Origin of the sequence: Streptococcus sp. 'caviae' (assembly GCF_001937065.1) — a bacterium.
Classification (GTDB): Bacteria; Bacillota; Bacilli; order Lactobacillales; family Streptococcaceae; genus Streptococcus.
The window spans coordinates 57,672-150,267 of sequence record NZ_MOWR01000006.1 but is presented as its reverse complement, the minus strand read 5'-3'; the positions used below and the strand labels follow the sequence as shown (position 1 = coordinate 150,267).

General features: G+C 41.8%; 87 protein-coding genes, 3 tRNA genes, 1 other RNA gene and 1 pseudogene (1 of these 92 running past the window's edge). 11 read left to right on the top strand and 81 right to left on the bottom strand.

Annotation, left to right across the window (positions count from 1 at the left end; all coding sequences use genetic code 11):
- Nucleotides 1-215: 215 nt before the first annotated feature.
- The 3 genes from pyk to BMI76_RS07480 all read right to left on the bottom strand — a co-directional run bounded on the left by pyk (nucleotide 216) and on the right by BMI76_RS07480 (nucleotide 5,982).
- On the bottom strand, nucleotides 216-1,718 hold the full coding sequence (gene pyk, locus BMI76_RS07490) for a pyruvate kinase (protein ID WP_075346956.1): 1,503 nt from the start codon (nucleotides 1,716-1,718) through the stop codon (nucleotides 216-218).
- Nucleotides 1,719-1,781: 63 nt separating this feature from the next.
- The gene (gene pfkA, locus BMI76_RS07485; protein ID WP_075346955.1) at nucleotides 1,782-2,795 is read right to left on the bottom strand and encodes a 6-phosphofructokinase; all 1,014 of its coding nucleotides are present in this window, start codon (nucleotides 2,793-2,795) and stop codon (nucleotides 1,782-1,784) included.
- Between the two features lie 82 nt (nucleotides 2,796-2,877).
- On the bottom strand, nucleotides 2,878-5,982 hold the full coding sequence (locus BMI76_RS07480; RefSeq protein ID WP_075346954.1) for a DNA polymerase III subunit alpha: 3,105 nt from the start codon (nucleotides 5,980-5,982) through the stop codon (nucleotides 2,878-2,880).
- 262 nt (nucleotides 5,983-6,244) lie between these two features.
- Here BMI76_RS07480 and BMI76_RS07475 point away from each other — a divergent pair, with 262 nt between their 5' ends.
- From BMI76_RS07475 to BMI76_RS07465, 3 genes are read left to right on the top strand one after another with little or no spacing between them, the layout of a single operon-like run.
- Nucleotides 6,245-6,616 carry a GntR family transcriptional regulator gene (locus tag BMI76_RS07475; protein ID WP_075346953.1) on the top strand — a complete coding sequence of 124 codons (372 nt, stop codon included), beginning with the start codon at nucleotides 6,245-6,247 and terminating at the stop codon, nucleotides 6,614-6,616.
- Complete coding sequence (locus tag BMI76_RS07470) at nucleotides 6,613-7,320, top strand: ABC transporter ATP-binding protein (RefSeq protein WP_075346952.1); 708 nt, start codon at nucleotides 6,613-6,615, stop codon at nucleotides 7,318-7,320. Before BMI76_RS07475 ends, BMI76_RS07470 begins: the two co-directional genes overlap by 4 nt.
- Nucleotides 7,321-7,329: 9 nt before the next feature.
- Nucleotides 7,330-8,124 carry a permease gene (locus BMI76_RS07465; RefSeq protein ID WP_075346951.1) on the top strand — a complete coding sequence of 265 codons (795 nt, stop codon included), beginning with the start codon at nucleotides 7,330-7,332 and terminating at the stop codon, nucleotides 8,122-8,124.
- Between the two features lie 72 nt (nucleotides 8,125-8,196).
- Here the strand turns inward: BMI76_RS07465 and BMI76_RS07460 are convergent, their stop codons facing one another.
- Nucleotides 8,197-8,811: a DUF3862 domain-containing protein gene (locus BMI76_RS07460; protein WP_075346950.1), complete on the bottom strand. Its 615-nt coding sequence runs from the start codon at nucleotides 8,809-8,811 to the stop codon at nucleotides 8,197-8,199.
- Nucleotides 8,812-8,859: 48 nt separating this feature from the next.
- Nucleotides 8,860-9,208, bottom strand: a transfer-messenger RNA (tmRNA) gene (ssrA, locus tag BMI76_RS07455).
- 80 nt (nucleotides 9,209-9,288) lie between these two features.
- On the opposite strand from ssrA, the gene BMI76_RS07450 reads away from it, so the two are divergent.
- Nucleotides 9,289-9,900 carry a TVP38/TMEM64 family protein gene (locus BMI76_RS07450; protein ID WP_075346949.1) on the top strand — a complete coding sequence of 204 codons (612 nt, stop codon included), beginning with the start codon at nucleotides 9,289-9,291 and terminating at the stop codon, nucleotides 9,898-9,900.
- A gap of 70 nt (nucleotides 9,901-9,970) precedes the next feature.
- Here BMI76_RS07450 and BMI76_RS07445 read toward each other — a convergent pair.
- The 10 genes from BMI76_RS07445 to parE all read right to left on the bottom strand — a co-directional run bounded on the left by BMI76_RS07445 (nucleotide 9,971) and on the right by parE (nucleotide 21,884).
- Nucleotides 9,971-10,042 (bottom strand) — tRNA-Arg (locus BMI76_RS07445).
- A gap of 82 nt (nucleotides 10,043-10,124) precedes the next feature.
- Nucleotides 10,125-12,002 carry an ABC transporter ATP-binding protein gene (locus tag BMI76_RS07440; protein WP_075346948.1) on the bottom strand — a complete coding sequence of 626 codons (1,878 nt, stop codon included), beginning with the start codon at nucleotides 12,000-12,002 and terminating at the stop codon, nucleotides 10,125-10,127.
- Nucleotides 11,992-13,740: an ABC transporter ATP-binding protein gene (locus BMI76_RS07435; protein ID WP_075346947.1), complete on the bottom strand. Its 1,749-nt coding sequence runs from the start codon at nucleotides 13,738-13,740 to the stop codon at nucleotides 11,992-11,994. The genes BMI76_RS07440 and BMI76_RS07435 overlap by 11 nt, the downstream gene beginning before the upstream one ends.
- A 196-nt stretch (nucleotides 13,741-13,936) precedes the next feature.
- The gene (rpsA, locus tag BMI76_RS07430; RefSeq protein WP_003088552.1) at nucleotides 13,937-15,136 is read right to left on the bottom strand and encodes a 30S ribosomal protein S1; all 1,200 of its coding nucleotides are present in this window, start codon (nucleotides 15,134-15,136) and stop codon (nucleotides 13,937-13,939) included.
- 132 nt (nucleotides 15,137-15,268) lie between these two features.
- Nucleotides 15,269-15,340 (bottom strand) — tRNA-Gln (locus BMI76_RS07425).
- 141 nt (nucleotides 15,341-15,481) lie between these two features.
- Nucleotides 15,482-15,562: transfer RNA gene (locus BMI76_RS07420), tRNA-Tyr, on the bottom strand.
- Between the two features lie 59 nt (nucleotides 15,563-15,621).
- On the bottom strand, nucleotides 15,622-15,852 hold the full coding sequence (locus tag BMI76_RS07415; RefSeq protein WP_075346946.1) for a DUF2969 domain-containing protein: 231 nt from the start codon (nucleotides 15,850-15,852) through the stop codon (nucleotides 15,622-15,624).
- 65 nt (nucleotides 15,853-15,917) lie between these two features.
- Complete coding sequence (locus BMI76_RS07410; RefSeq protein WP_083623700.1) at nucleotides 15,918-16,979, bottom strand: branched-chain amino acid aminotransferase; 1,062 nt, start codon at nucleotides 16,977-16,979, stop codon at nucleotides 15,918-15,920.
- A 173-nt stretch (nucleotides 16,980-17,152) separates the two neighbouring features.
- Nucleotides 17,153-19,612, bottom strand: a complete 2,460-nt coding sequence (parC, locus tag BMI76_RS07405) for a DNA topoisomerase IV subunit A (RefSeq protein WP_075346944.1) — start codon at nucleotides 19,610-19,612, stop codon at nucleotides 17,153-17,155.
- Between the two features lie 322 nt (nucleotides 19,613-19,934).
- Nucleotides 19,935-21,884: a DNA topoisomerase IV subunit B gene (parE, locus tag BMI76_RS07395; protein WP_075346943.1), complete on the bottom strand. Its 1,950-nt coding sequence runs from the start codon at nucleotides 21,882-21,884 to the stop codon at nucleotides 19,935-19,937.
- A gap of 112 nt (nucleotides 21,885-21,996) precedes the next feature.
- Between parE and plsY the strand changes: the two genes are divergently transcribed.
- Entirely contained in the window at nucleotides 21,997-22,641 is a 645-nt protein-coding gene (gene plsY, locus BMI76_RS07390; protein WP_075346942.1) for a glycerol-3-phosphate 1-O-acyltransferase PlsY, read from the top strand.
- Between the two features lie 53 nt (nucleotides 22,642-22,694).
- Here plsY and nt5e read toward each other — a convergent pair whose 3' ends face one another.
- The 25 genes and pseudogenes from nt5e to BMI76_RS07270 form a co-directional block, all read right to left on the bottom strand.
- Nucleotides 22,695-24,965, bottom strand: coding sequence for a cell surface ecto-5'-nucleotidase Nt5e (gene nt5e, locus BMI76_RS07385; RefSeq protein WP_075346941.1), 2,271 nt, complete (start codon nucleotides 24,963-24,965; stop codon nucleotides 22,695-22,697).
- Between the two features lie 136 nt (nucleotides 24,966-25,101).
- On the bottom strand, nucleotides 25,102-26,370 hold the full coding sequence (locus tag BMI76_RS07380) for a dihydroorotase (protein WP_075346940.1): 1,269 nt from the start codon (nucleotides 26,368-26,370) through the stop codon (nucleotides 25,102-25,104).
- Nucleotides 26,371-26,379: 9 nt separating this feature from the next.
- Nucleotides 26,380-27,033, bottom strand: a complete 654-nt coding sequence (locus BMI76_RS07375) for a uracil-DNA glycosylase (RefSeq protein WP_075346939.1) — start codon at nucleotides 27,031-27,033, stop codon at nucleotides 26,380-26,382.
- A 21-nt stretch (nucleotides 27,034-27,054) separates the two neighbouring features.
- On the bottom strand, nucleotides 27,055-27,708 hold the full coding sequence (locus BMI76_RS07370; protein WP_075346938.1) for an amino acid ABC transporter permease: 654 nt from the start codon (nucleotides 27,706-27,708) through the stop codon (nucleotides 27,055-27,057).
- Nucleotides 27,709-27,931: 223 nt separating this feature from the next.
- Nucleotides 27,932-28,783, bottom strand: a complete 852-nt coding sequence (locus tag BMI76_RS07365) for a transporter substrate-binding domain-containing protein (protein WP_075346961.1) — start codon at nucleotides 28,781-28,783, stop codon at nucleotides 27,932-27,934.
- 112 nt (nucleotides 28,784-28,895) lie between these two features.
- Nucleotides 28,896-30,347, bottom strand: coding sequence for an amidase (locus tag BMI76_RS07360; protein ID WP_075346937.1), 1,452 nt, complete (start codon nucleotides 30,345-30,347; stop codon nucleotides 28,896-28,898).
- Between the two features lie 15 nt (nucleotides 30,348-30,362).
- Nucleotides 30,363-30,863, bottom strand: coding sequence for a YbhB/YbcL family Raf kinase inhibitor-like protein (locus BMI76_RS07355; RefSeq protein ID WP_075346936.1), 501 nt, complete (start codon nucleotides 30,861-30,863; stop codon nucleotides 30,363-30,365).
- A 55-nt stretch (nucleotides 30,864-30,918) separates the two neighbouring features.
- Nucleotides 30,919-31,548 (bottom strand): orotate phosphoribosyltransferase, encoded by a 630-nt coding sequence (gene pyrE / locus BMI76_RS07350; protein ID WP_075346935.1) that lies wholly within the window; start codon nucleotides 31,546-31,548, stop codon nucleotides 30,919-30,921.
- Nucleotides 31,549-31,644: 96 nt separating this feature from the next.
- A complete protein-coding gene (gene pyrF / locus BMI76_RS07345) occupies nucleotides 31,645-32,337 on the bottom strand; it encodes an orotidine-5'-phosphate decarboxylase (RefSeq protein ID WP_075346934.1) in 693 nt (230 codons plus the stop codon).
- A 276-nt stretch (nucleotides 32,338-32,613) separates the two neighbouring features.
- On the bottom strand, nucleotides 32,614-33,555 hold the full coding sequence (locus BMI76_RS07340; protein WP_075346933.1) for a dihydroorotate dehydrogenase: 942 nt from the start codon (nucleotides 33,553-33,555) through the stop codon (nucleotides 32,614-32,616).
- A gap of 9 nt (nucleotides 33,556-33,564) precedes the next feature.
- The gene (locus BMI76_RS07335; protein WP_075346932.1) at nucleotides 33,565-34,341 is read right to left on the bottom strand and encodes a dihydroorotate dehydrogenase electron transfer subunit; all 777 of its coding nucleotides are present in this window, start codon (nucleotides 34,339-34,341) and stop codon (nucleotides 33,565-33,567) included.
- 379 nt (nucleotides 34,342-34,720) lie between these two features.
- Complete coding sequence (locus BMI76_RS07330) at nucleotides 34,721-35,164, bottom strand: protein-export chaperone SecB (protein WP_075346931.1); 444 nt, start codon at nucleotides 35,162-35,164, stop codon at nucleotides 34,721-34,723.
- A complete protein-coding gene (locus tag BMI76_RS07325; RefSeq protein ID WP_075346930.1) occupies nucleotides 35,164-35,451 on the bottom strand; it encodes a hypothetical protein in 288 nt (95 codons plus the stop codon). The genes BMI76_RS07330 and BMI76_RS07325 overlap by 1 nt, the downstream gene beginning before the upstream one ends.
- A 13-nt stretch (nucleotides 35,452-35,464) precedes the next feature.
- On the bottom strand, nucleotides 35,465-36,052 hold the full coding sequence (locus BMI76_RS07320; protein ID WP_075346929.1) for a hypothetical protein: 588 nt from the start codon (nucleotides 36,050-36,052) through the stop codon (nucleotides 35,465-35,467).
- A gap of 200 nt (nucleotides 36,053-36,252) precedes the next feature.
- Nucleotides 36,253-36,414, bottom strand: a pseudogene (locus BMI76_RS10945) (ribitol-5-phosphate dehydrogenase); the annotation flags it as partial.
- Between the two features lie 17 nt (nucleotides 36,415-36,431).
- Nucleotides 36,432-37,244 (bottom strand): phosphorylcholine transferase LicD, encoded by an 813-nt coding sequence (locus BMI76_RS07315; protein WP_075346928.1) that lies wholly within the window; start codon nucleotides 37,242-37,244, stop codon nucleotides 36,432-36,434.
- On the bottom strand, nucleotides 37,222-37,626 hold the full coding sequence (tagD, locus tag BMI76_RS07310) for a glycerol-3-phosphate cytidylyltransferase (protein WP_075346927.1): 405 nt from the start codon (nucleotides 37,624-37,626) through the stop codon (nucleotides 37,222-37,224). The genes BMI76_RS07315 and tagD overlap by 23 nt, the downstream gene beginning before the upstream one ends.
- Nucleotides 37,627-37,628: 2 nt before the next feature.
- Nucleotides 37,629-38,450, bottom strand: a complete 822-nt coding sequence (locus BMI76_RS07305) for a phosphorylcholine transferase LicD (RefSeq protein WP_075346926.1) — start codon at nucleotides 38,448-38,450, stop codon at nucleotides 37,629-37,631.
- A 14-nt stretch (nucleotides 38,451-38,464) separates the two neighbouring features.
- The gene (locus BMI76_RS07300) at nucleotides 38,465-39,460 is read right to left on the bottom strand and encodes a glycosyltransferase family 2 protein (protein WP_075346925.1); all 996 of its coding nucleotides are present in this window, start codon (nucleotides 39,458-39,460) and stop codon (nucleotides 38,465-38,467) included.
- 58 nt (nucleotides 39,461-39,518) lie between these two features.
- Nucleotides 39,519-40,871: an O-antigen polymerase gene (locus BMI76_RS07295; protein ID WP_075346924.1), complete on the bottom strand. Its 1,353-nt coding sequence runs from the start codon at nucleotides 40,869-40,871 to the stop codon at nucleotides 39,519-39,521.
- Between the two features lie 17 nt (nucleotides 40,872-40,888).
- Nucleotides 40,889-41,683 (bottom strand): DUF4422 domain-containing protein, encoded by a 795-nt coding sequence (locus tag BMI76_RS07290; protein ID WP_075346923.1) that lies wholly within the window; start codon nucleotides 41,681-41,683, stop codon nucleotides 40,889-40,891.
- Nucleotides 41,684-41,692: 9 nt separating this feature from the next.
- Complete coding sequence (gene glf / locus BMI76_RS07285) at nucleotides 41,693-42,802, bottom strand: UDP-galactopyranose mutase (protein WP_075346922.1); 1,110 nt, start codon at nucleotides 42,800-42,802, stop codon at nucleotides 41,693-41,695.
- Nucleotides 42,803-42,811: 9 nt separating this feature from the next.
- A complete protein-coding gene (locus tag BMI76_RS07280) occupies nucleotides 42,812-44,224 on the bottom strand; it encodes a flippase (protein ID WP_075346960.1) in 1,413 nt (470 codons plus the stop codon).
- Nucleotides 44,225-44,321: 97 nt separating this feature from the next.
- Nucleotides 44,322-45,008 (bottom strand): sugar transferase, encoded by a 687-nt coding sequence (locus BMI76_RS07275; protein WP_075346921.1) that lies wholly within the window; start codon nucleotides 45,006-45,008, stop codon nucleotides 44,322-44,324.
- A gap of 293 nt (nucleotides 45,009-45,301) precedes the next feature.
- Nucleotides 45,302-46,771, bottom strand: coding sequence for an LCP family protein (locus BMI76_RS07270; protein WP_075346920.1), 1,470 nt, complete (start codon nucleotides 46,769-46,771; stop codon nucleotides 45,302-45,304).
- A 156-nt stretch (nucleotides 46,772-46,927) separates the two neighbouring features.
- Between BMI76_RS07270 and BMI76_RS07265 the strand changes: the two genes are divergently transcribed.
- Entirely contained in the window at nucleotides 46,928-47,833 is a 906-nt protein-coding gene (locus BMI76_RS07265; protein ID WP_075346919.1) for a LysR family transcriptional regulator, read from the top strand.
- Nucleotides 47,834-48,174: 341 nt separating this feature from the next.
- Here BMI76_RS07265 and BMI76_RS07260 read toward each other — a convergent pair whose 3' ends face one another.
- The 10 genes from BMI76_RS07260 to rpiA form a co-directional block, all read right to left on the bottom strand.
- The gene (locus tag BMI76_RS07260; protein WP_257615257.1) at nucleotides 48,175-49,095 is read right to left on the bottom strand and encodes a LytR family transcriptional regulator; all 921 of its coding nucleotides are present in this window, start codon (nucleotides 49,093-49,095) and stop codon (nucleotides 48,175-48,177) included.
- 96 nt (nucleotides 49,096-49,191) lie between these two features.
- Entirely contained in the window at nucleotides 49,192-49,656 is a 465-nt protein-coding gene (locus BMI76_RS07255) for a small multi-drug export protein (RefSeq protein WP_075346918.1), read from the bottom strand.
- Nucleotides 49,657-49,917: 261 nt separating this feature from the next.
- Nucleotides 49,918-50,622 (bottom strand): purine-nucleoside phosphorylase, encoded by a 705-nt coding sequence (gene deoD, locus BMI76_RS07250; RefSeq protein ID WP_075346917.1) that lies wholly within the window; start codon nucleotides 50,620-50,622, stop codon nucleotides 49,918-49,920.
- A 284-nt stretch (nucleotides 50,623-50,906) separates the two neighbouring features.
- Nucleotides 50,907-52,160 carry a chloride channel protein gene (locus BMI76_RS07245; protein ID WP_142355062.1) on the bottom strand — a complete coding sequence of 418 codons (1,254 nt, stop codon included), beginning with the start codon at nucleotides 52,158-52,160 and terminating at the stop codon, nucleotides 50,907-50,909.
- A complete protein-coding gene (locus BMI76_RS07240) occupies nucleotides 52,153-52,857 on the bottom strand; it encodes a GMP synthase (RefSeq protein ID WP_075346915.1) in 705 nt (234 codons plus the stop codon). The genes BMI76_RS07245 and BMI76_RS07240 overlap by 8 nt, the downstream gene beginning before the upstream one ends.
- Before the next feature lie 84 nt (nucleotides 52,858-52,941).
- Nucleotides 52,942-53,121 carry a hypothetical protein gene (locus tag BMI76_RS07235; protein ID WP_075346914.1) on the bottom strand — a complete coding sequence of 60 codons (180 nt, stop codon included), beginning with the start codon at nucleotides 53,119-53,121 and terminating at the stop codon, nucleotides 52,942-52,944.
- A gap of 25 nt (nucleotides 53,122-53,146) precedes the next feature.
- On the bottom strand, nucleotides 53,147-53,956 hold the full coding sequence (locus BMI76_RS07230; RefSeq protein ID WP_075346913.1) for a purine-nucleoside phosphorylase: 810 nt from the start codon (nucleotides 53,954-53,956) through the stop codon (nucleotides 53,147-53,149).
- Between the two features lie 215 nt (nucleotides 53,957-54,171).
- Complete coding sequence (locus BMI76_RS07225) at nucleotides 54,172-54,966, bottom strand: alpha/beta fold hydrolase (RefSeq protein WP_075346912.1); 795 nt, start codon at nucleotides 54,964-54,966, stop codon at nucleotides 54,172-54,174.
- Between the two features lies 1 nt (nucleotide 54,967).
- Nucleotides 54,968-56,179, bottom strand: coding sequence for a phosphopentomutase (locus BMI76_RS07220; protein WP_075346911.1), 1,212 nt, complete (start codon nucleotides 56,177-56,179; stop codon nucleotides 54,968-54,970).
- Nucleotides 56,180-56,225: 46 nt separating this feature from the next.
- The gene (rpiA, locus tag BMI76_RS07215) at nucleotides 56,226-56,897 is read right to left on the bottom strand and encodes a ribose-5-phosphate isomerase RpiA (RefSeq protein ID WP_075346910.1); all 672 of its coding nucleotides are present in this window, start codon (nucleotides 56,895-56,897) and stop codon (nucleotides 56,226-56,228) included.
- Between the two features lie 128 nt (nucleotides 56,898-57,025).
- Between rpiA and mnmE the strand changes: the two genes are divergently transcribed.
- Nucleotides 57,026-58,393, top strand: coding sequence for a tRNA uridine-5-carboxymethylaminomethyl(34) synthesis GTPase MnmE (gene mnmE, locus BMI76_RS07210; protein WP_075346909.1), 1,368 nt, complete (start codon nucleotides 57,026-57,028; stop codon nucleotides 58,391-58,393).
- Here mnmE and BMI76_RS07205 read toward each other — a convergent pair.
- The 9 genes from BMI76_RS07205 to uvrC all read right to left on the bottom strand — a co-directional run bounded on the left by BMI76_RS07205 (nucleotide 58,382) and on the right by uvrC (nucleotide 66,587).
- A complete protein-coding gene (locus BMI76_RS07205; RefSeq protein ID WP_075346908.1) occupies nucleotides 58,382-58,618 on the bottom strand; it encodes a hypothetical protein in 237 nt (78 codons plus the stop codon). The genes mnmE and BMI76_RS07205 overlap by 12 nt on opposite strands.
- Before the next feature lie 217 nt (nucleotides 58,619-58,835).
- Entirely contained in the window at nucleotides 58,836-59,819 is a 984-nt protein-coding gene (guaC, locus tag BMI76_RS07200) for a GMP reductase (protein WP_075346907.1), read from the bottom strand.
- Nucleotides 59,820-60,232: 413 nt separating this feature from the next.
- Nucleotides 60,233-60,817, bottom strand: coding sequence for a uracil-DNA glycosylase family protein (locus BMI76_RS07195; RefSeq protein WP_075346906.1), 585 nt, complete (start codon nucleotides 60,815-60,817; stop codon nucleotides 60,233-60,235).
- A gap of 91 nt (nucleotides 60,818-60,908) precedes the next feature.
- Nucleotides 60,909-62,315: a dipeptidase PepV gene (gene pepV, locus BMI76_RS07190; RefSeq protein ID WP_075346905.1), complete on the bottom strand. Its 1,407-nt coding sequence runs from the start codon at nucleotides 62,313-62,315 to the stop codon at nucleotides 60,909-60,911.
- A 13-nt stretch (nucleotides 62,316-62,328) separates the two neighbouring features.
- Nucleotides 62,329-62,931, bottom strand: coding sequence for a nitroreductase family protein (locus tag BMI76_RS07185; RefSeq protein ID WP_075346904.1), 603 nt, complete (start codon nucleotides 62,929-62,931; stop codon nucleotides 62,329-62,331).
- Between the two features lie 140 nt (nucleotides 62,932-63,071).
- Entirely contained in the window at nucleotides 63,072-63,398 is a 327-nt protein-coding gene (locus BMI76_RS07180) for a bacteriocin immunity protein (RefSeq protein ID WP_075346903.1), read from the bottom strand.
- 148 nt (nucleotides 63,399-63,546) lie between these two features.
- Nucleotides 63,547-63,918, bottom strand: coding sequence for an ACT domain-containing protein (locus BMI76_RS07175; RefSeq protein WP_257615259.1), 372 nt, complete (start codon nucleotides 63,916-63,918; stop codon nucleotides 63,547-63,549).
- A gap of 72 nt (nucleotides 63,919-63,990) precedes the next feature.
- Nucleotides 63,991-64,686, bottom strand: coding sequence for a GNAT family N-acetyltransferase (locus BMI76_RS07170; RefSeq protein WP_075346901.1), 696 nt, complete (start codon nucleotides 64,684-64,686; stop codon nucleotides 63,991-63,993).
- A 122-nt stretch (nucleotides 64,687-64,808) separates the two neighbouring features.
- The gene (gene uvrC / locus BMI76_RS07165) at nucleotides 64,809-66,587 is read right to left on the bottom strand and encodes an excinuclease ABC subunit UvrC (protein ID WP_075346900.1); all 1,779 of its coding nucleotides are present in this window, start codon (nucleotides 66,585-66,587) and stop codon (nucleotides 64,809-64,811) included.
- A gap of 288 nt (nucleotides 66,588-66,875) precedes the next feature.
- Here uvrC and BMI76_RS07160 point away from each other — a divergent pair, with 288 nt between their 5' ends.
- Nucleotides 66,876-68,033 (top strand): low temperature requirement protein A, encoded by a 1,158-nt coding sequence (locus tag BMI76_RS07160; RefSeq protein ID WP_075346899.1) that lies wholly within the window; start codon nucleotides 66,876-66,878, stop codon nucleotides 68,031-68,033.
- Nucleotides 68,034-68,181: 148 nt separating this feature from the next.
- Here the strand turns inward: BMI76_RS07160 and BMI76_RS07155 are convergent, their stop codons facing one another.
- The 16 genes from BMI76_RS07155 to BMI76_RS07080 form a co-directional block, all read right to left on the bottom strand.
- The gene (locus BMI76_RS07155; protein WP_075346898.1) at nucleotides 68,182-68,415 is read right to left on the bottom strand and encodes a hypothetical protein; all 234 of its coding nucleotides are present in this window, start codon (nucleotides 68,413-68,415) and stop codon (nucleotides 68,182-68,184) included.
- A gap of 85 nt (nucleotides 68,416-68,500) precedes the next feature.
- Nucleotides 68,501-69,253, bottom strand: a complete 753-nt coding sequence (locus BMI76_RS07150) for a hypothetical protein (RefSeq protein ID WP_075346897.1) — start codon at nucleotides 69,251-69,253, stop codon at nucleotides 68,501-68,503.
- Nucleotides 69,254-69,333: 80 nt separating this feature from the next.
- Complete coding sequence (locus BMI76_RS07145; RefSeq protein WP_075346896.1) at nucleotides 69,334-70,455, bottom strand: AAA family ATPase; 1,122 nt, start codon at nucleotides 70,453-70,455, stop codon at nucleotides 69,334-69,336.
- On the bottom strand, nucleotides 70,448-71,227 hold the full coding sequence (locus tag BMI76_RS07140; protein ID WP_075346895.1) for a DUF6414 family protein: 780 nt from the start codon (nucleotides 71,225-71,227) through the stop codon (nucleotides 70,448-70,450). The genes BMI76_RS07145 and BMI76_RS07140 overlap by 8 nt, the downstream gene beginning before the upstream one ends.
- Nucleotides 71,228-71,487: 260 nt before the next feature.
- On the bottom strand, nucleotides 71,488-71,778 hold the full coding sequence (locus tag BMI76_RS07135) for a hypothetical protein (protein ID WP_075346894.1): 291 nt from the start codon (nucleotides 71,776-71,778) through the stop codon (nucleotides 71,488-71,490).
- Complete coding sequence (locus tag BMI76_RS07130; RefSeq protein ID WP_075346893.1) at nucleotides 71,759-73,816, bottom strand: hypothetical protein; 2,058 nt, start codon at nucleotides 73,814-73,816, stop codon at nucleotides 71,759-71,761. Before BMI76_RS07130 ends, BMI76_RS07135 begins: the two co-directional genes overlap by 20 nt.
- A gap of 419 nt (nucleotides 73,817-74,235) precedes the next feature.
- Nucleotides 74,236-74,934, bottom strand: a complete 699-nt coding sequence (locus tag BMI76_RS07125) for a Fic family protein (protein ID WP_374057273.1) — start codon at nucleotides 74,932-74,934, stop codon at nucleotides 74,236-74,238.
- A 131-nt stretch (nucleotides 74,935-75,065) separates the two neighbouring features.
- A complete protein-coding gene (locus BMI76_RS07120; protein WP_075346891.1) occupies nucleotides 75,066-75,848 on the bottom strand; it encodes a sulfite exporter TauE/SafE family protein in 783 nt (260 codons plus the stop codon).
- Between the two features lie 27 nt (nucleotides 75,849-75,875).
- Entirely contained in the window at nucleotides 75,876-77,336 is a 1,461-nt protein-coding gene (locus tag BMI76_RS07115) for a glycoside hydrolase family 1 protein (protein WP_075346890.1), read from the bottom strand.
- Between the two features lie 76 nt (nucleotides 77,337-77,412).
- The gene (locus BMI76_RS07110) at nucleotides 77,413-79,203 is read right to left on the bottom strand and encodes a beta-glucoside-specific PTS transporter subunit IIABC (RefSeq protein ID WP_075346889.1); all 1,791 of its coding nucleotides are present in this window, start codon (nucleotides 79,201-79,203) and stop codon (nucleotides 77,413-77,415) included.
- Between the two features lie 140 nt (nucleotides 79,204-79,343).
- Nucleotides 79,344-80,240 carry a MurR/RpiR family transcriptional regulator gene (locus tag BMI76_RS07105; protein ID WP_075346888.1) on the bottom strand — a complete coding sequence of 299 codons (897 nt, stop codon included), beginning with the start codon at nucleotides 80,238-80,240 and terminating at the stop codon, nucleotides 79,344-79,346.
- A 256-nt stretch (nucleotides 80,241-80,496) separates the two neighbouring features.
- The gene (locus BMI76_RS07100) at nucleotides 80,497-80,997 is read right to left on the bottom strand and encodes a YkgJ family cysteine cluster protein (RefSeq protein ID WP_075346887.1); all 501 of its coding nucleotides are present in this window, start codon (nucleotides 80,995-80,997) and stop codon (nucleotides 80,497-80,499) included.
- Between the two features lie 886 nt (nucleotides 80,998-81,883).
- Nucleotides 81,884-82,288, bottom strand: coding sequence for a hypothetical protein (locus tag BMI76_RS07095; protein ID WP_075346886.1), 405 nt, complete (start codon nucleotides 82,286-82,288; stop codon nucleotides 81,884-81,886).
- 57 nt (nucleotides 82,289-82,345) lie between these two features.
- Nucleotides 82,346-82,549 carry a Blp family class II bacteriocin gene (locus BMI76_RS07090; RefSeq protein WP_075346885.1) on the bottom strand — a complete coding sequence of 68 codons (204 nt, stop codon included), beginning with the start codon at nucleotides 82,547-82,549 and terminating at the stop codon, nucleotides 82,346-82,348.
- A gap of 20 nt (nucleotides 82,550-82,569) precedes the next feature.
- On the bottom strand, nucleotides 82,570-82,770 hold the full coding sequence (locus tag BMI76_RS07085; protein WP_075346884.1) for a Blp family class II bacteriocin: 201 nt from the start codon (nucleotides 82,768-82,770) through the stop codon (nucleotides 82,570-82,572).
- A 271-nt stretch (nucleotides 82,771-83,041) separates the two neighbouring features.
- Nucleotides 83,042-83,470, bottom strand: a complete 429-nt coding sequence (locus tag BMI76_RS07080) for a LytTR family DNA-binding domain-containing protein (protein ID WP_075346883.1) — start codon at nucleotides 83,468-83,470, stop codon at nucleotides 83,042-83,044.
- 341 nt (nucleotides 83,471-83,811) lie between these two features.
- Between BMI76_RS07080 and BMI76_RS07075 the strand changes: the two genes are divergently transcribed.
- A complete protein-coding gene (locus BMI76_RS07075; protein WP_075346882.1) occupies nucleotides 83,812-85,359 on the top strand; it encodes a BCCT family transporter in 1,548 nt (515 codons plus the stop codon).
- A gap of 198 nt (nucleotides 85,360-85,557) precedes the next feature.
- Nucleotides 85,558-86,115 (top strand): MptD family putative ECF transporter S component, encoded by a 558-nt coding sequence (locus BMI76_RS07070; RefSeq protein ID WP_075346881.1) that lies wholly within the window; start codon nucleotides 85,558-85,560, stop codon nucleotides 86,113-86,115.
- A 73-nt stretch (nucleotides 86,116-86,188) separates the two neighbouring features.
- On the opposite strand, the gene nmlR is transcribed toward BMI76_RS07070, so the two are convergent.
- Both nmlR and BMI76_RS07060 read right to left on the bottom strand, forming a co-directional pair.
- Nucleotides 86,189-86,581, bottom strand: coding sequence for a stress response transcriptional regulator NmlR (gene nmlR, locus BMI76_RS07065; RefSeq protein WP_075346880.1), 393 nt, complete (start codon nucleotides 86,579-86,581; stop codon nucleotides 86,189-86,191).
- 198 nt (nucleotides 86,582-86,779) lie between these two features.
- Nucleotides 86,780-87,952, bottom strand: a complete 1,173-nt coding sequence (locus BMI76_RS07060) for an Mbeg1-like protein (protein WP_075346879.1) — start codon at nucleotides 87,950-87,952, stop codon at nucleotides 86,780-86,782.
- 117 nt (nucleotides 87,953-88,069) lie between these two features.
- Here BMI76_RS07060 and BMI76_RS07055 point away from each other — a divergent pair, with 117 nt between their 5' ends.
- Nucleotides 88,070-88,732, top strand: coding sequence for a Pr6Pr family membrane protein (locus tag BMI76_RS07055; protein ID WP_075346878.1), 663 nt, complete (start codon nucleotides 88,070-88,072; stop codon nucleotides 88,730-88,732).
- A gap of 54 nt (nucleotides 88,733-88,786) precedes the next feature.
- Here the strand turns inward: BMI76_RS07055 and BMI76_RS07050 are convergent, their stop codons facing one another.
- The 4 genes from BMI76_RS07050 to BMI76_RS07035 all read right to left on the bottom strand — a co-directional run.
- A complete protein-coding gene (locus BMI76_RS07050; protein WP_075346877.1) occupies nucleotides 88,787-89,398 on the bottom strand; it encodes a DUF6287 domain-containing protein in 612 nt (203 codons plus the stop codon).
- A gap of 81 nt (nucleotides 89,399-89,479) precedes the next feature.
- Nucleotides 89,480-89,956, bottom strand: coding sequence for a GNAT family N-acetyltransferase (locus tag BMI76_RS07045; RefSeq protein WP_075346876.1), 477 nt, complete (start codon nucleotides 89,954-89,956; stop codon nucleotides 89,480-89,482).
- A gap of 279 nt (nucleotides 89,957-90,235) precedes the next feature.
- Nucleotides 90,236-92,065, bottom strand: a complete 1,830-nt coding sequence (lepA, locus tag BMI76_RS07040) for a translation elongation factor 4 (RefSeq protein ID WP_075346875.1) — start codon at nucleotides 92,063-92,065, stop codon at nucleotides 90,236-90,238.
- A 195-nt stretch (nucleotides 92,066-92,260) separates the two neighbouring features.
- Nucleotides 92,261-92,596, bottom strand: the end of a protein-coding gene (locus BMI76_RS07035; protein ID WP_075346874.1) for a GbpC/Spa domain-containing protein. Its footprint extends 1,458 nt past the window's final position; only the last 336 of its 1,794 coding nucleotides appear in the window; its start codon lies beyond the right edge, outside the window — the gene reads right to left on this strand; the stop codon is at nucleotides 92,261-92,263.

Genomic DNA, 92,596 nt, shown 5'->3' with positions numbered 1-92,596 from the left:
TGGTTATCGAAACTTTGACAACTTCAAAAAACGGATTTATCTCGCTTTGAACCTAACAAAAGAGAAGACCAATCTGGTCCTCTCTCGTTGTTCCTTATAAGTCACCCACTACAGTTGACAAGGAGCCCTTATTTTCAACCACTGCGTCAAACAGCTGATCCTGCCGAAATTAAAAGAGTTTGAGACTTCTGTCCCAAACTCGCTGTCTGTATTTCTTATTTTACGGTACGGACACGCATTGTGTTTGTTCCGCCTGAACCGACTGGCACACCAGCAACGATAACAATATTGTCACCAGATTCTACCAAACCTGATTTAAGTGCTGCTTTTTCAGCAATTTCAAACATGTCATCAGTAGATGCAGGTTTCTTAGTCAGGATTGGAATAACACCCCAGTTAATCATCAATGATTTTTGAATTTTTTCATCGAATGTCAAAGCTAAGATGTCAGTATCCGGACGGTATTTAGAGATCAAACGGGCTGTATTGCCGGATTCAGTGATGGTAACAACCAATTTAATATCCATTGATTTAGTTGCATCTTTAACAGCTGAAGCAACCACTTCTGTTTTGTTTGTACGAGGCAGATTATCTGAATTCAAACGGCCGTATTCATTAAGGAGCGTTTGAGCGTTTTTGTCAATTGTTGCCATTGTACGTACTGACTCAACCGGATATTTACCGTTAGCAGATTCTCCGGACAGCATGGTTGCATCTGTACCGTCAATAACCGCATTGAAGACATCAGATACTTCTGAACGTGTTGCACGAGGTTTGTCAGTCATGGTTTCAAGCATGTTTGTTGCTGTGATGACTGCTTTACCAGCCGCATTGACCTTAGTGATAATCATTTTTTGATAAACCGGAACCATTTCAAATGGTACTTCGATACCCATATCACCGCGGGCAATCATGATACCATCTGCAGCTTCGATAATTTCATCGATATTATCAATACCTTGTTGGTTTTCAATCTTAGCAAACAATTTAACATGCTCATTGCCAGTTTCTTTACAGATAGCACGCACTTCATTGACATCTTTAGCAGTGCGGACAAAAGAGATAGCAATAAAGTTAAGACCTTGTTCCAAACCGAAGCGAATATCTGCATTATCGCGTTCAGCAAGTGCAGGGAAAGGAATCTTTGTGTTAGGAATGTTAACACCTTTTTGCTTAGCAATGGTGCCGTCATTTTCAACAACTACTTCAAATTCACGGGTAGCAATGTCTTTAGCTGTTACAGTAAGACCAAGTTTACCATCATCAATCAAAATAGTTTGGCCGACAGCAACGTCATCGTAAATATCAAGACCGCCGGCAACATTTAAAGCAATAACGTCTTTTGTTGATTGGATACCTTGCTTAGTCGCTACGCGAAGTTTATCGCCAGTCTTGTAAGAAAATTCTTTGGAACCATCTTCAAACAATTCTGTACGCATTTCAGGTCCCTTAGTATCAAGAAGGAATCCAACCTTTTGGCGTGCCAATTCTTCGGCACGGCGTACAGTTGCCATACGCTCACCTTGCTCAGCATGGTCACCATGTGAGAAGTTGAAACGAAATACATTAGCTCCTTCAGTGATTAATTCAGCGATTTTGGCAGCTGATGCTTCAACATCAAGCTTTTCATCCCAATAACCATCTTCACCAAATCTTTTACCGCCGCGGATTTCAACAGCTGGACCTAATGTTGCAACAATTTTTACGCGTTTATTCATTTTTTATGAAACTCCCTTATTTTATGTCAATCATTGATTATTATTAAAAACTATGGCGCCGTCTTAGTGAGCTAAATCACGATTCAAGGCCGCAAAGTCAAGGCGTGCTTTGTGCGGATTATTCACAACAATTTCGCCTGCTTCTGTCAAGCTAAAGAGGGCGCCGTCTTCGGCACTTCCAAGAATTGGGTGCTCAACCAGTTTTTCATTCTGAAGACCGACAGCCAGACCGCCTTTGCCAGCTTTCAGCAATTCAACTGCATGGGCTCCCATCCATGAAGCAATGACACGGTCACGAGGAGTCGGTGCTCCACCGCGCAGAATGTGACCGAGGTTGGTCACACGAAGGTCACTGTCATCGCCTGCTTCCTTCATCTTAGCAGCAAAGGCATCACCATGCATAACACCTTCAGCAAGAACGATTAAGTGGTGGTTTTTACCCTTAGTGGCATAACCATCTTTAACTTTAGCCACAACTTCGTGAATATCGTAATCTTCTTCAGGGATAATGATTTGGTCAGCACCGGCTGCAATCCCGGACCAAAGCGCGATATCTCCGGCATTGCGTCCCATAACCTCAACAACAAAGGTACGGCCGTGGCTGAAGGACGTGTCACGAATTTTATCGAGAGCTTCCATGGCAGTGCTGACTGCAGTATCAAAACCGATAGTATAATCAGTTCCGACAATGTCGTTATCAATCGTTCCCGGAAGGCCGATAGCAGGGAAACCATGTTCGGTCAAACGCATAGCGCCGTGGTAAGAACCATCACCGCCGATAACAACGACACCTTCAATCCCATGCTTTTTCAGTTGTTCAATACCTTTTAATTGCCCTTCAAGCTTAGCAAATTCAGGATAACGTGCAGATTGGAGGAAAGTTCCTCCGCGAGAAAGGATATTTGACACACCTTTGGCGTCAAGCGGGAAAATATCACCCTCAACCATACCAGCATAGCCACGATTGATTCCGCAAACTTCCATTCCCTCAGAAATTGCTTTACGAACGACTGCACGAACAGCAGCATTCATACCAGGAGCGTCACCGCCACTGGTTAAAACAGCAATACGTTTCATTTTGCTTGATACTCCTTTATTTAAATTAACGTTATTATTATAGCACAAACCTTGGTAAAATGTTCACTTTCTTTCTTACTTTTTAGCGAAAAAGCGTTTTCAGCGCATAATTTGCCAGTTTTTCTTCCAGCTCCGGACTTTTAGCAACAAAATGACGGCTGCTTTGCAGGGTCTCTTTGCTTTCTGCATAGTGCAGCACAACCGGAATATTGCCGGGATAATCCGCCAAGATGGCAGAAACTTCCTTATCATAGGCATGATTTTGCAGTTTTATCCAAAATTTCTCCGTCAAAGCAGGTTCCAGCTGATGCAAAATCATCTGCAGGCGATGATCCCGCTCTTGAATTTTACCGGTGAAATAATAGATAGTTTTTTCAGCTAGAAGCTGTCTGTATTTTTGATAGACTTCGGGAAAAAGGGTAATATCAAGCTTTTTCTTAGTGTCGGTCACACTGAGAAAAGCCATCTGCTCTCCTTTTGACTTGGTCCGAATGACCTTTATTGCATCAATTTGCGCGAGCAGAGTGACCTCACTTCCTTCAACAAGATCGCTTATGCCCACCAAGTTTTTCGATGACTGCTTAGCAATTTCAACCAAGGGATGAGGGCTGATGCCTGCTCCGATAATGTCCTGTTCCATCTGATATTTTTCGGCATTGGTGTAGTCCTCTTCTTCCAGCCAGCTGTAAGAAGAATCCGCAAACAGGCTTCCCAGCTCATTGACAAAAGTAAAGAGATGTTCTAAATTCACCACAATTTTTTTGCGGTTCTTCTCAAACTGATCAAACAGACCAATTTGAACCAAGGGGCTTATGATTTCAGTCTTCTGATATTTTTCCGGCATTCTGGTTAGAAAGTCTTCTACACTTGAAAAAGGACGGTTTTCAATAATCCAATAGGCAAAATCACGCGCCAATCCCTTGATATTTTTCAGACCTAAGTATATCTGACCCCGACTTATTTTATCAGAATAGGGAATCGTATTGATTGACAAGGCTCCTATTTTAAAATCCGCTTCCAAAGCATTATCGAGGTAGTCACTGCTGGAATAATTTAACATAATATCAAAGAAGACTGCCGGATAGTGTGCCTTAAAATAAGCCATCTGGAAAGCCAGAGCTGAGTAGGCATAGGCATGACTTCTGTTAAAGCCGTAGCCTGCAAACTTAGCCATTCTGGCAAACAAGTCCTTGGCCACCTTAGGATTCCGCTCCAGCTGCTCGGCGCCTGACAAAAAGTCTTTCTCCATCTTTTGCATTTCACGTGCATTCTTTTTGGACATGGCCCGGCGCAATAAGTCGGCCTTGCCCAGTGTGAAACCTGCAAATACCTGAGCAATCTGCATGACTTGCTCCTGATACAGCATAATACCGTACGTTGACTCCAAAATAGGTGCAACTGCAGGGTCAATCAGATCTACTTTTTCCTGACCGTACTTACGCCGAATAAAGTTTTCCGTATAATCGCTGGCACCGGGGCGGTTAAGGCTGGTTGTTGCCACAACTTCTTCAAAACGGGAAGGCTTGATGCGTTTTAACAGGTTGATAGCTCCAGCAGCTTCAAATTGAAAGATGCCTTTAGTATTGCCGGCAGCAAAAAGAGCCAGCGTTTCTTTGTCCTCTAAGTCAATGGATCTGATATCGATAGCCTGACCGTATTCCTTGGCTACTTTTTCCTGCATCTTTTGAACAAAGGTTAGATTTCTGAGGCCTAAAAAGTCCATTTTCAGCAGTCCGTTAGCCTCAACAGCAGGCGCATCATACTGGGTGATCATCATTTCTTCCCCCGCCTTCAAGGGAATGTGGTCGGTTAAGTTATCATCACTCATGACGATTCCGGCGGCATGGATAGAGGTCTGACGAGGCTTGCCTTCTATTTTTCGGGCAATTTCAAACGCCCGCTGATACTCTGCCTTGCTGTTAATAATTTGGCGAAAGGCAATATTTTTTTCATAGACACTGGTCAAAGTATCGCGAAAACTGATTTTTTTAGTGATATTGCTGAGCTCATACTCCGTTGCACCAAAACGCTTAAAGACATCTCGAATAGCCTGTCTGGCTCCAAAGGTTGAAAAGGTAACAATTTGGGCAGAATGGTTTGAACCATAGCGGTCACGGACATAGCGAAGAAACTCACTGCGGTAAATATCGGGCAGATCGATATCAATATCCGGCATGCTGTAGCGCTCTTCATTGAGGAAACGCTCGAAAAGCAGATTGTTTTTCACAGGATCAATGCCGGTAATATCCAGAGCAAAAGCTACCAGACTTCCCGCTGCGGAACCGCGTCCCATACCCATATAATAGTTTTGGGAGCGGCCAAAGCGCAGCAAATCCCAGACAATCAAAAAATAATCATCAAAGCCCATCTTATGAATGACATTCAATTCGGCTGCTAAGCGCTCCTGATAGTTACTGCCTACAAGATTTTTAGACCTTAATCCCTGCTGTGCCAGCTCTTTAAGTTCCTCAACAGCCGGCTTATGGCGATTAAAACGCGGCAGTTTCAAGTCAGTATCAAATTGATAAGAAACAGAAGTTACAAGCTTTTCTAAATTCAGAAGACTCTCCGGAAAGCGTTCTGCAAAAACAGCTTCCATCTCTTTCTCAGACAATAAATATTGATTTTTTGCGATCGGCTCCACTTCCTTTAAAGGAAGGTTATCCCTGATAGCATGCAGAATCTGCAGCGTTTCTGTTTCAGCATTTTCATAATAGCGTACAGTATAAAGAGGCAGAAGTCTGTGTGTAAAAATCAGCTGCGGCGTATCCGGCCTGACACCAATATAGAAAGAGGCTGGCACGTCAATGTTCTCAATTCCTTCAAAATATGGAACAACAGCAGCAACACCCTCCATAAATTCTTCTATATCAGAAAACAGATGGTGATCCGTCATTTTTGCTGTCGAAATTTTAAGCAGGTTCTGATAGCCCGCTGTATTTTGAGCAATAAAACACATCCTTACCTGTTCATCAGACAGCACTAAATCCATCTCGAGTCCCAGCACCGGCACCAAATTTTCCTGCTGTGCCATTTTGATAAAATGAAAGGCAGCATAGAGATTGTCCCTGTCCATAATACCAATGTGCGAGTACCCCAGCTCCTTGGCTTTTCTGACATAAGACTTTAAGTCAATCAAACTATCCATAAAACTATAAACGGTTTTGGTATCTAACTGTGCAAACATGGCCTTCTCCTTAAAATCCTCTTGTCTTCTATTATACTATAAATAGCCAGAATTCTCTTCTCCTTCTTTCATGGCGTGCTGGGCTAAAGGAACTTAAGACTTGGATTTTAGTGGCGGTCACAGCCTCCTTAAAGAAGCTGACCGGCTGAAAATCTTGCTTTTTGAGCGTTGCTGCACACCTGCGAATTAACCTCTTGACATTATTTTTTTATAATTGTATTATATATATATAACACAATTACACATTTAGAAGGGAGAAAAGATGGCTTGGAAATTTGATGAAAAATCGCCTATCTATCTTCAGATTGCTAATCATATTAAAATGCAGATTATCAGTCAGGAAATAAAGCCCGGTCAGCAGCTGCCCACCGTCAGAGACTTAGCCGAAGAAGCCGGTGTTAACCCTAATACCATGCAGCGTGCTTTTACATCGCTGGAACAGGAAAATATGGTTTTTTCGGTCAGAACTTCTGGACGTTTTGTCACAGAAGATTTACAGCTGATTGAAGAGGAACGGCATAAACTGGCACAGACAGAGCTTAGAAGCTTTATTGACAAGATGACCAAATTTGGTTTTAGTAAAGATAATCTAGTAACAGTATTGGATCAATATATTAAAGGAGAGTCGCAATGACAGAACAACTGCCCCTGCTGCAACTGCATCACATTACCAAAAAATTCGGGAAGAAAACTGCCCTTGATGATATTTCTTTCAAGCTGCCAAAAGGAAAAATTATTGGCTTGCTGGGACCAAACGGAAGCGGCAAAACAACACTGATTAAACTGGCCAACGGACTTTTGCAGCCAACTGCTGGCGAAATCGTGATTAACGGTCTGAGACCCTGTCCCGAGACAAAATCAACAATCTCTTATCTTCCGGATACGAGCTATCTCGATGATAAAATGCGGGTCAGAGATATTTTGCAGCTGTTTGAGGACTTTTACAGTGACTTTGACAGGCAAAAAGCTGAGCAGCTGCTGGAAGATTTAGCCATCGGTCAGGATGAAAAATTAAAAAATCTCTCTAAGGGAAACAAAGAAAAGGTACAGCTGATTCTTGTTATGAGCCGCAAAGCACAGCTTTATATTCTGGATGAACCCATCGGTGGTGTTGACCCCGCTGCCCGTGAATATATCTTAAGGACAATCGTTAATAATTACTCAGAAGATGCTTCTGTTCTCATCTCAACACATTTGATTGCTGATGTTGAGCAAATTTTGGATGAAGTCATTTTTATCAATCAAGGAAAGATTGTTTTACAGGAAACTGTTGATGATTTACGTGAGCAATACGCGCAGTCCATCGATCAAATCTTTAGAGAACGGTTCAGAGCTTAGGAGGATACCATGTTTGGAAAATTATTGAAATATGAATTTAAATCAGTCGGAGCTTGGTTTTTCGGCTTATATGGATTAGCTATTTTTATTTCCTTAGGCCTGGGACTTTGGTTCCATCATAATATTGGACTTAACAAGGAGACTGTTGTTAATTCAAACACGCAGGATATTCTGCTCTTTGCTTTATCAAGTGCACTGGCAGCTGTCTTTATTGCTATTTTGATTGCCACCCTATTAATTATCATTCGCTGCTTTTATAATAATATTTTCGGCAGAGAAGGCTATTTGACCCTGACTTTGCCGGTGTCAACCCATAAAACGATTTTGGCTAAATTGCTGACTGCTTTTATTTGGAACGTCTGCAGCGCCATGGTTTTCATTATCAGTGTCTCCTTATTAGTCCTTCCGTCTCTTCATCGAGTACGGCCTTCTTATCTGTCAGACCTGATGAATTCCATTAAGGATGGCTTTTTCTCCTTAAAAATCATCTTGGTTGCTCTTCTTTTAATCGTAGTCATTTTTACCAGTATTTTAGAAATTTACTTTTCCATTTCTTTAGGGCAGCTGTTTCAGGATTACCGTGGTTTGCTTGCTTTTACCTTTTATTTTGTTATCAATCTTACCCGCAGTTTTTTAGCCTATCTCGCAGCTGGTGCCGGAGACGGTCTGGAGTTTCTGGTCTTAAGCAATAATTATTCAGACCATTATAATCTGATTTTAAATATTATTGTTACCGCCATCTACGGTATTATTTTCTATTTTGGAACACACTACATCATCAAAAACAAATTGAATATCCAATAAAGACAAACTGCATTTGTAAATTGTCTGGAACAAACCTAAAGGAGACTGGAACAACCAGTCTCCTTTTAGTTATTAGTTTAATCCATTTTGAGATTTGTTTTTCAAGAGATCATTTTCAAAATACAATTGAATAGCTGCTGACTCAGATTTTGTCTCTAAGCCGCTGGTCCAGACGGCCTGGATTTCTGACTTATCCGATGATACGGACTGAGAGAGAACATCAGGCTCGCCCAGCTGTTCGATGATTTGCTTGTAGCTGGCATTGGTCTGCAATTTTTGAAAATCGGACATCGAGATTTTTGCCTTGCGCTTAAAGGAAAAGTTGGTAATGGAACGTGCTACCGTGCTGTTCTGATAAAGATGAACGACGATTGCTGCACCATCTTTTTCCCAAGTATAGCTGTCCAAGGTAACATCCCCTGCCGGCTTTTTCTCATGTTTAACAGGCTCACCCAGCAGCTCTTTTAAGGCTTCCAGATTTGTCCCGCCTGTAAAAGCAGTCCGGTCATCGGAAACCTTGATCTTATTAAAGCTTAAACGAAAGTCTGCGTTCTCTGTTTTCATCAACGATGCCTGATCAGAAGGTTTCGCATTCTTTGGCTGAGACTCCTTAGTCTGACAGCCCAGCAGCAAAAGACAGCATATACCTGCCGCTCCTGCCTGCAGCAGTTTCCCTAAACATTTCATAATAGCCCAACTTTCCCTTTAACTAAAAAAACGCCTAGGCGTTTTCGTTTATGGAGCCGGTGGGAGTCGAACCCACGTCCAAACACCTGCCAACTTATTTGTCTACAACCATAGGCTATGTCTTGATTTAACTAAAGAACGATACATAGCTCAAATCTTTCCTCAGCGAGTCTGTTGTTCTCTTTTTAACCAGCCAGACAATGGTTAAACGTAGCTTGCTAATCATGAGACTTCCGCCGAAACACAAGCAATCTCGTGGAAGTCACGCAGGCTGGTTTTTAGGCAGCTACTGCGTAAGAATTTGTATTTTTTGCAGTTATATTTAACTGGCATTTTTACATCTGCCGATGAGTCGCAAAATAAGCCGCACAATGCCTGTCGAATCCGTAACGACCCCAAAGCATTATTCTGTGAAAATAGTATAGCAAAATACAGAAAAAATAGCAAAAAAATACCCTGATATGTTATCATAATAGTATGAAAATGAAATTAAGCAGACGCTACCTGATGCTCCAAAAGACTATCCAGATTTTAGGAATTTTAGCCTTAATTGCTTCTGTCATTCTAGTCATCTGGTTCTATAAATTAGGCATTTTAAATGACAGCAATGCCTTAAAAGATTTGGTTCACCGTCACAAGGTACTGGGGCCTTTAATTTTTATACTCGTTCAGATTTTCCAAATCGTTTTTCCTGTCATTCCGGGCGGCGTTACTACTGTTGCCGGATTCCTGATTTTCGATGTCTGGCTTGGTTTCATTTTAAACTATATTGGTATTATTATTGGCAGCGTCATGCTTTTTCTTCTGGTCAAGTGGTTCGGCCGAAAGTTTATTCTGCTGTTTATGAAAAGGGAAACCTTCTATAAGTACGAAGCCAAATTAGAAAGCGATACTTACGAAAAACTCTTTATTTTTTGTATGCTGTCTCCAATTTCACCGGCCGACGTTATGGTGATGATTACCGGTTTGACTGATATGACCCTCAAACGATTTACAACGATTATTATGATTGCCAAACCTTTATCCATCATTTCATACAGCTATTTTTGGATTTATGGCAGCAAACTCCTGGAACACCTTTTTAACTAAACAAAAAGTTCTGTATTCCCTTGTAGCTAAGTGCTACTCTAAGGGGTACAGAACTTTTTTTGCTGCCTTATCCACCTTGAGGGAATCGAACCCCCATCTCAAGAACCGGAATCTTACGTGATATCCATTACACTAAAGGTGGACAACACTGATAATTATACCATAGTTTTGTCGATTTGGCTGCATATTTGACAAAATTATTTTAGGGATAACTGCCAATGTTTTTAATCCAGCTCCAAGCCACCTGTATAGAGACGATAATAGGTGCCTCTTTGCTTCATCAATTCGTCATGATTGCCGCGTTCAATAATACGTCCGTGATCCATAACCATAATAACATCGGAATTCACAATGGTTGACAGGCGGTGAGCAATGACAAAGACGGTGCGTCCTTCCATCAATTTATCCATGCCGTCCTGCACCATTCTCTCTGTCCTTGAATCAATTGAGGATGTTGCTTCATCAAGAATCAACACTGGTGCATTGGCCAAGGCTGCGCGGGCAATGGCAATTAACTGACGCTGGCCGTTGGAAAGTCCGGCACCGTCACCAGTTAACATGGTATCATAGCCCTGATCCAAGTGCTGTACAAAAGAATCAACGTTGGCAATGCGTGCTGCTTCAAGGATTTCTTCGCGGCTGGCATTTTCGCGTCCATAAGCAATATTTTCAGCAATGGTGCCTGTAAACAAGTGCGTGTCCTGCAAAACAATACCGAGCGATTTGCGGAGGGCTTTTTTATCAATTAACTGAATATCAATACCGTCGTAAGTAATGGAACCCGACTGAATATCGTAGAAACGGTTGATCAGGTTGGTAATAGTTGTCTTTCCGGCACCGGTTGCTCCAACAAAGGCCACTTTTTGACCCTTGTCGGCATAAAGATTAATGTCGTGAAGAATCTGATTTTTGCCATCATATGAAAAATCAACCTGATTGAAAACAACATTTCCGACTAATTTGACCAGCTCGGCATCTCCATTAGAGCGAGGATGCTTCCAAGCCCAAAGATTAGTCGCTTTTGGCGTCTCAACCATTTGACCGTCAATGATTTCGTAATTAACCAGAGTGACTTTTCCTTCGTTGACTTCTGGCTGTTCATCCAGAAGATCAAAGATACGATCGGCACCTGCCAGAGCCATCAAAACAAAGTTTAATTGCTGGGAAACCTGAGCAATCGGTCCGGTAAATGACCGGTTTAACTGCAGGAAGGCCATGAGACCGCCGATTGTCAAGCCGCCTACACCGCCAATAGTAAAACTTCCGCCGACAATGGCTGTTAAAACAAAAGAGACATTGCCCAAATTACCAAGAATGGGCATCAAAACATTAGCATAGCCGTTAGCTCGGTAGGAAGATAAAAACAGCTGTTCATTGATTTCATTAAAGGCTTCAATGCTTTCTTCTTCATGAACAAAGGCCTTAACCACCTTTTGCCCGGCCATCATCTCTTCAATAAAGCCATTTTCAATTCCTAGATTTTTTTGCTGTTCGCCAAAATAGCGTCCTGATCGAGCTGATACCGTCTTAATAACAGCAACCATGACAGCCAGCATCACCACTACTACCAAGAAAAGCAAGGGACTGACACGAAGCATGGAAACAATCACTCCCAAAATGGTAAAAGCTGAAGATAAAAGCTGAGGAATGGACTGCTCGATAGCCTGACGCAGGGTATCAATATCATTGGTGTACACTGACATAATGTCCCCGTGCTGGTGCGTATCAAAATATTTGACCGGCAGAGTTTGCATACGGGCAAATAATTGGTCGCGCAGCGAACGGAGAGTATCCTGCGATACGGTTGCCATAATCAAAGAAAAACTATAGTTGGCAATAACACCGACAATACAGAAGGCTCCAACACCAGTCAAAAAGTGCAAGAGAGGCATGAAATCATGGCTGCCGCTCTTAACCATCGGTGTGATGTAATCATCAACCAGAGACTGGATAGATGCTGTTAAATTAACAGTCGCCAAAGAAGCAATGATGATCAAAACAAAGGAAATAATCAGCTGAAGCTTATATTCTCTCCACATGAAGGCTAAAAGACGTCCGATAGAGGCCCAGTTATTTTTTTTCCTAAATCCCTTATTTGTCATCTTCTTCACCTCCCTTTCCTTGTGTTTGTGTTTCATACACTTCACGGTAAATAGCGTTTGACATCAGCAAGTCTTCATGGCTTCCAATAGCATCTACCTTACCATCATTTAGGACAACAATGCGATCAGCATCCTGAATAGATGAAATACGCTGGCCAATGATAATCTTCGTCGTATCCTTTAAACTAGCTGCCAAACCTTGCCTGATTAAAGCGTCTGTCTTGGTATCGACCGCCGATGTCGAATCATCCAAAATTAAAATTTTAGGATTCATCAAGAGAGCGCGGGCAATACATAGACGCTGCCGCTGTCCGCCCGATACATTAGCACCGCCACGCTCAATCATGGTATCATAGCCGTCCTTAAAGGTAGAAATAAATTCGTCGGCTTGGGCAATTTTACAGGCAGCAATGATTTCTTCATCGGTAGCCTCTTTGTTCCCCCAGCGCATATTCTCTTTGATCGTTCCTGAGAATAAGACATTGGTTTGCAGCACCATGGACACTTGTTTGCGAAGATGATCCAAATCGTATTCGCGGACATCCACTCCGCCTACTTTAACAGCTCCTGATTCAACATCATATAAACGGGCAATCAGCTGTACCAGACTTGATTTCCCAGAACCCGTACCGCCAAGAATACCAATAACCTCACCCGAGCCAATGGTAAAATTGATGTCGCTTAGGACATGGGTCTTGTCTCCGTCTTCATCCGTATAGGAGAAATTAACATGATCAAAGACAATGGAGCCATCTTTTACTTCCGTCTGACCGTTTTCTGGGGAAATGATTGTCGCATCTGCGGTCAGAACCTGATTAATACGCTCCACAGACGCCGTTGAAATAGACAAGAGCACAAAAATCATGGTAAACATCATGAGGGACATCAAGATGGTCATGGTATAGGTGAACATGGCTGTTAAATCACCTGTTGTCAATTCGTTAGAAACAATCAAGTGAGCGCCTAACCAGGAAATCATCAAGAAGGAAGTATACATTGACAGCATCATAGCAGGGTTATTGAGGGTAACCAAACGAATAGCTTTCATAAACATATTGTAAATCATGCGGGAAGCCTTTTTAAATTTGACGGTCTCTTCTTCCTCTTTAACATAGGATTTGACCACACGCATATTCGTGATATTTTCCTGCACACTGTTATTTAAATGGTCGTATTCTTTGAAGACCTTTTTAAAGATTGGAAATACCGTACGCATGACCAAGGTTAAAACCAGAGCAAGGAAAATCGCCACATAAACAAAGATCATGGCCATTTTAGCATTAATCAAAAAAGTTGCACAAATGGCAAAAATCAAATTCAAGGGCGCACGGACACAGACACGGATAATCATTTGGTATGAATTCTGAATATTGGTAACATCAGTCATCATCCGCGTAACCAAGCCGCCGGCCGAAAACTGATCGATATTTTCAAATGAAAATGTCTGCACCTTGCTAAACAAGGCCTTGCGCAGATTTTTAGCAAAACCGGCAGATGCTTTGGCTCCATATTTGGCAGACTGAATTCCGCAAAATAAAGACAAAAAAGCGCAGAGCAGCATCAAAGAGCCAAACTTAAGAATATTGCCCATATTTGATGCTTTAACGCCGTCATTGAGCAGATAGGCCATGACAAAAGGGATAGAAATTTCAAAAATAACTTCAAAGGCCATAAAGGCGGAAGCTAAAATTGAAGGCTTTTTATAATCCTTAATCTCAGCAATAAGAGATTTAAACATACATCCTCCTCTAATGAAAAGATTTAGTCTATAGCAGGAAGCTAAACAACTTAAATTAAACAGAAAAACAAACCCATTCCCCATCTATTTCAGATAAACCATCAGTCAAACAGGAATGAATCAGTATCTTACCTGATAAAAGCATAAAAGCAACCCCTGATCAAATGACCTAGGGGTTGACGCATTTTTTCGTTTTTTACAACTCAATATCACCAAACAAGTCAGCCATTGAGAATCCGGTTTGTGTTTCTGGAAGCTCATAGTCTTGTTTTTCCTGACGTTTTGGACGGCGAGGACGTGACTGACGTTTTTCTCCGCTGTTTTCATCCTGAGCCGGACGCTCTTCAAGAGCTTTGATGGAGAGCGATACACGTTCATCAGCTGTATTAACATCAAGAACTTTGACCGTTACATCTTGACCGACTGAAAGAACATCTTTTGGATTTTCAACACGTTTGTGTGAAATTTGTGAAATGTGAACCAAACCATCAATACCCGGAAGAACTTCAACAAAAGCACCGAAGTCTGTCAAACGTTTTACCTTGCCTTCGATAACATCGCCGGCAGCAAGTTTTTGTTCAACACCATCCCATGGTCCGGGAGTAGTCGCCTTAAGAGAAAGTGACACACGGCCTGCTTCTTCATCGATGGCAAGAACTTTAACCTGAATTTCTTCACCAACTGTTACAACTGATTTTGGTGATACATTGCGTTCATGTGATAATTCAGTAACGTGTACCAAACCGTCAACTCCGCCAAGGTCAATGAAAGCACCAAAGCTTGTCAAGCGAGCAACAGTACCGGTAACAATATCGCCAACAGCAAGTTTTGAGAAGACTTCTTTACGAGCTTCTTCTGCTGCTGCCTCAACAACATCACGGCGTGAAAGGATGAAGCGATTTTCTGCAGGATCAACCTCTTTGATCTTAGCTTCAAACTCTTGACCGACAAATTTTTCTGTATTGCGTACGAAACGCGTATCAATCATTGATGCTGGAATAAAACCGCGCAATCCTTCAAACTCAACTGAAAGTCCGCCTTTAACAGCACGAGTTCCCTTGACAGTCACAACTTCGCCTTCGCGGCCAACAAGTTTATCCCAAGCTTTGCGAGCTTCTAGGCGTTTTTTAGAGACAAGGAAAGTCACTGTATCTGTATCTTTTCCGACAACCTGACGAAGAACAAGCACTTCAACTTTATCGCCTGCTTTCACTAAATCGTTAATATCAGCATTGCGATCATTAGTCAGTTCACGAAGTGTCAATACAGCTTCAACACCTGTTCCATCAATAACAAGGTTTGCTTGTTCACCATCTACAGTTAAAACTTCTGCAGTAACAACATCACCTGGATTTACTTCACTAACACTGTTGAGCAAATCTTCAAATTCATTCATTCTAAAAAAACCTCCGACAAGAAATAAGATATCTTATCTCTTGATAACAATATATTTTCACAAGGTAACCCGCAAGGACAAACAACAAGGCGCATATCTCTGACGGCCTTAGACTTGGTCTAATACCTCTGACTGGGGTAGCTGGATTCGAACCAGCGCATGAGGGAGTCAAAGTCCCTTGCCTTACCGCTTGGCTATACCCCAAGGATTGATGGTTAAGATAACAATAGTGCAATTGAACACGAGCTAAGCGCTGGGTCAAAAAGATAAGCCGATTAGAAAATCAGGATTTTCTATCGCCTTCCTATTTTGACTGGGCGCTTTACGCTCTTTGTATCTTAACAATGGAAGGGGAGGGATTCGAACCCCCGAACCCGAAGGAGCGGATTTACAGTCCGCCGCGTTTAGCCTCTTCGCTACCCTTCCAGTGACAACTAAAGATTAGTTTATCATAATCTCATGTCAAAATCAAGCCCTTTCTTAGTTTAGTTATTCAAATTATAGGCCTCAATAACAGCTTCTACAGCGGCTTCTAAATTTTTATGAAAATCTACAACGTCACCATTTTTAACAGCTGCATACTTTTCATCAATTTCAGCGATTTGCCCGATAACTTTTTTGCCGATTGTCAGCTGATAGCCTGACAGCTGGGCGCCGTTCACTTCAACCTGAGCATCACTGATTTGGATTTCGATTTTCTTATCTTTTTTACGCATAATTTACCTCTCAAATATTTTACACAAAAAAAGAAAAGCTTGCAAGAGCAAGCAAATTTTTCTTTTTAGTCATTGACCTTGTAAATCCATCCTTCCGGCGCTTCAACATCGCCGAACTGAATACCTGTCAATTCATCATAAAGTTTACGCGTCACAGGTCCTACTTCTGTTTCACTGTAGAAAACATGGAAATCATCGCCGTGCTGAACACCGCCGATTGGTGAGATAACAGCTGCTGTACCGCAGGCACCGGCTTCAACAAATTTATCCAAGTCATCAATTCTGACATCACCTTCAATAGCTTTCATACCGAAGCGTTCCTTAGCCAGATAAAGAAGGGAATATTTAGTGATTGATGGCAGGATAGACGGGCTGAGTGGGGTGATAAATTCATTATCTTTTGTAATACCAAAGAAGTTTGCTGAGCCCACTTCTTCAATTTTAGTATGAGTGGCTGGATCAAGGTAGATAACATCTGAGAATTTGTGATCCTGAGCAACCTTGCCCGGCAAGAGACTGGCTGCGTAGTTCCCGCCAACCTTGGCTGCACCCGTTCCATGAGGAGCTGCACGGTCGTAATCATCCTGAATCAAGAAATTAGTCGGTGCTAAACCGCCCTTGAAATAGTTGCCAACCGGCATTGCAAAAACTGTAAAAATGTATTCATTTGCCGGATGAACACCGATAACATCACCTACACCAATCAGCAATGGACGCAGATAAAGTGTGGCCCCTGTACCATATGGCGGTACATAGTCATCATTAGCGCGAACTACCTGCTTAACAGCGTCAACAAATTTATCAGTTGGTACCTGAGGCATTAAGAGGCGGTCTGCTGTCCGCTGCAAACGCTCAGCATTCATATTAGGACGGAACAATTGTACAGAACCGTCTTTGGTGCGATAGGCTTTGAGTCCTTCGAAGGCTTGCTGGCCATAGTGAAGAGCCGGTGAGCTCTCTGAAATATGAAGAGTGGCATCTTCTGTCAGCTTACCTTCGTCCCACTTGCCATCTTTATAATAAGAGATGTAACGAAATGGAAGTTTGTGATATTCAAATCCAAGGTTTTCCCAGTCTAAATCTACTGTCATATTAAAATCCTCTTTCTTCCTTTTTTCTTTTTCTATTGTACGCTTTTCCTTAAAATTTTCAAGTGTTTTTTCGTAAAATTCTGAAAATTTCTTTTAAAAACAGAAGAGAGGCTGCTTAGCTCTCTTCTTGGATAATTATTAACATTCTGCTTAACCAAGTGTAAAACAGTTAGTTCTTGCTGCTTGATTAAATAATCCCGTCTTAAAACTTATTTTATTCTGGCAGAAAGGACACCTTCATCTGAAATCGTATCTGAAATGAAGCTGCCGTTGCTGGTGCGTTCAGACAGAGACAGCTCAGCCAGATTAACGTCATAGGCCGCCAAAGTCTGGGATTTAACCTCGAGAATTTCTTTTTGTCCGCTGCTAGGATCTGCTGTTGTAAACAGGTCCAGCTCTTCGGCTTCTGCTTCTGAGAACACCGGTCCGGCCGCAAAGACACGATGCGGCTTACTCTTAAGTTCACGCAGCACCTGCAGACCTCTTTTAGCCCGGCTGGTAACCGGAATAAGACTGATGGCCATCCTTTTTAAGCTGCCTCGCTGGGTCAGGATATAAATGCTGTCCGTATTAGCGATAAAGGCACTGGCCAAATAATCGCCATCTTTGAGATTAACGGCCTTGACACCTGCGGCTTTAGGCCCTACAATTGGTACTTCTTCAATGTTGAAGCGCAGAGCGTAGCCCTTGCCGGTAACCAGCATGACATCATCTAGCGTGATTGGAGAGACGGCAGCAATCCGGTCATCTTCACTCTTTAATTTGGCGTACTTGACTGATTTTGTTTTATAGCTGCGCCACGGCGCCAAATCCTTGCGTTCGAAACGCTTGATTTGCCCCAGACGGGTAGCAGCATAGTAAGTCCCTTCTTCGAAATGATCGACTAAGTCAACGTAGAGAATCTCTTCATCCGTCGCAAAATTAGTAACAGTCTGACTGAGATGTTCGCCGATTTCCTTCCAGCGAATATCAGCCAGTTCATGAACAGGCCGATAGATGACATTGCCCAAGTTAGTGAACAAAAGCAAATTTTGAGTTGTCTTAGCATTCCTAATAAAGACGGCTTCGTCATCGTCGCGTTTGCCTAACTCTTCAACTGTTGAAGCATTGAAAGAACGCGGACTGGTGCGCTTGATATAGCCGCCGCGAGTAACACTGATAAAGGTTTCTTCCTCAACGATAAGACTGGCTGTATCAATTTCAATAGCCTGTGCCTTATCCTGCAGTTCTGTCAAACGCGGGCTGGCAAATTTCTTTTTAACCTCACGCAGCTCACGCTTCATGACATTGTACATGGTGCGTTCATCACCGATGATAGCAGATAAGGTGGTGATTTGTTCACGCAGTGCTGCATCTTCTTCTTCCAAGGTAACAATATCGGTATTGGTTAAGCGGTAAAGCTGCAGGGTGACAATGGCTTCGGCCTGCTCCTCGGTAAAATCGTAACTGACTTTGAGGTTTTCCTTGGCATCAGCCTTATTCTCAGATGCACGGATAAGAGCAATAACCTCATCCAAGATAGACAGGACCCTGATAAGTCCCTCAACGATGTGCAGGCGCTTTTCCGCCTTTTCCTTGTCAAATTTAGACCGCGCCACAATAATATTTTTACGGTGAGCGATGTAGCTGGACAGCATTGGAACAATACCGACCTGACGCGGTGTATAGTTGTCAATAGCCACCATGTTAAAGCTGTAATTGATCTGCAAATCCGTATATTTGAAGAGGTAATTCAAAATGGTCTCTTCATCGGCATCTTTTTTGAGCTCAATGGCAATCCGCAGACCGTCACGGTCAGACTCATCGCGCACTTCGGCAATGCCGGGAACCTTATTGTTGATGCGGACATCGTCAATCTTTTTGACCAGAACAGCCTTGTTAACCTCATAAGGGATTTCCGTTACAACAATCTGTTTTTTACCGCCCTTGAGGCTCTCGACCTCCGTCCGCGAGCGGACAGCTACACGTCCTTTGCCGGTTTCGTAAGCTTTGCGGATTTCGTCTTTGCCCTGAATGATAGCTCCTGTCGGAAAATCCGGCCCGGGCAGGAATTCCATGAGCTTATCCAGTTTGGCCTTGGGATGGTCAATCATGTAGACGACAGCATCAATAACCTCAGCTAAATTATGCGGCGGAATATCTGTCGCATAACCCGCTGAAATGCCTGTTGCTCCATTGACGAGGAGATTGGGAAAAGCCGCCGGCAGTACGGTCGGTTCTTTCTCGGTATCGTCAAAGTTCCAGGCCCACGGCACGGTGTTTTTGTCAATATCCTGAAGCAGATAACCTGCAATTTCAGACAGACGGGCCTCGGTATAACGCATGGCAGCGGCCGGATCGCCGTCCATGGAACCGTTGTTGCCGTGCATTTCAATCAGAGTCTCACGGTTTTTCCAGTCCTGGCTCATCCGCACCATAGCATCGTAAATCGAGCTGTCGCCATGCGGGTGAAAGTTACCCATGACATTACCGACAGACTTGGCAGACTTACGAAAGCCCTTATCATGCGTATTGCCATCTTTATTCATGGAATACAGAATACGGCGCTGAACAGGCTTCAGCCCATCACGAATATCAGGCAGCGCCCGTTCCTGAATGATGTATTTGGAGTAGCGGCCAAAGCGCTCTCCCATGATGTCCTCGAGGGACATGTTTTGAATATTAGACATAATCGTTGTCCTTACAAAATTTTTAAGTTTTCTTTTTAATAATTGCTTTGGGTGATGCGGACGCCAGCAAACCTATGGTTTCATGGCTAAAAATGGAGCCCAAAGTCTCCACTTTTATTTTCCCTCCTACGACGCTCGAAAATGAAATCGATGATATTTCCTTTTCAAGCTGGTATAGGTATTGATGATTCGATAAAATTACGACGGTCAATTTAAAAAATCGATCATATTTTTTGAATTGACCTAGTGAGGGGCTTAGCAACAGGCCATAGTCTGTTGCGTTTTGAAAATAGATGCTTTAGCATCATTTTCAAATAGCCAATCAAAACACCGTACTCTCTTCCAAAGTAAACTTGACATTATCCTCGATCCACTTGCGGCGGGGTTCGACCTTGTCGCCCATGAGAACGGAGACGCGGCGTTCGGCACGCGCCAAATCTTCAATGGTGACGCGGATAAGGGTGCGGCTGTCCGGGTTCATGGTGGTTTCCCAGAGCTGGTCGGCATTCATTTCACCCAGACCTTTGTAGCGCTGGAGGACAGCGCCCTTGCCGAATTTCCTGCGCAGGTCTTCCAGCTCTTGGTCAGTCCACGCGTATTCTACTACTTCTTTAGCGCCCCTGCCTTTAGACATCTTGTAGAGCGGCGGCAGAGCAATATAGACATGGCCCGTTTCAACCAAAGGCCGCATATAGCGGTAAAAGAAGGTTAAAAGCAAGGTTTGGATATGGGCACCGTCTGTATCAGCATCGGTCATAATAATGATTTTATCATAATTGGAATCTTCAACCTTGAAATCTGCCCCGACGCCGGCACCAATGGTATAAATCATGGTGTTGATTTCTTCATTCTTGATAATATCTGCCATCTTGGCTTTGGCGGTATTGAGCACTTTCCCGCGCAGAGGCAAAATAGCCTGAAACTTCCGATCCCGTCCTTGTTTGGCTGACCCGCCGGCAGAATCCCCTTCGACCAGATACAGTTCATTTTTCTTGGGATTCTTGGACTGAGCAGGAGTTAATTTCCCTGACAGCAGCCCCTTGTCTTTTTTATTTTTCTTGCCATTGCGGCTTTCATCTCTGGCTTTGCGGGCAGCTTCTCTGGCATCTCTGGCCTTAATGGCCTTACGGACAAGATTGGAAGCCAGCTCGCCATTTTCCATGAGGAAGAAGGTCAGCTTATCAGAAACCAAGCTGTCAACAATGGGACGAGCCAAAGGACTGCCTAATTTGTCCTTGGTCTGTCCTTCAAACTGCAGATGCTCTTCCGGAACCAAAATGGACAGAACCGCAGACAGGCCTTCACGGTAGTCAGAACCTTCTAAGTTTTTATCTTTTTCTTTCAGTAGACCGGTCTTTCTGGCGTAATCATTCATGGCCTTGGTAATGGCAGATTTCAAGCCCGTTTCATGAGTCCCCCCGTCCTTGGTCCGGACGTTATTGACAAAAGAAAGGATGTTATCTGAAAAACCATCATTATACTGCAGAGCAACTTCTACCTGAAAATCGGACTCTTCGCCCTCAAAGTAAATGACCGGTGTCAGTGTTTCCTTGTCTTCATTGAGATACTCAACAAAGTCCTGAACACCATTTTCATAATGAAACTCCGCATGCAGGGCTTCTTCCGGCCGCTCGTCGGTCAATGTCAGCGTCACATTTTTGAGCAGGAAAGCCGATTCATTAAGACGCTCGGCAATCGTATTATAAATAAAATCAGTCGTTGAAAAGATGCCTGCATCCGGCATAAAGGTGACTTTGGTGCCGCTTTTAGATTTTGGCGCTGTTCCAATCTTTTTCAAGGTTGTTGCCGGTTTGCCGCCGTTTTCAAAACGCTGCTTATAGACAGCACCGTCACGTGTAATTTCAACTTCTAACCAGCTAGATAAGGCATTAACAACTGATGAGCCGACACCGTGCAGACCGCCGGATGTCTTGTAGCCGCCCTGACCAAATTTACCGCCCGCATGGAGGACTGTAAAAATGACTTCCACGGTAGGAATTCCCATGGCATGCATTCCTGTCGGCATCCCGCGGCCGCTGTCAGCAACTGACAGCGAACCATCTTTATTAATAGTCACATCAATACGCTCACCAAACCCTGACAAGGCTTCATCGACTGCATTGTCAACAATTTCCCATACCAAGTGGTGCAAGCCCGTACCGTCGGTTGAGCCGATGTACATTCCCGGCCGCTTACGGACAGCATCTAACCCTTCTAATACCTGAATGGCATCATCATTGTAATTAGTGATTGTAATTTCTTTTTTAGCCAAAACTGACCTCCGATTATTTCATCTTTTTTATCTTACAAGTTTTTTGGAAATTTTGCAAAGTTATTTTTGAAAATCAAGAGATTTTCCCTAAATGATTTGATATAATATTTCTATGAAAGTCATTATTTTTTTAATTATTGCCTACTTACTGGGCTCGATTCCTACCGGACTGTGGATTGGCAAGTATTTTTATGGAAAAAATCTAAGAGACTACGGCAGCGGCAATATGGGAACAACCAATACTTTTCGTGTTCTTGGTCCCAAGGCGGGTTCTGTAACCTTTATCATTGATATGCTAAAGGGAACTCTGGCTACGGTGCTGCCAATGATTTTTGGGGTCAGCAGTGTAACCCCGCTGCTCTTTGGCTTTTTTGCCATCTTGGGACACACCTTTCCCATCTTTGCCGGATTTAAGGGCGGCAAGGCCGTGGCAACCAGCGCAGGAATTCTGCTCGGCTTAGCACCGCTGTTTCTTCTTTACCTCTTAATTATTTTTACCGTTGTTCTCTATTTATCCAGCATGATTTCTCTGGCCAGTGTCACAGCAGCAAGCGCGGCTATCATCAGCGCCTTAATTTTCCCAGCCTTTCATTTTCTCATACCGTTTTATGACTGGCTCTTCACCGGAATTATTATTCTGATTGCAGGAATTATCATTGTCCGTCACAAGGATAACATGATCCGAATCAAAGAAAAAAATGAAAATTTAGTCCCCTGGGGCTTAAATCTGACCCATCAAAAAAAGAAGGCTGAGTGACCTTCTTTTTTTATTCTGCCAAATACGCTAGACTGCAGACTACCGTATGCTTCCTATTTACCATAAGTCCTGCGGCTAATGCTGTACAGGCCATATCCCATTAAGGAAATACCTGCTAAAAGAGCAAAGACTGATTCTTGACCGTCAGTCTGCGGCAGACGCTTGCTGAGCCGATAAGAACCATTCTGATAAGAATAGGCAGGATGAGAAACAGCTGCTTTTTGGTTTCTTTCGTACCGGACAGCCAGTTTTACGGGCTTATTAGTGCGTAAAAGAGCGGCCGGAACAGCAGGAGTTTCTTTTTCCGGCAAATTAGAATGAGACTGCGCAGCTGGCTGATTTGGATAACTCTTTGAATTTTGAGGAGAAGTTCCTGCAAGTATTTCATCTAAATCTGTAAAACCATCGCCATCGCTGTCTTTTGCTGAAGAGATAGAAATAACACGAGAATTAGGATTGATGACCGCATACTGTGTCAAATCGGTCTTGGCCAAATAATCTGCAAAAACAGTATCCATAGACGGTCCTTCTTCACGGCTGCCGCCCAGCATGGTATAACCGTCGCCTCCTGCAGCTAGGAAATCGTTGGTTACCAGATAATAAGTGGCAGTCAAATCCAAAGGTTGATAAGTTTTTGATTCTGGGTCTAAGATGTCAATATGAAGGATACGTTGGTCTGGTTCCAGATTAGTATCATAATAGACTTTAGCTCCCGCGACCTGTAAAAAGCCGCCGCTTGGTTCCATCAAAGGCAGACCGTTTTCATCAAGAACCGGCTTCCCTTGATTATCCACTTGTAAAATAGAGCCTAAAGATTTAAGAAACATCTCTTTGATGCTCTGCCCTTTTACAGCAATCTGAGAAACTGTATTGCCAAAAGGCAGAACGGCAATAATATCACCTTTTGTCACCGGCTTATCCTTGGCAATCGTCTCACGCAGACCGCCGCCATTGGTTACGGCTAAATGAGATTTGTGGGAAAAACCTGTCTGTCCATAGTCCAAAAGAGCATCTGCGACAGCATTGCCAAGATTAGTCTCCCAGACACGGACATTTGTCCGTTCACCGTTGAGCTCAACAGGGCTCTTAGGAATGACGACTGTGGCGCTGTCAGCCTGGTAAGCAGCATTAATCTTGTCCACCATGGCCTGCACGGTCGCATCAGACTGAACGGTACTGGTATCCTCAGCACTTAACAGGACGTTGCTCAGCACTTCTTTTGAATTTAATTTAATCAGACCGACATTATTTAAGTAGCTGCCCGTCTGATTGTAGATGACATTGCCATAAACGGCTGTTTTAGCAGTATGGGAGTGCCCGTCCAGAACGATAACCTTTTTTCCAGCCAGCAGAGTATTTTCAGACAGAGCCTGAGCCAGACTGTCTCCGCGCCATTCGGTTTTGGTTGTCGTATCAACTCCCAGATGAGCTAGGATAATATAATTCTGGTAAGACTTTCCTTCTGCTCTGGCCTGAGCCTCTGTTTGAGCAATAACATTGGTGACTTCCGTGATCGGGTCGGTAAAGGTCACGCCGACAACATTGCGAGGGTGAGTCTTTGTGGATGTTTCAGGCGTTGTGACATCGATAACCACATACTCATCTCCGTCAATCTTTTTATTTTTGTCAATAACGGTCGACGCCTCGAAAAGCCGCACACCATTGACATAAATATTGGAGCTGATAATAGGAAAGGTCATCTTCTGACTCAGCGTTTTCAGCTGGTCCAAACCAAAATCGAACTCATGGTTGCCAACCGTCATGGCAGCATAACCGGCAGCATTCATGAGGGCAACCGCGTCTGCTCCCTGACTGTTATTGGTGATGGGCAGTCCTTGAGTCGCATCCCCCGAATCCAGCAGCAAAGTGGTGCCCTGCTGCCGATAATCATTGGCAAGACCTGCTAATTTGGGCATGCCGATAACACCGCTGCCGCTGTCCTCCAGAAAACGTCCATGAATATCATTGGTATGCAAAATCGTTACCGACGCATCATTCTTAGAATCAGAAGCCGGAGCTGCAAGCGTTGTTGGCTCTGAAGAAGCTGTAAGCTCTTCTGCTGGCTGAACCGCTTCTTCTGAAGCGCTTGACGCTGAGGCTTGCGGCTGGCTGGCAGTATCCGGCTCTGCCGCTTCAGACACGGCTGTTGTAACAGCAGTTGACTGGACGCTCTCATCTGCCATCTGTTCTGTCTGGGCACTGACGGCCGGAACCTGTTCGCTGCCGGTGTTGGCCGCCGCAGACGTCTCATCTGCATAAGCATGCATGGACAAAAGAGCTGTTGATAAGAACAAAGTTGGTAGAATTAAAGCTTTTCTTTTCATACAATCCCTCCGGTTAAGTTATAACATAGTGTTTCCTTTTCTAAATGTTTAGAAAGGTCTGAAAATGTATCTATGGCTTGCTTCTCAATTCTGTACAGTCAAAAGGGGGCGGACTTTACAGTCCTGACCCCGTTTTTCAGGCTTGATAAACAATTTGGCCGCCGCAGATTGTATATTTGACTTGTCCTTTTACCTTTTCTCCGATAAAAGGTGAGTTGGCCGCTTTAGACGCGAAGTTTTCGGAAATCAAGCGATCTTCCTTATCAGCAAAGATGACAAGATCTGCGGGACCGCCTTCGGCCAGATAACCGGCATCAAAACCATAGAGCTGTGCCGGATTGATGGTCATTTTAGCTAGGAAATCCATTAAACTGAGATGGCCTGCTTCAACTAAATAAGTCAGACCAAGCGACAGCGATGTTTCCAAGCCTGTCATTCCTGACGGTGCTTTGGTAATATCGGCTGCATTTTTTTCATCCGCATGATGGGGAGCATGATCCGTTGCAATCACAGAGATAACCCCTGACTTGAGTCCTTCAATAACCGCAAGACGGTCTGACTCCAGACGAAGCGGCGGATTCATCTTAGCATTGGCACCTTTTTCCAGCAGCAGGTTTTCTGTTTTGGAGAAATGCTGCGGTGCTGCTTCTGCTGTCACCTGAGCGCCTAGTTTTTGGGCAAATTCAACCACTTTGACAGACTCCGCTTTAGATAAATGCTGAATGTGGATATGCGCCTGTCTGTCATAAGCAATCATGACATCACGCGCAATCATGCTGTATTCAGCCACCCCAGTTGCACCGCAAAAATGGAATTTGTTGCGGGCAATGTTTTCGTTAAAGCCCAAAATACCGTTTAATTCAGGATCTTCTTCGTGCAGACTGATAAAGGCATCATTTTTCTTAGCCAAGTCCAAGGCTTCCTTGACGGTCTTAGAACTTGTCAAAGGAATCCCGTCATCTGAAAAACCGACGGCTCCCGCTTTGCGAAGCGCCTCGAAATCGGTCAGCTGCTGACCGTCAAAATTTTTGGTGATGGTTGCCACAGACTTGATATTAATCTTTTCCTTGGCCGCACTTTCTAACACTTCTGTCAGTGTCTCCACATCAGAAATGGTCGGTGTGGTATTGGCCATCATGACAGCTGTCGTCACTCCGCCGGCAGCTGCTGCCAAAGCTCCCGTATGAATATCTTCCTTGTGCGTCTGACCGGGTTCCCGAAAATGAACATGGATATCAACCAGACCGGGAGCTACAACGAGGCCCTTGGCATCAATAACCTGAGCGCCTGCAGGGTCAATATTTTCTGCAATTTTGACGACTTTTTTACCATCAAGCAGGACATCCGCTAACTGATCAAGACCAGATTTAGGATCAAGAACACGGCCGTTTTTAATTAATAACATAATATCTCCTTACCTAAGCCAGTCAATAGGCTCCAGACCTTGACTGACTAAAAAATCATTTGTCTGCGAAAAAGGTTTGCTGCCAAAAAATCCTCGGTGGGCAGACAGGGGGCTGGGATGCGGCGACTCAATAATATGATGAATGGGATTCGTAATCAGCGACTTCTTCTTACGGGCAAAGCCGCCCCACAGGATAAAGACAACGGGTGTCTCCTTTTGATTAGCAACCTTAATGACAGCATCTGTGAAAGGCTCCCAGATACCGTTGGCATGGGCATTGGCCTGGTGCTCAGGAACCGTCAGGCTGGCATTTAGCAAAAGCACCCCTTGCTTGGCCCAGGAGGTCAAATCATGACTTTGCTTTTGTCCGATATCATCTGCCAGTTCTTTTAAAATATTTTGGAGAGATGGCGGAGCAGGCACCTGATCAGGTACAGAAAACGACAGTCCCTGCGCCTGATTGGGACCATGATAAGGATCCTGACCAATAATGACAGCCTTGACCTTATCCAAAGGCGTGGTCTGAATGGCATTAAAGACCTTGCTTCTCGGCGGATAAATAGTCCCCCGGGCATAAACCTCATCCATGAAATGATTAATCTGAGCAAAGTAGCCTTCCGGCAGCTCCTTCTTAATTAAATCATGCCAAGCTGAATGTTCCATACATTTCTCCTTACTAAGTTATTAGTAAACGCTGAGTTTTGCTTCTAAATGATTTTGAAACCTTTCAAATAAAAAGCAAAGCAGCCAATAAATAAAAGCAATCAAAACATACATAGACATATAGTCATATTCGCGTCCGCCAATAATTTTTGCATTTTGGAAAATATCCGGTACTGTAATCATAGCCGCTAAGGAAGAACTTTTAAGCATATCCATCATCACATTTCCCAAAGGCGGAATAGCAATCCGAAAAGCCTGCGGTAAAATAATGCTTCTTAAAATAGATTTGGCAGGCAGCCCCAAAGCTCTGGCCGCTTCCCACTGTCCCTTATCCACTGCGGATATGGAAGAGCGAAATATCTCGGCAATGTAAGCAGCACTGACTGTGCTAAAACCAATATAAGCACAAAGCAGAGCCGGCAGCTGCACTTCAAAATAAGGCAGGCCAAAATAAAGGACAAACAAAACAACCAGCATGGGGACACCGCGCATTATCGAAATATAGGTCCGTGCAAAGGATCTGAGCCAGGAATTCTCAGACATCCTCAAAAAAGAAATCAAAATCCCCAAAAGACAGCCCGTCAGAAAACTAAGGACGGCAATACCTAAGGTATAGGGAATCCCTGACAAAACAAAGGATAAACTGCTGAAAATCAGCTGAAAATCTATGAACATAAATCTCTTATTAATCTTTCTAAAGCCGTGATGGCTAAAAATCACGCACTTATCAAACTTATTGTAACAAATTTTTAAATGGCATTCCAGTTAAGAAAAGAAGACAAAAATAAGAGGCCGGGCAAAACTCGCCCAGTCCTCATGCTTTAGAATAAACTCTTAAGGCAGAGGTGGGGAGACAAACCAAAATTTAAAATTTGGGGATTCTTCCCACTCTCCTCCCTTAATCAATATCCGAAATATCAATTTCCTTGTAGTTGTTTTGGCGTTTTTTCGTCACATCTTCGCCCTGGAAGAATTTTTTAGATAATTTTGAAAGCGTACCATCCTTGCGCATGTCTTTCATGACCTTATTGATTTTCTTTTGTAAGAGCTTATTTTTCAGAGACAGTGTAAAGCGCGTACTGTAAGGATTGGCATAAAGCCCCTCATTAATTTTGACATCATATTGATCCTTAATGGCTGCAACGGCCATTTTTTGCAGGTAGTAATCATTGATAATGACATCTGTCCGGCCATCAACCAAATCTTTCATGTAGACATCATTAGTCACGTTGTCATAGACGACTAATTCTGCTCCCAGTTTTTTGGCAATCTTCATATAGTTTGTGCTGGCAGCTCCAGCAGCTTTTTTCCCTTTAATGTCTGACCAAGAATGAATATCTGAATCATCCTTAGAGCGAACCACCATTGAAGTAAAGGAATATTTATAAGGGGAAGTCCTCAAAAACTTACTGATATTTTTGTTGCCGTCCTCTAAAGAGAAGTTGACAAGATCCACTTGACCGCTCTTGACAGCCGTCAGCATACCGTCGACACCCATTTCAGTAAACTGAAGTTTTAATCCCAACCGTTTGCCGATTTCTTTCAAAATCTCAACATCATAGCCCGTCAATTTATTCTGGTCATCGTGATAAGACTGCGGATACAGCGTTCCCGAAGTAGCAACCTTAAGAGTACCTCTCTTATCAATCTTATCCCAGCTCTTTTGTCCGGAGTCCGAGGACTGGGAACAAGCAGCTAAAAATACAGCCGCCATTAAGAGGCTTAAAGCCACGAAAAGTTTCTTTTTCATCATGTATTTTCTCCTTGTATAGAACAATATTTTATAAGCTTGAAAAGGCTTACTTTGTGAAAATACACTTTTCTCAGAAAAATTTCAAGCATTTTGTCTGCAATCTTTCATTTTAGACAAAAAGCTGCTGCTCCTCAAAAGACTGCGCCAGAGCTAAAAGTAAATCTTCTCTTCCTTTGGCAGCTGTCAGCTGAACACCTAGTGACAGCCCTTGAGCATCGCGATAAAGCGGGAGAGAAATGGCGGGCTGCCCAGTCAGATTGGCCTGCTGTGTAAAAGGCGTCCAAGCTAAACTGTCAGCAAACATCTTCCAAATGAGCCCCTGCTGCCGGGCTTGATCAAAATCAGCCAGATGCTTTAGATCATTTTCCAAGGCAGCTGATAAGAGAAATTGCCCATGTTTAGGTGCAGGCTCAGCTGTCGTCGGTGTCAGAATCAGATCGTATTTTTCATGAAATAGCGCCATGCGATAACTGTACTGATCCCATTGGCTGATTACCTTAGAATAATCCTTAGCAGGAATTCTTTGACCTGCCTGATAGAGCGCCCAAGACATGACCTCCATATCATCCGGCGTCAGACTGCGTCCCAGAGCAGCAGACAGACTGTCAAGCATAGCAGCTGTTTCGACACTGTTCATCATATAGTAGGACTGCATAGCCTCTATACCATCTAAGGGCTGCGCTGCTTCTTCTACCCTATGGCCTGCATCTTCCAAGTGTTTAGCCGCTTTTTGGACAGCAGAAAGAGCCGAGCCGGAAACTTGGCTGCCGATAGGCGAATCAAGCAGCAGGGCTATTCTCAGTTTTTTCGTTAAAGGCTGCTCCAGAGATGCTTTCGGTAAAGTCGGCAGAACAAAGGGACTCTCCATCTGACAGGTCTGCAGATAATACAGCAGACGCTTGGTATCCCGTACTGTCTTGGTTAAGGCAAACTGAACAGAGGCTCCCTGCCAGCCTCTAAAAGAACCGGGTCCGACTGGAATGCGCCCCCGTGTAGGCTTTAACCCAATAAGCCCATTAAAGGAAGCAGGAATACGAATCGAGCCGCCGCCATCGCTGGCAGCAGCCAGAGGCAAAACACCTGAACTAACCAAAGCAGCGGCACCGCCGCTGGATCCACCCGCATTTCGGCTGACGTCATCGGGTAAGTTAACACTGCCATGCAGACTGGAATCACTAATATTCTTAAAACCAAACTCCGGCGTATTAGTGCGGCCTAAAATAATGAACCCCAGTGCTTCCAAGCCTTTGACATAGTTGTCAGAATGACTGGCACGATAATTCGCCAACAAACGAGAACCCGATGTTGACAGCTCGCCAGCCTGCTCCTGACCTAAATCCTTAAGAAAGAGCGGAACACCTGCAAAGGGCTTCTCTGTAAAATCTCGATTTTGCGCCTCTTGCAAGGCCTGTTCAAAACGCGTATCTACAATGGCATTAATCTTAGGATTGACAGCCTGACTTTTGTCAATAGCTTCTTCTACCAATTCTTTAGGAGAAACATCTCCGTGCAAAACAGCCTGGGCCATTGCGGTTGCATCCAGCCAATCATTAGCTACCATGCTGATCTCCTTGTTCTAAACTCTGCCAACCAAATCAATTTGGGCTTTGGCAATCACATGCCCTTCAGCCGCATGCAGCAGCTCGTTAAGATAGAAACCTTCATTGAGAGGCAGCTCATCATCAAGAGCATAAACAGTGAGGGTATAGACATGATCCTTATCGGGCGGGTAAGGCCCCAGATAGCCATCGTACATATCAGAGTAGTCAGTTGCCAGAAACTTGCTGACAAGACTGTTTTTCCCTTTTAAATGCCTTTGATCCTGTCTTGCAAAATCCTCTGAAACAACCCTGGTATCTGCCGGCACATTGGCAACCGTCCAGTGGATATAGGCAAAACCGCAGACAGGAATCGAATCATAGTCTACAAACGTCCAGGCTAAGGTTTCAGCGGTTTCTGGGACATCTGCAATTTCAAAAGGGAAAGATTTGACAGCATAGCCCTTATTGGTTTCACTGGCTTTTTTGGCATAGGCATCAGGGATAATGTGATTTTCAAACGGAACTGTAATTTTCATAGGCTACCTCCCTATTCATTAGCTTTCTGCTGATTTGTATTAAAAGTGTCAGACCTCAGTCCTGCCAAGTTTCCTGATTTTCTTTGAATTTCTTTAAGAGCTGCAGACCGTCTGCATCAATGTAACCCTGAACCTTAGCTACCTTAATCAGCTCAGAATAATTTGACAGAGTTACCAATTTGATACCGGCTTTTTCAAAATTTTCGGCGGCTTTTGGCAGTTCATAGGTAAAAATAGCGACAACACCGAGCACATCAGCACCTTCTCTTTTCGCTGCCGCAGCTGCATCGAGGACCGATCCGCCTGTTGAAATTAAATCCTCAACAATAACCATCTTTTGTCCCTTAATGACCCGGCCTTCGATCTGATTGCCAGCGCCATGGTCTTTTGGTTTGCTGCGGATATAAGCAAAGGGCAGATTCATCTTGTCCGCAATAATCGCTCCGTGGGGAATACCGGCAGTCGCTGTTCCTGCAATGACCTCTGCCTCAGGAAATTCCTCTTTGATGGTTTCAACAAAACCATTCTCAATCAAGGCACGTGTCTCAGGGTAAGACAAGGTGATGCGGTTATCTGTATAAATCGGCGATTTAATACCAGATGCCCAAGTAAAAGGATCCTCAGGTTTGAGGTAAACTGCCTTGATATCCAATAAATCGCGGGCAATGTCTTTTGCTAATGTCATAAAATTCCTCTTTCTTTTTTTGAAATTCAGCACACACTGCTGTTTAAAAATAGGTTAGTTAAGCTAGTTCTTTCAAGACTTATGAACAGCACTTTATCAGCCAGTCCATTCTGCCTTAATGGCCCGATAAGCTTCAACAGGGTCTTGGGCCTGCGTAACCGGACGGCCAACAACGATATAGTCTGACCCAATCGCACGCGCGTCATTCGGTGTCATAACACGCTTCTGGTCGCCAATAGCGGAGCCGGCTGGACGAATTCCCGGCGTCAGGCAGATGAAATCTTTTGCCGTTGCCGCCTTAATCGTCTGAACTTCATGCGCCGAGCAGACGACACCGTCAAGACCAGCTTCTGCCGTTTTTCGCGCATAATGCGCCACGGATTCTGCTAAGCTCGTCTGAATATTTTGATCGCTGTGCATTTGTTCCTCAGATGTCGATGTTAATTGGGTGACCGCAATCAGTTTCGGACCCTGTCCCAGACCTTCACGCGCAGCTGCCATCATTTCAACACCGCCAGCCGCATGGACATTGGTCATATCGACGCCTAAATTTGCCAGCACAGCCATAGCCGACCGGACAGTATTCGGAATATCGTGCAGTTTTAAATCCAGAAAAACCGAGTGGCCAAGGTCCTTGACATAGCGGACAATCTCAGGACCTGCTGCATAGTAAAGTTCCATACCAATCTTGACATAGAGTTTTTCCTCAGCGGGAAAAAGAGCCAGAAATGATTTCACCTGCTCAAATGATGGAAAATCCAAAGCAATAATGGGGCGTTCTTCGCGCATTTTTTCTCCTTTTACTTAGCATAACATTGCAGTGATTAAACGAAGGCTTCAAACAGTCTTCTCTTTAACCCCTGCAATCAAAAATAACCCTGCCCAAAGGAGCAAGGTTACACGAAAACAGAGGTCGACCCCCTTTATAAGGAGAATGACTCCTTTATTCGCCTGCAACCTTTCTCGCCTCTCTGGACTCAATTAAAGGTTATTTAATTTTGTTTTATTATAGCCTTTTTCAGCCGCAAAGTCAAAAACCGATCAAACTCTCAGATATATCAGAAGCTAATCTGCCCGCAGGCTGTCTCGCACCTCACGGCGAAGGCTTTCCAAATCTGAAATCCCGTACTTATCCATGACTTTGGGCAGATTGTCAATAATCGTTGGACAGGCAAAGGGATCGGTAAAATTAGCTGTTCCCACAGCAACAGCTGAAGCACCGGCTATCATCATTTCCAGCGCAGCCTTGGCCGAATCCACTCCGCCCATGCCAATGATGGGAAGACCAGAGAACTGAGCGACTTGACGAATCAACTTAAGAGCCACAGGAAAGACAGCCGGACCGCTCATACCGCCAGTTCCGTTGGCAATAATCGGTTTTCTGGTTTTCAAATCAAAACGCATGCCCACCAAAGTATTAATCATGGTAAAGCCGGCTGCCCCAGCTTCTTCTGCAGCCTTGGCAACCTGAGTAATATCCGCCACGCTCGGTGTCAATTTGACATAAACCGGCACTTGCGAAACCTCAACCGCAGCCTTGACCGCAGCGTAGGCCAATTCTGGCACCTGCCCAATCAGCAAACCATGATTGCCGTGGTCAACATTGGGGCAGGAAATATTGAGTTCAATAGCAGCTACATTTGGCGCCTGCGAGATTTTCTCAGACACATGGGCATACTCAGCATTTGAAAAACCGGCAACGTTGGCAATAATAGGCAGTTCCGGATAATGTTCAGCCAGCCAAGGCAGTTTTTCAGCCATGACAGCATCCACACCTGGATTTTGCAAACCGATGGCATTGAGCATGCCTGACGGTGTCTCCGCCACACGCGGTGTCGGATTGCCAAAGCGCGGGTGCTGAGTTGTCGCTTTAATCATGACAGAGCCGAGCCGATTCAAATCATAATATTTGGCATACTCCTGACCAAAGCCAAAACAGCCGGAGGCCGGAATAATCGGATTTTTCAGCTCTAATCCCGGTAGCTTAACAGCAAGTCTATTTGTCACGGGCTCCTCCTAATCTAAAATAATCTGACCAGTTTTAAAAACCGGACCATCTTCACACACACGCAGATTTCTCGAATCTTCCTGACCTTTAAGGTGGACAACACAGGCGTAACAAGCCCCCATACCGCAGGCCATGCGTGACTCTGTTGATAAATAAGCATGCGGATGATCTTCAAATTTGCTATCTACATATCTGAGCATACCCGGTGCCCCGCAGGCATAAACCGCGTCAGCAACCGTGTCAAAACCATTAATCACCGTGGAAACATATCCGTGAATACCATAAGAACCATCATCTGTTGTTACGATAACATCGCCATAGCGGCGCAGCTTTTCTTCCAAAATGACAGCGTCTTTATTGGCAAAGCCAATCACCGAAGTCACTGCAACACCCTTGTCATGCAGCTGCTTGGCGGTCTCAACCAGAGGGGGAACCCCAATGCCGCCGCCGATCAGCAGAGCGGTTTGCCCGGCTTCAATAACGGATAGGTCAAAACCATTGCCCTGAGGCCCCAGACAGTCAACCGCATCACTGGTCTTCAGCTGCGCGAAAACAGCCGTCCCCTCACCTTCAATCCGGTAAACAATGGTGACCTCTTTTTTTGGCTGATCAATCTCAGATATGGAAATCGGCCGCCGCAAAAGCTTACTGCTGTCCGGCACCCGCAAATGCAAAAACTGACCGGCTCGCATCTCACTGACCATCTCACCGGTTAGTACCATTTCAAAAATATCAGGAGCAAGTTTTCGCTGAGCGACCACTGTCATGTCTTCCTTTAAAATCATAAGCACCTTTCTAACAAAAAACCTCGCCGGCAAGGCAAGGTTACACAAAAATCAGGCAGACCCTATTTCTGCCTCTTCAACGCATTCTCCCTTGACAGCCTCTCTGGACCACATTAAAGGTTATTCAATTTTTCTCATTATAGCTTGAAATCAGACGGATGTCAAATTGTTCTTTCCAAGAGAGCACTATTGCTTCTTCCATCTAACCTCCTTAATTTCATAAAAAAAGCCCCACGTCAGAACGTATCTGTCCATAAGGAAGTGGGGGGATTGTCATCTTAATTGCATTATATCAATTCTATCAAAATTACACAATGATTTATCTATAATAGCTCTATAATTTAGCCAATTATAAAAAGCGTCCTAGTAAAGATAACCTTTATTCACTAATATATTCAATTTTAATAGAGTCATTTTCTTCCAGGATTTTTCTTACGTTAATGACTGGTAGAATAAAATTAGGAAATTCATTGCCCCTAGTAATTAGGTCTGAAACCATAGGTCGTATATAAGACCAAAGTATTGCTAAAGCATTTTCCTTCAGAAACTCTTCAAATTTAATATCATATTCACTTGGGTCATTTTTAAAGTGAAAAATCCCAACAATATCAACAACCACTTCAAAAGCAGAGTTCTCATTATCCAGACTTCCTTGGACTGTTTTTAAATTTACCACACCTTTATTCTCTTTTTTATCTACCAATATGTTAGCTAATAATTCTGGTGTTAAATCAATAGTTTTAGTTTTCTTATGATTAAATTGATCATTTTTCTTATAAGATAATTCTCTTAAAAAATAATTTTCAAATCTCAAAGATGACATTATGCAGCTCCTATCCCATTTTTATAAAAGTCAGAATTTGTTAAACCTTTATAAAAGTACGATGACTTAGAATTGTCTTCAACTTGTTTATCATTAATTAAACCTGATAAACTATTGTTAACTATATTTACCTTACTATTATCATCAAAGAATATTTCCACTTTTTTAACAGCAGTTGAATATTCAAATAAGTCATCACGTTTAATGTTTTCAATTAACTCTTTGAATAAAGGTAATTCCTTTATTGAATATTCTTCAGTGCCTAAAAATTCTGATAATAAGCTCATATGTCATTACCTCCTAGTTTATTATCGTTATGGTATCTGACTTCCTAATACAAATTTCTTTACCGTTTTTACCATCAATTCTAGGAAGCTGTGGCAAATCCGTATAAGTAGTTGATATAACAGCTTGATACTTTGTATCTTGACGATATGTTTCAACTAGTTGGATAAATAATTCTATAATTAATCCAAAATTTTGTTTTTGCTTCAAAGCCCTATTTTTAGCTCCACTATCAGCAATTGAATCTAATTCTTTATCTAAAACGTCTTTAAATTTCTTGGCAAATTCTTCTATAAGTAATCGAATTTTCTTATCATCTAAATCCAGAATTTGAGAATCGTTTAAAGTCAATAAACATTTTAGTAAAGCAGGAGATGTCTGCTTCTTCTGCAAGATTCTATCCTTGTAAGAAGTAACATAGACTAATGCAATTTTTTCTCCTGTGTCATTATTAAATGGTAGAAAGAAATAAATACCGTTTCCTAAATCATTGAGATATCGTTGTTGACTGATACCTGGTTTATATTTAACATACCTAAAACCTTCTTTTTCTATTTTATTCTTGGCATACTTAGTTGTTCCATACCAACCAACTACCTCCATCTTTTCTCCTAACATTGGAAAATACTAAGATAAATAATAAAACATACACACACTTATTAATGGCATTATTTGTATAAAATACTCTGCATCATTACATATATCTAATAATAGATATACTACATGTATTATACACTTAATTTATTGTTTTGTCATATTATTATTAGACATCTAATTATTCGTTTTTAAATGGCATTTTTCTTTTAAACATCCCATTTAAACACTGTTTTAAAGGAAGTCGTCAAGTCGGTGGCAAACACACGGTGAATGTCATTAACAGACTGGACAGAGTTTTCTAGGTAAATAATGTTCTTTAAGCTGCTTTGAATGTGCCTGTTTGACAGCATGGCGATGGCTTTTTCGAAAATACGGCAGATATTTATTAGTCCTCTACCAAATAAATATCTGCCGTATGGTTAACTTGTTCGCTTTCCGGCGGCAATTCCATATAATTGCCATATTTTTTTTCTAAATAATAATCCCAGTTTGAAGGAGCTTTAACTGTCAGACCTTCAAAGTCAACATTAACAGTTGTTAAGAAAGCTTCCTTAGGCATCATTTCTTGCGCTTTTCTAGCCATAATATTCTCACCAACAAAATCACTGTCAACAATGGCATAGCGCTGACACACTTTATCTGTATGATTAACCAAACGTTTTACGCCCACTGCATTCAACAAACTTTTAACTACTGGCTTAACTAATTTTTTAATCCTAGACTTACCTTCGCCTGTTCTAGACAGTGCAATGACTAAAAGTTTGTTTAATCTCCCCATTTGATTCAAATAAGACTGCACTTTTTGTTTATCACTAGGCAAGCCATCTAAAGGGAAAATATCAATCCATAGGAAGTTTTCTTCCGTATCATCAATAAATTGCCGATTACAGATAGTTTGTTTATTCAGGATTCGACAATATGGTCTTTTTAAATTATTAAGACGGTTGCTGGCTACTGTAAAAGGGAACTCTTTTTCAAAGATATCATGCAGAGCCAAAAATTTTTCGTAGTCTTCTCTTGGCATCAGCAGATCAATATCATCATCCCAAGGAATAAATCCCTGATGACGGACAGCCCCTAATAGAGTACCGCCGCACAAAACGTAGGTTAATTGATGACGATCGCAAAATTCCACAACAGCTTTCATCATATCCAACTCTAACAGCTGAATCTCCCTAAGCGTTAGTTTTTTTGTCATGGAGATCCTCCTTGATTTGGCTGGTAGAAATATCTGGTGTTCTTTCCAAATAAACTACTTCGCACAAATCTTTTAAATCATCAAAATGCCCAGTCCAGTCATTACCAATGACAAATACATCAATGTCAAAATCTACTACATCTGTACGTTTTTGTTCCCAATTTTCTTCAGGAATTACCTTGTCAACATAACGAATCGCTTCTAACATTTTTTTACGTTCCTCATAAGAAAAATAGGTTTTCTTATTTTTCTCACGTGAGTTAAATTCATCTGTTGATAAGGCAACAATCAGACAGTCTCCTAACTTGCTGGCTCTTCGCAATAATTCGATATGACCGTAATACAGCAAATCAAATGTTCCATAAGTAATTACCTTCTTCATAATCACTGCTCTCCTATTTCTGTTTTCACGTTAATATGCTGTGCCAATTGTTCATGTTCTGGCGGCAATTGCATATAGTCACCATACATATGAGTTAAATAGGCATCAATTTGTTCAGGTGCCCTTACCTGCATACCTTCAAATGCAATGGTCGTGCCTGAACCAAAATAATCCTTCGGTACAAATTCTTTAAAGTAGTAAGCCCCCATACAAGTACCAATCACATCGCACTGCTCAACTGTATGTGACTTTAAAGTGGCATCTAAGCGATTTTTTACCTTGGTGGGATTAAAAAGCTTACCAATTTTAGTTGCTTTACCAAAGGTAATCGCTAAACGTTGTTTCCAATCTCTTTTGGTATCACGCAACTGATCAATATAATGCAGACCAAGTGCCAGTCTGTAGCTGTCCATCTTCAGTTTAAAAAATCTTCGCTTCATAGTCTGATTTGGCAAGCCGTCAATAGGTAAAATGTCCATCCAGACCGGAGCAGATTGGTTCGTTCTGGGGTCAGTAATCTGAACTTGGGTATTGACCAAACGAACAGGATAAAAGTATAGCTCAGGATTATCTTTATAATAGGCTATATCGATTGGCTGAACATTTTGTTTCTTAAAAATGCCAATAAACTTTTCATAATCTTCACGCGGCATAGCTACATCAATGTCATCATCCCAGGGAATAAAACCGCCATGGCGTACAGCGCCAATCAGCGTTCCCCCGATAATAAAGTAACTTAACTGATGAGCTTCACAGATGGCTTGAAATACTTTAAAAATTTCAATTTCTGCCAATTGCAAATGTCGTAATGTCGTATCTGTCATGCATTAGTCCCTTACTAAATCCAATTAGGAAATCCTTTAGGGTATAAAATTTTTAATAAGTAATAAGCTTGGTAGTTTGTCATGCGAACTAATTTTAAAAATTTACCCAGTTTGCCTAAGGCCAAAATTCCTTCATACACTTCAGAAGAAGCTGAGTGAATGGTTTGATCGAAGGTTTTCAGACGCTGTTTGGTTTCTGCAGTGACATCTAAGAGAAATAGGGTTTTAACCCCCTGCAGGTAAGCTGATGTTGCTCGATGCAAAAGATAAGGCGCATTCTCATTCGTTTTCTTATTAGCATAAAACTGAGCCAGCCGTTCACTGATTCCCAGCATCATCTCCACATTTTTAATCCTTGATGCGCGGCTGACACTTTGACCATCACGCCCTACCCGATAGCCATATACTGGCAAATCGATATATTGGATAGTTTTGATGTAAGCAAAAGGAATGGTTGCATACAAAATATCGGTATATAGGGTTCTGCCCGGCAATTCAAAAGAAGCTTGCCGCAAGATATCGGTTCGATAGCACAGACTCCACATACTGATTGTTTGGTAGCTCTTAAGATGAGAAAATAAAGTTGGTTCTTTTGGGTAGGCTGTTAAAGTTTTCTTTTGTACTTCATTTACAGTCGGTCCCCAATTAAAGGGTGTCACCAACACATCTGTTTGACTGTGTTCCAATAATTCAATGAGCTGATCTAAACTATCCGTATCAAACCAATCATCACCATCTAATAATTTAAAGTATTTCCCTGTGGCGTGTTCCATACTGTAATTAACAGTTGTCCCGTAACCGCCATTTTCTTTATGAACAGGAAAAACACTATTGGGATAACGTTTTTGATACTCTTTAGCAATCGTTAAAGTATCGTCCTGACCGCCATCATCAACAACAAAAATTTCCAAACGGTCACAGTATTTGGAAGCTACTAATGAATCCAGTGTTTCTTCAATATAATCTTCAACATTATAAGCCGCAATGGATATGGTTAATAATTTTTGCACTCTGTACTCCTAAATTTTTTCATATTTACCAGTAATATACCGATAGAAATTCGTTTATTTAAAACTGTAATTTGTACTTTCCAATTCCTAAGGATCTCGTGAAAATGAGAGAACTTAATAGATAGGCAATAATAAAGATCTCTAAATTTGTAACGTTTAAAACTGCTTCATAAAAACGGTTAGAAAAGAACAGCATGCACAGGTCATTAAACAGATAGGCATAAATAAACAATCTAAAATCAATTACAGAATGAGGAACCGGATGATTGACGATTTTATCATAAAATTTAGAATAGTACCACGGAATGATTGTAAAAACAGGTACCCAGAAAAATAGACCAAAATCATAAATAAATTGATAAAAAGTTGTGTAGACATTTCCAAGACCGTATTTAACACTGTATCTGACAAATGGAATATCCAGAGTATAAATACTGTCGCTTTTGCCAATTTTGGCAAATACATAATTATATAATGTTGAAAAGGTCTGCTGTCCAAAATATTCCTGCGGTATCGGTAAAGCATAGGTTTGAATAAAAACATCTAAATTATAAAGCGGAGCACCTGTGTAAATAAATAAATAGTGAAACAGATTATAACTGCTTGAACGCCCAAAAATGCCTATGGTCACTAAAGACAAAACAACAGTGACAATACCAACAATCAGCAATCGCTGAAGCAATTGTTTTTTGATACCAATGCTTGAATCTTTTTTAAGATACAAAATATAATAAACACAGACAGCAAATGTTACCATGCGTAAAATCGGCGATCTGCTCCCTGCAAGATAAATAGCAATACACATCAAAAGAAGCGTTATAATCTGTTCAATTTTTATTTTTTTACAAGCTATAAAATTATTAATCGCTACAAATAAAGTGACATAACCAAAAGAAAAGGATATTGTTTTAAAAATATTATAATAGCGCGGCGGTATAATTCCTAATTCGCGATAATAGTCCGAGCGAAATTTAGATATATCATCGAATAATGAAATCTTTTGCGACAGGGAGTAATCTGAGTGATCTAACGCATTTGCCAGCTGGGTCAGGTGCTGATACTTGAGAAAGATGACAACTAAGAGCAGGCCGATGAAAAAGACGGAAACCAGTGTCGGCAGATTGATATAGGTCAGCTCGCTCTTTTTTAATGATATCTTAGCAGCTGTTTGTTTTTTTGAAGAATAATAAAAATTAAACAGCGTAAAGATGGCAAAGGCGACCGTTAAAATAAGAACCGTTTCGATATGAAAGGTCAGCCGCATATAAGTGAGCGCGAGAACACACATGACAGCTTGTGCTAAAAATATTAATGAAAAAATCACAGCCGGATTCATGAAGTCTTTATTTGATATTTTGAAATTGACTGCCAGGGATACTGATGCTATCAGTATTATTAAAAAGAGCATCATCAGCTTCTTCTCCTCTCCTAAAAACTCTTCCCGTATTTCTTTCCTAAAAATTTAGCGGCTAAGAAGGCCTTGCCTTTTTGGAAAAGATTGATTTTTTCCATATACATAAAAGGAACTTCTTTGATGGTAAGTTCTTTTTGCTGGGCCAGCCACACATTGAAAAGGCGTTCGCTGACACGGCCGAACAGGCGCGCATCAAAACTTGAATAGCCTGTCAGATCAAGGCGCTCATAAAGCTTGTCAATCAGAGCAAAGAGCCACTCACAGTAAGCATCGGCCAGCTCTTTTTTCATGATAAACATATTGAACATATAACCGCTGCGCTGCTTCATGACGCTGTCAAAAGCTGGGAGATACTCAGGATACAGCCCTGCCATTATCTCTCTGGTCACATCCAAATGTTTAGCATCATGAGTATGAGCATAGTGGGAATAAAGGGTTTCGATATAGTACTTTCGCTTTTTGGGAACGATGACATCGGCTGTATCAAGAAGCTTTTCGGCATCAGCCTGTGACAGAATAACATCATCAATCTTGATATCTTCTTTGTAGGCTTGTTTCTTTTTGGTGAAATAGCGCCTGTAATGGACTAAACCCAGATAGTCGCAGTCCAGATTTTTCCATGCCCAGTAAAGGCCGGTCAGTTCACAGTAATAGGGATTTAAGCGCGAAATATTGTCGCCGGTATTGTCCCCTGTATAACCCAGATCTTCCTTTCCTTCTCTGCCGACATGCAGGGGAAGGTAGAGAGTTTGATCCTTGGGCATCTTAAATTGCTTGTGTGTTGCCACAATTAATTTAATATCTTTCACGCTAATCCTCTACTTTACTTCTTTTCTGACACATTGAAGGGCTGCTGCAATCACCTGATGCATGTCATAGTAGCGATACTGCCCTAAACGGCCGCCGAAGATAACCTTACTTTCCTTATCAGCCATGGCTTTATAAGCATTATAAAGATGGTTGTTGCGATCATTATTGACAGGATAATAGGGCTCGTCACCTTTTTGCCAAGTCTTGGAATACTCTTTGGTAATAATTGTTTTTTCCTGAGTGCCAAATTCAAAATGCTTGTGCTCAATAATCCGTGTATAAGGTGTTTCACTGTCAGTGTAGTTGACCACTGCATTACCCTGATAATTGTCCGTATCCAGTGTCTCTGTCTCAAAACGAAGGCTGCGGTATTCCAGCTCTCCCAGCTGATAATCAAAGAACTGATCAATCATACCGGTAAAGACAATCTTAGGAAAATCTGCCAGATAGCCTTCCTTATCCGCAAAGAAATCCACACCGACTTCCACATCAATATTATCATGAGCCAGCATTTTCTCAACAATCTGCGTGTAACCGCCGATAGGAATGCCTTGATAGGTATCGTTGAAATAATTATTATCATAGGTCAGGCGGACCGGCAGCCGGCGGATGATGAAGGCCGGCAGATCACGGCAGGCCTTGCCCCACTGCTTTTGGGTATAATCCTTTATCAGTTTCTCGTAAATATCCGTTCCAACAAGAGAAATGGCCTGCTCTTCCAGATTTTCCGGTTTCTTACCGCCTAAAACGGCGCGCTGCTCATCAATCTTAGCCTTGGCTTCCTGCGGTGTCACCACGCCCCACAGCTTATTAAAGGTATTCATGTTGAAGGGAAGATTGTAAATCTCTCCCTTGTAATTGGCAATGGGTGAGTTGGTGTAGCGGTTGAATTCTGCAAACTGATTGATGTAATCCCAAATTTCCTTATCGGATGTGTGGAAAATATGGGCACCGTATTCATGAACCTGAATGCCGTTCACTTCCTTGGTATAAATGTTGCCGGCAATGTGGCTGCGCTTTTCAATAACCTTGACTTTTTTGCCCTTAAGGGCTGCCTCATGAGCAAAAACGGCACCGAATAAACCTGCTCCTACTACTAAGTAATCGTAATGTGACATGTGATTCTCCTATTTAAACCGCAGCAATAATGATTGAAGGGTATCTATTGTAAACTTTTCTTTGGTGATAAGCAAAAACATACCGTAAACAGCAAAAAAGACAAGAGCTGTCACAGCAAGGGTTAAGAAGGTTCCCACAGACAAAAAGCCTTTTAAAACCAAAGTAGCACAGACCGCTGCCAAGGTACTTAATATGATTTTCCATAAGCCGATTCGTTTGAGCATGGGCACAATCAAATCACGTAAGAAATACAGCTGAACCAAAACAACTGTCAGCTCTGCAATGCTTCCGGCAAAGGCTGCCCCAGCAGCGCCGAATAAAGGAATGGTAATTATATTAATCAGAACATCGGCTGCCGCTCCGATGATGGTCGAGACGACCACCAGCATTTCTTTTTGCATGGGCACTAAAATCTGTATGCCCATTAAATTGGAAATGCCGATAAAAATAACCGTCGGCATAATCAGCTGCATGGGAAGAACAGCGGGCAGGAAATTGTCTCCCGATAAAAAGAGAATGCTTTCCTTAGCGTCAAGAATAAAGAACAGAGTCAGGGGCACAGCCAGAACGAAAACAAAACTGAGGGCTTTTTCAACCAGCGTTCTGAATTCAGCATGGCGCTCCTGCTCGTGGTAAAAGGACAAACGGGGCAGCAAAACTGTTCCCAGTGAAGTCACAATACTGACCAGAATCTGCTTAATCTTGACAGCGGCAGTATAGTAGCCCACCTGATGGTCTCCTTTAATAAAGCCGAGTAAGGTGGTATCTACATTGAGATAAATAGTCGTTGACACCGTCAAAAGGAAAAAGGTCAGACAGGGTTTGATATGCTGCTTTAAATCTAAGTTTTTAAGGGGTTTGAGGTCAATCAGTCTTCTTAAATTTAAGAAGTTCATCAAGTTGGAGCCTACTCCTGCAAATACTGTTATGGCACCGTAAATGACATAGTCTTCTTTGTTTTTGACCAGAAGCAAGAGTAAAATCAGCGACAGAAATTTGAAAAGAATGGACCGAACTGTAATGTAGGAATATTTTTCCAAGGCCTTATAGAGCCACTCCACTCCCAGAACATTGAAGATCAGGGTTGAAGACATGATCAGGTAAAGTGTTTTTTCCTGGGAAAGTTTTGGAACCATGAACACTGAAACAGCTAAGCCGATCAAGGCCAGCAGCATGACAGCGGAATTGAGCAGAAAAATTTCCTGAACTGTTTTTCTTAACTTGGACTGATCATTTCGAATCTTAGCGCAGGCTCTGATACCGTAAGTAGGAATCCCCATCATCCCGACCATGGTGAAGTAAGTAATGATTGAAGTCGCAAATGACACCGTTCCGACCCCCTGAGCCTGCAGCACTCTGGACGCATACGGAAAAGTTATCAGAGGAAAAATAAAATTTGAAATGGTCAGAATAAAGTTCATTACGAAATTAAATCTGACGGAATTATAACGGTTCACTGTATATCATACTCCAATTTACGGATAGTTTAGTTTATGTATATGAGCCTGAGGCTGCTGCTCAATGGGCTCCTTCGCCTGTAAAAACTTTCTTGATGGTCAAAAAGAAAATTTTTAGATCTAATTTGAAAGAAAAGTTTCTGACGTAATAGAGCTCCAGCTGGCAGCGCTCAGGGTACAAGACTTCGCTTCTTCCGGAAACCTGCCACCAGCCCGTTGCTCCCGGCTTAATAGACAGAAGCTCTGCCTGTTCACTCGGTGTGTATTCTTCTAATTCAGAAGCCAGAATAGGTCTGGGGCCGATAAAACTCATATCTCCCTTGATCAAGTTGATAAACTGCGGCAGTTCATCAATACTGGTTTTCCGGATAAAATGGCCGATTCGGGTCAGTCTTGGATCTTCATGAGGCAGCAATTTATAGCTGTTATCAAGGTACTGCTGATAGAGTTCGGGGTTTGTTTTTAAAACGTCCTCAGCATTGACAACCATAGAGCGGAATTTTATGATTTTAAAAGTCTTTCGCCCCTTGCCCATTCTTTCCTGAGTAAAAAAGATACCGCCCTTGTCTCTGCCAAACAGATAGAAAACAGCAATAATCACCGAAACCGGAAGCAGGAGAAAAACTGCGCCAAGCAGACCGATAATGATGTCTAACAGACGCTTGACGTATAAATAAAACCGATGAACCTCCTCAAGGTCATTTTCAGTCAAATAATCCCCTCCTATCTTTTCTTTTTCATGAATCATGGTTTGGCCGATTCTTTGAAACGGCTCAGACTGTAGACAAAGTTTTTTATGAGACTTTCCTTAGGTGATACGGACGGTAGCGACTTCCTTCGGAATTCCATACCTAAGATTTGAGCCTAAGGTCTCAAATCTTCCGAGTGCCAGAAACTTCGGGTTTCTAGCACTTTTATCACGGCGGAAAGTCTCAGTTAGGGCTTGATCCGCTCGCAGATAGATACCATTCAAATTGGCATTTTTAGAACTTCAAAACATATATGTATAGAAAAAATAGATTTATCTTCAAGTTGCAGTGTTTAGTTTCCATCCATGGTGTCATTGATTGCATCTTTAGCCTTTGTCAGGCTGGATTCATCAATAGACAGCATATAAAGGCTGGCATTTGGCATGGCATAAGACGTCAGTTCTCCAGTTGAGCCTGTGCCGGTAAGCGCCTGTGACTTAACAGTGTATTTTGAACCGGACTCCAGCTGTGAGTTGACTAACGACATCATGGTATTTAAGGACATATTGGTTTGGATAGATTTTCCAAGTCCCTTGATAATGCTGTTATAATTCGATACAGCTTTCATAGAAGACAGTTTGTCAACAATAGCTGCAATGACTTTTTCCTGATTTTTACCGCGGTCATTGTCACCGGCTTCCAGTGAATACCGTTCACGGACAAAAGCCAGAGCTTTTTCAGAATTTAGCTTCAGTTTTCCAACTGGGAAATCATAGTGACCGATGTGGCTGGTAAAGGCTTGATCGTTATAGACTTCAATACCGCCCAGCAAATCGACCAGCGTTATAAAGGAGGTAAAGTTAATCCGTGCGTAATAATCAATGTCAATATCGTAGAGATTTTCTAAGGTATGGATAGATGAGTCAATACCATAGATACCGGCGTGAGTCAGCTTGTCCTTTTGGTTATTGCCGCCATCAGCAATCGGAACATAGGAGTCGCGCGGCGTTGTTGTCAAAAGAATCTTGTTGGTCTTGCGGTTAACCGTCATGATGATATTAACATCTGAACGTGAAACCGATGAGATAGACCCGTAGCTGTCAATACCGCTGATATAGAGGTTAAAGACATCCCGATTGGCTTTCTTTTTGGCTGAAGATACCTTTTGTTTAATGGTATAGCTGTAAATCGTCTTCAGCTTATCCCTATAGTTTTCATCAGTTTGTGACAGCAGTTCATTGTAGGCGCTGTTCAGCACCATGGCCTTGCCGGAATCCTGCTGCAGGCTTTGATAGGCGCTCTGATAAGAATCAGTCGCTTCTGTTGTTAAATTAACACCTTCGTCAGTTTGAATTTTACTGATAAGAGAGGCAATATTGGTCCCGTCATTGCCAGTTGGCGCTAAAACGCTCTTCAAATCAGCAACCTTGGACACGGAGCTGTCTTTAGGCACCACAACACTCATTTTAACTTCTGAATAAGAGGCTGTTTGATTCATCCTGTCAGACATATCAATGGCTGACTTCAGGAAGTACAATGCGCCTGAGGCTGCTAAGCTTCCCAGCAAGAGAAGAATAAAGGTGAACTTGCTGGCACGTTTTTTTAGAATCAGCACCAGCGACAGCAAAACGATGGCAATCAGAACCACTGCTGCTATTACATTTAGACCTCTAAAGGCCAAGAAATCATAGGCAAAAACAAAAAAGAGAGTCACAGCAGACAGGACCGTAAAAAGAACTAAGAGAATACCATTGATAATACTTAGCTTTTTGTGATTTCCTGTATGATGACTCTGATGACTTCTATTTGAGCGACTAACCATGCTTTCCTTCTCCCAAACTTTAATGATTTGATAGGTAATATTAACCTGTTCATTATAACATTTCAAAGGCTCCTTTGCAATGATGAACTGTGGGCAAAAATCCGCCTATCAGCAAGCTGTATTTATTAACGGCCTGATTTGTGTTACAATAAGCATATGCGTATCCAACAATTACATTACATTATAAAAATCGTAGAAACCGGCAGCATGAACGAGGCTGCCAAACAGCTGTTTATCACCCAGCCGTCGCTGTCCAATGCTGTCCGCGACTTAGAGCGTGAAATGGGCATTGAAATCTTTATTCGCAATCCTAAAGGCATCACTCTGACCAAGGACGGTGTCGAATTTCTTTCTTACGCCCGTCAGGTGGTCGAGCAGACTGCTCTGCTTGAAGAGCGCTATAAGAGTCAGGGGCACACGCGCGAGCTCTTCAGCGTTTCTGCCCAGCACTACGCCTTTGTCGTCAATGCCTTTGTCAGTCTGCTCAAGGAAACTGACATGACCCGCTATGAGCTCTTTTTGCGCGAAACCAGAACCTACGAAATCATTGACGATGTCAAAAATTTTCGTTCTGAAATCGGCGTGCTCTTTTTAAACAGCTATAATCATGACGTCTTGACAAAGATGTTTGATGACAATCATTTGACCTACACCAATCTGTTCAAGGCACACCCTCATATCTTTGTCAGCAAATCCAATCCTCTGGCCGACCGAAAAATGGTTTCCATGAGTGACTTGGAAGACTTCCCTTATCTCAGCTACGATCAGGGAATCCATAATTCCTTTTATTTTTCGGAAGAAATCATGTCTCAGATTTCCCACAAAAAATCCATTGTCGTGTCCGACCGGGCAACACTCTTTAATCTTATGATCGGTCTGGATGGCTATACTATCGCCACCGGTATCTTAAACAGCAATCTAAATGGAGACAACATTGTTTCCATCCCTCTTGACGTTGACGATGAGATTGATATCATCTATCTCAAACACGAAAAAGCCAATCTCTCCAAAATGGGCGAAAAATTCATCGACTACCTGCTTGAAGAAGTTAAGTTTAATTAAGAAAAAGAGCCGTTAGGCTCTTTTCAACTTGAAGACAAAGTCTTTTATGAGACTTTCCTTAGGTGATGCGGACGGCAGCGACTTCCTTCGGAATTCCATGCCTAAGATTTGAGCCTAAGGTCTCAAATCTTCCGAGTGGCAGAAACAATGGGGTTTCTGCCACTTTTATCACGGTGGAAAGTCTCGGATTAAGGCTCGCTTCGCTCGCAAACCAAAGCCATTGAATTGATATTTGAAGAGCTTCAAAGCATGTTTGCATTGAAAAATGTATTTGTCTACACTCTGAAAGAGCCTAACGGCTCTTTTTATTTTAGCTGTGTTAGAACAGCTGCAGCGGGCTGTCAATAGAGATGTTTGATTAGAGCATTGACCTTGTCGAAATAAAAGACGTCACTGTCATAAATAACTCCTGAGAAGATAGCCAAGTCAATAATCTTCTCTAAAAACGTTTTGGAAGAAAAGCCGGTCGTTCGGTGAAGCTCCTCTTCATCAAAAGGTTTGATGAGGTGAGCCAGGGGGTTGCGGGCTGATTTTTCAAAGTCCCGCAACAGTAAAACGGAAGCTTTGATTTCTTCAGGCAGATCGGTCAGCTCAATAAAGTCAACCAAGCTTTTAGACGTCACCTTGCTGTCTCTGCCTTTAGCAACAAAACGCTGAACAAAGGGATTTGAAGAGCGGTGCATCTTGTCGAATTTCCAAACGTCATACTGGTCATTTTTGGCATCATAGATATAAGCATCAATATCTGGCACCTGACTGGTCAGCAAACGCATGAAGAGCCGGTATAAAATCGGACTGACACTCCTGACAAAGTCAATAATATTATCATTGCGCAGCTTTGCTTCCAGATCCATGATATAATTTGCCAGCAATTCTTCTTCGTAGGCATTATCCAGCAAGGAAATCTGATAGGTACTTTCCAGCTCTTTCAGACGCGCGTGATTTTCAAAAAGAAAATCGACATTGAGTTCCCGCCTCTCTTTCAGCAGCTCCAAAAGAAAAATAACATCATCGGAAAACTCCCGTCCGGCCTTTACAATCTGATAAGCGTGGTGATAGGCATAAACATTCAAAAGAATGTCTAGGGTTTCTGTTGCTTCTGACGAGATCTGACCCTCTCTTTCAGTTTCAACATAAGCTTCTGGAAAGTCATGAGCACTCCCTTTGCTGCTTGCTTTTGTCGCACGGCCACGCCTCAAGCGTGAAGAATCTTCCAGATACTCAGGCTTTACAGGGAAAGCAATTCTTTCATTAGCAGCCATCTGTTCCACTCCTTTTCTGACGCTGTTATAATCCTGCATAAAACATTTTTATCAGTATAAAAAGTCTGACCTTTCATCAGGTCAGGCTAGTATACATTAGATTAATCCCTTGATAAAGACTGAACCAAATCCCATGATAAATCCAGCTAGGATTCCCCCGGACACAACTGTAATAATGCTGTTTTTAAACTTAAGGTCTAAAATTGAGGCAGCAAGCGTTCCCGTCCAAACACCAGTTCCTGGGAGAGGAATCCCTACGAAAAAGAAGAGGGCAAAATAAAGCCCTTTAGAACCAGCACTCTCAACTAACTTCTGACCACCGCTATGCCCTTTTTTAAGGCACCAGTTAAAAAAGCTTCCAATGACTGGCTTATCAACTCCCAGCTCAAGGACTCGGCGAGCAAAGAAAAAAATGATAGGAACCGGAAGTATATTGCCAATTACCCCAATCATAATGGCCTGCCAAACTGGCAGGTTATAAGCTACACCAAAAGGAACGGCACCGCGCAATTCAACAATGGGAACCATTGAAATCAAAAATGTCAGAAGATATTTTTTCATATCTAAGTATTGAAGCCTTTCGTCTTATTTATAAATGAGAGGAACAGCCGATTGACCTGATAGTTTCTCAACGCCCTATTTCTATGCAATGCACCAGCTTACTGATTATGTCTAGGAAAGAGTGCGATGAGATAAAGCAAGATTTCAGCACCTCAGACAACCAAATATGACGTTAATGATACCATAAACTGAAACATAATCATAGTAATTGAGGTGATTGAACCAAAAATCAATGATTTTTTGGCTCAATTATCAGTCATTTTAAGCAATCAATGTTTCTAAGCCTACCTTCATCATATCGGTGAAGGTTGTTTCACGTTCTTGGGCAGTCGTGTCTTCGTCTGCCACCAGACTGTCTGAAATGGTCATGATACCCAGCGCCTGAACACCGTGCTTGGCTGCAAGATAATAGAGCGCTGCTGCTTCCATCTCAACAGCCTTCACACCCATTTGCCCCAATTTGATATTATTCTCCGCAAAATCAGAGTAAAAGGCATCGATTGACAGAACACTGCCGACATGGGTTGTCAACTTCATGTCCCTAGCAATATGATAGGCTTTGTCCAGAAGTCCGAAATCTGCAATCTGCGGAAAATCATACTGGGGCCATTCATTTTTTATCATGCTGGATGTGGTCCCGGCTGCCTGAGCCAAAACCAATTCACGGACATGAACATCTTTGTTGAGCGAGCCGGCAGTTCCGACACGAATCAGTTTTTTTACGCCATAAGATGTAATCAGCTCGTTGGCATAGATAGAGATGGATGGCATGCCCATTCCTGTCCCCATGACTGAGACACGCTCTCCCTTGTAAGTGCCGGTATAGCCCAGCATACCGCGGACATTGTTAAAACACTGGGCATCCTCTAAAAAGTTTTCAGCAATAAATTTAGCACGCAGGGGATCGCCTGGCAGTAAGATTTTATCAGCAATTTGCCCTTCCTGGGCACCAATGTGGATTGACATAATCAAAATATAAAGGGTCTTAAAAGGACACAGACACGATAGGAAATCGCTCGAAAATTTTAATTTTCGCCGGTGATTTATCTGTCTGTTCCAGTCCTTGGCTTGTATTTAGTCTAAATAAATACAAGCCAGCTGCCCTTTCCTTTCTTTTGTATTTGTAGTGGAGGCAAGAGACCTGCGCTTTCCGCTCAGGTCGCAATCAAATGAACCTGTTCTCTTTTTTTAATAGGTATTAGGTGACAAAAAGTCCTTAGCCCGTATTCACTTGCGATCAACACCGACTGTCACTTTTGCTTTTTTGGGTGATTAAATAAATAAGTATTGACGACATAGGCAGCTGCAACTGCCAATAAAAACGGTAAGTAGGACGGATAAGACTGTCCTGTAAAAGAGATAACTAATCCAACAGCAGTTAGGGGAGCTTTCATGGTGGTTGCTAAAAATACAGCTGCGCCCAATAGCAGAGCTGCTGTCATTGATAGGACCGGAAAGATGAGATGCAGTCCTGAAACCAAGATGAAAGCACAGACAGCACCCATTGAAAAGGATGGTGTCAGGGTACCGCCGTAGGCTCCTGTTCTTAAGACCAGTAAGACCAGGAAGGCTTTGATAGGCAAAATGATTAGAGCCTGAATCAGCGGCATGCCAGCAAAAAGCTTTTCTGCCAAAGCTCCGCCATTTCCCAAAAGCTCAGGAAAGATAAGAGCAATCGCTGCCAAGAGGAGAAAGCTCAAAGGCAGCTGCCAGAGGATAGCACTGTCTTTGGTTTTATGAGACTGTGCCCAGCTGGTCAGCTGACGAAAACCTTTGGCCAGAGGCCCGACCACCGCTCCAACTGCAATAGCCAGTAAAAGCGTAGAGCAGTTGGTGGTCAGCTGTCCTGTCCTATAAAGGGGAAGATCAGGAATGACTACTTGGGCAACTGCTGCCGCTAAAACCGTTGAAAGAAGAGCGAGCAGGCCATTGCGAAAGGAAAAGCCAACAGCCAAGGTCTCAAAGACGAAGAAAACACTGGCAAAGGGAACCTGGTAAACTGCCGCCAGTCCTGCTGCCGCTCCGCAGGCAATCAAGAGTTTACGGTCGGACAAAGGCAGATGGAAATAATCTGAAATCCGTCCCGCCGTCAAAGCACCCAGTTCACGAGGCGCGCCTTCCTTGCCGATGGGAGAACCTGCCGCAACAGAAGCGATCTGCAAGAAAATATTGCAGAGGTGTATCCACAGGATTGGGCGATAACTGGCTTTTTTATCCAGTGAAACCTGAGATCTGACCGAAATAATCTGCCGATTTTTCCTTTGTATCAAGTACCAAATCAAGGCCGAAAGGATTCCCGCAGCAAAAACAGCTAAGAATCGCCGTTCAGTGGAAACATGTCCAAAGAGCAGCAACTGCGAGGAAGCTTCCCCTCGTCCAAAAGCTAGTTTTTCCACCAGCTCTTGCAGCTCATGCAACAATATACCGCCTAGCCCTGTCAGCAAACTGGTCAGAACAAAGGCAGCCAGCAGTCTACCAATATAAGTTTTATCTGACTTAAGCATTGAAACTATCCAGAAATGAGAAAAGTTTCTCATTCATTTCCCTATAGTCAAATCCTTGAATGAGCTTTGCTTGCTGAACATATTTATGATGCTGAACCGTCCGGTCAAAATCAGCTGCCTGCGCTAACAGATTAGCAACCAGGTCTTGAGTGAATTCCAAGTGACATTGGAAACCATAGTGCTTGTCGCTATATTTGACAATCTGTCTTGGACAGCCTTGGCTGACAGCCAAGACTTGCGCTGTCTCATTTAGTCCAAGCATGTCCCCGTGCCAATGGCCTACTGTCAGACCCTTTCCAAAGGCTTTCAAGCGCACATCAGCCAATCCCGCATCAGTCAGGCTAATCGGAAAGTTTCCAATTTCTTTTTCAGGACTGTGTTCTACTGTTGCTCCATAGGCTTCGCCCAATAGCTGCGCTCCCAGACAGACACCGATGATAATCTTATCAGCTGCCATGGCCGACTGGAGCAAAGCAATTTCGGCAGCGGCATCAAAATAGGGACATTCTGCCTTGGTCGTATGCGGACTCTGCGGTCCTCCCATAACAATCAGCATATCAAAGTCAGCTGCCGACTCAGGAAGAGGCTCATACCGATAAACCTTGGTCAAGGACACCTCATGTCCTCGCAGGGCCGCCCAAGCGAGATAGGCTCCCGGCGCTTCATAGGCTTCATGAATAACAAAATGCACTCTCATTGATAACACACTTCCTTCGTCTGATTTTTATAGAGCTTTCGAAATAAAATTGACTTTAACACCATTTTTCTGCAGTCAAAACGATTATTTCTCATCACTATCATCATCTGATTTTCCAACAGCTAATGCAGTTTGCGATACTCCGAGAAAGATAAAGAGAATCCCCATTATTCTGGATGGGCTTTGAACTAAAGAGATAAGTCCAGCTATATAAAATAGGATTGCACTGACCAAGTGCCATTTTTTAGCGTTCTTGTTATTCATACAAACACCTTCTTTCAGAATGCTTTTACATTTCTGCCAAGATGGCTTTAACCAATCTCTTGAAGTCTTCTTTGATGCGCTGCGTCACTTCTACGACTTCCTCGTGTTTGAGCTCATCTTGAAAACCAGCTGCATGATTGGTGATAGCCGAAATCCCCAGAACCTTGAGACCTGAATGCGCTGCGACGATGACTTCAGGAACAGTCGACATCCCCACAGCATCAGCTCCCAGTGTTTTAAAGGCACGGATTTCAGCCGGTGTTTCGTAAGAAGGGCCTGATACGCCGATATAAACTCCTTCGTCCAGCTGAATTCCCAGCTTTTGTGCAGCCATTTGAGCCTTTTCTCGGTAATCTCTGCTGTAGGCATTGCTCATATCCGGAAAACGCGGACCGAACTCCTCAAGATTTTCCCCAATCAATGGGTTTTGCCCTGTCAGGTTGATATGATCCGAAATAGTCATGAGAGTTCCCGGACCAAAACCGATACCGCCAGCTGCATTGGTGACAAGAACACCCTGACAGCCCAGAGCCTTCATGATTCGCACAGGGAAGGTCACCACTTCCAGTGGATTGCCTTCGTAAAAATGAAAACGTCCCTGCAAAGCCAAGACCTTGCGGCCAGCTAAATCACCATAGACAAGCTTGCCGGCATGACCCGCAACTGTTGAGCGTCCCCAATTAGGAATATCAGCATAGTCAAGGACGACAGCATTGGTGATTTCCTCTGCCAGCTCGCCCAGACCAGAACCTAAGATCAAGCCAAACTCAGGCGTTGTCACGCCTTTGGCTTGTAAAAATTCACGGGTTTCATTGATTTTTTCTACTAGTGTCATAAATTAAGATACAAAGGGTCTTTGGCTTGCGAAAAATTCCCTGAAAAATAGGAAATTTCCCCAAGAAACCTGTTCCCAGGTGAGATTTGCACTTACAAATAAGCGTATTCCTCATTCAGCCAAAGCTGAAACGATTCTTTTTCCCTAGGAATTTAGCCCCGTGTTCAGTCGGCCTTGCCAACCGAACAATCCTTTCTGCAAATTTTAGTTTTTGATTAAGATTGTAAGAATGTTAAAATCCTTTGATTAAAATCTTTGGCTTCAACATAGGCGGAATGCCCTAAATTCGGATAAATGTGACAGGCACAGTTGAGAGCTTGAGCTAAGTCAGCTGATGACTGGGCACCTACCACCTTATCCTTACCGCCTCCGATGACAAAGACAGGGCAGGCAATTTCTTTGAGCTTGTCGCCGGCATCAAAATGCAAAATAGAATCCGCCAAGATAACAAATCTATCCAACTCTTTCGGTTTCATCAATTTTGACAAGAGAAAAATCAACCAGCGATACCTTCTAAGCCAAGACTCTGAAAAAACCTTGTTCACAGCATCAAGAATCAGCTGTTCCTTATCCTTGGTTTTTGCCAGTTTAATCCAATTGCCTATGGTAGATAGAGCTGTATCATTAACTTTCGATAAGGTTATACCAAGAACCAGTTTATGGACTAATTCCGGATAACGTATGGCCAATAGCTGAGCAATCATTCCACCTTGCGAAAGTCCAATGATATCTGCCTTTTCAAGGTTCAAATACTTCATGGCCTGAGCCAATTCATCCGCCATATCAGCAATGCTGTAGCCCGTCTCTGCCTGATCCCTACGGTCAAACATATAAACCTTATACGCTTTAGCAAAGATACGATAGATATAAGACATGGAAAAAGCTTTGCCTTTGAGCCGCTGTGTACTCAAACCAAGTATCAATACCAAGGGTTTATTTCCGTTTCCAAAAGTAAGATAGTCTATTTTGCTGCCATTAAAAGTTAAGCGTTTATTTCTGGCTTTATACATTCTACACCAATTTATCCAAGAAGCTTTGGCCAATCATGGCTGTGCCCACACCGAAGTTTTCTGCGATGGTTGCTGAAATATCGGCATAGTGGCCGACTGGGATAGTACCGCTGCCCTTAAAGGCCGGACTGTAAGCCAAAAGCGGCACATATTCACGAGTGTGGTCGGTTCCGGCATAGGTTGGATCGTTACCGTGGTCCGCTGTGATAAGAAGCAGGTCATCTTCTTTCATGGCTGCAATGATTTCCGGCAGACGCTCATCAAATTCATGCAGACAATCGCGATAGCCATGCGCATTGCGGCGGTGGCCGTAAAGAGCGTCAAAGTCTACCAAGTTAGTAAAGGAGAAACCTTTGGTGAACTCGGGCAGTTTCATAGTTTTCAGCAGGGTATCTACTCCATGGCTGTTGGATTTATTGTGACCCATGTCATGGTTAATTCCTGAACCGTTGAAAATATCATTGATTTTACCAACTGAGTAAACGTCAACACCTGCTTCGTCCAATTTATTCAAAACAGTTGGCGCAAAGGGTGATACTGCTAAATCGCGGCGGTTGGCTGTCCGCGTAAAGTTGCCGGGTTCCCCGACATAAGGACGGGCGATAATACGGCCGAGAAGTGCCGGACGCTCCAAGGTAATGGAGCGGGCGTATTCACAGATTTTGTAGAGCTCATCCAGCGGAATCACTTCTTCGTGGGCTGCGATTTGCAGCACCGGGTCAGCAGAGGTGTAGACAATCAGCTCACCAGTCTCCATCTGACGCGGGCCAAAATCAGCAATGACCTGCGTACCGGAATATGGTTTGTTGGCCTCACGGATGACCTTGCGACCGGAAAACTCCTCAATCTTAGTGATGATTTCTTCCGGAAAGCCATTCCAGAAGGTATCGAAAGGCTCGGTGATATTGAGCCCCATGATTTCCCAGTGGCCGGTCATGGTATCTTTACCAAGAGATACTTCTTCTAGTTTTGTGGCATAGCCAGTCGGCTGACTTTCGGCGGGAACGGTTTTTAGAGCCTGCGGACGCGGGATATTTCCAAGACCGATTTTAGCCATATTTGGCACATTGAGGCCAACTGTTTTTGAAATATGTCCCAGCGTATCAGAGGCGCCGTCCGGCACACCGGCATTGGAGAAATTATTAGCATCTGGTGCTGCTCCAATACCAACAGAATCCAAAACTACTAAGTGAATACGATTAAAGTTAGACATTATCTTTCTTTCTAAGGGTGGTTACGGTTGGCACCCATTACCTATATTACTTTTCCAAAACTTGAACGCCGTCTTTGCCAGCAACGATGACACGGTTGACCATGCCGCAGAAAAGACCATGTTCAACAAGGCCGACTTGGTGATCCAGCTTGCTGCCAAAGGCAACAGGATCAGGAATGCTTCCCAAATCCAAATCGATAATAAAATTTTTCATATCCGTCACGAAACGAACACCGTCATATTCCCTGAAAGAAGGCTTGTAGCCCTTCTTTTCAAATTCTCTGAAAAGACGTTCGGCACCGTACTGAACAACCTCAACCGGCAGTTTAAAAGCCCCCAGAGTGTCCACCAGCTTGCTCTCATCAACGACCCAGATATAATCTTTCGTAGGCGTTGCGACCACTTTTTCCATGAGCAGGGCACCGCCGCCGCCCTTGATGCCGTTGAACTGAGGATCGACCTCGTCGGCACCGTCAACGGTCACGTCAATAGAGTCGACCTCATCAACAGACTTGAGCGGAATGCCCAGGCTCTCAGCTTGAGCGGTTGTCCCGCTTGAAGTCGTCACACCGACAATTTGCAGGCCTTCTTCCTGAACACGGCGGCCGATTTCCTCAACAAAATAATAGGCTGTTGAGCCTGTTCCAAGTCCAACAGTCATACCGTCTTTGACATATTCTGCCGCTTTGATGCCAGCAATTTTTTTGAGCTCTTCCATAAAGGTTCCTCTTTCACACATAATCACCTTATTATAACATGAAATCGCATACTTGTTAAATAGCAATCTTCCTTTTCTGAACATCTCAAAATCTTGCAGCTTCCCTCTTTTTGCGCTACAATTAAGCTATGATTACTAAGGAATTTGATACTATCGCTGCGATTGCCACCCCTCTGGGAGAAGGAGCTATCGGCATTGTTCGGCTTTCCGGCTCTGAAGCTCTTGCTATCGCTCAAAAAATCTTTAAAGGCAAGGATTTAAACAAGGCCGCCTCCCATACGATTAACTACGGCCATATCGTGGAAGACGGGCGTCTTATTGATGAGGTCATGGTTTCGGTCATGCGGGCGCCTAAGACCTTCACCCGCGAAGATGTCATCGAGATTAATACCCATGGCGGTGTAGCGGTCACCAATGAAATTTTGCAGCTGGTTATTCGCTCCGGTGCTCGGATGGCTGAGCCCGGCGAATTCACCAAACGGGCCTTTTTAAACGGGCGTGTTGATTTGGCCCAAGCTGAGGCTGTTATGGACTTAATCCGTGCCAAGACAGACAAGGCCATGGCTGTCGCTGTCAAACAGCTGGACGGTTCCCTTTCTGAACTCATCAACAATATCCGCCAGGAAATTTTAAACACACTGGCTCAGGTCGAAGTGAATATTGACTATCCTGAATACGATGATGTCGAAGAAATGACAACAGCCTTGATGCGTGAAAAGACACAGGAATTTGAAAAACTTCTGGCCAATCTTTTACAGACAGCCCGCCGCGGCAAGATTTTGCGCGAAGGTCTGTCCACTGCTATCATCGGCCGGCCCAATGTCGGCAAATCAAGCCTTCTTAATAATCTTCTGCGCGAAGACAAGGCTATTGTTACCGATATTGAAGGAACAACCCGTGATGTTATCGAAGAGTATGTCAATATCAAGGGCGTGCCATTGAAATTGATTGATACTGCGGGAATCCGTGAAACAGATGATTTGGTCGAAAAAATCGGTGTTGAACGCTCCAAAAAAGCGCTGGAGGAAGCAGATCTTGTCCTTCTGGTCCTCAACAGCGCCGAAAAATTAACCGATCAAGACCGTACCCTGCTGGAAATCAGCCAAAATACTAATCGACTCATTCTGCTCAACAAGACCGATCTGCCCCAGCAGATTGAAAGCGATCAGCTGCCGGACGATGTGATCAAAATATCCGTCTTAAAGAATCAAAACATTGACCTCATCGAAGAACGCATCAACCAAATTTTCTTTGACAATGCAGGCATTGTTGAAAAGGATGCAACTTACTTATCTAATGCGCGTCACATAAGCCTTATCGAGCAGGCTATCGAAAGCCTCCATGCTGTCAATGAAGGTTTGGAACTTGGTATGCCGGTGGACCTCTTACAGGTTGATATGACCCGTACTTGGGAAATCTTAGGCGAAATCACCGGCGATGCTGCCCCAGATGAACTCATCACCCAGCTCTTCAGCCAATTTTGTTTAGGCAAATAACGTAAACATGTCACTTGGACCTGCCAAAAAATCCTGCAAAACTAAAAGAACGGCTGGAGCTGCTTTTCGAAATTGACAGGAAAGATAGCGTGTAAGCCGGGCCTGTACGTTTTGTACTAGGGTAACTACCAAGACAGTTACCATTTCAAACCGAGCCTGTTCAACAGATGTAAAATGAGCATCATTGACAGGCTCTTTTTTATGGCCTTGTAAAAAATTTTTCACGAGTGCACTGTTTATTTCCTTTTTGGCACATGCGGAAAGATGATTATAGGATTCGCCTGTTTTCTTGATTGTCGCTAACCTCTGTATGCGCTGCTGTCTCTTGTCAGAAGATAATGCGAATAAGAGTTTTTCTGTGCCAGTTTGATAGTATTTTTAAGGGGCAGACAAAAGCCTGAAGGTGTGACCCTTCAGGCTTTATGATGGACAGAATAGGATTTTAAATCGAATCGCCGTTCCAGATGGAGTTTTTCACGATGACGTAGTTAACCCGTGTCAGGCTCTCAACATCACGGCCGCCGGCATAAGAGATTGAACTTTGAAGGTCCTGCTCCATCTCGGTTAGCGTATCTTTGAGGCAGCCTTTGGTTGGCAGGAGAATTTTCTTACCTTCCACATTTTTATGCTCACCCTTTTGGTACTCTGAAGCAGAGCCATAATACTCTTTAAAGCTTTCTCCATCAACTTGGACGAGTTTTCCCGGACTCTCGTTGTGCCCGGCAAAGAGGGAACCAATCATGACCATGCTGGCTCCAAAGCGGATGGATTTGGCAATATCACCGTGCGTGCGAATTCCCCCATCAGCAATAATCGGTTTGCGGGCTGCCTTGGAACACCAGCGAAGGGCTGCTAACTGCCAGCCGCCTGTTCCAAACCCAGTCTTAACCTTGGTGATACAGACCTTTCCGGGACCGATACCAACCTTGGTTGCATCAGCACCAGCATTCTCCAATTCACGGACAGCCTCTGGTGTTCCAACATTTCCAGCGATGACAAATGTCTCTGGAAGTTCTGACTTGATATGCTTAATCATTTTGATAACACTCTCTGCATGACCGTGAGCAATATCAATCGTGATGTATTCAGGGGCATCCTCCTTCAAGCTGCTCACAAAATCATACTCATAGTCCTTGACCCCAACTGAGATAGAAGCAATCAGACCCTGAGCATGCATGCGTGCGATAAAGGGCTTACGGGAGGCTTCATCAAAGCGGTGCATGATGTAGAAATAACCATCTTTTGCAAGCATCTCTGCGATATCTTCATCTATAATAGTCTGCATATTGGCAGGCACTACCGGCAATTTAAAACGATGGCTGCCAAAAGTTACAGTGGTATCTGCCTCAGAGCGGCTATCAATGATACACTTGTTAGGAACCAGCTGAATATCTTCATAATCAAAAACGGGGAAATCATTAAACATAAAAACCTCTTTTCAGCCATAGAGACTAAAAAGAGGTTTTTGCCTATCACAAAAGTCATCTCCAGCCTCCGGCTATATACTATGATGACCTTCCTATAACTCTGAGGGCCAATTAGCTCTCAGAGCATCGCTAGGTAATTGCTTACCCTTCCATAATTATATTATAGGATTATACCGATTTTGTCCAAATATTTCGGTGTTTTTTAGTTAATGTTCGCTTTTTGCTGCTTGAGTCAGGTTTATCCAAGCACATTTGGCAGAATTGTTTCAAGGCCGATTCACTGTCCTGTCTTCAGGCACAAGGCTGAAAAATCGCCGCCCCTGCCCTAGCCGGACGAACGGACAGATCATGGTTACTAAAAGGACAGCCTTTGCATCAACTGACAGAAAAAAGCCAGACAAATTCTGGACTTTTACGATTTAAGGATTTGCTGGACAGTCTTTCTTAAAACCGGCACCACCTGTTCCTCAAACCAGGGATGCTTGGACATCCAAATTTGATTTCTGGGAGAGGGATGGACAATGGGAAAGAAATCCGGCAGGTAGTCTTTATAATGTTCAACTGTATCTGTCAGTTTGACTGAAGATTTTTGCTGCAGATAGTATTTTTGGGCATAATTGCCAATTAAAATGGTCAGCTGAATGTCCGGCAGCAGATCCAAAATCGGCTGATGCCACTTCTGAGCGAAACCTTTCCGAGGCGGCAGATCGCCTGATTTCCCCTTGCCGGGATAATAAAAATCCATAGGAACAGCCGCAAAATAGCCCGAATGATAAAAGGTCTCCTCATCAACCCCCATCCACTCGCGCAGGCGCTCGCCGCTCTTATCATACCAGTAGAGCCGCGATTCCTGCGCTTTGATACCCGGCGCCTGCCCGACAATATTAATGCGTGCTGTTTCCGGTGCTGTAAAAAGCGGCTCGATTCCCTGCTGGGTAAACCATCTATTTTGACTGTCTGCCATAATGGCCTTAGTGATTTCTTCAATAGTTGTCATAATTACTCCCCCTTGTCAAAAAGAACTGAGATCAGCAATCGTCAGTTCTTTCTTTTTCATGTAAGATTGTGTCATGCACATGGTCTATTCCTTACTTGATCAGCTCATAGATAGCTTCGGCATAGATGGCTGCTGCCTTGTAGAGGTCTTCTACTTCTACAAATTCATTGGCTTGGTGCATGGTATCCTCAGAATGCGGGAACATAGCGCCAAAAGCAACACCTCGTTTCAGCAAACGGCCAAAGGTACCGCCGCCGATAACCCATTCCTTGCCTTTTTCACCAGTGTGTTTCTCATAAACAGCCAAAAGCGTTGACACCAACGGATCATCCATCGGTACATAATGAGGAGTGTGCTCGTGTTCAGACAGGGTGACTTCTTTAACACCGTTCAACTGTTCCAGTTTTGCTTTGATGGTTTGTGAATCTGTTCCTTGAGGATAGCGGAAATTAAGTGCAATGGTATTGTCTGCTGCTTCCGCGTCAAAATCAAAGACACCGGCATTCATGGATAGAGCTCCCATCTGCTTATCGACAAAAGCAACGCCGAGTTTTTCACCCGCATGATCGTTCAGCAATATCTTGCCTGCCAAATCAAGATAGGCTTTGGCATCGCCGGCAAAATCAAAGCGAGATAAAAAGAGAGCCAGATAGGTAGCACCATTGATACCAGCTTCCGGAGTAGAGCCGTGAGCGGACTTCCCGTGAACCGTCAATTTAAAACGGCCCTCGTCTTCAGTCAGACTGGCTTTAAGATTGTGGGATTCAGCAAAAGTATCTAAAGACAGCTGCAAGTCTTCTAAGCTAAGATTGCCGGTAAAGACAGCCACTGCTGACTCCGGCACCATATTTTCACGCAGGCCGCCCTTGAAGGATTCAAGAGTGAAAGAACCGCCGTTTTTGTTGCCAAAATGCAGGTATTCAGTAATGTTGCCCTTTTCACCATTGATAATAGGGAAATAGGCATCCGGCGAAAAGCCAAAATCAGGCTCAGGCACACCGACATGTTCAAAATAATAATCCATATCAGCCCAGCCGGACTCTTCATCCGTACCAACAACAAAGCGCACCTTTTTAGAAACCGGCAGGCCCAAGTCTTTGATAATCTTTAACCCATAGTAACAAGCAATGGTCGGTCCCTTATCATCACTGGCACCGCGCGCATAGAGCTTGCCCTTAATAATCTCAGGCAAATATGGCGATGTTTTCCAGCCGCTGCCGGCAGGGACAACATCCAAATGCGCAAAGATACCTAAAACCTCATCTCCCTGACCGTATTCAAAATGACCGGCGTAATTGTTTACATTCTTAGTTTCGTAGCCATCGCGTTCTGCCATTTTCAAAAAATGCTGCAGAGCTTGAGCAGGACCGGGGCCAAAAGGATGCTTGGCATCAGCCTTGCTGTCATCGCGCTCTGAATTGATCTGTAAAATTCGAAAAAGATCAGCCAGAATATCGCCCCGGCGTTTATCTACTTCCTTTTGAAAATCTACAAACATAGCTTAGCTTCTCCTATCGTATTTCAATAATCTCATCAACCGGCAGACGGTAGCTTGGTTCAAGCTTTTCATCTGTATAGCCCACAGTAATCAAAAGTTCGGGACGAAAACGCTTATCAACATCTAATATCTCATTTGTTACTGTCTTATCAAAACCAAGGATCATATTGGAAGCAATGCCCTGGTCAGTCAGAGCCAGCACCAAGTTCATAGCCACCAGTCCTGCATTAAGAGCCAGATACTCATCCTTAGTCTTATCATCGAAAGAGGCAAAGCGAGCGGGCAGAGTTTCCATGTAATAAGCAATCATATCATCCGGAAGATTCTTGCTGCCAATACGGGCAATCTTACGGGAGCGCTGAACCAAATCAGTATCAGTAAACAAAGCAATGACATACTGTGCACCTTCAACCTGAGCTTTGTTTAAAGCGGGCAAATCTTCAGCCAAGGCAGCCTTTTTGTCTTTGACAATCACAAATTTCCAAGGCTGAATATTGTTGGCGCTGGGAGCCAGCTGAGCAATCTCAATCGCTGTGCGGACATCCTTTAAATCAACAGGCTTGTCATTAAATTTTTTGACCGCATGCCGTTTTTTATTTAATTCTAAAAATTTCATAGATGAATATTCCTTCTAATAGGTGATAGTTACTTTTATATTCTACCATTTTTTGAAACTGTTTTCAGCTCTTTTCCTTTGAAAAAATAGCAGAACTTCTCTTGGCATTCGAAAAAGCAAGAGATTGCCCGCTTTTCAATCTATAGCCAAGTGGCAGAGGCTGCAATAATCCCTTTGGCAATTTCATTGTTTCTCAGTTCTGTTTCTTTGAAGTCGCTAAGAGCGTCGTAAAAAGCTTTAACAGGTTCGGATAAACCTTTTTTTCTCTGCAAATACTTCAATGACAAACGCTCTAATTCTCTGCAGAGGCGGTAAGACTGTCTTGAAAAATCACGCACGGCCTCCACTTCCTGCTTATAGTCCAACAGCAGCTCACGTTCTTCCGGATAAATATCCGGATTGAGCAAAAGATTGTAGTAGTCTGTCATGATTTGTTTTTGCTTTTCATCATCACTTTTTTTCGTCATTCATGAGCCCCTTTCACTGAAAGATAATCATCAGCATAATCGGTCTTAAAAATCTTATTTTCAAAAACTGCCCTCAGTTTATCATAAAAACAGAGAAAAGTATAATGACAACTTTCCTCAAGTCAAAGAGATGACACCATCAGCTTGGTCATCTCTCTTCCACTTTATAACCTGCCTGCTTCAAAACAGCCAGAGCCCGTTTAAAATCTTTTGTCTTAGTCAAAATATAATCGGTATTGTAAGTTGATACCGCAAAGAGACCAATACCTTGATCCGCTAAAAGACCAGATAACTTGGAAAGAATCCCTACCAGAGAAAAATCCAGAATCCCTTCAATGCGAAAGGCTGACCAGTTCGCATCTGCCTGTATCGCATTGGCAGGTACATCAGCACTCAGACATACCAAAGATTTCTCTTCATCGGTCTGAGCGAGAAAGAAAAATTCACTCTCAAAATTAACTTGCGAATAATCTGGCACTTGGCAGATAGAAAACGTTTCAGTCATCGGTTTAAGCTGCAGCATATTTTTCTCCTTTATTTGTCTTGAAGCACTCCAGCAGGTCGTCGTAAGAGTTGATACCATACCGCATCACTAGTCTGCATTCAAAGAGGTAATCTGACAGCCTTGTTCATCAAAATTTGCCGGAAGCAGCCAGTTGTCAAACTTAGCTTTCATAGCTTGGTACTCTTCTTCCAGCATGGAATACCAATTGGTATCGCGGCTGCGGTTTTTATAAACTGCTGCCCGCCGAAAGGTGCCTTCAAAGGTAAAGCCCAGACGCTTAGCTGCATGATTAGAAGGCGCATTCAGGCTGTCGCACTTCCATTCATAGCGGCGGTAATGCAGTTCTTCAAAAACGTAACACATAACCAGATACTGCGCCTCAGTCGCCATTCGCGACTGTTTCAGTTCCGGACCGTAAAGAACCCAGCCCATTTCAATCACACGATTTTTAGTATCTATTCGCATGAGAGAAAATGTTCCTATTACCTTGTGACTCTCCTTATCTAAAATGGCCAAGTAGTAAGGATCCTTGGAATCAGCCATCCCTTCAAAATAATCTCTAAAATCTTCTTTGTTTTCAAAATGATCAATTGGCAGATAGGTCCACTGTTCTTTAGGACTGTCAGGACCATAAAAAGTATAGGCATCCTCAAAATGCCTGTCCGCATTCAGAGGTTCAACGATCGTATAATTTCCTGTGAGCTGTCCGATGTCCGGCAACTGACCGGGCATAAAATCAAGCACTGATTCTCCAATTGGCTGATCAAAGTTGTTTGTTGGCATAAGTGTCTCCTTATTTGCCCTCAAGGGCTTTGCTTTTTCTCTTCTACATTAAATTTACGTAGTTGCCTATTTTCAGCAGCTTCAACAGGAAAAACTGGCTGCATTTTTTGCCAGTTCTCCTCTTACTCTTTTTCCTGCAGCTTCTCCTGCACATTTTCTGCGACTTTCTGTGGGATTCCTAAGGCTGTCAGCTCATCTAGGCTGGCTGCTTTAATCTTGGTCAGGCTCTTGAAGTGTTTCAGCAGCAGCTGCTTGCGCTTGGGTCCAAGGCCTGCAATGCCGTCCAGCTTGGAACTGAAGCTGTTCTTACTGCGAACTTGTCTGTGAAAAGTGATGGCAAAGCGGTGCACCTCGTCTTGAATGCGCTGCAGGAGAAAGAACTCTTCTGAATTTCTAGGCAGCGGCACCACTTCCAGCGGATCACCAAAAAGCAGTTCATGGGTCTGGTGCTTGTCATTCTTTTGCAGACCAGCAATAGGAATATCAAGTCCCAGTTGATTTTCAATGACATCACGCACAACATTGACCTGACCTTGCCCCCCATCAATGATAATAAGGTCCGGCGGTGTCAGCTCATCTTTCATGACGCGGCTGTATCTGCGGTAAATAACTTCACGCATGCTGGCATAATCATCCGGACCAGTAACAGTTTTGATTTTATATTTACGGTATTCCTTTTTATTGGGCTTGCCATTTTCAAAGACAACCATGGCCGCAACCGGGCTGGTTCCCTGAATATTGGAATTATCAAAGGCTTCGATGCGCACCGGCTTGGGAATGTTAAGCAGGTCGCCAATATTTTCAATAGCACCTTGTGTTTTTTTCAGGTCTTTTTCCAGCAGGTCAAATTTTTGCTGCAGGCTGACACGGGCATTTTTCACTGCCAGATTAACCAACTGCTTCTTCTCACCGCGCTGGGGCTTAATGACCTTAGTATCCACCAAGGCTTTGACAAAAGCCTCATCAATGTTGCTGGGAATGAAAATTTCTCTGGGAATAATATGCCGCCTGTCCTGATAAAACTGACCCAAGTAGGTCAAAAAATCTTCTTCAGGCTCATTGTAATAAGGAAACATGTTGACATCACGCTGGATGAGCTTGCCTTGCCGGACAAAAAAGACCTGCACGCACATCCAGCCCTTATCTGCATAATAGCCAAAAATGTCTCGGTCAATCAGGTCCTGCGCCATCACCCGCTGCTTGGTTCTGAGAACACCAATCGCACTGATTAGATCGCGGTACTCTGCGGCCCGCTCAAACTCCATGTTTTCAGCCATGGTCTGCATTTTTTCCTTGAGCCCGTTAACAATCTTATCGTCATAACCATTTAAAAAATTGCTGACATCTTCGATCATCTTATCGTAATAGGCCTGGTCAGTATGGCAGACGGTGTGAGCAGAACACTGGCCGATATGATAGTAAAAGCAAACTTTTTCCGGAGGATTGGTACATTTCTTAAAAGGGAAAATCCTGTCCAGCAGTTTTTTAATTTCATTGGCAGCACCGACATCAGGATAAGGACCAAAGTAATGCCCCTTATCTTTTTTGACCTGACGGGTAATCAACAGGCGAGGGTATCTTTCATTGGTAATCTTAATGAAAGGGTAAGACTTGTCATCTCTGAGCCTGATGTTGTATTTGGGATGATTTTCCTGAATGAGATTAATTTCTAAAAGAAGGGCCTCAATATTGGAACCCGTCACAATGTATTCAAAATCCTCGATTTCTGACACCAGCATTTCTGTCTTAGTGTCATGGCTGCCGTGAAAATAGCTGCGCACACGATTCTTTAAATTTTTAGCCTTCCCCACATAAATAATCGTTCCTTTTTTATCCTTGTGGAGATAGCAGCCGGGACTGTCCGGCAACAATTCTAACTTATGTTTTATCAGTTCATTCATACCTTTTATTATAGCAAAAATAGGGCAATTTTTCTGACTTTGCTTTCGGTTAGTTTTACTTTTATCCTTATCTGTTTTTTGATAAACTAAGAACGTATTAAAAAGAGGGAGTCATGACCAAAAATCAAATCAGCAAAAGCATCTTCCTTTATTGATTGCTTTGAAAAAATGCCTGAATTTCTAAAAGAATCCTTAGAACCTATAACTTCAAAAACTTTTGTTAAGCATCTCAACTGCCTTTGAAGCGCTATTTCACTCAATCACATTGATTTACTAGAAAGGAACCCTATGTCCACACCTATCCGCGCTAAGCGTGTATCTAACTACGAACTATTCTTTGACTTGGCTGTTGTCCTAGCTATTAGCAAGCTGACTGCTGCCTTTCACATCGAGCATATCGGCTGGTTAGAAGTTTGGAGTTTTATCCTCGGTAATATCATCCTGCTCAGTGTCTGGATGAATGAAGTGTTTTACTACAACAAATACGGTGACTCCCGACGAGCAGATATCTACACGGTCGTTACCCTCATGTTTGTTCTGGGAAATATGGCTCTCAATTTCAATTTTGATCCTTCTCTTTTACCCCAGCGAGCTGCCACCGATTTTCTCTTTAACCTCTTACTCATTATCGCCTACGCCATCATTGCTTTACAATATTTTCTTAAAGGACGAAAATTAGGTTTTTCAAAAGATATCAAAACAGCTATCGCTCATAATCTGATTTCTGCAGCAGCAATCTTTCCTTTAATAACCCCCTTTGCTCACAGCCGCTTTGAACTGGGCCTTCTTTACCTGATACCGCTCATTCTTCCCTTCTTCTTGGGACGGCATTTAGACACTGAGCGCGATAATTTCCCTCATCTTTTAGAGAGGGCACAGTTGGTTACCATTTTGACTTTTGGTGAGACGGTTATTGCCATTATCAGCACTTATCCTCTGGCAGAAAGTCTCTATCAGGGTGCCCTCCTCTTTTTTGGTATGGCCATGCTCTTTATGTTTTACATGACACAAACCTTCCTATCTATCAATCATCACACGCGCAAAAACGCCAGCCTTCTCTTTTATGTTCATATCTTGATTTTTATTGGCATCAACTTTTTTACAGTTGGCCTAGAGTTTTTAGCAGACCATCACCACGCGCCGATTGGCTTTAAGCTCTTCGTTACAGGTGTATTGATGGTATATCTGGGAACTCTGCTGACCACTTATTATAACCAGAAACTCTATCAATTTACAATACGTGAATATTTAGTATTTGCCGGTTTATTAGCTGCCATTCTGAGTGCTTTTATGATAGCAGGTCCTCATGTCCTGCCCCTTTCTATTATCCTAATCATAGGTGGATGGTGCCTCAGCCGTTACTATATGCTCACCCGCAGACGCCTTAGAGAGCAAAACAATGTTCCGCATCCCGATCCAACTAAGAACCTGAGAGATTTTTCCTAAGATAAAAAAACGAGCCGTGTTAAGCTCGTTTTTTAGGGTTTGACCGCTGCCAGAGACTGCTCAAAAGCAGCAATCTTACCTTTATCTCCCTTTTCTTGGCAAGTATGGTGCTGGCTATTCTAACAGCAACATCTGCCACTCAGGACAATCACAAATTATGCTTAGCCATGCGCTCTTTAAAGATATCATTGACAATTAAGCTCAGGCTTTCTTTAGCCTCAGGACTCAAATCGCCCTCTTTTTGCGCTTCCGCATAAGCTTCGGGAAACTCACGCGCAATCAGCTTACAGGTCGTCTTAGTCGCATGCCCGCGTACCAACCGCGGAATACGCTCCATATACTCAGGCTTAACCAAAGCTATGATTTTCTCATCAGCATTCATATATTCTCACTCCTTTACCCTAATTACTATACTCCTTTTAAAGGGAGATGTAAATGCTCAAACATGCCTTTGAGCGCTTGGAATTTTAGTATCTAATGACCTCTTTTTTTACTGTTTCTAAAATATCAGCAGAAATATCAGCTATATTCAAGAGAAAAACTTTATTCTGCCTTGGATTATAGAGTCCCAATTTTTCTATAGATTGAAATTCGGGATGAACAGACTGTATTCCCATAAGATAATATACCAATAGCTGAAGCGTCTGGTCTTTGTTGGGCTTACTTTTTGAAACCTTAAAATCCCACAGGGTATCTGATGTTAAAAAATCACCATCCCCAGCAGTAATGGTATCAGTGTAGCCACCTTCTAATGTAAAACCGTCCTTTACAATCGGACCGTACTCTTCAAAGAAGGCCAGACTTCTCTCTACCATTATACGAATATTTAAAATCGTTGCCGCATCTGGCACAATCTCTTCAACAGGCTTATATCCTAGCCAACCTGCTCTAAAGATAACATCAAAACCAGCTAACTGACAGGCACTGATAATAGAGGTATCGTCAAGACCAGTAATTTGAGAAAGTAAAGTGGAAGCTAGCTCTGATTTTTTTATCATAAGAGCTCCGTACAAGGAAATCTTGAAAGCTTCTTCTAGCGGCGTACCATTCATGAACCGTGTCAGATAGTCCACACAAAGCCCCACCAGCGAAGCGTGAATATTCTCCTCACCACTAAGTTCCTTACCATCTGTTAGCTCATCAACTGAAAATAACTTAGGCGGTAAATAGCCACCATAAGGCTGTTTGATATGTTTAATACGCTGAGTAACTGAGGTCATAGTGTTGGCTTTCTAAAAAATTGATTGGAATGAGTTTTATTTAACTTCTGTCGTTCCTTACTACCAAACTAGAAAGGATACTATTTTTTTAGTTTATCATTTATAATCGTCAACGATAAAGTATTTTCCACTAAATGTTGTAGCTGTCTTACATTATCACATTGAGAATAAGCTTTCTTCATCCTTTCATGTATTTCATTTGGTAATTTATAATCAAATTCTTTAGAAAATTTCTCATATTCTTTTTCCCCGATTTGTTCTTTAACATCCATACTTAAATCAGAAAATTTTATGATTTTGTCAAATCGACTATAAATAGCTCCACCTAAGTTTTCTTTTATATCAGCTAAATCTGTATAATTTGAGGTACAAATAATTATCGAACGACTTAAATGAAGCGAGTAATTTCTATCTTCATAAATACCTTCATCAAATAATTGGTAAAAAGCACTATGAAAAACAGGATTAGCCTTATCAAACTCATCCAGTAGTAAGACATTTGATTCTCTATCTAGTAAATCCTTTGCAAAGCTAGATTCTTGATGAGTGCCTCCAAAAAGATAGGTTGCAAATTGAGTATTTTGGTACATAGAAAATTGCTTTCTAAATATGGGTTCATCTAACACCTTAGAGATATACTTAGCTGTTTCAGTTTTTCCTATACCTGACTTTCCATAGAATAATAGTACCACAGGTTTTTGACGTTTTTCTATAGTTAGCGGAAAAAGTGCCTGTAGTAATTCAGATTTTACCGATTTTTGTCCCAAAATAATATCATCATAATTATTATTAATCTCTTTTAAATGCTCTAATTCTAACTTTTTGTACTCTTGTTTTTGTTGTTCAGCATTTGGGAATAATCGAATAATCTGATCTTCCAGTAATTTAGGGGGATTTTGAATATACAGATTATCAATGTTAAACTTTGATAAAAAACTAATGAAGTTAGTAATGACATGCTCATTAACTCCAGCATACTCAGAAGAGCCGATTACAAAATTTTCTACATCAATTTTTTCAGGTGGCTCTTCCTTAGGATACTCTCCATTATTATTCGCTACAACTAATTTCAAATTTTTTGATTCATTATCAAATTGATATGCTAACTCTGTTAATGTCTTATAGCTATCGGGTTCAGGGAGCAGTTTATCAAATTCTTGTTTTGAACCATTAAAAATTATCACATTACTTATTTCATTCATTGCTCATTACTCCTGCTAATACAACATCATAAACGTCTAAATAATTATCTTGACTAATTTCTTGTTTTTCTTCTGTAACAATCTCCTCAATATCTATTCTAGATTCAGGTGCCTCTAAATCAAATTCTTTTTCTAATGATAGTTTTTCCAAAGTAGTTTTACCAACTTTTACAGCATAATATGATAAATCCATTTTTGTTAAATCAACAAGTGTATAACTATTTTTGAAGGCATTAATATTAAATCTAAGAACAGACTGAGATTGAGTATTCCCATTATCGTATGCCAACATCTGATAATACCCTCTCTCACCAAGAATAGCATTGTTGAGCCCTTCTATGCTAATCGGAATTTGGTCTTGCGGAACAATATTTAAATACGAACTATACATCCTATACATAGTAACAGAATTTTGAGGAGTAACTAGTTTATGATTATGAAATTTTTTTATTTGACTATCTTTATTAGCATTATCTATATAATCAGTCAATATTGTATTTGTTACTGTACTATTAACCAAGCTTGAAGTGCCTATATCAGTACTGATACTGGTTTTACCTGAAATTGAAGATTTAATATATGAAAATAAATTGAAACCCGCTTTAGCTTGTGCTTCAATTTCACCTACTATTTTTGCTAATTTTTCTTTATTTTTCTCAGTTGTCCAATCTATTTTCCCACCTTCTTTTATGATATTATAATCACTTGCTGAAGGCTCATCAAAATAAACTATTTTTATCATTGCTTTTTTATCATTGTCTTTCTTGCCCATATTATAGCCTTTCAATTAAAAATTACACAAACATATCCTGCAAAAGCTTCTTATTCAAAATTTCCAGTTAATCAATTTTTTCTTGGTATATTAAATGCCATCTGCTTCATAGTAGGGCGTGTTCCCAGCTTTATGATCAGATGATGTAATCGGAACTCGTAAATTATTGAACTGATCAGTAATATTTAAAGTTTTATGAGTTACCAACTCATCATCAAAATTTTTGAATCTGAGTTTTGGGAGATTGTAACCTTTCATTACTATTCCTCATTTTTAATTTCAGGGAATTTTGAATTAATCTGCTCTTTCAGATTATCAACATTATCAGCAAACTCATGTATTTTCTTAACAATTTGATCTACGATTTCTTTCTCTACGGGATTTTTAATCTCATTTATTTTTTCTTCTGTCGGAAATTCAATGTTTTCTTTATTCTCATAAACATTATTAAGTATTTTAAGCAAGTGCTCTTTCGTGAGATCTTTAGGACTAATGTTTTCTTCACCTACTAAAAAATAAACGTTATTTTTATCATTTTCTAAGATTTTCATAAATTTCACCTTTCCTATTATATGCCTCGATGCTTGATTCCATTGCCTCGACAAACTTATCATAGCTTCCCTCTATTAGAGGGGTAACATTGAGCGTGTTGCTAATTTTGTGGGAACTAAATTCTCCGGTCAATACTGAATATTGCTTATTGCTATCCTTTGTGGTAACTACTAGATAATCGGGCTCGAGTAATGTTCCAAGTGTAGAGTTATGGGTCACAACAATGACCATACGATTTCTTGCTAGTTCTTTCAATGCTGTGTTTAGTTCATTCCTTATGTAGGCATTATCTAATGAAGCTTCTGGCTCATCTATTAAAATCATCGGTTTTGTTCTAGCTTCATTTATTCTTGCCATTAAAGCAAAACCTACTGCTTGTCCACCTGATGCAGGTGTCCCATCAGAATCTAATAGATTCACTTCCTTGTGCATAAGATAATCTCCCAGCATATCAGCTTTAAAAAATGACTTTTTCTTTAAATTTTTTAGAAACGTAATATAATCTTTTTTACTATAAGGGTCTAGCAAATCATTTTTTACCGCTTCTTTAATCTTAAGATCAGACTGAAATTGATTGGCATTACTAAATGGAACCAATTGAACATTCACTTGATAACCATAAATGTTCTCTTTTCTTAAAGTAGTTTCTTTAAGTACATTGTTTAAAAAATTAAATATATTCTTTTCTATTTGAACCTCTTCTACAAAGGTACTTAATTCTATTTGACGAACTTTTTGAATTCCGGTATTAGATTCTAAAATCTCTTTTGCTATTTCAGTAATACTATTTACTTCTTGCTTCATTAAATTTTCCAATGTCAAATTCATATAAATTTTTCTAAGTTCATTATAAGTTTCAATGAAGATTTCTCGATTTTGCTTTGTAGTAACTAAAAGTTTCCAGATTTCATCACTATAAATTAAATCTTTCAATTTTTGTAAAACGTCCTCTATGTATTTAGTTGGTTTTACTTCATAACCTACCTCTTTAAAAAGATTGAACTTTTGTGATGACTGACTTTTCGCTGTTCCCTCAGCAAAAGTTTTAACACTTTTAATATACTCTTCTAATTTATCACTTCTCAAATCATCTAAATTATCCAAATATTCATTTATAGACTCAAACTGGCGTCTATAATTAATCTTCCAATCCTTAACAGCAACTTCTCCCTGCTCATGCCTTTGCTTTTCAATAAATTCATCAGCTCTAGCAGTTTCAAATTGAGCAATTTCATAAATATCGTCAGAATCAAATTGTTCCTTAATACTATTTAAAAAGTGAGTTTTTCCTGTACCTCTTTTTCCAACTACTAAATTTAATCCAGTTGAAAGTTTGTGACCATTTATCTCAATTACATCTTGCAGGTTATCTTCCGTTATACTAACTTTCGTTTTATCTGAAATACAATTTTTGATTTCGTCAAAATTACAGGTATCTACTTGAATATAAGTATTTTTATTTTTGAGCTTATCAATGTTATTTCTATCTGGATCACTGTCATTATCAGTTGCGTGTGCATCACTAAAAAGCACAGGTGTAATACTATCCTCCAGTTTTTTTATTACCTGAAATCTAAGTGCATTTCTGACACCACCAATCTTAGTAGTACTTCTAAACTCTTCTGGAATATTCTTTACACCATTGCTTTTACCCAATTCAAAAATATATATTGCTTTATTCCAACTCGGAAAATTCTCTATCAACTCTTGTGTTGAAATTTCTCCTGTTTGGTTAATATGCTTACCTCTTAGCCAATTAGAAAAATTTGTCAAATCATCAATTTGTTCTTCCGAACAAACAATATTTACATGACAAATATCGAGCGTTAATTCCATTCCTGGAAACACCGTCACATTTGGAATATCCTTTTTCACAAGTTCGAAATTATTTTTATCAAATAAATCGTGATTAGTAATTGCAATTGCATCTAATTTTGCTGTCTTTGCATATTTTTTTATCCATTGTGAAGAATATATAAATTGGGAATCTTTAATTGAGGGAACAGTATGAATGTGAAAATCAATTTTTTTAACCATATCTTATTTTACTTTCTTTCTAGTTTTAATAAATTTGAGGATTAGTAGTCATCGTTAAAATTGACTACTCCTTCTATTTTTATTAGTCTCTTGCTTATTATTATACCACCACTTCTGCCCCTCTCAAAGGATGATTACCTTAATTTTCAAGCAATTGTGTTTAAGATTATCTTTTTTAGTATGGTTGTTTATTCTTTAGATCTTCAGCAAAATTTTGAGGTTTTTTTCCTCTGTTCAAACATTTGAAAAGCAGCCTCCGATTTTAGGGCTGCTTTGACTAGTTTATGATTATCTCACAATGCCTATTTTCCAATAGTTAAGTTTTATGCAGTAAAACTACCTCCACTGAAATGCTGGTAGTTCTGCTACTTCCGATTTTTAAATCTTACATGCTTGAAAAACTGTTGACTTATATAGATTTACAAGAGCAGGTGCTTTTTCGGTCTTTGTGCGGTTAGTTTTATAATGCCGATTTTTTCTAAGCGGTCGATTGTTCTTTTGATGGCTGATTTTGCGAAGTCATGAGAGAGGAGTTCGATGATGTCATTATCTGAAATGCCTTCGTTTGGATCATCGATAAAAACTTTTGATTGGAGCAGAATGAAGAGAACTCTCTTTTGAAGCTCGGTGTAGTCCGCTTGATTTAATTCATTATCGTAGTTATCTAAGATCACTTTCTTTTCTTCTAGCATACTAATGATATCATGCTGGCCATTTTTGAGAATTTCCATTAAAGAGAGGACAAAAAAGGTTCCTTCTGCTTTATTGTCTGCATCCCCAGTGATACTAAAGGCTTCGTAATATTTCTTCTTTTCCTGATTAATCCTTTGAGAAATAACAAATCCTGAGTAGATATCGAGTTTGCGGGCTAGATATCTTGCTAGGATATACCTACCTGTTCTGCCGTTGCCATCATAAAATGGGTGAACATTTTCAAAGAAATAATGAGCGAGAAAGGCTTTGATAAGCACTGGAACTGCCTTATCATTGATAAAGCCAATCCATGATTGCAGCTTGGCAAAGATTTGCTTTTCAGAAATAGGCGGAACATGTTCAATCTTATTATTGGCGGCATCAATGATTGAGACCAGATTATCCCTGAAAAGTTCACCATCCAGTATATCTTCGTTATAATCTCACCATCAATTTACTAATCTTGCAAGACTCTCCATAATAAATGTTATCTCAGCCATTCCTCTTATTTATAAAATGAGTAAGTGTCAATTTCATTAAAGCAGTTAATCTCAGTTTAACCGACATTGCTGATGACATTATACAAGCAGAGTACTAATAAAGCCAACATCATGCATGAATAAATGTAGTTGACATGTTTATCTGAAAACTGACGATTAATGCTCGTCCCGACACTTCCTCCTAAAATTGCTGCTGCTATAATAAGTGGGACTAACCCCCACCTGAATGTTTCAGGCGGACTTACCATTACCATCTTTATTATTTTAGGAATCTGTGCAAAGAAAATCATAGCAATAGAATAGGGTGCAGAGTCTTTTGTATTGTAGGACATGAAACCAACTAATACGATAACATTAAGAGGACCGCCTCCAATACCTAAAAATACAGATAAAGCACCAACCAGCATACCTACCAAAAATATTACCAATAAATTCGTTAGTTTATATTTTGGAAACCGCTCATTGCAGCGAGTAAAAATAAAAACAGATAAAAGAACGAAGAATAATAAAACAGACTGAACCAGCGTAACTCTAGCATTTGAAATTTCTTGTGTAACATTCTTAAATACAAGCTCACCTAACAGCCCGCCCAAAAGAGAGCCTAAAGAAAGACCGTAGAGAATATTCTTCTCAAATTTCACTCCGGATTTACTGTGCTTGTAGATCGAAGACAAACACATAGCAAATACAGCGATTGTTGAATACATACCGATTACAGTAACATTATCAATACCTATTAAATCAAAGACCGGTTTAATGATTGCTCCGCCGCCCGCACCCGAAGTTGCACCAAGAGCTGTTGCAATGAAGACAACCAAAGTATATAAAATAATTTCCACGATTTTGCCTTTCTTTGTATCTCTTATTTACAAAATGTTAACTCCATTATTTTTAACAACGTCTCGATACCAGAAAAATGATTTTTTCCTGATACGCTTAAAAGTACCCTGTCCCTTATCATCTGCATCTACATAAATGAAGCCGTAGCGCTTCTTCATTTCGCCTGTTGACCATGCAATCAGATCAATGCAGCCCCACGAAGTGTATCCCATCAAATCAACGCCATCAAGGTCAACAGCGTCTCTCATCGCTTTTATGTGAGCAGCAAGATAATTAATTCGGTAGTCGTCATGGATCGTTCCGTCTGTTTCTACCTTATCAATTGCTCCCAGTCCATTTTCCACAATAAACAAAGGAACATGATAACGGTCATACAATTCACATAGAGCAATTCTTAATCCTAGCGGATCGAGAGTCCATCCCCATTCTGATATTTCCAGATTAGGATTCCTATAACTCAAAACATTGTTGCCGGGCGTTTTGGGGATGGAAGCATCTGTTGTAGACATGGTTGACATGTAGTAGCTAAAGCCGATAAAATCAACCGTTCCTCCATTTATCGCTTGTAAATCATCTTCTTGCATGACAATGTTAACACCCTTACGCTCAAACTCTTTTAACTTATAAGCAGGGTAGTAGCCTTTTACTTGGACATCTAAATAGAATTCTACCTGACGTTTGTATGTAATATTTTCCATAACATCCTCTGGCTTAGCAGTCATAGCATAACTAGGGGCATACATGACCATATTGCCAATTTGAGCATCTGGAATAATCTCATGACACAGGTCAACTGCTTTTGCAGATGCTAGAAAGATATGATGAAGAGCTTGATATTTTGTTTGCTCATCATTGTTATGAATTCCAATTTGCAGCCATGAACGCAGCACATTAATTTCATTAAAGGTGAGCCAGTACTTGACCTTGCCTTTATAGCGAGCAAAAACCGTTTCACAGTAGTGAATAAAAAAATCAATTACCTCACGGTTCTCCCAGCCATTATAATGATCAGCCAGATAAAGGGGCATGTCAAAATGACACAAAGTCACAACAGGTTCAATACTGTATTTCAAACATTCCTCAAAAATTTTATCGTAAAAAACCAATCCAGCCTCATTAGGTTCCATCTCATTTCCTTTTGGAAATATACGTGTCCAAGCAATAGACATGCGATAAGCTTTAAACCCCATTTCCGCAAAGAGCTTGATGTCTTCTTTATAGTGATGGTAAAAATCAATTCCTGTATGTGAAGGATAGAAATCATCTGGGTCAATATAACCGACTGCACCTTCTGGTACGGCAGCTAATCGCTCCGCTTTACAAACCCGACCTTCTGCAGTTTTATAGGTGATTTGCCGGGGATGGTCGACATCTCCAACTGTCAAGGTATCCATAGTTGTCAAGCCGCGTCCATCTGTTTGAAAAGCTCCTTCAATCTGATTGGCTGCTGTTGCTCCGCCCCATAAAAAATCTGTTCTAAATGCCATTGTGACTCCTTCTTTCTACTTAAGCTTACAGAATGTCGCCTCCGTAAACTTTGCCTTCCTTTTTCAAGCTAATGTCTTAACCTCTAGCGTCTGTAATAATCGTCATGATCGTTGTATCATAGCCTTTTTCAGCAATTGACTGGCGAGCAAAACGGGCAATTGGTTGACCTGCTTTAACCATTTTCCCCTGAGCTGCTAAGGAGGTAAACCCTTCCCCTGCCAGCTCAACAGTATTGATTCCGATATGTACAAGCACTTCAACGCCATCTGGCCGCACAATACCATATGCATGTCCAGTTGGAAATACAGTTGTCAGAGTTCCGTTCACAGGTGCCAAAACAGTATCAGATTCCGGGATAAGAGCAACACCGTCACCCATAGCTTTACTTGAAAAAACGTCGTCATTAACAGTTTCAAGGGAGACTAACTGACCATCGGCAACCGCGACAAAGGTCTCATCAGAAACAGTTGTCGCTGGAACTTCTTTTTTCAGTTCATCTTTTGGAAAACCAAGAATCAGCTCGGCAACGAAACTTATTACAAAAGCAATCATGCAGGCAATTGAAGCATGAATAATGACATTGGGAGCATCAGTACTGAAGAAGCTTGGCAGAGCAAGTAATCCTGGTGCTACTTGAGCAAATCGTCCGACACCCATAATACCAAGATAAAGCCCTGATACACCGCCGCCAATCATGGCAGCATATAAAGGACGTCTGTATTTTAGATTAACTCCGTAAAGCACTGGTTCTGTAATCCCTAAAATTGCTGAAATACCCGTCGAAACAGACAAGCCTTTCAGAATCTTATCTTTTGTTTTAAAGCTGAGAGCTAAGGCCGCACCGCCTTGCGCAATATTGGATACCATCATACCCGGTCCGGCTACTGTATCAATACCTTTTTGGGCTAGCATATTGATTCCAATCGGAATCAGGCCATAATGCATTCCTGTCATAACAAGCAAAGGTGTAGTTGCTCCGACTAATAATGGAACCAGCCAAGGAACCGTTCCATTCATTGCGGAAACAATTGCATTTAAGCCATCCCCCAGCCATGTACCAATGGGACCAATCACTATAAAGGTTACAGAAAGTACAATCAATAAAGTGATCATTGGCGCTAAGAAAATACGGAGAACTGCTGGAACATATTTACTAACAAGCGGTTCAACATAAGAAAGAAACCAAACTGCTAGAATAATTGGAATCACTGAAGAACTATAAGTTGCAAGCGTCACCGGCAATCCAAATAAATCAAGGCCAGTTCCCGCCTCACGCGCAGCTGTTACCATATTCACAAAGGTCGGACTAATAAGTGCAGCTCCAACTGTCATTGCCAAAAATTGATTGGTATTAAATTTCTTAGCGGCTGAGGCTGCTAATATAACTGGCAAAAAATAGAAAATGGTATCGCCAAAGATAGTTAAAAATTGGTAGGTTGTATCTTGCGGAGTCAGCCAGCCAAACATAGTACTTAATGAAACGATGACCTTGATCATCCCTGAACCAGCCATTGCGGGCACAATTGGGACAAACATTCCTGCAATGATGTCCAGCGCTTTTGCTATTTTTCCCTTGCCATCGTCATCTGCCTTTGCAGCATCAGTGCCTGTCGAGAAATCAGCTTGATCAGTAATAGCTTTAAAAACATTATTGACTTCCGGACCGATAACAATTTGGTACTGACCGCCACTTTGAATGACATCGATAATACCTTCTGTCTGCTTTAGGACTTCTGTATCTACTAATGAGTCATCTTTTAAATTAAAACGCAGTCTCGTTGCACAGTGAATTAATGAGTTAACGTTACTCTCGCCACCAACCTTTTCGATGATGGTCTTTGCTAATGGTGAAAAGTCTTTAACCATGAGTATCTCTCCTTAATTTGATACCATCATTGTAAGCGCTTTTACTGAACAATACAACAGTATTTGACCATTCATAAACAACGTTGCCGGTTTTTAATAGGAAATTTAAAAAAATCTGCAACAGTGTTGCAGATTGCAGGTTAATTCTCAAATAGAACAGTATCATTCAGAAGCGGATTGTTTGAATACCTTTTTTGTTCAAAATCATGAGATAATTCACACTTAGTATCATAATGTCTGGTATAGGCTGTCTGAAAAACAGAGGCATATAAGGTGTCAAGTATGAAAGAGATTGATAGTAAGGAACTGAAATTACCAAGATTTTCAACCAATTTTTCTCGTGTAGATAAGCGAATAACAGTATCAAAAATTGTTGAGAGCGTATTGTCACCAAATGAGGTTAAGACAATGGTCGAAAGATGCCGCTCCTTTAATTTTCTGGCAGTTTTCAAAAGAGACTCAGTCTCTCCCGAATAAGAAATCAAGATAAAACAAGAATCAGCAGAGGCCTGACAGGCTGTATAAAATAAATTATCAGCCCTACGTTCTACAATAACCGTTTTCCCAATCTTGATCATACGATTTTTGAAAGTTTCAGCCATTTCAAAAGCATCTCCAGCCATCCCTAAATAAATAATTGAGGCGGCTGTCAGTAACTTAGTAGCAGCTTGAAGACTGTCATGATGAAGCAAAGACAAACTATCATCTATTGTTTCTTTATAAAGCGCTGCTATTTTAGAAGCTAATCCAACATTTATATCTTTTGCAGAGAAAGGAAAATTGGGATTAATATCCTTAAAATTTTTTTCCAAATAATCCAATTCTGCTAAATAAGCTTCTTTAAAAGTGCCGTAACCCGAAAAACCTAAAGACTGACAAAATCGGCTGACTGTTGATGGCGCGACATAAAGCTGAGAGGCGATAGTTCTTGCACTCAGAGACTTCATGTCTCGACCTGCTGACAGAAAAAAATCAGCCATCAGAATATCGACGTCTGTCATACCGTTTCGGGATGATAACCGTTCTTTAATGAGCATACTATCCTCTCTTTCTGTAATAAATTATATCATGGAATAATCCGGAAATAAAGATGTCATAAATCTTAAACACTCTGATTGATTAGGTGTATTTTGATACGTTTATTTTCGACAATGATGGCTGACAATTTAAAGAAGAGACTTGGATTATCCATCCTGATACAGGAAAACTAAAAAGATAATATTCTGTTTGTTCGCCCAAGTAATTCAAGACAAACATAAAAAACTTGTCACAAGGCTTTATGACAAGTTTTTTCTATCCTATCCTCTCTTTAAGCTTTTCCACAAAAAGATAAACTGCTGGGCAAAAGAGGGTATTTTTGAGAGTCAGATGATTAATCTGATAAATCTTTTTGCGGTCTGTATGCGGAAATTCGCGGCAGGCCTTGGGACGCACATCATAGATGGAGCAGAGATTGTCCTCTCCTAAAAAAGGACAGGGCATGGCCTTGAAAACCTTATCGCCGTCTTCATCCACACGCAGGTAGAGGTCTTCAAAAACCGGCAGCCTCATGCGAAAATGCTTGGCAATTCTGGTGATATCAGCTTCTGTAAACAGCGGTCCTAAAGTTCTGCAGCAGTTGACACAGGCCGTGCAGTCTATTTCCTCAAACACTTGGCTGTGCACTTCCTGAACAATCTTATCCAGATTTTTCGGTGCTTTTTTCTTTAATGCTGCTAAAAAGAACCGGTGTTCTTTCTGCTTTTGGAGAGCTAGTTCGTGATATTTTTCAAGGTCAATGCTTGTTTTAGCCATAACTACTGCTTTCTAAAGTTAATTATTAGAATTATACCATAGAAAAGCACCCCAATCATTAGATTTTCTGTCTAACTTCTAAAATCACATACTTGCAAAAAACAGAAGCCTTCCTGTACCCACCTAAAAGTTAGATACAAAAAACTAACTTTTGAAATCCGGTACAATCTGGCTTCCGTTTATCAAATATAATTATTTTTCTTTCAAAATTGGAACGATAATCATGAAAAGAAAGATAATAGTTAATGCCAACCTGAAAATATTGTTGGAAGACGACAAGACTCTCACGCCAAATAAAACTAGGGAAACCTTTAAGAATTTCTTCAACATTATCTTATCATTTTAAAAAATTTGCAAATATGAAAATATGTCGCTATATAACTAAAGAACTGTAAAAGCGATTCTTAGAAGGACGCTTAATTTCTATATTAGTTTTCTAAAAAATAGGATAAGATATTAGCAGCTGCAAACACTGTAAAACCTATAACTGCCAGAATTTTTGAAATAGGCCACAGTACTCAGGCAAGCATAAAGGCAGCCGGCCTAAGTACCAAAGCCTGTCCTCTGTGATTTCCTTTTTTCATTTTTAAACTCGCTCCATTCTTTAAAGATACCTATCATCCCAAACAAGGGTAAAGAGTTGCACCAGTAGCTACAGCTTGCGCGCCGAAGTACAGTCCAGCAGCTGGCAAAGTAAAATCACCGTAAACGTCAATGACATACCCACCAGCACAGTAAACAATCGTTTAAAAACACCGTTGGTTAACTGATTTACCTACCATAGCTTTTAAGGTTTTCTTCTCAAATGCTAAACTAAGGAATTAAGAACAATCGCTATTAAGATCTAATCCTCTATCACCTGTATAAGTAAAATTAAACGAGTAATCTAGTGTCTTTTATGTAACTTGATAAATCGTATCAAATTCCAAATGATAGTAATAATTAAAATGATCAGAATAATAATTAAGGCTGTTCGTTGAGCCTCATCATCAGTTGTAACTGCAACGTATAAAAGAAGAAAAAGAGTCAAAAATGCAGCTGTGAGTATACCAATCTGAGTTTGGTACTGCGTAAAGCTTTGTTCTGCTATAGGACGCTTTTTTATCTCTTTATAGGAAAAATAAGTTATCACGAAAGATAATCCAGATAAAATACCTAGCGGCAGCCAGATCCATATAACATTATTGTTATCTACAGTATAGATACAAAGATGGGCACTTAAAAGCCCCATGAGGCTAGCTCCCAGTCTGATGAATCGTAATGTAGTAGAACTTAATTTTTTCATATACATTATTATACTTCTAGTAACTACAAATAAGCAAAGTTTAGTAGCTTTATATGTACATAATTAATGAGGAAATGCCATATTCATACCTGCACCAACCGCCCCACAAACTGCAAGGTGGGCAGGAACAATAATACCATTGGCGGCACAAGTAGTTACACCCTCAGCAGCACCAGCAACGCCGGAAAGGAATAAATCCCCATTTCTCTTACTGCCCCCAAAAATTTCTGATAATTCATTGTCATTTAAATTTCTGTAGTTATTCATAATACCACCCTATTTCTTTCTTATTTTCTAAGCAATCCCCAAGTGCCTACGCAATATGGAGTAATAAGAGTCGCACCTGCCAATCCTCCAACTGCCGCTGAAGCAGTGGCACATATTCCAATTGCTGAAACTGCTTCTCCACCCGATACCTTTCCGCCTTCAACAACAGCGAGTTCTTGGTTATCCATTGCTTCAAATTGTTCAAATGCCATTGTATTCATAACAAAACCCCTTTTTCATTTTTGATTTTGTTCCTTGGCCATGAAACACTCATAGTATAACTTATTTTAATCTGTTTGTGTGGCAATTGTCGTAAATGGTATCAAATAGGTCGTGAACGGGAAAAATGGCTCTTGATTTCTCAATAAAATATCCATTCACGACATTTGTTCCAGTTTTCGATAGCTTATTTTGGTATTTCTTTTCAGAATGAATAAGCTGGTCAGTAATACAACTATTCTTGAAATATACAAGGAGATTACTACTGCCATATCACTTTATTCCACCTTTTTGGTTAGACATCAGCTGAGTAATTTTTTTGAGTTTCTTTTTACTAACACTGCACTTCTCGCCGTTAGGAAAATAGACAAGACCTTCCGCTTTATCCACACGAGTCATATTTTGAGGATTTATCGCAAAAGAGCGATGACACCTGACCAGATCTGTTTTTTCAGCAATCTCTGCAATAGTACCATAGAATTCCATATAGTCGTATTTACCATGAAGGATAAGCTTATGGACTGTTTCTGAAGTCTCAACGAAGTAAATTTCATCATAAGATAGCCGAATACGGCTGAAACGATTTTCAAAAATAAAGAGACCTTCCTTTTTAATACTAAAGTTAGTTTTAGCATAATTGAGGGTATCAAAAACCTTTTGATGGTATAATTCTTCATTGACATTCTTATCAATAAAGTCCAAGGCTGAAAATCATCTTCTAATATATATGGAGAGCATTGCGAGTACTCCTTTATTACTACTGGATTGCAGATAAATAAACTGACTGATGTCCTTATTTTACTTTAATGCTCCCATACTAACAAATGAAAATGTCAAGCAAGTAGATAAAGAGTAACATTCCAGTTACATACAACATCCTTTTTCCATATAAACCTGCATGCAGCCTGCCCAAGTCGCCCGGCCACAGAGAACACCTTCTAAGGCTTACATCGACTGTAGGGCTGCAATGCAAAAATCTTTTGAAATAAGCTAACTTTGCGCTATTTTTATTGATGTGTTAAAATAGGCCTAAGGAGTTTTTTATGAGTAATCCTAAAAAAAGCACCAAAGTGTATTTTATTTCTATTGCTGTCATGTTAATTTTGGTTGGTCTGGGTTTAATCATTCCCAAACACTTCCAACGGTTAAGTGGCACCTTTAGACAAGCTATTTCATCTGACTTTGGATGGCTCTATCTCTTGTTAGTGACAGGACTTTTAGCCTACTGTTTGTTTTTGATCGCCAGTCCAATCGGACAAATTCGTTTGGGACCGCCGGATTCTGAACCTGAGCATTCGACGACTTCTTGGATTGCCATGATGTTTTCTGCCGGGATGGGGATTGGTTTGGTTTTTTATGGGGCTGCAGAGCCTTTAAGCCATTTTACTAAATCAACACCCAATGCGCCTGTAATGTCAACTGAAGCTTTAGCAGAGTCATTTCGCTATACCTTCTTTCACTGGGGCTTTCATGCCTGGGCAGTATATGCCTTTGTTGCTTTGACATTGGCCTACTTTGGTTTCCGAAAAAACGAGAAATACCTCTTATCGGTCAGCTTCAAACCAATTTTAGGTAAATATGCTAACGGGTATATTGCAACTATCGTTGATACCATCACGATTATCGCAACCGTTATCGGTGTAGCAACGACTCTTGGCTTCGGTGCCGCCCAAATCAATGGAGGCTTGTCTCAAGTTTTTGGTGTTCCCAATAATAGTACTGTTCAAGTCATCATTATCGTAATTACGACTGCCTTATTTATCGCTTCTGCCTTATCAGGACTTGGTAAAGGTGTTAAGATTTTGTCCAACCTCAACTTAATTTTGGCTGTTACCCTTTTGATTCTAGCTATCTTCCTTGGACCAACCATTAAGATTTTTGATACTTTGACTGATAGTTTGGGACTGTACTTCCAAAATTTCTTTCGAATGAGCTTTCGAGCAGCTGCCTTTGATGTTTCAAAACGCGACTGGATCAACAATTGGACCATTTTTTACTGGGCTTGGTGGATTTCGTGGTCACCTTTTGTTGGTGTTTTCATTGCTCGCATTTCAAGGGGACGTACTATCCGTGAATTCTTATCAATTGTTCTGCTAGTACCGACAGTCCTTAGCTTTCTTTGGTTTTCGACTTTTGGCACTCTGTCGACTAATGTTCAATCTAAAGGTATTGATTTGACAGGCTTTGCTACCGAAGAGGTTCTGTTTAAAACCTTTGAAAACTACCCGATGGGAGCCTTACTCTCTATCATTGCAATCTTTTTGGTTTTCAGTTTCTTTATTACCTCGGCAGACTCTGCTACCTATGTCTTAGCCATGTTATCTGAGGATGGCAGTCTAGTCCCAAGCAACCGCAAAAAGGTTATTTGGGGATTAAGCGTAGCTGGTATCGCTATCACTCTCTTACTTTCTGGAGGATTAACTGCTCTTCAAAACGTTTTAATTATCGCAGCCCTACCCTTTTCACTGGTGCTCATTCTTATTACTGTTTCCCTGCTCAAGGAGCTCTATCATGAAAAAGACAAGATGGGACTCAGCATCACTCCAGACCGTTATCCAAAAGCAGACAAACCTTTTAAATCGTATGAATAAAACTGATACCTGTCACCTGACAGATATCAGTTTTTTTAGGCTTATCAATTAGGTTTCAACTGCAGTGCCTGTCACCTGAGTAACAAGCGAGAAGCATAGCCAGCCAAAACACAGGCTGCTAAAAAGTTAGCAGCTAGCCTAGCCAAATACAAATCCTTATGATAAGATAAAATTATATTATAACTTGAGGAGATTAACGTGAACAAGAAACTAATACTGACAACAGCTCTAGCTATGCTTTTCTACTTCCTTTGTGTCGGCTTAGCTACAGTTATTGACTTAGTCATTTTCAAAGTGACAAATATGGCTCACACGCCGGCTCTCGCTGCTCTCTTTGCCAGCTGGGTCTATCTTGATTTAATTAAAAAGACAAAAACTTTTGGTCCTATTACAGCGCTTGGCGGCATGATGTCACTGTTCTTTTTGGCCTCCGGCCATTTTATCGGGGCAGCTCTTCCTAATATCCTCTGTGCTCTTGCTGCTGATGGTATTGCTAAGTCTGGTCAATACAGCAGCAACAAACGCAATCTGATTTCCTATGCTCTTTTCTCCCTAGGCAACCTGGCACCGATTTTAACCATGTGGCTGGCACCGAAAGCTTACATTGCCCAGCTGCTTGCCGAAGGTAAGACACAGACTTATATTGACAGTGTTATGATTCCTGCAAGTCTGTCTGAAATCAGCATGCACTTGCTTGGCATTATCCTATGTGCTCTGCTGAGCGGCTATCTCTACCAAAGATTGACACAAAAATAAGTCCTTTAAGCTGAATGCTTTAGTTTATAAAAAGATTGGGTCCTCTACAATTCAGAGCCCAATCTTTTTTCTCTCAGCTTTCCTTATTTTCATCGAACAGCTCGTGTTCTCGTTTTTGAATTTGATTTTCATAGTTTTCGATTTTGTAATTCAGGCGCTCACGAGCCTGATTGAGTTCATCAATCCGCGCATCCATTTCTTCACGCTGCTCCACAAGCAAGGCCAGACGAGCCTCTTCAGTACCTTCTCCTTTTTCCAACAAGGCAATGTACTCAATGAGCGACTCCACGCTCATACCCGCCTTGCGAAAACAGCGGACAAATTCCAAAATACCAATCTCATGTTCTGTAAAATTCCGCACACCTGACTTGTGGCGCGGTACGGGCGGAATCAAGCCAATCCGTTCATAGTAGCGAATGGTATCCGCAGACACTCCTGTCAGTTCACTGACCCTTTTAATATTCATTTTCTTCTCCTTGATTCTCTTGAAATATAGCCGAGCATCCGTGCTGCTGCACTTAGATACACATACTGACACCGCTTATTATACACCTTTGAGTGAACTCCAAGGCAAAAAAAAAGATTTGGCAGTGAAGTTCTGAAACGTGTAAGAGCGCTGAAAGGCAAGCTATCTTTGACAGCTTATCTCTATCATGTCCTCCTTTTACTTCAGCGGCGACTGGAAATGCTTTAGGAAATCCGGCAATTGGCTGCTGATGGTTTCTTTCGTATTCTCCAAAGAATGTTCTGCAAAATGGCTGACTAAGGTGGTCAGGGACTTGCGCATGAGGCGGCGTTTATCATCATCAAGATCTTGAAAATAGTCCGTCATGACATGCCCTAATTTTTGCGGAATATCCCTATTCCGGCCTAAAAAATCATTGAGACTGTCAATACCGTTATCCATAAAAAGATTAAAGAAAGTATCAAAAAAGATCTTCAGCTCCTGACTGGACAGCTCTTCATTCCAAGTTTTAAAAGTCTTCTCTAAGGCAAGACTGAAGTCTGTTCCCTTGCTGACCTCGATGAACTGCCCCAGGTGCAAATCAACCTGCCAGTTAGCGACATTGTGCTGATTGATACCAAATGAAACACTGTCTACAATTTTAGCATCAACTCCGGCCGTAAGCATGACGCCAACAATAGACTCTTTAGGACGAATGGCCAAAATTTTTGACTGAATATTGCCATAGCCAAAAGAAGACAGTACACTTTGGTGAAGTCCGGGTGCATCAAGCATGTAAACCGCTGAAATTTTCTCCTGATAGGAACTAAGCAGGTGGCTGCTGGCATAAACAGCCAGATTGCCGCCTTTAGAATGGCCAGAGACGACCACCTGCCCATCAAAATCTTTGAGAAAGTCCGCTAAATAGCGGCTGGCCATCCGCTGAGCAGGGATTTCACGCATATAAGTCATTCGAAAATCTTCCTGCCAGCCAATCAAACTGTCATCGGTTCCGCGAAAGATGACCTGTGTATGTTTAAGAGACGGCAGACTGAGAACCATGGCAGCAAACTGCCGTTCGAATTCCGAGCTGATTTCGTTGACATAGTAACTGAGAGACAGGTCTGCAAAACGTTGGCTGGCAAGAAGGCTTTCCAACAGCACTAAGCGCTCCTTGGTCACTAAAAAATCATGCTTAAAATGAGCCAGTGCTTCTTTATCCAGAAAATCTTTAAGACACAGGCTGTCTCTCGTTAAATGCGGCTGCTGCAGCCACTCTCCCAAGGGCAAATAGCCCAGCTCATTGAGGCAGGCTATATCTACTTCATTTAAGGGCAGCTCTTCAAAAGACTGCCCGGCATTTGCTTTCACATAATCAATAAAATTAGCCACAGTTCTCCTACTTTAAGATGTGTTTATTTACTTTTATTCTACAAAGTTTCTGCTTACAGGTCAATGAAAATATGGTATGATAAGAAAGGTTTTGCATTCTTATAGAAAGGATTCGTCATGTCAAAAACACTGTTTTTTAGAATTTTCATTGCTCTTGCTGGTATCATTGGTGTCTCTATCCAAATCAAACAGTCGGGCTGGGGCATGCTTTTATATTACACAACCCTCTCAAACGTTTTAGTCTTTAGCTTTCTGATTTACCTCATTATCAGAGAAACTAAGAACCAAAGCTGCGATTCCCGGCTGCTGCGTCTTAAAGGCGGTGTCACCATGATTATCGTCATGACCTTTATGGTTTACCATTTTATCCTAGCTCCTAAGGTGAGGGCCTATGATTACTATACACTTCGAAATTTTCTGGTTCACTATGTTCTTCCTTTGGGCATGATAGCTGATACTTTGATTGTTGATAGACCAAGAGTTTACCGCTGGTTTGACCCCTTGATTTGGACGGGCTTTCCTTTAGTGTATTTTGCTTTGGCACTTGTTAACGGACTTATCGTAAAATGGGAAGTGCCCGGTTCAGCTGACAGTCCTTTTCCTTACTTTTTTATCAATGTGACCAAGTATGGTTTCCAAAGTGTCCTAATCAATGCCCTCAGCATTGCTCTCATTTATCTTTTTCTCAGCTATAGTTTAGTAGGCATCAAATACTTTATCGGCTCCAGAAAGAGAGCTGTCCGGAGTCAAACGGCAGCACTAAAAATTTCCTCAAACTAAAAAGCAGAGCTGCAGCTGTCTGATACAGACAGTTTTGCAGCTCTGCTTCTTTTCTTATTGCTGATCAGATTTATAGAGGACACTCTTGCTGAAATCATCATTTCCAAAGACGGTTTCTGCGCTGATGTAAAGACGGTCACGGGAGGTGTCTGACGTATCACTGTAACCTTCAGTAAAGAACTCAGCAGGAATAGCTGCTCCGCCTTTGACAAACAAGAGATTATAAACGACTGTGCCATCAGCTGAACTTAAGGTGGCTTGATAAATCGTATCGCTTGTAGCTTGGCCAGGAGTCAGTGTAAACTCTGTTGCCTTTTGAACAGTAGCACTTTCAAGGCCCGTCGCATTTAATTTCAGGCTATCTCCCAGTTCATTGGTCCAAGTGCCTGCTGCAGAAGTATAGTCCCCTGCTGCAAGGGCTGCCAAATCAAAGCTGGACGCCGGTGCTTGTGAAGACGTTGTTGTCTCCTGCTTTTCTTCTGGATCTTTCTTAGGATTGACTACATGTATCTGTGTTTTGCTGCCTGATGTTTTGTCCGAATTCTTAAAGTGGGCAGAAACAAAATAGACAGCCAGACCTATAATAATAAGAAGCAGACCCAGCAATAAGATACTAAATACCGTCTTTCTTCTGGATTTTCTGCGGCTAGCACGACGTCTTGGCATAATCAGCCCTCCAATTTCAATATTACTCTTCCCTTTATTTTACACAATTTTTCCTTAAAAAAACAGACCTTTTGGGTTTTTTTAAAGAATTTTTTCCATTTTGGTTTCCCGAGGTTTTAAGCCCTGACGCTCATAAAAGGCCAAGGCGCCCTCATTGTCATTCCAGACATTGAGGGTTAGATTATAGCAGCCCATATCTTTAGCATACTTGAGGGCAAATTCATACAATTCCTGTCCGATCTTTTGGCCTCTGGCTTCTTCGGATACGCACAAATCATCAATGAAGAGTGTCTTCATCGGTTTAGAAACAGGAGAATCATTGGTTTCTTTCAGTATTAAAAACAGATGGGCCAAAATATGCCCCTGATCATCAGCATAGACAAAAATCGGTCTGGAAACATCCTGCAAGAGTTCTTCTAGCTCTTTTGCAGAATACTTGCTTCCTGTCTCAGTTTCCCTAAAAAGATCCGGCCGCACCTGATAATGAACTTGAAATATCTGCTGCAAAAGTCTCTCAATAGCCGGAATATCCTTTGCTTGAGCTAATCTAATCGGCATACAATCCGCTCCCTTTCTGACTGTCTTATTTTTTACCAAACAAACTTTTAACCATTTAACCTTCTGCCGCCAAATCTTATAACAATCTGCTATTGATCTTAGCTGCAGATACAATCTGCTGTTCAATCTTCTTGACTGTAAATTTGACAGCCGACAGCCTGAAAATTCAGCTCTATAGCTTTAACGTTCAAGCTTGTCTCCTGCTTCTGTCACAGCATCTCCCTAGTCTTTGCTGGAAATTAGAAAGACTGAGCCTAACTGGGAGACGATTTTTCGGTCTTACTTGTCATCATCGTCCATAGAAAGCACGCTTAAGAAGGCTTCCTGCGGTACTTCAACCGACCCGATAGACTTCATCCGTTTTTTACCGGCCTTTTGCTTTTCAAGCAGTTTGCGTTTTCTGGAAACATCACCGCCATAACATTTAGCGAGAACGTTCTTGCGCAGGGCTTTGATGTCTGAACGAGCCACAATTTTCTGACCGATAGCTGCCTGAACAGGCACTTCAAATTGCTGACGCGGAATAATTTTCTTGAGCTTCTCAACAATCAGCTTGCCGCGTTCATAGGCAAATTCCTTGTGCACAATAAAGCTGAGGGCATCAACCTTGTCTCCATTAAGAAGAATATCCATTTTAACCAACTGTGATTTCCGGTATTCCGAAATTTCATAGTCAAAGCTGGCATAGCCGCGTGTTGATGATTTTAATTTATCGAAGAAATCAAAAACAATTTCAGCCAGAGGAATCTGGTAGATAACATTGACACGGTTATTATCAATATAATCCATGGTCACAAAATCACCGCGCTTGCGCTGCGCTAATTCCATAACGCTGCCGACATATTCCTGCGGCACCATAATCTGCGCTTTGACATAGGGTTCTTCAATCGTATCAACCTTGGTCGGGTCTGGAAATTCAGATGGATTGGACACTTCCAGCATTTCATTATCAGTCGTATTGACATGATAAACAACCGATGGCGCCGTCATAATAAGATCAATGTTAAACTCACGCTCTAAGCGCTCCTGGATTACATCCATGTGCAATAATCCCAGAAAACCGCAGCGAAAACCAAAGCCCAGAGCCTGAGAGGTTTCCGGTTCAAACTGCAGGCTGGCATCATTGAGCTGCAGTTTTTCCAAAGCTTCACGCAGATCATTGTATTTGCTGGAATCAATCGGGTAAATCCCCGCAAAAACCATAGGATTCATCTGCTTGTAACCATGGAGCGGCTCAGCAGCCGGACGGTTGGCCAGCGTTACCGTATCACCGACACGCGTATCAGCTACTGTTTTGATAGAAGCAGCCAAATAACCAACATCTCCGGTTGCCAAAAAGTCACGGCTGATCGCCTTAGGCGTAAAGATACCTACCTCTGTTACATCGAAGGTCTTGCCATTGCTCATCAGCTTGATCTTATCTCCAGGCTTAACCATACCATCCATGACACGGATCTGCAAGATAACCCCGCGATAGGCATCATAAACAGAATCAAAAATCAGCGCTTTAAGCGGAGCTTCAACATCACCGGCAGGAGCCGGAACCTTTTCGACAATCTGTTCAAGAATATCTTCAATACCAATTCCTGCCTTGGCAGAGGCTAGAACAGCTTCGCTGGCATCGAGGCCGATGACATCTTCAATCTCAGCCCGCACACGCTCGGGATCCGCAGCCGGCAGGTCGATCTTATTGATGACCGGCAGAATTTCCAGATCATTGTCCAGTGCCAAATAAACATTGGCCAAGGTCTGCGCTTCAATTCCCTGGGCAGCATCTACCACCAAAATCGCTCCCTCGCAGGCAGCTAAAGAGCGGGAAACCTCATAGGTAAAGTCCACATGCCCCGGTGTATCAATCAGGTGAAAAATATAAGTCTCACCGTCTTTAGCCGTGTAATTAAGCTCAATAGCATTCAGTTTAATGGTAATACCGCGCTCACGCTCCAAGTCCATACTGTCCAAAAGCTGAGCCTGCATCTCCCGGCTGGAGACTGTTTCTGTTTTTTCTAAAATACGATCCGCCAGAGTGGATTTCCCATGGTCAATATGGGCTATAATCGAGAAATTCCTAATTTTCTCCTGACGTTTTTTAAGTTTTTCAGTATCCATTTGTTGTCCTTGTCAAAATTAATCAGTAGCTTTATTATAACAAAAAAGGAGAACCCTTACCATAGATTTATTGGGGAAAGCAGGAACAGCCAAAAACTGATTGATACTTAAAATTCCTTTTTTTTATTTAAAAACTCAATCTTGGTATCAAAAGCAAAAAACTGAGAAAAATTTCTCAGTTTTTATATCATATCATTATTCTTCACGTTTTTTAGCAACCAATAAGGTAGCTGCGGCAAAGGCGGCAGAAACCAAACCAATAGCACTTAAACCTTTATGCTGGTCATCACCAGTTTGAGGGAGTGTTGGCTGATAGCTGCGCTCTCTGACACGTGTCTCATCCTTTCGAGCCTGCCTAAATTGCCTTGATTTAGCAGATACCATTACGCTGGGACGCTCTGCCCTTGGCGGCGTTGGCGGCTGCGGTGTCTGAGGAGACGGCGGCATTGGTGGTTCCGGTGTAGGTGATTCAGGATCTTCCGGAACTTCCGGCGGAATTCCCTGTGTTTCCACAACAAAGTTTTTATGCCA

Bases quoted from the DNA above. Each gene is read 5' to 3' on its own strand.
- pyk (WP_075346956.1), bottom strand. From the start codon at position 1,718: ATGAATAAACGCGTAAAAATTGTTGCAACATTAGGTCCAGCTGTTGAA.
- pfkA (WP_075346955.1), bottom strand. From the start codon at position 2,795: ATGAAACGTATTGCTGTTTTAACCAGTGGCGGTGACGCTCCTGGTATG.
- BMI76_RS07480 (WP_075346954.1), bottom strand. From the start codon at position 5,982: ATGTTTGCACAGTTAGATACCAAAACCGTTTATAGTTTTATGGATAGT.
- BMI76_RS07475 (WP_075346953.1), top strand. From the start codon at position 6,245: ATGGCTTGGAAATTTGATGAAAAATCGCCTATCTATCTTCAGATTGCT.
- BMI76_RS07470 (WP_075346952.1), top strand. From the start codon at position 6,613: ATGACAGAACAACTGCCCCTGCTGCAACTGCATCACATTACCAAAAAA.
- BMI76_RS07465 (WP_075346951.1), top strand. From the start codon at position 7,330: ATGTTTGGAAAATTATTGAAATATGAATTTAAATCAGTCGGAGCTTGG.
- BMI76_RS07460 (WP_075346950.1), bottom strand. From the start codon at position 8,811: ATGAAATGTTTAGGGAAACTGCTGCAGGCAGGAGCGGCAGGTATATGC.
- BMI76_RS07450 (WP_075346949.1), top strand. From the start codon at position 9,289: ATGAAAATGAAATTAAGCAGACGCTACCTGATGCTCCAAAAGACTATC.
- BMI76_RS07440 (WP_075346948.1), bottom strand. From the start codon at position 12,002: ATGACAAATAAGGGATTTAGGAAAAAAAATAACTGGGCCTCTATCGGA.
- BMI76_RS07435 (WP_075346947.1), bottom strand. From the start codon at position 13,740: ATGTTTAAATCTCTTATTGCTGAGATTAAGGATTATAAAAAGCCTTCA.
- rpsA (WP_003088552.1), bottom strand. From the start codon at position 15,136: ATGAATGAATTTGAAGATTTGCTCAACAGTGTTAGTGAAGTAAATCCA.
- BMI76_RS07415 (WP_075346946.1), bottom strand. From the start codon at position 15,852: ATGCGTAAAAAAGATAAGAAAATCGAAATCCAAATCAGTGATGCTCAG.
- parC (WP_075346944.1), bottom strand. From the start codon at position 19,612: ATGTCTAATATTCAAAACATGTCCCTCGAGGACATCATGGGAGAGCGC.
- plsY (WP_075346942.1), top strand. From the start codon at position 21,997: ATGAAAGTCATTATTTTTTTAATTATTGCCTACTTACTGGGCTCGATT.
- nt5e (WP_075346941.1), bottom strand. From the start codon at position 24,965: ATGAAAAGAAAAGCTTTAATTCTACCAACTTTGTTCTTATCAACAGCT.
- BMI76_RS07380 (WP_075346940.1), bottom strand. From the start codon at position 26,370: ATGTTATTAATTAAAAACGGCCGTGTTCTTGATCCTAAATCTGGTCTT.
- BMI76_RS07375 (WP_075346939.1), bottom strand. From the start codon at position 27,033: ATGGAACATTCAGCTTGGCATGATTTAATTAAGAAGGAGCTGCCGGAA.
- BMI76_RS07370 (WP_075346938.1), bottom strand. From the start codon at position 27,708: ATGTTCATAGATTTTCAGCTGATTTTCAGCAGTTTATCCTTTGTTTTG.
- BMI76_RS07365 (WP_075346961.1), bottom strand. From the start codon at position 28,783: ATGAAAAAGAAACTTTTCGTGGCTTTAAGCCTCTTAATGGCGGCTGTA.
- BMI76_RS07360 (WP_075346937.1), bottom strand. From the start codon at position 30,347: ATGGTAGCTAATGATTGGCTGGATGCAACCGCAATGGCCCAGGCTGTT.
- BMI76_RS07355 (WP_075346936.1), bottom strand. From the start codon at position 30,863: ATGAAAATTACAGTTCCGTTTGAAAATCACATTATCCCTGATGCCTAT.
- pyrE (WP_075346935.1), bottom strand. From the start codon at position 31,548: ATGACATTAGCAAAAGACATTGCCCGCGATTTATTGGATATCAAGGCA.
- pyrF (WP_075346934.1), bottom strand. From the start codon at position 32,337: ATGCGCGAAGAACGCCCCATTATTGCTTTGGATTTTCCATCATTTGAG.
- BMI76_RS07335 (WP_075346932.1), bottom strand. From the start codon at position 34,341: ATGATTTTAAAGGAAGACATGACAGTGGTCGCTCAGCGAAAACTTGCT.
- BMI76_RS07330 (WP_075346931.1), bottom strand. From the start codon at position 35,164: ATGTCATCTTTGAGATTTGAAAATTATTTTTTAAGAGAATTATCTTAT.
- BMI76_RS07325 (WP_075346930.1), bottom strand. From the start codon at position 35,451: ATGAGCTTATTATCAGAATTTTTAGGCACTGAAGAATATTCAATAAAG.
- BMI76_RS07320 (WP_075346929.1), bottom strand. From the start codon at position 36,052: ATGGAGGTAGTTGGTTGGTATGGAACAACTAAGTATGCCAAGAATAAA.
- BMI76_RS07315 (WP_075346928.1), bottom strand. From the start codon at position 37,244: ATGACAAAAAAACTAACGCTTAGGGAGATTCAGCTGTTAGAGTTGGAT.
- tagD (WP_075346927.1), bottom strand. From the start codon at position 37,626: ATGAAGAAGGTAATTACTTATGGAACATTTGATTTGCTGTATTACGGT.
- BMI76_RS07305 (WP_075346926.1), bottom strand. From the start codon at position 38,450: ATGACAGATACGACATTACGACATTTGCAATTGGCAGAAATTGAAATT.
- BMI76_RS07295 (WP_075346924.1), bottom strand. From the start codon at position 40,871: ATGATGCTCTTTTTAATAATACTGATAGCATCAGTATCCCTGGCAGTC.
- glf (WP_075346922.1), bottom strand. From the start codon at position 42,802: ATGTCACATTACGATTACTTAGTAGTAGGAGCAGGTTTATTCGGTGCC.
- BMI76_RS07280 (WP_075346960.1), bottom strand. From the start codon at position 44,224: ATGAACTTTATTCTGACCATTTCAAATTTTATTTTTCCTCTGATAACT.
- BMI76_RS07275 (WP_075346921.1), bottom strand. From the start codon at position 45,008: ATGATTCATGAAAAAGAAAAGATAGGAGGGGATTATTTGACTGAAAAT.
- BMI76_RS07270 (WP_075346920.1), bottom strand. From the start codon at position 46,771: ATGGTTAGTCGCTCAAATAGAAGTCATCAGAGTCATCATACAGGAAAT.
- BMI76_RS07265 (WP_075346919.1), top strand. From the start codon at position 46,928: ATGCGTATCCAACAATTACATTACATTATAAAAATCGTAGAAACCGGC.
- BMI76_RS07260 (WP_257615257.1), bottom strand. From the start codon at position 49,095: ATGGCTGCTAATGAAAGAATTGCTTTCCCTGTAAAGCCTGAGTATCTG.
- BMI76_RS07255 (WP_075346918.1), bottom strand. From the start codon at position 49,656: ATGAAAAAATATCTTCTGACATTTTTGATTTCAATGGTTCCCATTGTT.
- deoD (WP_075346917.1), bottom strand. From the start codon at position 50,622: ATGTCAATCCACATTGGTGCCCAGGAAGGGCAAATTGCTGATAAAATC.
- BMI76_RS07245 (WP_142355062.1), bottom strand. From the start codon at position 52,160: ATGCTTAAGTCAGATAAAACTTATATTGGTAGACTGCTGGCTGCCTTT.
- BMI76_RS07240 (WP_075346915.1), bottom strand. From the start codon at position 52,857: ATGAGAGTGCATTTTGTTATTCATGAAGCCTATGAAGCGCCGGGAGCC.
- BMI76_RS07235 (WP_075346914.1), bottom strand. From the start codon at position 53,121: ATGAATAACAAGAACGCTAAAAAATGGCACTTGGTCAGTGCAATCCTA.
- BMI76_RS07230 (WP_075346913.1), bottom strand. From the start codon at position 53,956: ATGACACTAGTAGAAAAAATCAATGAAACCCGTGAATTTTTACAAGCC.
- BMI76_RS07225 (WP_075346912.1), bottom strand. From the start codon at position 54,966: ATGTATAAAGCCAGAAATAAACGCTTAACTTTTAATGGCAGCAAAATA.
- BMI76_RS07220 (WP_075346911.1), bottom strand. From the start codon at position 56,179: ATGTCTAACTTTAATCGTATTCACTTAGTAGTTTTGGATTCTGTTGGT.
- rpiA (WP_075346910.1), bottom strand. From the start codon at position 56,897: ATGGAAGAGCTCAAAAAAATTGCTGGCATCAAAGCGGCAGAATATGTC.
- mnmE (WP_075346909.1), top strand. From the start codon at position 57,026: ATGATTACTAAGGAATTTGATACTATCGCTGCGATTGCCACCCCTCTG.
- guaC (WP_075346907.1), bottom strand. From the start codon at position 59,819: ATGTTTAATGATTTCCCCGTTTTTGATTATGAAGATATTCAGCTGGTT.
- BMI76_RS07195 (WP_075346906.1), bottom strand. From the start codon at position 60,817: ATGACAACTATTGAAGAAATCACTAAGGCCATTATGGCAGACAGTCAA.
- pepV (WP_075346905.1), bottom strand. From the start codon at position 62,315: ATGTTTGTAGATTTTCAAAAGGAAGTAGATAAACGCCGGGGCGATATT.
- BMI76_RS07185 (WP_075346904.1), bottom strand. From the start codon at position 62,931: ATGAAATTTTTAGAATTAAATAAAAAACGGCATGCGGTCAAAAAATTT.
- BMI76_RS07180 (WP_075346903.1), bottom strand. From the start codon at position 63,398: ATGACGAAAAAAAGTGATGATGAAAAGCAAAAACAAATCATGACAGAC.
- BMI76_RS07170 (WP_075346901.1), bottom strand. From the start codon at position 64,686: ATGCCAACAAACAACTTTGATCAGCCAATTGGAGAATCAGTGCTTGAT.
- uvrC (WP_075346900.1), bottom strand. From the start codon at position 66,587: ATGAATGAACTGATAAAACATAAGTTAGAATTGTTGCCGGACAGTCCC.
- BMI76_RS07160 (WP_075346899.1), top strand. From the start codon at position 66,876: ATGTCCACACCTATCCGCGCTAAGCGTGTATCTAACTACGAACTATTC.
- BMI76_RS07155 (WP_075346898.1), bottom strand. From the start codon at position 68,415: ATGAATGCTGATGAGAAAATCATAGCTTTGGTTAAGCCTGAGTATATG.
- BMI76_RS07150 (WP_075346897.1), bottom strand. From the start codon at position 69,253: ATGACCTCAGTTACTCAGCGTATTAAACATATCAAACAGCCTTATGGT.
- BMI76_RS07145 (WP_075346896.1), bottom strand. From the start codon at position 70,455: ATGAATGAAATAAGTAATGTGATAATTTTTAATGGTTCAAAACAAGAA.
- BMI76_RS07140 (WP_075346895.1), bottom strand. From the start codon at position 71,227: ATGGGCAAGAAAGACAATGATAAAAAAGCAATGATAAAAATAGTTTAT.
- BMI76_RS07135 (WP_075346894.1), bottom strand. From the start codon at position 71,778: ATGAAAATCTTAGAAAATGATAAAAATAACGTTTATTTTTTAGTAGGT.
- BMI76_RS07130 (WP_075346893.1), bottom strand. From the start codon at position 73,816: ATGGTTAAAAAAATTGATTTTCACATTCATACTGTTCCCTCAATTAAA.
- BMI76_RS07115 (WP_075346890.1), bottom strand. From the start codon at position 77,336: ATGGCATTTAGAACAGATTTTTTATGGGGCGGAGCAACAGCAGCCAAT.
- BMI76_RS07110 (WP_075346889.1), bottom strand. From the start codon at position 79,203: ATGGTTAAAGACTTTTCACCATTAGCAAAGACCATCATCGAAAAGGTT.
- BMI76_RS07105 (WP_075346888.1), bottom strand. From the start codon at position 80,240: ATGCTCATTAAAGAACGGTTATCATCCCGAAACGGTATGACAGACGTC.
- BMI76_RS07100 (WP_075346887.1), bottom strand. From the start codon at position 80,997: ATGGCTAAAACAAGCATTGACCTTGAAAAATATCACGAACTAGCTCTC.
- BMI76_RS07095 (WP_075346886.1), bottom strand. From the start codon at position 82,288: ATGTATATGAAAAAATTAAGTTCTACTACATTACGATTCATCAGACTG.
- BMI76_RS07090 (WP_075346885.1), bottom strand. From the start codon at position 82,549: ATGAATAACTACAGAAATTTAAATGACAATGAATTATCAGAAATTTTT.
- BMI76_RS07085 (WP_075346884.1), bottom strand. From the start codon at position 82,770: ATGAATACAATGGCATTTGAACAATTTGAAGCAATGGATAACCAAGAA.
- BMI76_RS07075 (WP_075346882.1), top strand. From the start codon at position 83,812: ATGAGTAATCCTAAAAAAAGCACCAAAGTGTATTTTATTTCTATTGCT.
- nmlR (WP_075346880.1), bottom strand. From the start codon at position 86,581: ATGAATATTAAAAGGGTCAGTGAACTGACAGGAGTGTCTGCGGATACC.
- BMI76_RS07055 (WP_075346878.1), top strand. From the start codon at position 88,070: ATGTCAAAAACACTGTTTTTTAGAATTTTCATTGCTCTTGCTGGTATC.
- BMI76_RS07050 (WP_075346877.1), bottom strand. From the start codon at position 89,398: ATGCCAAGACGTCGTGCTAGCCGCAGAAAATCCAGAAGAAAGACGGTA.
- BMI76_RS07045 (WP_075346876.1), bottom strand. From the start codon at position 89,956: ATGCCGATTAGATTAGCTCAAGCAAAGGATATTCCGGCTATTGAGAGA.
- lepA (WP_075346875.1), bottom strand. From the start codon at position 92,065: ATGGATACTGAAAAACTTAAAAAACGTCAGGAGAAAATTAGGAATTTC.